Raw genomic sequence first — 82,740 nt, 5'->3', positions numbered from 1 at the left:
GTCGACCACGGGATCGCGCGGCTGGCCATGTTCGGCGCGATGGCCGTGATGTTCCTGGTGTCGCTGACCATCCCGGAAGCCTTCGTCGACCACCCCGGCGGCCTGTACGCGCCCGCTCTCTTCGTCGTCTGCTACGCGCTCGTTCGGCTTCTTCACCTCGTCGCCTACCTGGGCGCGGCGAAGAACGATCCGGGACTGCGGCGGGTGTTGCTCAAGATGTTCGTCGGGCTGCTGCCGAGTGTCGTGCTGCTCGGGGTGGCCGCCTTCCTCAGCGGGCCGTGGCAGCTGGGGCTGTGGGTCGTCGCGCTGCTGGTCGACTACCTCAACGTCTACCTCACCGGGCCGGACGGGTGGCGGCTGAACTCGCCCGCGCACTTCGCCGAGCGGTTCGGGCTCATCGTGATCATCGCGCTCGGTGAGTCGATCGTCGCCATCGGGATCGGGATCGGGGCGCTGCCCATGTCGTGGCTGGTCGCGGGCGCGGCCGTGTGCGGGCTGGGGCTGGCCGCCGGGATGTGGTGGACCTACTTCGACGTCGTCGCGCGGGTCTCCGAGCACCGGCTCACCCAGGCCACCGGCACCGAACGCACCAAGCTCGCCACCGACTCCTACACCTTCCTGCACCTGCCGCTGATCGCCGGGATCGTGCTGGTCGCCCTCGGGCTGAAGAAGGCCTTCCTCTACATCGCCGACACCGAGCACCACACGCCCGGCGAAGCGCTGCACGGCGTGCCGATCTGGACGTTGACCGGCGGCCTCGCCCTCTACCTGATCGCGCTCAGCGCGCTGCGCAAGCGCAACCTCGGCAGCTGGAACGTCCAGCGGCTCGTCGTCGGGCTTCTGCTCGTCGCCGCGACGCCGCTGCTGGAGCACGTGCCCGCCGCCGTGCTGCTGGTGGTCGCGGCCGCCGTGGTGCTCGGGCTCATCACCTTCGAGCGCATCCGGTTCGCCGAGTGGCGCAGGAATGTGCACACCGCGCACTCGTGACCGACCCCGCACTGGCGCGATCCCGGCTCCCGGGTTAACCTACTGGCGAGTAGGTAACGGGATGGAGGGCCACATGGCTGCGCCAAGGAAACGGGACGCGATGGGCTGGGGCCTGTCCGCGCTGACCCGGCTGGCCGGGAGCAAGGTCGTCGATCGGGCCGGGCTGCGGAAGCCGCTCGAAGGCCTGGTCACCGCGGGGACGCGCAACGGCTTCCGCGTTGCCGGCGCGGCGACCCGGTCGTTCAAGTCGGTGCAGAAGCTGGGCAAGCCCGCCCGGCTCACGCCGGCCGCCGACACCGGGCTGTTCGATCTGACGCCGAGCGAAGACCAGCAGCTCATCGTCGAAACGGTGACCGAGTTCGCCGCCGAGCAGCTGCGGCCGGCCGCCGCGGACGCCGACGCCAAGCTCGAGGCGCCCGAGGGCCTGCTGAGCCGGGCCGCCGAGCTGGGCATCAGCCTGGTCGGCATCCCCGAGGAGCTCGGCGGCGTCGGCACGGAACGCTCGGTGGTGACCAACGCGCTCGTCGCGGAAGCGCTTGCGCACGGCGACCTCGGCCTGGCCGTGGCCGTGCTCGCGCCGTCCGCCGTCAGCACCGCGCTGGTCAGCTGGGGTGACGAGCAGCAGCAGGCCGACTACCTGCCCGCGTTCACCGGCGAGCACGTCCCGGCCGCGGCGCTGGCGCTGCAGGAGCAGAAAGCGCTCTACGACCCCTTCAAGCCCGCCACGAAGGCGCGCCGCACCCCGAAGGGCTACCAGCTCGACGGCGTCAAGTCGCTGGTCCCGCGGGCGACGCAGGCGGAGCTGTTCATCGTCTCGGCCGACCTCGAAGGCCGCGGCCCGGCGCTGTTCCTCGTCGAGTCGTCGAGCGCCGGGGTGTCCATCGAAACCGAGCCGGCGATGGGCCTGCGCGGCGCCGCCACCGGCAAGCTGCACCTGGAGCACGTCAACCTGCCCGCGGGCGCGCTGCTCGGCGGCGGCAAGGCGGACGTCTTCGCCGACGTCGTCCGGCTGTCGCGGCTCGGCTGGGCGGCGCTGGCCGCCGGCACCGCGAAGGCCGTCCTCGACTACGTCGTCCCCTACGTCAACGAGCGGGTGGCGTTCGGCGAGCCGATCAGCCACCGGCAGGCGGTGGCGTTCTCGGTCGCCGACATCGCGATCGAGCTGGAGGGCCTGCGGCTGGTCACGCTGCGCGCCGCGGCGCGGGCCGAGCAGGGCAAGCCGTACGCCCGCGAGGTCGCGCTGGCGCGGAAACTCGCCGTGGACAAGGGCATGCAGATCGGCAACGCGGGCGTGCAGCTGCTCGGCGGGCACGGCTTCGTCAAGGAGCACCCGGTCGAGCGCTGGTACCGGGACCTGCGGGCCATCGGCGTCATGGAAGGCGCCGTCCTTCTCTAGGCTTTGGGAAAGGCAAGTCATGATCAACCTGGAAGTCCCCAAGAAGGCCGGCGCGCTGATCAACCAGGCGTACCAGGCCGCGGCCGAGGTGTTCCGGCCGATCTCGCGCAAGTACGACCGCGCGGAGCACACGTACCCGAGCGAACTGGACATGTTCGCGGCGCTGCTGGACGGCTTGAACTCTTCGGGCGAGGGCGGCGCGGGCGCGGCCGGGGTGCGCCGCTCGGCCTCCGAGAAGGAGGAGAAGGGCAACCGCAACGGCGCCAACCTCAACGTCGTCCTCGGCACGATCGAGATGTGCTGGGGTGACGTCGGCCTGCTGCTGTCGATGCCGCGCCAGGGCCTCGGCAACGCGGCGATCAGCTCGGTCGCGACGGATGAGCAGCTCGAGCGCTTCTCCGGCATGTGGGCGGCGATGGCGATCACCGAGCCGTCGTTCGGTTCGGACTCGGCGGCGGTCAGCACGACGGCCCGCCTCGACGGCGACCACTACGTGCTGAACGGCGAGAAGATCTTCGTGACCTCAGGCGAGCGCGCGGACGCGGTGGTCGTGTGGGCGACGCTGGACAAGTCCAAGGGCCGCGCGGCGATCAAGTCGTTCGTGGTGGAGAAGGGCACGCCGGGCTTCGAGGTGGTGCGCACCGAGCACAAGCTCGGCATCCGCGCCTCGGACACGGCGGTGCTGCGCTTCGAGAACTGCCGCGTCCCGCGCGAGAACCTGCTGGGTTCGCCGGAGATCGACACCAAAAAGGGTTTCGCGGGCGTCATGCAGACGTTCGACAACACCCGCCCCCTGGTGGCGGCAATGGCGATCGGCGTCGCCCGCGCGGCCCTGGAGGAGACGCGCTCGATCCTCACGTCCGCCGGTATCACGATCGACTACGACCGCCCGGCCAACTCCCAGCACGCAGCCGCGGCCGAGTTCCTCCGCCTGGAGGCGGACTACGAGTCGGCGTACCTGCTGACGCTGGAATCGGCGTGGATGGCGGACAACCGCAAGCCGAACTCACTGCAGGCGTCGATGGCAAAGGCCAAGGCGGGGCGGTCGGTGGTGGAGATCGCGCTGAAGTGCGTGGAGCTGACCGGGGCCTACAGCGAGGAGTCGTTGCTGGAGAAGTGGGCTCGGGACGCGAAGATTCTGGACATCTTCGAGGGGACGCAGCAGATTCAGCAGCTGATCGTCGCCCGCCGCATCCTCGGGAAGACATCGGCTGAGCTGAAGTAGTTGTGAGGTAACGGAAATCCGCCCGGTCGCTTGCCCTTCTCGGGGCTCTGCGACCGGGCGGCTTTCGCGTCGGCGGGGACGGGGTTTCATGATCAGGCCGCCTCCAGGCCGTCATCGAGGGCAGGCCGTCCGAACACCGCGTCGACGGCCTCCCGCGCCCGCTGGTGGCTCGACGGAACGAGGTGCGTGTACGTCCTGAGCGTGAAGCCCGGGTCCGCGTGGCCAAGGTAATCGGCCAGCTCCGTGATCGACACCGCACGGGCCAGGAGCGTCGACGCGTAGAAGTGACGGAGCGCGTGCATTCCGTCCGCGCGACCTCGGTACTTGATCCCGGCTGCCCGGAACGCTCCGTGCCAGACGACCTTCGTGAACAGGTCTCCGGAGTACAGCCGGCCGCCTTCCCCGGTCATCAGTAGCCGTGCCGTCACCGGGTCGCCGTCAGCGCTCTGCCAGGGCAGCGTGACGGCCACGGACGGGAACCTGTCCTCGTGGTCGTCGATCTCGGCCAGCATGGCGGCCGACAGCGGGATGGTCCGCTCCTTGCCCTCGCTTGGGGAGCGCGAACATCATCACGCCCCTGACCGTCTTGATCTGTCGACGAATCCGCACAGTCATCGCCGTTCGGTCGACGTCGTCTGGCGAGAAGCCCAGAATCTCACCCTGCCGCAGCCCGAAGCCAGCGCCGAGCGAACCGCGATCTTGAACCGCTCCGCCAGCCCTGACCGCACGGCCTGAACACGTTCCTCCGGCCACACGACGATCGGCGGGCTACTCGCGACGGGTCGCCGCACGGTCTTCGCGTGGCACGGGTTCTCGCGAATCCGGCGGTCGTCCACGGCCGAATCCATGACACCGGAGACTGTGTTGAACAAGACCGCCTGATAGTTGTCCGAGAGCTTCCGCTCTTCCATCGAGCCGACCCAGTCACGAATGGTCGACGGCTTGATCTGCCCCACCTTCTTGGTCTCGAAGACTGGGTAGATCTGGCTTTCGAGCCGACTGAGGATCGTCGACCGCGTGCCCGGGTCCGGGCGACTGGCCCTTCAACCAGCTCTCCGCCTGCTGAATGACACCCAATTCTCGCAACCAGCCCCGCGCTCACGAATGCAAGCCAGGCTACTTTTCCGCAACGTCGCGTAAATGCGCAATCAAATCGACGGTGAACTGCTGTCTCTTGAGACGATCCGACGATGGCAAGCTGCCGCCAGCCAATGAAGATATCTTTTCTGCGGCTTCACGAAATACTTCGATCTGATCAGGCCTCTTCAATGCCTCAATGAGAGTCAGGCTTTGCATCTCACACTTGTTACTATTAAGTGGCGCCGACGGTTCTCCTAAGACTTTGTACTTATAAGCCATCAGAATGTGGTATCTAGCCCGCTTATACGCGGGATCGAGTCCAGTTCGGAAGGCATTCTCAATTCGATACGCCGCAAAGGCGCTCGCCACATAGGGAATTAGCTTGTGGTCGTCTCGGAATATCGAGGTCCCCACCTCGTTGTACAACTGCTTGGGATACCGCGCTGCTACATGGGGGGAGTCTAGGAGTACAGCAGACACTGATCGCATCTGATCGCCGATCGTGACCACGCGCGCCTTTGTGACATCTTTATCGTAAAACTGCCCAGATCTCCGCTCATAGGTGAGATTGACCTCGGACGAATCAACCTTATAGAAATCCTCCAGCTTCCTCTGGAACTTCGTAAGAGCTACAAGGTCATTCTCTTGAACTTCGGTCTGCGAGTTGGTGGCCTGAATGATCTTTGTTGCAATGTCCTCATCTCGCGTGACAACGAGCCTGATTGGCACATAGACGTCCATTACGGCGTCGCCGAGTGTGTCCTTTGAGAAGTGAAGACAGTGGCTCGTCTGGCAACCGTTGACCACTTGAAACCCAGAAATCGCGATGGCGTCTCCAGGTTTCGGTGAATACGACGAAGCGACGACCGTGACGCCGTTGTTGAGCACAGGAAGAAGATTCCGCTCAGGCGAGCATAGAGTGTCCATTATCTTCCCGTTTACGCGGTTCTCAAGACCCTTGAATCCGCGAACGTTGTCGTAGAAAACCCGCTCATCTAAGGAGCCGTCTGAACTCTCTACAAGCTTCAAGAGTTCGGCCACTGAAACGACGCCCAAAATTCCCTGATCTACGCCCTGCATCTTTGGCAGATTCACTTGCTTCTCAAGTTGAATCTCTACTTCATTTGCGTGGTTCTTTCGAACCCAACCATCATGCAGGTCGTCGGCCCCGGATACGCTTACTTGCACACGTCCGATAAATCCTAGATTGCAAATCTGATTCGTGACGGTCTCGACGCGCATCACCACGTTCGAGTCTGCCACGGATGCACGTGGGGCGGTTGTGACGAAGTGTAAATTTACAGAAGGCGGCTCTTTCAGTGAGGTGGCATAGTCGTCGAATATCTTGCGAAAAGCGGACGCGATCGCCGCAATCTTTGGATAGTCTTGAACGTGATCATTATTTAAGCAGCGCCTGGCGGTGTCACCGAAATTCAAGACCTCAACACTTGAGACAGCCGTCGACTGCTTAGCCTGAAGAAAGTGGACTGTCACTTCCAGTTTTGACGACGTCGCGCAAATTTCATGTACATCTGATTCATCCCATGCAATCTGTCCATTAATCTCAAGGACGGCTACATCAATACCAGTGGTTCCCGGATCAAGCAGGAAATCCGTCTTGGCCGCTTGCGAGAGGAGGTCGTCAGGGAGCATGATACTCGCCGCAAACAGTTCAAAGGCGTCCGAATCGCTGAGCTTGTCAAGCTCCTCCGCCTCTCTGAACTTGCTAAATAGTCCTTGAATCAGGGGATTCACTGACGCGTCCTTTGCTGAGTTCACTGCCGAATCTGGCTCTATGAGATCAAGGGCGCGCCGCCGCCGGCGGCGCGCCTGTGGCCTATGTAGCCCCTCGCCTGGGCGGCCGCATTCGCTTCCGACACGGCGGGCTGCCGCTCCGCTCCGCTCGCCGGCCGGGCGGTGCGGCCGCCAGCCGGTTACCTGGCGCAGCGCCGCGCGGCGGCGGCACACGGGTCCCCAGAGCCAACGTCGGCCTCCTCTGCGAGCGGTCGTGACATACGGGTCGTTCGTGACTCGATCTCCGTTACGCACCGTCGTGGGAGACCTCCATCCCGACGCCTGATCGTGACAACGGCCGGTAGCACCGCGTCAAGACGGTGAAGCGTGTCTTGACCCAGCACCACCGGCCGCGTGCTGGCTTCGTATCGGGATGCAGGGGTAGGTGTGGCTGGTCCGCCAGGCCGTCTCCAGGCCGTCAGAGGCCAGGGAGCAGCGACAGACGACGAGAACTAACGAGACGCATCAGCGCAGCTCAGAGGCCCTTTACAGCGAAGTGAGCGAGGTCGACGAAATCCAGCTGAGAAATCCTGGACATCTTCGAAGGCACACAGCAGATTCAGCAGTTGATCGTCGCTCGCCGGATCCTCGGCAAGACGTCCGCCGAACTCAAGTAAGGCCGCTGGAGGCCACCCCGGCCCGGGTGGCCTCCAGCTCTTTCACGAAACCTGGTCGTCCAGGAACTCGTCCAGATACCGCCACGTCGTCCCGCGCGCCTTCCGGCCCGTCAGAACCCCCAAGTGACCACCCGGCGCCGTCTTGAAGCGGACCTCTGGGGCCTTGTCCAGCAGCTCCACCACTCGCTCCACCGATGGCCGCGGGGCGATTGTGTCGTTCTCGCCCGCCACCACCAATGTCGGGACCCGGACCGATGACAGCGAGATGATCCGGCCGTTCAGGTCCACCTTGCCCTCCGCCAGGTCGTTCGTGCGGAACAGGCGGTGGTACAGCTGGCCGAACGTCCTTCCCGGGTACGCGTACATGTTGCTCATGAAGTGGTCGACCGCCTCGATCTGGGCCAGGTAGTCGCGGTCGTCGAGATGGGACAAGATGGCCAGGGGCTTGGTGATTTCCTTGCTGATGCCCGTTGCGCGGAACACGCGGCTGACCAAATAGGACGGTGCGCCGCCGAACGCCCGGTAGATCGGGGTCAGCAGGTGGCCGTTCGTGAGGTCCACCAGGGGGCGGAACGGGGCCACGATCGGGATGGCCGTGAAGTCCACCGGCGAGCCGATCGCGGTGATCGACGCGATCGGGAGGTCCGGCTGGTCGGCGTTCACCAGCAGTGAGAAGATCCCGCCGAGCGACCACGACACCAGGTGCACCGGCTGTCCGCCCGCATCGAGGCTCACTCGCCGGATCGCGCGCGGCAGCACCTCGTCGATCCAGTGCTCGATGCCCAGACGACGGTCCGAGAACGCCACCATGCCGTAGTCGACCAGGTAGGTGTTGCGGCCGCCGTCGATCAGGTGCTCGATGAGGCTGCAGCCGCGGCGGAGGTCGAAGCAGATCGCCGGGGCCGCCAGCGGGGGCACCAGCAGGATCGGGGGTCCGGACACCGTGCCGCCGCGGTGGGTCATCCGGTACAGCGAGCGGTTGGGCCCCTGGTCGATCAGCACCCGCGGCATCGGACGCAGGTCGGCGACGCCGCCGTGCAGCACCTTGCCGACCACGTTCGACGCCGCGGCGGCCAGCCGTGCGGGTGGTGAAACCATCGTCCTCGAGCCTCCCAAAGCCGATCCGGAGGCAATCTTGCCGGGCCGGGCGGGCGGAAACAACAGCACCACCCCCGCCGGCACGTCCAATTCGGACGGTCGCTAGTCCGTCCGAGCTACCCCGGGACCGCTCTCCGCGGCCCGTGCTTCGTACGCCGCACGAGCCGGGGAATGGGCCGCTGAAGCCAAAAGCCGGTCCGCCTTCAACGCTCGCGCCAACGCCTCGCCCGCCCGCCGCGGCAGCAGCCGCGTGAGCTTGCCCATAGTGCCCAGCGAGCGGGGCACGAAGACGTCCAAACGAGGCTTGCGCAGCGCGGATACGATGGCGTCGGCCACATCTTCCGGCCGCACGGACTTGAACATCTTGGCCTCGGCGAGACCGCTCGCGAGCTCCGTCCGCACGACGCCGGGCATCACGCACGAGACGTGCACACCGCTGCCGTGCAGTTCCAGGTGCACCGCCTCGGACAGCCCGACGACGGCGTGCTTGGTGGCACAGTAGGTCGCCGCGCCCGGGAAGCCGGCCTTGCCCGCGAACGAGGCCACGTTGACGATGTGCCCGGACCGCCGCGGCCGCATCCGCCGCACCGCCTCGCGCGTGCCGTGGATGACGGCGTGCAGGTTGATTTCCAGCTGCCGCCGGGTCGTCGCGTCGCTTTCGGTGTCGAGGTCGCCGAGCGGCATGATGCCGGCGTTGTTGACCAGCACGTCGATCCGGCCGTGGCGGCGCTCGACCTCGTCGAGGAACTCGGTGAACCCCCGGATGTCGGTGACGTCCAGCGGCAGCGCCTCGGCCCCCAGCTCGCCGGCGGTCTTCTCGGCCCGGACCTGGTCGAGGTCGCCGATCACCACCTGCGCGCCGAGGCGGGCGAGTGCCGCCGCGGTCGCCGCGCCGATCCCCTGCCCGCCGCCGGTGATGACGACGACCTTGCCCGCGAGGTCCATGGCGACTCCTTCGTCTGTTGGCACTGCGTCAACAGTGTGACCCCTGAGCCGTGACCGCGCTACCCGGACGGGTCGGATTCAGTGGGATTCCCGAAGCGGCGGCCCCTGCGCGGTTCCTAGCCTGGCGATATCCGCCCAAACACCGCAAAGGAGCACAACATGCGCCCGACTCACCTCTTCGCCGCCGCAGCACTGAGCCTCTCGACGTCGGTGGCGGTGCCGGTCGCGGCCGCCGCGACGACGACGTGCACGGCTCCGGCACCGGGCCCGTGGACGGCGGACCCCGGGTCCGCCGCGGCGCCGTCCGGGCCGGGCCGCCCCGCGGCCCCGGCCACCGCCGCGCGGGTGCGCGCCGCCATCCGCAACTTCGTCGCCTGCGTCAACGCCGGTGACCCCGCCAGACCGGACGACCTCGCCGCCAACCCGGCGGCGACGTTGTTCACCGTCCACTTCATCACCACGTTCATGCACCAGGACAGCTACGCGGCCGTGCCCAGGGTGCTGGGCGGCCTGCACATCGACCGGATGCGCACGACCGAGATCATCGCCTACCCGGACGGCAGCTTCAGCACCGAAGGCACCTACCTCGCCTACGGCCACAAGCTCGCCCACGAACGCTGGAACTGGTGGCCGGACCCCGACGGGCACCTGAAGGTCAACAAGCTCGAACCGCTCGCCCCGCCCGTGCCGCCGGACGCGGTCAGCCTCGGCGTCGAGGTCGGCGACTACTACTACCGGCCCGACACCCCGGTCGTCCGCGCACCCGGCGGCAAGGTGGTGCTGCGCTTACACCAGTCCGGGGCGCAGCGCCACGAGGCGATCCTGTTCCGCCTTCCCGACGGCGCCACCGCCGCGGACCTCTTCGACGGCAAGCTGACACCGGGCCAGGTCACCACCATCGGGCAGGACAACGGCTCCGACGTGATGTCACTGGTGGCGCTGCGGCCGGGCGTCTACACCCTGATCAGCTTCGAGCCGGGCCCCGACGGCAGGCCGCTCGCCCTGCACGGGCTGACCGCGCAGTTCCGGGTCTGCTAACCCAGGCGCTGCTCCAGCACCTGCCCGACCCACTCGTCGACGGAGAACCACACCGTCGGCCGGAACCCCTGGCCCTCGTAGTACCGCTGCAGTTCGCCGTCACCCCCGGCCCAGCAGTCGACGCGCACGAGGTCGATTCCGCGCCGGCGGGCCTCGTCGAGCGCGTACTCGATCAGCCGGCCGCCGACGTGCTTCCCGGTGAACCGGCGGGACGTGATGAGCAGCCGGATGTACAGCTCGCGCTCGTCGACCGCCGGCACGTGCGGGTCGTGGTCTTCCGAGACGATCAGTGCGCCGGCGGGCTCTCCGTCGACCACCGCGATGCGCAGGCCAGGGTCCGCGGCCATCCCCTTCACCCGCTCGATGCGCTTCGGCACCCGGCTCCACGGCTCGGTACCCCACTGCTGCGAACTCCCCCGGGCGACCAGCCACTCGACCGCCTCGTCGAAGAAGCGGAGCAGGAGGTCGGCGTCCCCAGAATCACCCGACCGGATGACGATGTTGTCCATCCCCCCTGTCTACCGCACGGTGAGCACGCGCGGGCCGTCTTCGGTGATGGCGATGGTGTGTTCGACGTGCGCCGCCCGGCTGCCGTCGGCGGTGTGGATCGACCAGCCGTCCTCGGCGTAGCGGTAATCGTCGCCGCCGCGGGTGAGCATCGGCTCGATCGCCAGTGCGAGGCCCGGCTTGAGCCGCATTCCGCGGCCCGCGCGGCCTTCGTTCGGCAGGTGCGGGTCTTCGTGCATCGCGCGGCCGATCCCGTGACCGCCGTGGTCGTCGAGCATGCCGAAACCCGACGCGCGGCCGGCCGCACCGATCGCGTACGAGATGTCCCCCAGCTTCGCCCCCGGCTGGGCGGCCGCGATCCCCGCGGCCAGTGCCCGCTCGGTCGCCTCGATGAGCGCGAGGTCGGCCGGGTCGGCGTCGCCGATGACGAAGCTGATCGCCGCGTCGCCGTTCCAACCGTCGAGGATCGCGCCGCAGTCGATGCTGAGCAGATCCCCGTCGCGAAGGCGGTACGCCGTCGGGATCCCGTGCACGACGACGTCGTTGACGCTGGCGCACAGGACGTTCGGGTAGGGCGTCGGTGCGGACCGCGGCTGGTAGTGCAGGAAGGACGGCTTGGCGCCGGCCTCGCTGATGACGTGCGCGGCGACGTCGTCCAGTTCGCGCAGGGAGACGCCGATCGCGGCGGCTTCCTTGACCGCGTGCAGGGTGTTCGCCACCACGCGTCCGGCTTCGCGCATCATCGCCAGCTCGGACTTCGTTTTGATCTCGACCATGGCGATAACTATACCGGTATAGTTATCGGTGTCCAGTGCGGCCCACCCTGGCGGCGTTCAGCCGTCGGCTCAGTGCGTGTCATCCGCAGTTAAAGCGGCGCTGCTTGACTTGACGCGTTCACGACCTCTCTTGGCGACGAGGACAAATTGACACAGTCAGTGCCCGGCGGCGATCCACTGGCCGCGTTCGGTGCCGAGCTCGCGGAGATTCAGGCGAAAGCCGCGGCAGCGCAGGAAAAACTCCGCTCTGCAGTCGCCACCGTGCGCTCGCCGGACGGCGCGGTCACGGTGACCGTCGGCCCGAGCGGCGTGCTGCAGGAGCTGCGGTTCGGCCCGCGCGCGTACGAGCGTTCCCCGCAATCCCTTTCCGGCCTGGTCATGCAGCTGGTCGGCCGGGCGCAGCAGAAGGTGTCGGCCGAGGTGGCCGGCGCGTTCAGCGGCATGGTCGGCGAGAGCTCGGCCGCGCGCGAACTGCTGGACGAGTTCCTGCCCGCGCCCGAACCGGAAGACGAACCGCCCGGCAAGAGCGAGGTGTTCATGCCGGAGCAGGAGGCACCGGACCGGGCGCCGCGGCCGCCCGCGCCGCCGCCGCACCGGCGGCCCCCGGCCCCACCGCCGCCGCAACGCCCCCAGCAGCAGCACCCGCAGCCGCGCCGTCCGCCCCGGCCCGCGCCGGACGAGGACGACGGCGAAAGCAACCCCTGGTAGTACGGAGGAGAACCGGTGGTTTCCGGAGCAGGATTCTCGGTCGACCCGGCCGAGCTGCAGAAGTTCAGCCAGTTCCTGTCGGGTACGACGCAGCCGGCGGTGCAGGACGCCGCGAACCGGATGCAGGCGGCCAACGGGTTCGACAACGCCGCCTTCGGCATCCTGCTCGCGCAGGTGCTCGCCGTGCCGTCGCGGATCACGATGGCGGTGATCACCGGGGAAATCGGCAATCTCGCCGGTGACATCGGCAAGTCGGCCGCCGACGTCAAGAAGGCCGCGGAAACCTACGCGACCCACGATTCGAACACGGCACAGGGTTTGAGCACCTTCGAGACGGAGCTGGGCAAGTGACCGTTCCCATCACCGCGTCGAACTCCACCACCGGCGCCGGCGTCTTCGACAGCTGGAAGCAGGTCGGCGACTCGATCGGCAAGGTCCAGACCGAACACGGCGGCGACCTCGCGGCCGTCAGCGTCGAACTCGGCATCAACGTCATCAGCGCCGTCCTGGACACCGTCGCCTTCGCCATGGACCCGCTGGCGAAGCTGATCGCGGCCGGGCTGGGCTGGCTGATCGAGCACGTGTCGTTCCTGAAGTGGCCGCTGGACCAGGTCGCGGGAAACCCTTCCGAGGTCACCAAAGTCGCCAACGAGCTGCACAAGATCGGCGAAAGCCTGCGCAACACCGGCGAGGAGCTCGACAAGACGCTCCAGGCGACGATCACCCAGTGGCAGGGCAAGGGCTACGACAGCTTCCTGAAGTCGATCAACGACCGGAAGGGCTGGATCGACGCCAACGCCAAGGCGGCCGACGTCGCCGGCTACATGGTCGAGACCACCGGGGCGCTGATCGGCGCGGTCCGCTCGCTGCTGCGCGACATCATCACGACGATCCTCGGCGACATCATCTCCACGATGCTGATCGCGCTCGCGCTGGCCATCCCCACCTTCGGCGCGTCGATCGCCGTCGGGGTGACCAAGTGCGTCGCGACGGTCTCGGTGCAGGTCGCGGCGATGATGGCGAAGCTCGCCAAGGTCGTCGCCTACGCCGGCCGGACGCTGGCCCGCCTCACCGGGCTGTCGAAGCTGGTCAAGGGCAAGCCGGGCTCGTCGTCGAGCGCGGGCCACGAGCTGACGCCGGTGCCGCCGCCGGGCACCGCGATCACCCACGACCGTCCGGGTGGCGGCGCCACTCCCACCACGCGGCCGCCGGGCGACGGCACGACCCCCAACTTCTCGCGGCCGCTGCCGCCGCCGGGCACGGCCGTCACCCACGACAATCCCGGTGGCGGCGCGACTCCCAGCACGCGGCCGCCCGGTGACGGCACCACGCCAAACTTTTCGCGGCCGCTGCCGAAGCCGCCGGAGCCGCCCAAGCCGACGCCGCCGAAGTCGCACCTGAGCGACCACGACATCTCGACCATCAAGAAGCACGAGGACTGGCTGAAGACCAAGTTCGGCGACAGCTACCAGAAGATGAAGTTCGCCGACGACTGGATCAAGAAGAACCACCCGGAGTACTACCCGATGCTCAAGGCGCTTTCGGACGCCAAGAGCTCGAAGAACTTCGTGGGCTGGGCGGGCAAGGACATCGTGCAGGTCGACCGCGGTCTCACCGACATCCAGATGCAGGCGGAAGCGGCCTGGGCGGAGGAAGACAAGAAGCAGCAACAGCCGCAGTAGGCACGAGGGGCACCGCCACGGCGTGGCGGTGCCCCTCGGCCGGTCAGGCCACGCCGAGGTGGCGCGAGATCAGCATCTTCTGGACCTCGCTCGTCCCCTCGCCGATCTCCAGGATCTTGGCGTCGCGGTAGAAGCGGCTGACCGGGAATTCGTTCATGAAGCCGTACCCGCCGAAGATCTGCGTCGCGTCGCGGGCGTTGTCCATCGCCGCGTTGGAGGCCACCAGCTTGGCGATCGACGCCTCCTTCTTAAACGGCTCGCCGCGCAGCATCTTCGACGCCGCCTGGTAGTAGGCCAGGCGCGCGGTGTGCGTGCGGACCTCCATGTCCGCGACCTTGAACTGGATCGCCTGGTACTCGCCGATCCGCTTGCCGAACGCGACCCGGTCCTTGACATACTTGAGGCATTCGTCGACGCAGCCCTGCGCGAGACCGACCGACAGCGCGGCGATCGCGACCCGGCCTTCGTCCAGGATGGACAGGAACTGCGCGTACCCGCGGCCGCGGACGCCGATCAGGTTCTCCGCGGGCACCCGGACGTCCGAAAAGGACAGCTCGTGGGTGTCCGAGCAGTTCCAGCCGACCTTGGAGTACTTGGGCGCCACGGCGAAGCCCGGCGTGCCGGACGGGATGAGGATCGCCGAGATCTCCTTGCGGCCGTTCTCCATCACGTCGGTGACCGCGGTGGCCGTGACGAACCGGGTGATGTCCGTACCCGAGTTCGTGATGAACGCCTTGCTGCCGTTGACGACCCACTCGTCACCGTCCAGCGAGGCGCGGGTGCGCGTGGCGCCGGCGTCCGAGCCGCCGCCCGGTTCGGTCAGGCCGAAGCCGCCCAGCGCCGTTCCCGCGCACAGGTCGGGGAGCCACTTCTCCTTCTGCTCCTGGTTGCCGAAGCGGTAGATCGGCATCGCGCCCAGGGAAACGCCGGCTTCCAGGGTGATCGCCACCGACGAGTCGACGCGGGCCAGTTCCTCCAGGGCCAGGCACAGCGCGAAGTAGTCGCCGCCCATGCCGCCGAACTCCTCGGGGAACGGCAGGCCGAACAGGCCCATCTCGCCCATCTTCGCGACGATCGCGTACGGGAACTCTTCCTTCTCGTACAGGTCGCCGATCACCGGCGCGACTTCGGCGTGCGCGAAGTCCTCGACGGTCTTGCGGAGGGACTCGTACTCCTCGTCCAGGCGGAAGTCGATCACGGCTGCTCCTCTTGGGGGCTTACGACGGCTAGGGTTTCGTCCAGCGCGACCTGTTGGCCGGCCCGGACGGGGAGTTCGTTGACCACGCCATCGATCGGCGCGGTGACCGTGTGCTCCATCTTCATCGCCTCGACGACCAGCAACGGCGTTCCGGCCTTGACGACGTCACCGGCCGCGACCTTGACCACGAGCACCGTGCCCGGCATCGGGCTGGTGACCGGCCCGGCCCCGGCGGCCTCGCCGCGGGACGAGAGCACGAACTCCTGCTCCCCGAAGGGAAAACCGAGGCCGTCGCGGGCCAGCCAGACCGTCCGATCCGGACCGCACGCCTGGCGGTAGCGGTGGAACCCGCCCGCGTGCCGGACCTCCAGGACGTCGCCGTCCCGCCGGGCCGACACGTGCACCGGCGCGGCGTCGTCGACGAACACCGTCGCCGCGGCGGGCGTGCCCTGCACCCGGACCACCGCGCGGGCGGTGCCGGACTTCAGCCGGAACGTCACCCCGCCGGAGCCGCCCATCCGCCAGCCGTCCGGCACGTCCCACGGGTCCACGACGGGCCCGGACGGCTGCAGCTCCAGGAACCGGTCCAGGGCGGCCGCGACGAAGAACTCCGCGGGCACGTCCGAAGAGACCAAAGTGGACAGGGAGCGGTCCACCAGCTCGGTGTCGAGCTTGCCCGCGCGGACGTCGGGGTCGGCCAGCAGCCCGCGCAGGAACGCGGTGTTCGTGCCGATGCCCAGCAGCGCCGTGTCGGCCAGGGCCAGGTCGAGCCGGTGCAGCGCGGCCGCGCGGTCCGGGCCCCAGGCGATGACCTTGGCCAGCATCGGGTCGTAGTTGGAGCCGACCACCGCGCCCGGCGTCATCCACGAGTCGACGCGGACGCCGTCGCCGTCCGGCTCGTGCACCGCCAGCACCGTCCCGCCGGTCGGAATGAACCCGCGTGCCGGGTCCTCGGCGTACACCCGGGCTTCGACGGCGTGTCCATTGAGGACGACGTCGTCCTGCCGGACGGTGAGGTGTTCCCCCGCCGCGACCCGGACCTGCCACTCGACCAGGTCGAGTCCGGTGACCAGCTCGGTGACCGGGTGCTCGACCTGCAGCCGGGTGTTCATCTCCATGAAGAAGAACTCGTCCGGGTTCTTCGCCGACATGATGAACTCGACGGTCCCGGCGCCGACGTACCCGACCGAACGCGCGGCCTCGACCGCCGCCGAGCCCATCTTCTCGCGGGTTTTCTCGTCGAGCAGCACCGACGGCGCTTCCTCGATGATCTTCTGGTGCCGCCGCTGCAGGCTGCATTCGCGCTCGCCGAGGTGGATGACGTTGCCGTGCCGGTCGGCCATGACCTGGATCTCGATGTGCCGCGGGGTCGTGACGAACCGCTCCATCAGGAGCGTGTCGTCACCGAAGGACCCCTTGGCCTCCCGCCGCGCCGACTCGATCGCCGCGTCCAGTTCCTCGGGGGCGTGCACCAGCCGCATCCCCTTGCCGCCGCCACCGGCGGAGGGCTTGAGCAGCAGCGGGTAGCCGACCTTCGCGGCCGCGTCGGCGAACCCACCGGGCGGGATGTCCACATCGGACGCACCGGGCACGACCGGCACCCCGGCCTTGGACACGGTGGCCTTGGCGCGGATCTTGTCGCCCATCGCGTCGATCGCCGCGACCGGCGGGCCGATGAAGACCAGCCCGGCCTCTTCGCAGGCGCGGGCGAACTCGGCGTTCTCGGCCAGGAAGCCGTAACCCGGGTGCACCGCCTGCGCACCGGAAGACACCGCGGCGTCCACGATGGCCGGGATGTTCAGGTAACTGCGCCCGGCTTCCGCCGGGCCGATCCGCACCGCCGTGTGCGCCTCCCGGACGTGCCGCGCGTCGGCGTCCGCGTCGCTGTAGACGGCGACCGCGCGGATGCCCAGCGCCCGCAGCGTGCGGATGACCCGGACCGCGATCTCGCCCCGGTTCGCGACCAACACTGAGTCGAACATGCCCCTCACATCCGGAAGACGCCGTAGTTGACCTCGGCCAGCGGCGCGTTGGCCGCGGCCGAGAGGGCGAGGCCGAGCACCGTGCGGGTGTCGGCCGGGTCGATCACGCCGTCGTCCCACAGCCGCGCGGTCGAGTAGTACGGGCTGCCCTGGGCCTCGTACTGCTCGCGGATCGGGTCCTTGAACGCCTCTTCGTCCTCTGTGGACCACTCGCCGCCACGGGCTTCGATCGAGTCGCGGCGGACCGTCGACAGCACCGACGCCGCCTGCTCGCCGCCCATCACCGAGATCCGCGCGTTCGGCCACATCCAGAGGAACCGCGGCGAGTACGCCCGGCCGCACATCGAGTAGTTGCCCGCCCCGAACGAGCCGCCGATCACGACGGTCAGCTTCGGCACCCGCGCGCACGCCACCGCGGTGACCATCTTCGCGCCGTGTTTGGCGATGCCGCCGGCCTCGTACGCCCGCCCGACCATGAAGCCGGTGATGTTCTGCAGGAACAGCAGCGGGATCGAGCGCTTGTCGCACAGCTCGATGAAGTGCGCGCCCTTCATCGCCGACTCCGCGAACAGCACGCCGTTGTTCGCGACGATGCCGACGGGGTGGCCGTGGATCCGCGCGAACCCGGTGACCAGCGTCGCGCCGTACTCCTTCTTGAACTCGGCGAACCGGCTGCCGTCGACGATCCGGGCGATCACCTCGCGCACGTCGTAGGGCACGCGCGGGTCGGTCGGCACGACGCCGTACAGCTCGGCCGGGTCGACCGCGGGGGCCTCGGTCGGGAGGACGTCCCAGGGACGCGGCGCGCGCGGTCCGAGCGTCGAGACGATGGACCGGACGATCCGCAGCGCGTGCGCGTCGTCGTCGGCCAGGTGGTCGGTGACGCCGGACTGCCGCGCGTGGACGTCGCCGCCGCCGAGCTCTTCGGCCGTGACGACCTCGCCGGTCGCCGCCTTCACCAGCGGCGGGCCGCCGAGGAAGATCGTGCCCTGGTTCCGGACGATGACGGCCTCGTCGCTCATCGCCGGGACGTACGCGCCGCCGGCGGTGCAGGAGCCGAGCACGGCGGCGATCTGCGGGATGCCGCGCGCGGACATCGTCGCCTGGTTGTAGAAGATCCGGCCGAAGTGTTCACGATCCGGGAAGACCTCGTCCTGCCGGGGCAGGAACGCGCCGCCGGAGTCCACCAGGTAGACGCACGGCAGGTTGTTGTGGAGGGCGACCTCCTGGGCGCGCAGGTGCTTCTTCACCGTCATCGGGTAGTACGTGCCGCCCTTGACGGTGGCGTCGTTGGCGACGACCACGCACTCCCGGCCCGAGACCCGCCCGACGCCGGTGATGATGCCGGCCGACGGCGCTTCGTCGTCGTACAGCCCGTTCGCGGCCAACGGGGACAGCTCGAGGAACGGCGACCCCGGGTCGAGCAGCGTGTCGACGCGGTCGCGCGGCAGCAGCTTGCCGCGCTCGACGTGCCGGGTGCGGGCCTTCTCGGGGCCGCCCGGCCGGGTGGCCGCCAAACGTTTGCGGAGGTCTTCCACCAGCTCCGCGTGGGAGGTGGCGTTGCGGGCGTAGGCCTCGCTGTCCGGGGCAGCCGTAGTCCCCAGTGCCGGCGTGTCCATGGGCTCCCTCGAAGTTAGCGGTCGTTAACCTCCGCCTCGATGTTAGCGACCGCTAACGTGGGTGTCCAGTCGCCGGAACGCGCGAACGGCCACCCCGGCGGACCGGGGTGGCCGTCACGGGTGCGCTCAGCCGATCGCCGCCCGCAGCGGGGCGTAGTAGCCGCCCGACTGCCCGGCGACGGTCGGGTGGTAGGACTCGATCACCGGCCAGGTCAGGCTGTGCAGGTAATCGTCGGCCGACGAGCAGATGTTGTGCCCGACGAACGACGGCCGGACGTCGACGAAGGTCGCCCCCGCCGAGCCCGCCCGCGACTGGATCACCGACGCGAGCGCGTCCGCGCCGGAGTTGATCGCGGACCGCTTGGTGTCGCTCAGCCCGACCCAGCAGGAGCCGGGCACGGTGTAGAAGCGCGGGTAGGACAGGACGACGAGCTGGGCGCCCGGCGCCTTGGCCTTGATCGCGTTGTAGGTGTTGGTCAACAGCGGCGGCAGCGTGTTGTTCACGTACGTCTTGGCCGTGTTGACGCGGTTCACGCAGTCGGAGTCACTGCCCAGGGTGCAGGTGGTGATCACGTCGCTGAACCCGGCGTCGTTCCCGCCGACGGTCACCGTGACGAGCGTGGCCGACGAGGGGATCGAGTTCGCCTGGTTGATCACGTCCCCGGTCTTCGCGCCCGAGCAGGCGAGGAACGTGAAAGAGGTTCCGCTGTGGGCGTTGGCCCACAGCTGCGGATAGGCCTTGGAGCTGCGGTAACAGCTCCCGGAACTGCCGTAGCTGCCGGCCCCGACCCCGGAGGAGTAGGAGTCGCCGAGCGCGGCGTAGACGGTCCCGGCGGCTTGGGCGAGGCCCGTGACGCCGAGAGATGCAAGGACAACGGCCCCCAGGGCCGTGCTCAACCGTAGAAGGGATCGCCTGAAGTTACGGGTGGGAACAGCCATGGGTCACTCCTTTGTGACAGGGCCGACCCGAATAGGACAGCAGGTGGAGGGCTGACAAGGAACCCCTAGTTACCGGTAGGTACCCACTCGGCCCACACCGGAAGTGTGAAATGTCAGCGGTTGGTCAGCGGGCGTTCGGGTGAATGGGCCGCTTGCGGCTCAACCGCCGGCCCGCGCGGCGCAATTCCTCAGGGAAGCCCCGGAGCCGACCGGGGCTCGACGAGAGGGGAACTCCGATGACGGTCGCACGCAAGGCCCTCGCCGGTCTGACCACCATCGCCGCGGGCCTGGGACTGGCCCTGGCGACCACGGGCACCGCCGCGGCCGCGGCCGCGGACAGCGGTTCGTGGCACGCCTACGGCAACACCAACCCGATCACCTCCAGCCCCGCCACGTGGCACTGCGCCGGCTCGAAGGCGATCGCCACCAACGTGCTCGCCCAGGTCTGCGCGATCAGGTCCGTGGGCGGGGGCGCCGTGCAGGGCGCGGTGATCGTGCGCAACAACCAGTCCGGTCTCTTCTCGGTGAGCGCGCGGATGGACCTCTACACCTCGTCGGGGACCGGCCTCGGCATCTGGACCTGTGCGTCGTCGGGGGTCGCGGCGAACTCGTGGTCGGTGTGCTTCGGGAAGACGCTCGCCCAGAGCGGTGCGGTGAATTCGATGGGCATCGCCAAGGGCGTCAACCTGGGCACGTCACCGAACGTGTGACGGACTGCCGCGCCGTCCGCGGCACCCGCGGACGGCGCGGTGGCGGCGAGCATCGCGGCGATCGCCACGGCCGGTCGCGAACGTCTCGGCGGCCGGCCGTGCCGATGACGGAACGGGTTCGCCCGGGGCCCTTGAACAGGGGGTCCGCGGTCGCTAACCTCGTCTGGGAGCGCTCCCAGAACGACGTTTCGCTCAAAGGAGAGCAGATGACGCAGCTGAGAAAGGCGTTCGGCCTGCTGGCCGCGGCCGTGGTGGCCGCGAGCGGGCTGGTCACCTTCGGCGCGACCGGCCAGGTCGCGGCGGCCGCAGGCGGTACGGGCACCGGGTACCTGCACACCAGCGGCAACAAGATCCTGGACAGCACGGGCGCGACGGTCCGGCTGACCGGCATCAACTGGTTCGGGATGGAGACCGACAACAAGACCTTCCACGGCCTGTGGTCCAGCCGCACCTGGCGCCAGCAGCTCGACCAGATGGCGCAGCTGGGCTACAACACCCTGCGCGTGCCGTTCTCCGACGACGCGCTGAAACCCGGCGCCACGGCCACCGGGATCAACGACTACACCAACCCCGACCTGATCGGGCTCTCGCCGCTGCAGATCCTGGACAAGGTGATCGGCTACGCGGGGACGAAGGGGATGCGCGTCATCCTCGACCGGCACCGGCCGACCAGCGCGGGGCAGACCGCGCTCTGGTACACCGCCGGCGTCCCGGAAAGCACCTGGATCAACGACTGGAAGACCCTCGCCCAGCACTACGCGGGCAACCCCACGGTCATCGGCGCGGACCTGCACAACGAGCCGCACGCCGAGGGCACCAACCCGGCCGCGACCGGCGCGTGCTGGGGCTGCGGCGACACCGCCCGCGACTGGCGGCTGGCCGCCGAACGCGCCGGCAACGCGATCCTGGGCGTGCAGCCGAACTGGCTGATCTTCGTCGAGGGCGTGAGCTGCCCCAGCGGCGGGCTGTCGAACGTGTGGGACGGCGACCCGTCCAACGACGAGGACTGCGGCTGGTGGGGCGGGAACCTGTCCAAGGCGGGCGATTTCCCGGTACGCCTGTCCGTGCCCGGCCGGCTGGTGTACTCCCCGCACGAGTACGCCACCTCGGTCTACAACCAGCCGTGGTTCAGCGCCCCCGACTACCCGGCGAACCTGACCGCGATCTGGGACCACTACTGGGGTTACCTCTACAAGCAGAACATCGCGCCGCTGATGATGGGCGAGTTCGGCACCACGCTGGCGAACCCGGTCGACAAGGTGTGGCTGGAAAAGCTGATGGCCTACACCGGGACCGGCGTCAACGGCATCTCGTTCACCTACTGGTCGTGGAACCCCAACTCCGGGGACACCGGCGGCATCCTCAACGACGACTGGACCACGGTCAACCAGGCGAAGCAGAGCATCCTCCAGCCCTACCTCATCCCGCCAGCCGGCGGCGGGCCCGACCCGACGACGACCACCCCGGCCACCACCCCGACGACCCCGACGACCGGTGGCGGCACCGGCGGGTGCACGACGGCGTGGAAACTGGACAATTCCTGGCAGGGCGGCTTCCAGGGCTCGCTGACCGTCACCAACACCGCGACGACCGCCGTCAACCCGTGGACCGTCGTGTTCACCCTGCCCGCCGGCGCCACCGTCGCCAGCGGCTGGAACGGCACCTTCACCCAGTCGGGGACCACGGTGACCGTGAGCGCGCCGTCCTACAGCCCGTCACTGGGCGCCGGGGCGGCGGTGTCGCTGGGCTTCACCGCCAACGGCCCGTCGGGCACACCTTCGGCCGTCAAGCTGGGCGCGGCGGCCTGCACCACGTGACCGGCCCCCGGCTGCGGTGCCACCAGGGCACCGCAGCCGGGGGACGCGGTGACGTTAGCGCTCGCTAACCTGCCGCTCTAAACTGACCGGATGCCGGCCAACCCCACCCCTCTCGTGAACGGCGAGAAGGCGAGCAGGCGCGAACAGATCCTGTCCGCGGCCGCCGAGCTGTTCGCCCACCACGGCTTCCACGGTGTCGGCATCGACGACATCGGGGCCGCGGTCGGGATCTCCGGGCCGGGGCTCTACCGGCACTTCCGCAGCAAGGACGCGATCCTCGGCGAGATGCTGAACTCGATCAGCCGCTACCTGCTCGACGGCGGCACCGAGCGGGCCGCCCGGCCGGGTGCGCCCGACGACACGCTGACCGGCCTGGTGCGGTTCCACGTCGACTTCGCGCTCGCGCACCCGGCGTTGATCACCGTTCAGGAGCGCAACCTCGCGAACCTCACCGACGCCGACCGCAAGCAGGTGCGCGCGCTGCAGCGGCAGTACGTCGAGGTGTGGGTGCGGGCGATCCGCGAAGCCGTCCCGGACCTGGGGGAACGGCAGGCCCGGTCGGCGGCACACGCCGTGTTCGGACTGATCAACTCGACCCCGTACAACCGCCATCTCGGTGACGACGAGCTCGCCGAACTGCTCTGCCGGCTTGCGCTGGGTGCTCTTCGCGCGGCCGGATGACCATCAGGGGATCAAGGTATCCCCACGGGCGCCGTCGTGGTGTTTGATGGGGCACGTGGACCCGGATTGGAGCGAGCAGGAGCGACGGCTCGTCGAGAAGGCTCAGCGCGCGTTGACCGCGCTGAGCCTCGGTGACGACGCCGAAGCACTGGGCGAGGTCGCCCCGTCGGCCGCCGAGCCGCAGGCCCGCGCGGACGAGACGAAGGCCCTTATGCTGCTGCTCTTCGGCGAGTGCAGCGCGATGGTCGCCACCCTCGGCGACGGCGGCAGCGCCCCGGTGAAGGTCCAGGTGTTCGACGAGGACGGCGAAGAGGTCTCGATCGACCAGGCCGACCCACCCGTGCGGACCGCCGTCCGGACGCTGCTCGCGGAGGTCCACGGCAACACCGAGGCCGCGCAGGAGCAGGTCGAGATCGCCCTCGCCAACGCGGCCCCGGACGAGGTCGACAGCCTCGTCCTGCAGGCGCTGCGCTGGACCATCCGGCTGTCGGTGGAGTGCCTGGACCGCGACCTGCCGGTGGCACCCTGGATCTCCGAGGCCGTCTCCGACTAGGGGCCCCTATCCCAGCAGGTGCTTCACCAGTGCCGCGATCTGACCGGTTTCGATGAGGAACGAATCGTGGCCGTAGGGCGACGACACCACCGACGGCTCCGGCGCGCCCGGGATGCCGGCCGCGATCTCCGCCGACTGGTACAGCGGGTAGAGCCGGTCGCTGTCGACGCCGGCGATCACCGCCCGCGCCGTCACCCGGCCGAGTGCCGCCGCCACGCCGCCGCGGCCGCGGCCGACGTCGTGGGTGTTCATCGACTCGGTCAGCACCAGGTAGCTGTTCGCGTCGAAGCGGCGGGCCAGCTTGGCCGCGTGGTGGTCCAAATAGGACTCGACGGCGAACCGGCCGCCGCGCAGCGGGTCTTCGCCGTCCTGCGGGGCGCGGCCGAACCGCTGGGCCAGCTCGGGTTCACTCCGGTAGGTGACGTGCGCGATCCGGCGGGCGATGCCGAGCCCGGCCACGGGTCCTTCGGGCGCCGAGTAGTAGTCACCGCCGTGGAACGCCGGGTCGCTGCGGATCGCGTGCAGCTGCGGGGCCGCCCAGGCGATCTGCTCGGCCGACGCCCGCGCGGTCGAGGCCAGCACCAGCACCGAAGCCACCCGCGAAGGCTGCGAAACCGCCCACTCCAGCGCCCGCATCCCGCCCATCGAGCCGCCGATGACGGCCGCCCAGCGGCCGATGCCCAGCGCGTCCGCCAGTGCCGCTTCGGCCGCGACCTGGTCCCACACGGTCACCACCGGGAACCGGCTGCCCCACGGCGTCCCGTCCGGGTCGGGTGACGACGGCCCGGTCGAGCCCTGGCAGCCACCCAGCACGTTCGGCACGACGACGAAGTACTCGTTCGTGTCCACCGCCTTGCCCGGCCCGATCAGCGCGTCCCACCAGCCCGCGCTCGGGTGCCCCGGCTCGGCGGGCCCGGCCGCGTGGCTGTCCCCGGTCAGCGCGTGCTCGACGAGGATCGCGTTGGACGCGTCGGAGTTCAGCGTCCCCCACGTCTCGTAGGCGAGGGTGAACGACGGCAGCACGCCACCGGCCTCCAGCGCGAGCGCGCCGGGGCCGGTGACGAACTTCCGGCGGCCCGGCGGGTCGCCGACCCGCCAGGCGCCGGTGACGGTCACAGTTCCGCCTTCGCCGCCCGGAATCCGGCTTCGAGGTCGGCCTTGAGGTCCTCGATGCCTTCGAGCCCGACGGCCAGGCGCACCAGGCCCGGGGTGACGCCGCTGGCGAGCTGCTCCTCGGGCGTCAGCTGGCTGTGCGTGGTCGACGCCGGGTGCACGATCAGGCTGCGGACGTCGCCGATGTTCACCAGCTGGCTGTGCAGCTCGGTGCCGTCGACGAACTTCCGGCCCGCCTCCACGCCGCCGCGCAGGTCGAACGACAGGACCGCGCCCGCGCCGCGCGGCAGGTACTTCTGCGCGTTGGCGTGGTGCGGGCTCGACGGCAGGCCGGCGTAGTACACCTTCTCGACCTCGTCGCGCTGCTCCAGCCACTCGGCCAGCGCCTGCGCGTTCGACACGTGCCGCTCGAGGCGCAGCGACAGCGTCTCGATGCCCTGCAGGATCAGGAAGCTGTTCAGCGGCGAGATCGCCGCACCCGTGTCGCGCAGGATCTGGACGCGCGCCTTCGCCGCGTACGACCCCGGGCCGAGTGCCTCCCAGTACTTCAGGCCGTGGTAGCTCGGGTCCGGCTCGTTGAAGCCGGGGAACTTCTCCGGGTTCTTGCCGAAGTCGAACGTGCCGCCGTCGACCAGCACGCCGGCCACCGTGGTCCCGTGGCCGCCGAGGTACTTCGTCGCGGAGTGCACGACGACGTCGGCGCCGTGCTCGATCGGGCGCAGCAGGTACGGCGTGGGCACGGTGTTGTCGACGACGAGCGGGACGCCGGCCTCGTGCGCGACGTCGGCGACGCCGCGGATGTCGAGGACGTTGCTGCCCGGGTTGGCCAGCGTCTCGGCGAAGAACAGCTTGGTGTTCGGCCGGACGGCGGCGCGCCACTGCTCCAGGTCGTCCTGGTCCTCGATGAAGGTGACCTCGACGCCGAGCTTCGGCAGCGTGTAGTGGAAGAGGTTGTAGGTGCCGCCGTAGAGCGACGGGCTGGAGACGAAGTGGTCGCCCGCGCCGGCGAGGTTCAGGATCGCCGCCGTGGTCGCGGCCGAGCCGGACGCGAACGCGAGTGCCGCGACGCCGCCTTCGAGCGCGGCGAGCCGCTGCTCCAGCACGTCCTGGGTCGGGTTCATGATCCGCGTGTAGATGTTGCCCGGCTCGGCGAGGCTGAACAGGTCGGCGCCGTGCTGGCTGTCGCGGAAGACGTAGGACGTCGTCTGGTAGATCGGCGTCGCCCGCGCCCCGGTGGCCGGGTCCGGCGCGGCGCCCGCGTGGATCTGCTTGGTCTCGAAGGACCACGCCGAGGTCTCGGTCATCGGTTTTCTCCTTGCGGCTCAAGGGGTTCGCGGAGGGGCTGCCGGGACGAAGCTACTTGCGCCGAACGGCCTACCCAACCTTTCCCACGTCCTGGGAGTCGAATTGCCTTGTCATCTTGATTTCTTTGTGCCTAAGATACTTTTACAGGGAGATTCACGGGCAGGGAGGTAGTCGTGACCGAGCGGGTGCAGGTGCTGGTCGTCGGGGCGGGACTGGGCGGGCTGTCGGCGTCACTGTTCCTGGCGCAGGCGGGAGTGGACGTGCTGGCCGTCGAGCGGCACGCGGGAACGTCGGTCCACTCGCGCGCCGCCGGGCAGAACTGGCGCACGATGGAGTTGTTCCACTGGGCGGGAATCGACGAGGAGGTGCTGGCGGCCAGCCCGCGGGCGTCGCAGGGGCTGCGGATCACCGTCGCAACCAGCCTGGCCGGCCGGGTGCTGCACCGGCTGGTCCAGGACGGCAGCGAATTCGACGTCTCGGCGTCGACGACGCTGCCCGCCGCCATGGCCGGCCAGGACGTGGTGGAGCCGATCCTGCTGGCGCACGCCGAGAAGGCGGGTGCGCGGGTGCGGTTCCGGACCGAGCTGACGGACCTGGCGCCGGACGCCGACGGCGTCACGGCGACCCTGCGCCACCGCGAGTCCGGGGAGGAGACCGTGGTCCGCGCGGACTACGTCGTCGCCGCCGACGGCGGGCGCAGCGGGATCCGGCGGCGGCTCGGCATCGGGACCACCGGGATGGACGCGCTGAGCCACTGCCTCGGCGTGGTGTTCGACGCCGACCTCGGCGACCGGGTGCTGAGCGGCGTGTCCGACCTGTTCTACCTCCGGCACCCGGACTTCACCGCCGGGTTCGTCACCACCGACGTGCCGAACCGGTACGTCTTCGCCCCGAACTACTTCCCGGACCGCGGCGAAAGCCCGGCGGACTTCACCCACGAGCGGCTGGTGGCGATGATCCGCGCGGCCACCGACCGGCCGGACCTGGCGCCGGAGATCGTCTGGACCGGCTCGTGGGAGCTCGCCGCGCGGCTGGCCGACCGGTTCCGCGCCGGCCGGGTCTTCCTGATCGGCGACGCGGCGAAGGTGACCCCGCCGACCGGTGGCATGGGCGGCAACACCGCGGTCGGCGACGCCGCGGACATCGCGTGGAAGCTCGCGGCGGTCCTGCGCGGCGAGGCGGGTCCCGGGCTGCTCGACAGCTACGAAGCCGAGCGGCGGCCGATCGCGCGGATGGTGATCGACACGTCGCTGCACAACCTGAAGCAGCGCATGCACCCCGACCTCGACGTCTCCGGGCTGACGGAGGCGGAGGACCAGCCGGCGATCGTGCTGGGCTTCCGCTACCGCTCGACGGCCGTGATCCCGGAGCCGCCGGACGACGGCGAGCGCGTCGAGGACGTGCACGCGCCGACCGGGCGCCCCGGCTTCCGGGCGCCCGGGCTGGCGTCCACTGTGGACTTGCTGGGCCGGTCGTGGGTGCTGCTGTGCGCCGGGGAGGACGCCCGCTGGCGGCCGGCGGTGGCGGACGTCGCGGCAGAGCTCGGCGTCCGCCTGGCCTGCCACGCGATCGATGACGACGTCTTCGCGTCCCGGTACGGGCTTTCGGCGGGCGGGGCATCGCTGGTGCGGCCGGACGGCGTCGTCGCGTGGCGTTCCCCGGCGCCCGCCGGGAACCCGGCCGGCGAGCTGCGGCAAGTTCTGACTGCGGTTTTGTCGCGCTGACCGCATCCGCCGGGGTGGTCTCCGCGGCCGGAGATCACCCCGCCGCGGGACGGCGGCCGCTGCGGGCGAAGTGCTCGTGCAGCTCGCGGACGTGCTGGGCCCAGAACAGCTGACGCCCGCCCCGGGTGCGCGGTACCGCCAGGCCCTTGCGGGCGGCGAGCCGGTAGAAACCCGGCCCGGCGTCGTCCGCGCCCAGGTTCCGGACGAGCGCCCCGAGCAGCCTGCCGCCCGACTCGTCGAACGCGGCTTCGGAGATGCGGTCGAGCAGGTAGGCCATGCCCGCTCGCCCGGCCGCGGTCGTGAAGTCGAACCCGGCCACCCCGGTGCGCCGGCTCAGCGCGGCGGCGAATTCACCGAAGGACGTCGTCCTGTCGACGACCGCACGGGCGATCAGAATCACCTTGCCCTCGTCGATCATCTTTTGCCATTCCGCCACGTCACGTCCGTACAAGCCGATCACCTCGCGTTTCCCGGGGGTCGATCGCGAGAGGATGCCATACGCCGGATCCGTCCACACACGGGGCCGGTTTCGTTGGCAGCACGGGAACTTGGGGCACGACTGGCGGTTTCTTTTCGCTTCATCGGCGTCCACGGCAAGAGTTTTCCAGCATTGCGAAGAATGGGGGAACCGGCTGGGAACAACGGCGCCGTTGCCATAGAGTCGGCCACTCCCCGGAACCCGAAACCGATCATCGGGACCGGAATTTCCGAAATCACAGGAGTGCAGTGACCGACACCCGAGCCCGGTCTTCGTTCGGCTTCCTCGCCTGGGCGCTCGGCGCGTGCCGCGCCGACCGGATCACCGGTTCGCTGTACCTCGCGGGCCACCCCGGCGGCGTGGTCCACCTGCGGGAAGGAGCCGTGGTGGCGGTCGACAGCCCGGGTGCGCCCGGGACCGAAACGCTGCTGCTGCGGTCGGGCCGGATCGGCGAACCGGACTGGTCGGCCGTCCTGCGGGCCGCCGATCCGGTCGCCGCGCTCGCCGGGGTCGGCGGCACCGAACTGCGGCTGGTCACCACGATGGCCGCCCAGGACGGCGCCTTCGTCATCGTCGCCGGCACCATCGACGAGTACGCCGTGGACCCCGAACCGCTGGAGGTGCCGGTACCGGTCCGCCCGGCCCTCGAACCCGACCGGCTGCTGGCCGAGACCGCGCGGCGGCTCGACGCGCTCGCGTCCCTGCCCACGCCGGTGTCCCCGCACCGGGAACGCCTCGCCGCCGTCGTCGGCGCGGCCCCGCTCGGCACCACCCGGCGCGCCATCCTGGACAGCGCCAACGGCAGGCGCTGTGCCCGCGACATCGCGTTCCTGCTGGGCCGCAACGTCTACCCGGTGACGGTCGAGGCGTCCCGGATGGTCGGCGACGGCCTGCTGACCGTCGCCGACGACGTGCCCACCGGCACCGCCGGCTCGCTCGCGCCGCTGCGGCCGCGGACCCGCGAAGCCGGCGCGGCCGTCGTCGCCGACCCGCAACCGGCGCTCCCGCAGCGCGCTCCCGGCGCCAGCGGCGTCGCGGACGACCTGCGGCGGCCGTCCGGCTGGCAGGTGCTGCCGCGGCTGCTCAACCGCATCCGGGCCGGGCCGTCCGGCACCGGAAACCGCCGGCACACCGACGAAATCCCGCACCGGAAAGGACTTCCCCGTGGACCGTGACGCGCTGGTCGGCGAGCTCACCGCGCTCCGGCGGCAGGTGAGCGGGGTCACCGACACGCTCGTGGCCGGGGTGGACGGCCTGCTCATCGTGGCCGACACCGAGCACCGCATCGACCCCGAAGGCGTCTCCGCGCTCGCCGCCGCCCACCACGGGCTGGCCCACACGACGGCCGCCGCGACCGGGCAGGGCGCGTTCCGCCAGGCCGTCGTCCACAGCAGCGGCGGCTACCTCGCCGTCTACTCCGTCGACCGGCTGGCGCTGATGGTCGTGCTCGGCGACGAAGGCCTCGACATCGGCCGCCTGCACCACGCGTCCCGGCCCGCGATCGAGCGCATCGGCTCGATCCTCACCGCCTGCTGAAACCCCGAACCCCCGAAGAAGGAGAACCGCTGTGCTGGGCAAAGGCCAGAACCTGTCGGACCAGATGAGCCTGCTGGTGAAGCGGATGCGGCAGGAGGTGCCCGACTGCCTGGCCTCCGGCGTCGTCGACCTGGCCACCGGCATGCTGCTGGCCGTCGAGACCACCGACGCCCACCCGCCGGAGGTGCTGGACCTGCTGGCCGGGGCGACCCTCGACCTGTTCCAGGGCCGCACGGTGGTGATGATCGAGGACATCTTCAAGGAGCGCCGCGGCGTCGCCAGCGGCGAGCACTACTTCCAGGAAATCCTGGTCAACAGCGCCAACCTCACCCACCTGTTCATCCGCAACAACCAGAACGCCGACGTGGTCGCGGTCGTCGTCTGCCCGAAGTCGGTGAACATCGGCATGCTCTTCGCCGGTGCCCGCCGCGTGGTCAAGGCCCTGGAGGTCTGACCCCTCAGAACGCCTGCCGGGGTGGTGCAACCGCCCGCCACCGCCCCGGCAGGCCCCGGCGGCTCAGCGCCTGCCGAGCACCCAGTGGAACGTCGCCGGGCCCTCCGGTTCCCGCATCGTCACGGTCTCGTCCACCTCGAGGGTGAACCCGGCCGCTTCGAGCAGCCGCCGGTTCTCCGCAGGGGCGTGACTGCTGAAGAACATCGGCGCGCCCAGCCAGCCGTCCTCGACGCCGTTCGCTTCGCTGCACCCGAGCGCGGCCAGGAACCGGCCGCCGGGGCGCAGCCAGCCGGCGATCCGCGCGAAGAGCGCGCCCTGTTCCTCCCGCGGCACGTGCAGCACCGAGTAGAACGCCGTCACGGCGTCGAAGCTACCGTCCGGAAAGGACAGTCCGGTCATGTCGCCCTGCTCGAAGCGCGCGCCGGGGACGTTCCGCCGGGCCAGCTCCAGCTGCGCCGCGGAGAGGTCGACACCCAGGACGTCGTGCCGCTCGGCGAGCGCGGCGGTGCTCGGCACACCGGCCCCGCAGCCGAGGTCGAGGATCCGGGCGCCGTCGTCGAGCCTGCCGGTCAGCTCCGCGGTGAACCGCCGCCGCGGGTCGTCCGGGATCCGCGCGCTCCACTCGAGGTAGCGCTGCGCCACGGTGTCGTAACCGCTTTCCACGATCTTCCGGGCATCGCTCACCCGGCGACCCTACCGAGCCTTCCGGCGGTTTCTCGGCGAGAATGCTCCCGTGGTTTCGGTGCGCAGCGTGGTCGATCGGGTGGGGCCGACGCTGCTCCACGCGCTCCAGCTGCCCGAAGACTCGCCCGCGGTCGCCGACGTCGTCATCGCCGAACCCGGCGGGGCCCTCACCCTGGCCGCCGGCGACCTCGTGCTGGGCGTGGCCACCACCGGGCCCGCGGACGCCGCCGAGCTGGTGAAGCAGAGCGCCGCGCAGGGCGCCGCCGCCGTGCTGCTCAAGCCGCCGCTGGCGGCGAAGCCGCCGGTGAAACGGGCCGCGAAGGCCAGCGGGATCGCGCTGATCCAGGTGCACGCCGCGACGTCGTGGGCGCAGCTCGTCTGGCTGCTGCGGACCGTCCTCGACGCCCTCGCCGACGAGTCGGAGGACCTCGGCCCCGGGTCGGGTGACCTGTTCCGGCTGGCCGACGCCGTGGCGAGCGTGGTCGACGCGCCGGTGACCATCGAGGACACCAACTCGCGCGTGCTCGCCTACTCCGCGCGCCAGGACCTGACCGACCCCGCGCGCGTCGCCACGATCATGGGCAGGCGCATCCCCGACGACGTCCTCGCGCGGTTCCGCTCGCGCGGGGTGTTCCGCGAGCTGTCGCGCGGACGGCAGACGATCTTCGTCCCGGCCCAGCGCGACGGCACGCTGCCGCGGCTGATCGTGCCGATCCGGATGGGCGGCGAGCTGCTCGGGTCGATGTGGGCGGTGGTCGCCGGGCCGGTGTCCGACGAGCGCGCGGCCGCGTTCGCCGACGCCGCCCCGGTCGTCGCGCTGCACCTGCTGCGGCGCCGCGCGTACACCGACGCCCAGCGCCGCGCGTCGGCCGAGCTGCTGCGCGCGGTGCTCGAAGGCAGCGCGAACCCGCGCAAGGCGATGGCGGAGCTGGACCTGTCCGACGAGCCGCACCGCGTGGTCGTCATCGAGGTCACCGGCGGCGACGGGCGCGACGCCGAGGGCCTGCGGCTCGCCCTGCTCGAACGGATCTCCCAGGGCATCGGCAGCCGTCCGGTGGCGACCGAGCTGGCCGGGCTGCTCTACGCCGTGGTGCCGGACCGGCCGGGGCCGGGCGGCTGGACCGAGCTGCGGCAGGCCCTGGCGGCGCAACCGGCGTCCCGGCGCGGCGGCGTCCCGCGCGCGGCGGCGGGCTCCCCCGGCGGCCTCGGCGACCTTTCGGCGTCCCGCGCCCAGGCCGACGAAGCCCTCGGCCTGCTGCGCGCCGAGATCCTCACCGAGCGCGTGATCGCCTTCGACGAGGCGTGGACGGCGCTGACGCTGCACCGCGGCGCGACGGCGGCGGCCGCGGCCCGAGTCGCCGACCTCGGCCCGCTGGGCACCCTCCGCGCGCACGACGAATCGGGCAAGGCCGGATACGTCGAGACGCTCTACGAGTGGCTGCGGCACCCCGGCGACCCGCGAGCGGCCGCGCGCGAGCTGCGGATCCACCCGAACACCCTGCGGTACCGGATGCGGAAGCTGCTGGAACTGGTCCCGCTGGACCTCGACGACCCCGACGTCCGGCTGGCGCTGCTGACCCAGCTCGTCGCCGTGCGCTGGAGCTGATGGGCCGTTCGGCCCAATGCTCGACTTATGCGTTACTCCGCATGGATCGCGCCGATCGTTCGGATTGTCTTTTCCCGCCGAAAGATGGTGGATTCGCCGGATCCCGTGCCGCATTTTCTCTACACCACCCGGAGTAGCCGGGTCGTGGCAAGAGGAGTTCGTCCATGAGCAGTTCGGAGCGGTTCGGTCGGGCCGTCAAGCTGGGTGCGGTGTCCGCGCTCTCCCTCGTCGCCCTGGCCGTCCCGGCCGCAGGAGCCGGGAGCGCCGTCGCGGCGCCGAGCGGCGACTGCTTCACCCCCACGCACGCGGCGGACCGCAGCAAGGACGGCCACGCCGACACGGTGTCCCCGGCGGAAGCGGCCCGCATGGAAGCGGACCTGCAGGGCAAGCTCGCCGGCAAGCGCACGGCGTTCTCGGCCCGCGCCGCCGCGACCTCGATCCCGGTGTACTTCCACGTGATCACCAGCGGCTCGACCGGCAACCTGCCGGCGGCGACGATCAGCAAGCAGATCTCGGTCCTGAACAGCGCGTACGCACCGAGCGGCTTCAGCTTCTCGCTGGTCAGCACCGACTACACGAACAACTCCACGTGGTACAACGGCATCACCGACGGCACCACGGCCGAGCGCAACATGAAGAACGCGCTCCGCAAGGGCGGCGCGAACGCGCTGAACATCTACACGGCCAACCTCGGCGACGACCTCCTCGGCTGGGCGACGTTCCCGTCGAACTACAAGAGCCAGCCGAAGCTGGACGGCGTGGTGATCCTCGACGAGTCCCTCCCGGGCCGCTCGGCGACGAACTACAACGAGGGCGACACGGCAACCCACGAGGTCGGCCACTGGATGGGCCTGTACCACACGTTCCAGGGCGGCTGCTCCGGATCGGGCGACTACGTGTCGGACACCCCGGCCGAGGCCACGGCAACCTCGGGCTGCCCGACGAACAAGGACACCTGCTCGTCGGCGGGCAAGGACCCGGTGCACAACTTCATGGACTACAGCTACGACAGCTGCATGTACGAGTTCACGGCAGGGCAGAACTCGCGGATGCAGAGCGCTTGGTCGGCGTACCGGGCTTGAGTTGTCCGTCTTCCCGCGGCGGAAAGTTCGTGGAGGCCTTCTCGTTCGAGGAGGCCTCCACGGCTTTTCGGGCCTCTGTGGTTGGCGTGTGACGCTCCCCGCCTTCCTGTGGCGGGAAGTCGCGAGGGCCTTCCCTGGGTGGCCTCCACGGCTCTTCGGTGCCCTGTGTTCGGCCCACCGCGCCAGCTCCCGCGGCGAAGGCATCCGCAGCTCTTTGGCATCGGTGGTCGGCGCACCGCGCCGGATTCCCGCGGCGGCGGCCTGCACGGCTTTCGGGTGCCTGTGGTCGGCTCGCAGTCTCATCCGCCGGCCTTCCACGCCTCCGCGGTTTCCTTCCTGTGCATGGCTTTCCCGCCCCACTCCCGACCGCGCGACCCGGCTGTCCACAACTTGCACCGGCTGTGGACAAACCCGTCCCCAGCTAGCCAAATCGCCGAAACCGTCAGTGCGGGCCGATAGACTGAGCGGGGCTCGTCCCCCAGGGATGGGTGGGGCGCGGTGATCTTCTCGGCTGGGCGGCAAAAAAGCACCTGGGCCTGGCATTTACGTCCGCATGACCGCACCTTGGCGGCGGCATCGTCGCCGCCAAGCCCGACCTAAGTGGAATAACTCAAATCCTTCATCACCAGCCGCGAAGGTCGCAGGTACACCCAGACCGCCCCCACATCCCCATGCAGGTACTCCCGGAACCGCGGATCCCACCGACCCTCATCACTCCCCAGGTACCGCACCAGCTTCCGCCGCCCCCGCGCCACGTCGAACGGCCGCACCTCAGCATCCCCCCGAGCCAGCACCTGCACCACCACCCCCGTTTCCAGCTCACAAACATCCACCGCCACCACAACCCGCGGCCGCGAACGGACCAACGACGGCAGCCGCGACCAAGGCCCGCTGAGGATCCAGAACGCGCCGTCCTCCCACAGGTACCAAGTCGGCCGGATCGTCGGCCCTTCCGTCGCCACCCTGGCCGTCAGCGGCCGGGCCAGGAATTCGTCGATCACGGCACCAGCAACGTCTTCCCCACCGTCGTGCGCGACTCGATCGCCGCGTGGGCGTCCGCCGCCTTCTCCAGCGGGAACCTCTGGCCGATCACCGGGACCAACGTGCCCGCCGCCCCCGCGGCCAACGCCGACTCCGTGAACGCGCGCAGCTGATCCGGCGAACCGATCGAGCGCACCAAGGAAACTCCCCGCGCCTCAGCGTCCTCTGAGGACACTTCGGCCCACGAGCCGCCCGCCAGGCCGTACAGCGCCATCCGGCCGCCGCGGCGCAGGAGGCCGAACGCCGCCGTTCCGATCGCCCCGCCCACGCCGTCGAACACCACGTCCACCGGCCCCACCGCGGCCGTCCAGTCCGGCCGCAGGTAGTCCACGACCGCGTCCGCCCCCTGCACGTGCGCCACCTTCGCCGGGCCGCCCGCCGCGCCGATCACCGCCGCCCCCGCCGCCTTCGCCAGCTGGACCAGGAGGCCGCCGACGCCACCGGCCGCGGCTTCGACAAGCACTCGATCGCCCGGGCGGATGCTGGTCGCATGCACCAGCCCGGTCGCCGTCCGGCCGTCCGCGAGCAGCGCCACCGCCGCGTCGAGCGACAGGGCGGGCGGGACCTCGAACACCGCCTCCGCGGCCACCGCGACGCGCTCGGCGTACCCGCCCGAGCCGCCCATCGACGTGACCACGCGCCTGCCCGCCAGCCCCGGGTCCACCCCCGCGCCGACCGCGCTGATCACCCCGCCGACGCCGTTGCCCGGGATCATCGGCAGCGCCGCCCGGAACGGCCCCGGCGCCCCCGACCGGAACTGCGTCTCGACGAACGTGGTGTTCGCGAACGCCACCTCGACCAGCACCTGCCCCGGCCCGGGCACCGGGTCCGGCGCCTCCCCCGGTACCAGGACCTCCGGACCGCCGAACTCCCTCAACCACACCGCACGCATCCCCGAACGGTGCAACTTCAAGTGAAGTTGAGGTCATGGGTCTGTCCGGCGAGCACCACGAATACCGCCCAGAATTGTCCGGAGAGCACGATGACACCGCCGTCCGGGTGGTTCACCGTGAGTGCCAGCACCACATCGATTCCGGACGCAAGACCGACCCAGGAGGCCGACCATGCGTATCGCCGTTCCCCGTGAGATCAAGAAGCACGAATACCGGGTCGCGCTGACCCCGGCCGGGGTGCACGAGCTGGTCGGCCGCGGGCACGACGTCTTCGTCGAGACCGGCGCGGGCGTGGGCTCCTCCATCACCGACGACGAGTACGTCGCCGCCGGCGCGAAGATCCTCGCCACCGCCGACGAGACCTGGGCCGAGGGCGAGCTCGTCCTCAAGGTCAAGGAGCCGATCGCCGAGGAGTACGGGCGTCTCCGTCGCGACCAGGTCCTCTTCACCTACCTGCACATCGCCGCCGACCGGCCGCTGACCGACGCGCTGCTGGCCGCCGGCACCACCGCGATCGCCTACGAGACAGTGCAGACCGCGAACGGCGCGCTGCCGCTGCTCGCCCCGATGTCCGAGGTCGCGGGCCGGTTGGCCCCGCAGGTCGGCGCGTTCTCACTGATGAAGCCCAGCGGCGGGCGCGGTGTCCTGCCCGGCGGCATCCCCGGCGTGCACCCGGCGCGGGTCGTCGTCATCGGCGGCGGTGTCGCGGGCCTCAACGCCGCCCGCGTCGCGCTCGGCCTCGGCTCCGACGTCGAGATCCTGGACACCAACGTCGACCGCCTCCGCCAGATCGACAACGACTTCGGCGGCCGCATCCGCACGGTGACGTCGAACCGCCTCTCGGTCGAGGAGTCCGTGCTGCAGGCCGACCTGGTCATCGGCGCGGTGCTCGTCCCCGGCGCGAAGGCGCCGAAGCTGGTCTCGAACGAGCTGGTGGCCCGGATGAAGCCGGGCAGCGTGCTCGTCGACATCGCGATCGACCAGGGCGGCTGCTTCGCCGACTCGCGCCCGACCACGCACGACGACCCGACTTACACCGTGCACGAGTCCGTCTTCTACTGCGTCGCGAACATGCCGGGCGCGGTGCCGCGAACGTCGACCTACGGCCTCACGAACGTCACGCTGCCGTACGCGGTCCAGCTGGCCGAGCACGGCTGGAAGGCCGCGCTGCAGGCCGACGCCGCGCTGGCGAAGGGCCTCAACACGCACGCCGGTGCCCTGACCAACGGCCCGGTCGCGGTGGCCCACGACCTGCCGCACACGCCGCTGGACACCGTCCTCGCCTGACCTACCTCACCCGAGCGGGTTCCTGTCGCACCGCGGCAGGAGCCCGCTCCCCTTTTCGGGGTCACGCACCCGCGGTCACCACGTGGTAACCGGCGCCGCGGACGGTCCGGATGGTCTCGACCCCGAACGGAACGTCGATCTTGCGCCGCAAGGCGCTGACGTGCACCTCGACCAGGTTGGCCGTGGCGGACGCGGCGAAGTCCCAGAGGTTGTCGAGCAGCTCGGCCTTGGTGACGACCTGCCCGGGCCGCTGCATGAGGTAGGCGAGCAGGGCGAACTCCTTGCCGGTGAGCGGGATGTCCGCCGGGCCGCGCCGGCAGGTCCGGCCGGCCTGGTCGAGTTCGAGGTCCCCCAGTTTGAGGACACCCGGACGGGTGGCACCACCGCGGCGGATCAGAGCGCGCAGGCGGGAGAGCAGGACGCCGTAGGAGAACGGCTTGGGGAGGAAGTCGTCGGCCCCGGTGTCGAGGGCTTCGATCTCGTCGTCCTCGCCGTCCTTGGCGGTGAGCATCAGGATCGGCGTGCTGTTGCCCTGCTCCCGCAGCCGGCGGCAGACGCGGTAGCCGTTCAGCCCGGGCAGCATGATGTCCAGCACGATGGCGGCGTAGGGGTGTTCGCCGGCGTGCCAGAGCGCATCCCGCCCGTTGTGGGCGACGTCGACGGCGTACCCCTCGGCGGTGAGCCCGGCCCGCAGCGCCTCGGCCAGCCGCCGTTCGTCCTCGACGAGCAAGATCCGCATCGCGCCACGATGCCACAGACCTGCGCACCCACGGCCGCACCCGCGCGAAGCCACGGCAGGGCTGGGAGCCGAGCCGGAGGCACCGTGGGGGTCCGGGGGCTCGGCCCCCGGGAGACACGACGAAGGCGACATGAGCGGCGAAGCCGCGATGCAGAGACGAAGGGGCGACCCGCTCAACCAGCCTGGGGGTCACTGGGAGCGGGCCGCCGATACCTAGCTTAGAGGGCTCTGGCGGAGTTCGCTGCACCGGGTCGGCAAGTCACACGAATTCTTTACCAAGTTGATCGACCGAAGATCGGGAAACGTCTGGTCAGCGCCCTCGAAGCCGCCACCGGCCGGTAGCGGAAAGTGATGAAGGTCGCTCTCGGCCGTTCCGTGCGCGCGGGCGGCGCCGGTAGGGCAGGATGACGCCGCATCAGCGGGGAACGTTAGGGGACGGTATGCACGACGGCAGTGGCCGGATTGTGGTGCAGAACCTGAGCAAGCGGTTCGGCGCAGTGAACGCCGTGCAGAACCTCAGCTTCACGGTCGAACCCGGTTCGGTGACGGGCTTCCTGGGCCCGAACGGCGCCGGCAAGACGACGACGTTGCGCATGTTGCTCGGGTTGGTGACACCCACATCGGGGACGGCGACCATCAACGGACGGCCGCACTCGCAGCTCGGGAACCCGGCGCGGGTGGTCGGCTCGGTCCTGGAGAACGAGGGCTTCCACCCGGGCCGGACGGCCCGCAACCACCTCCGGGTGTACGCCGCGGCCATCGGGGTGCCGGACCGCCGGGCCGACGAGGTGCTCGGCCTGGTGGGCCTGGGCAGCGCCGCGGACCGCAAGGCGGGCGGCTTCTCCCTCGGCATGCGGCAGCGGCTGGCGCTGGCGACGGCGCTGCTGGGCGACCCACAGGTGCTGGTGCTCGACGAGCCGACGAACGGCCTCGACCCCGAAGGCATCCTGTGGCTGCGCAACTTCCTGCGCTCCTACGCGCGGGAGCAGCGGCGGACCGTGCTGGTGTCGAGCCACCTGCTCAACGAGGTCGAGCAGCTGATCGACCAGGTCGTCATCATCAGCCAGGGCGTCACGCGCTACTACGGCCCGCTGGAGCAGCTGCGCAAGAGCCAGCAGTCGCGGGTGCTGGTGCAGCCCGCGGACCCGTCGGCGCTGGTGAAGGCGTTGCAGGACAACGGGATCACCGGGGTGTCGCCGACGCCGGACGGCCGGGTCGCGGTCGCCGGGTCGAGCGTGCAGCAGATCGGTGACATCGCCGCCAAGGCCGGGATCGCGGTCTACGGGATGCAGGAGGAGCACGCCGACCTGGAGCGGATGTTCTTCCAGCTCACCCAGGGCCAGTACACCGGCGGCGCGCCCGGCTACCCGCCGCAGCAGCCGCAGTACCAGGGCCCGCCGCCCGGTTACCCGCCGCAGCCGCCGCAGTACCAGCAGCACTACCAGCAGGGCCCGCCGTCGGGCCCGCAGCAGCAACAGCAGTACTGGGGAGGACCGCAGCAGTGATGGGCAACCTGATCAAGGCGGAGTTCCGCAAGACGCTCTCGCTGAACACGTGGTGGGTGCTGCTGATCCCGCTGGCGCTGGTGGCGTTCTGGCTGACCTTCGCCTGGGGCAAGATCACGAACAACTTCGTCGACTACATCGGCAGCTCCGACGCCCGCGAGATCGCCAGGGCGGTCGGCCTGGAGGCGGGCCAGCTGCCGGTCGGGCTGCTGGCGTTCGCGCACGGCGTGAACATCGCGCAGCTGATCCCCGGCCTGTTCGGCGTCTTCGCGCTGGCCGGCGAGTACCGCAGCAAAACCATCACGACCACGTTCCTGACGGCCCCGAACCGGGTCACCGCGCTGACCGCGAAGATGCTCACCTACGTGGGGTGGGGCGCCATCTACGGCGTGGTGAGCGCCGGTGTCTCGGCGATCGCGGTGATGGCCTCGGTCGACTCCACCCGGTGGCCCAGCCCGGGCCAGTGGCTGGCCGCGCTCGGCGGGACGATCCTGGCCTCGGTGCTGGTGACGCTGTTCGGCATCGGGTTCGGTGCGGTGCTGCGCAACGTGCCGCTGGCGGTGGTGCTGTTCCTGGTGTGGTTCCTGATCATCGAGAACGTGCTGGTCGTCTCGCTCTGGGGCCCGGCCGACATCCTGGGCGGGATCCTGCCGAACGGCACCGCCAACGGGATCGTGGGCGGGATCGCGGCGGACGCCTTCGGGATCAACTCGCTGAACCTGCCGGGCGGGGTCGACCACTGGTCGGCGCTCGGCCTGCAGCTGGCCGCGGGCGCGCCGGGCGTCATCTCGTGGTGGGCGTCGGCACTGATCTTCTTCGCGTGGACGATGGTCTTCTTCGGACTCGGCTGGGCGGGCAACCAGAAGCGCGACATCACGTAGTTTTCGCGTCGCCGAAGGCCACCTCGAGCTGCTCGAGGTGGCCTTCGCGGCGTTCGGGGAAATATTTTGTCGGTGGTGGCGCTTACTGTCACAACGTGACCGTTGCTCCGCCTCGCTCCCGTCAAGAGCTCCCACCCGTCGAGACGGCCGGCTGGATCCGCCGGCTGTCCGCCGCGGCGTGGGAGCACCGCGTGCTCGTCGTGCTGTCGCTGCTCGCCGCCGCGGTCGGTGTCGGCGTGCAGGCCGCGAGCCCGCTGCTGGTGCGCACGGCGGTGGACGACGCAGTGGCCGGTCAGACCGGAGCCCTGCCCGGGATCGCCGTCTTCCTGGTGGCGCTGCAGCTGGTCGCCTTCGGCACCGCGTTCGCGCGCCGCTACCTCGGCGGCAAGCTCGCCCTCGACGTCCAGCACGACCTGCGCCAGCGCGTCTTCAACGCCGTTTCGCGGCTGGACGGCGGAAAGCAGGACGCGCTGCGCACCGGCCAGGTGGCCTCGCGCGCGATCTCCGACCTGCAGCTGGTCACCGGGATCCTGATGCAGGTGCCGCTGTCGTTCGGCTCGGTGGTCTTCGCGCTGCTGTCGTTCGTCGCGATGCTGTGGCTTTCCCCGGTGCTGACGCTGATCGCGCTGGTCGTGACGCCGGCGGTCGGCATCATCGTGGCGCGCAGCCGCAAGCGGCTCTTCCCGGCCACCTGGTCGGCGCAGCAGCGCGCGGCCGACGTCGCCCAGCAGGTCGAAGAGACCGTCACCGGCGTCCGGGTGGTCAAGGGCTTCGGCCAGGAGGCGCGGGAAGTCTCGAAGCTGGAGGCGACCGCGCGCAAGCTGTTCGGGGAGCGGCTTCGCGCGGCGAAGCTGTCCGCGGTCCCGACGGCGACCACGGCCGCCCTGCCCGCCGCCGGCCAGGTCGCCGTGCTCGGCATCGGCGGTGTGCTGGCCCTGAACGGGTCCATCACGCTCGGCACGTTCCTGGCCTTCGCCACCTACCTCGCCACGCTGATCGGGCCGGCCCGGATGCTGTCCGGCTTGGTCGTGCAGGCGCAGCTGACCCGCGCCGGCGCCGAGCGGGTGTACGAGCTGATCGACGCGCAGACCGACGTCGTCGATGCGCCGGACGCGCGGCCGCTGCCGGAGGGGCCGCTGGGCGTGGAGCTCGACGGCGTCCGGTTCGGCTACACCCGCAGCGAGCCGGTGCTGGACGGGCTTTCGGTCACCGCGAACCCGGGCGAGACCCTCGCGCTGGTCGGCACCGCGGGCTCGGGGAAGTCGACGATTTCCCTGCTGCTGCCCCGGTTCTACGACGTGCACGAGGGCGCGGTCCGGGTCGGCGGCCTCGACGTCCGCGACGTCCCGCTGCGGCAGCTGCGGCAGGCGATCGGCGTGGTGTTCGAGGAAGCGTTCCTGTTCTCCTCGTCGATCCGCGACAACATCGCCTACGGCAGGCCGGACGCCACCGAGGAGGAGGTCGTCGCGGCGGCCAGGGCGGCGGAGGCGGACGGCTTCATCCGCGCGCTGCCGGAGGGCTACGACACGCTGGTCGGCGAGCGCGGGCTCACGCTCTCGGGCGGGCAGCGGCAGCGGCTCGGGCTGGCCAGGGCGCTGATCACCGACCCGCGGATCCTCGTCCTCGACGACGCCACCTCGGCCATCGACACCGTCACCGAAGCGGCCATCTACGACACCCTGCGGTCGGTCACCGAGGCCCGGACCACCCTGCTGATCGCGCACCGGCGGTCGACGCTGGCACTGGCCGACCGGATCGCGGTGCTGGACGAGGGCCGCGTGGTCGACGTCGGCACCGAGGCCGAACTGATGGCGCGCTGCCCGCTGTTCCGCGAGCTGGTGGCGGGCCCGGGTGACGACGTCGAGGAGAAGCACCGCTGCGAGGGCCTGGACCGCGGCCAGGACGGGACCACGCCGTCGCTGTGGCCGCGTGACGAGAGCCGCGACGAGGTCGACGCACTCGCCGAGGCCGCGCGACTGCGCGGCGGCGACCCCAACAGCAGCGGGTTCGTAGGCGGGGGCGGCAAGCTCGACGTACCGCCGACGCCGGAGCTGATCGAGGGCGTGCGCAAGCTCCCGCCGCCGGTCGACGAGCCGCGGCTGCCGGGCGTGGACGTCACCGCACCCGACCCCAGGTTCCGGCTGGCCGGGCTGCTGCGGCCGGTCCGCTGGCCGCTGGCCGTGGTGATCGCGCTGGTGGCGGCGGACGCGCTGGCGTCGATCGCGCTGCCGGGGCTGTACCAGTTCGGCGTCGACCACGGCGTGCGCGCCGGGGTCGAGTGGACGGTGTGGCTGGCCGCCGGGATCGGCGCCGCGGTGATCGCGGCCGACTGGCTGGTGGTCTTCGCGCAGACCCGGCTGACGTCCCGGGTCGGCGAAACGGTGCTGTACGCGCTGCGCGTCCGCAGCTACGCGCACCTGCAGCGGCTCGGGCTCGACTACTACGAGCGCGAGCTGTCCGGGAAGATCATGACCCGGATGACGACGGACGTCGACGCGCTCTCGACGTTCCTGCAGACCGGGCTGGCCACCGCGGTGGTCAGCGCGTTGACGCTGGCCGGGATCACGGCCGCGCTGCTGGTCACGGACGCCGGGCTGGCGCTGTACGCGCTGGCGATGGTGCCGGTGCTGGCGGTGGCCACGGTGGTCTTCCGGCGGTCGGCGTCGAAGGCCTACAACGAGGCCCGTGAGCGGGTCAGCGTCGTGAACGCGGACATGCAGGAGAACGTCAGCGGGCTGCGCGTGGCGCAGGCGTACACGCGCGAAGACCGCTCCGCGCAGGCGTTCGCTTCGCGCAGTGACGACTACCGGCGCTCGCGGCTGCGGGCCCAGCGGTACGTGGCGACGTACTTCCCGCTGGTGGCGCTGCTGTCGGACCTGGCGACCACGACGGTGCTGGTGGTGGGCGCGAACCGGGTCTCGGCGGGCACGCTGTCGGCCGGTGTGCTGCTCGCGTTCCTGCTGTACCTGCAGCAGTTCTTCTCGCCGATCCAGCAGCTGTCGGCGGTGTTCGACGGCTACCAGCAGGCAAGCGTCGGCCTGAACCGGATCGGCGACCTGCTGCGGACGCCGACGTCGGTGCCGGCGGCGGAGAAGCCGGTCGCGGTGCCGGACCGGCTGCGCGGCGAGGTCTCGTTCAAGGAGGTCGAGTTCTCCTACGCCGGCGCCGAGGCCCCGGCGCTGGCGGAGTTCTCGCTGGACGTCGCGGCGGGCGAGACGATCGCCCTGGTCGGCGCGACCGGCGCGGGCAAGTCGACGGCGGTGAAGCTGGTGGCCCGTTACTACGACGCCACCGGCGGCGAGGTCCGCATCGACGGCACGGACGTCCGCGAGTACGACCTGGCCGGCCTGCGCCGCCGGATGGGCGTGGTGCCCCAGGAGGCCCACCTGTTCTCGGGCACGGTGGCCGACAACGTCCGCTACGGCCGCCCGTCGGCTTCCGACGCGGAGGTCGAGGCGGCGGTCCGCGCGGTGGGCGCTTTGGACGGCATCGCGGCCCTGCCGTCGGGCTTCCTGCAGCCGGTGGGCGAGCGCGGCCGCTCGCTGTCGGCGGGCCAGCGCCAGCTGGTGGCCCTGGCCCGGGCGGAGCTGGTCGACCCGGACATCCTGCTGCTGGACGAGGCCACGGCGGCCCTCGACCCCTCGACGGAGGCGGCGGTCCTCCGCGCAACGGAGACCCTCGCCCGCCGCCGCACGACGTTCGTGGTCGCCCACCGCCTGGCCACGGCGGCCCGCGCGGACCGCATCGTGGTCCTGGACCACGGCCGCGTGGTCGAGACCGGAACCCACCCCGAGCTCCTGGCCGCCAACGGCCCCTACGCCCGCCTCTGGTCCCTCGGCTGACGTACCGCACCGGTCGGCCCGCGTACCTGCAACGTCGGCCCGCGTACCTGGAGGGTCGGCTCGCCATCCGACCCTCCAGGTACGCAAACCGACCGCCCGGGTACGCGAGTCGACCCTCCGATCACGCGTGATGCCCCTCCGATCACGCGTGATGCCCGCTGGATCACGCGTGATGCCTCCTTGCGCACGAAATTCCGTGGCCCGGCGGGGCCGGCGTTGGGAGCATGACGGGCATGTTCGAAGAGAGGCGGGTCCCCGACCGGCAGATCCGGGCCGCACAGACCGAGACGACCCTCCGGGTCTACCAGGCCTACTCGCCCGAGATCGCCGACGCCGCGCTCGAAAAGCAGACCTTCGTCGCGCCGTTCAAGCGGGAGCGGATGACGTGGATCAAGCCCTCGTTCCGCTGGATGGCCTACCGCTGCGGCTACGGGCGCAAGCCGGGCCAGGAACGCGTCCTCGCCATCGACATCACGCGCGACGGTTTCGAGTGGGCCCTCGCCAACGCCGCGCTCAGCAAACCACGCCGCGGTCAGGACGCGGCCGGCTGGAAGCAGCAGCTCAAGACCAGCCCGGTCCGGATCCAGTGGGACCCCGAGCGGGACCTCGGCCACACGGCCCTGGACTTCCGCGCCATCCAGGTCGGCCTGGGCGGCGACGCGGTCGACCACTACGCCGACGAGTGGATCACCGCCATCACCGACGTCACCCCCGTCATGCGCGACATCGCCGGGCTCCTGGCCACCGGCCGGCTCGACCTGGCCGTCAAGCTCGTCCCCCACGAGCCCCCGTACCCGCTGAGCCCCGACCTCGCCGAGGCCATCGACGCGACCGGCTGAGGAAGGCAGCACGAAAGTTCGTGGCCGGACGGCCCGGGTCACTGGGAGCATGACGGGCATGTTCGAAGAGAAGCGGGTGCCCGACCGGCAGGTCCGGGCGACGCAGACCGACACGACCGTCCGGGTCTACCGGTCCTGCCCGCCCGCCGTCGCCGACGCCGCGCTCGAGGAGCAACGGGGTGGGGCGGGGCCGGTCACGCCGTCGTTCCGGCTCGCGGCGTACGACAGCGAGAACGGCCGCAAGCCCGGCCACGAGCGCATCCTCGCCATCGACCTCACCCGTGAGGGCTTCGAACAGGCCCTCCAGGGACACGTCGAATGGGTGCCGGAGCGAGATCTCGACCACACGCCGCTGGACTTCCAGGCGGTCCGGATCGTCGGCGAGCTCGCCGAGGAGTGGATCACCGGCATCACCGACGTCACATCGGTGATGCGTGACATAGCCGGGCTCCTGGCCACCGACCAGCTGCACCTGGCGGTCAAGCTCGTCCCGCACGAACCGCCGTACGAACTCGGCTAAGGCAGCGCCCGCCAGCTCAACCCGCCCATCCCGGCCGCCTCGACGTCCGGGCGGGAGGCCCACCGGACCGTTCCCGGCCGGACGTGGATCCCGGCCCCGACCAGCCAATCCGGCTCGTCGGGCTCGACCCACTCCATCTCCTCGACGTCGGACGGCGACAGCCAGACCGCCGAGCAGGAATCACACCGGAGCACGACCGTGCCGGACTCCGTCACCAGCGGCCGCACCAGGCCCTGGTCCCAGAACGAAGGACATTCGACCAGCCACATCGGCCCAGCAGAACCCACGCCGGTGAACGGGCACCGGCCGGCGCGCGAACCCGGGCGGAAGAGCGCGGGAACCCTGTACCGGGTCCAGTGCTTAAGGTTCCCTTAGCACATCTTGATCGAGTCAGTGACCGATACCCTAGTGCGCCACGCCTCACACAGGCCGGTTCCATCACATCGCGGTCACCGAGGGGGTTAGCCTGGTAGGCGCATCAGCGGATTCAAGATCGAGATCGAGACGGATAGAGGCGAGCCCCAGCCGTGTCCAGCAGCAGCCCTGCGTCACAGTTCGGCCCCAACGAGTGGCTGGTCGAAGAGATGTACGACCAGTTCCTCGCCGACCCTTCTTCAGTCGATGCCGCATGGCACGACTTCTTCGCGGACTTCAAGCCGACGCAGAACGCGCAGGCCAAGGCGGACACCGCCCGGCAGCAGGCCGACGCCAAGCCCGCCACCAACGGCCAGGCGGCCCAGCCGTCGGCCAAGGCGGTGCAGAACGCCGAGTCGGCGGCCAAGCAGGCCGCCCCGGCGGCGAAGGCTCCCGCGAAGCCGGCACCGAAGGCGGCCCCGGCCAAGCCCGCCGCGAAGGCCGAGCCCAAGGCCGAGGTGAAGAAGGACGAGCCGGAGTCGAAGCAGCTGCGCGGCGCCGCGGCGGCCATCGCCAAGAACATGGACGCCTCGCTGAGCGTCCCCACCGCGACCAGCGTGCGCGCGGTCCCGGCCAAGCTGATGGCGGACAACCGCATCGTCATCAACAACCACCTCAAGCGCACCCGCGGCGGCAAGATCTCCTTCACGCACCTCATCGGCTACGCCATGGTGCGGGCGCTGAAGAACTTCCCGAACATGAACCGGCACTACCAGCTGATCGACGGGAAGCCGTTCGCGGTCACGCCGGAGCACGTCAACTTCGGGCTCGCGATCGACATGAAGGGCAAGGACGGCTCGCGCAACCTCGTCGTCGCCTCGATCAAGGGCGTCGAGGACATGTCGTTCCTGCAGTTCTGGCAGGCCTACGAGGACATCGTCAAGAAGGCCCGCAACAACAAGCTGACCGCGGACGACTTCTCCGGCACCACGATCTCGCTGACCAACCCGGGCGGCATCGGCACCAACCACTCGGTGCCGCGCCTGCAGGCCGGCCAGGGCGCCATCATCGGCGTCGGCGCCATGCAGTACCCGGCCGCCTTCGAGGGCACCAGCGAGAAGACCCTGGTCGACCTCGGCATCAGCAAGATCATGACGCTGACCTCGACCTACGACCACCGCATCATCCAGGGCGCGGAGTCGGGCGAGTTCCTCAAGCGCATCCACGAGCTGCTGCTCGGCGAAGACGGCTTCTACGACGACGTCTTCACCAGCCTGCGCCTGCCGTACGAGCCGATCCGCTGGGTCGCCGACATCCCGGACGGCCCGGTCGACAAGACCGCCCGCGTGATCGAGCTGATCGACGCGTTCCGGATGCGCGGCCACCTGATGGCCGACACCGACCCGCTGAACTACCGCCAGCGCAGCCACGCCGACCTGGACGTGCTGTCCCACGGCCTGACGCTCTGGGACCTCGACCGCGAGTTCCCGGTCGGCGGCTTCGCCGGCCAGGAGCGGATGAAGCTGCGCGACATCCTGGGCGTGCTGCGCAACTCGTACTGCCGCACGGTCGGCATCGAGTACACGCACATCCTCGACCCCGAGGAGCGCCGCTGGATCCAGGAGCGGGTCGAGATCCCGCACGAGAAGCCGGACCCCGCGGTCCAGAAGTACGTGCTCTCGAAGCTGAACGCCGCCGAGGCGTTCGAGACGTTCCTGCAGACCAAGTACGTCGGCCAGAAGCGCTTCTCCCTCGAAGGCGGCGAGACGGCGATCCCGCTGCTCGACACCATCCTCGACAAGGCCGCCGAGCACGAGCTGGACGAGGTCGTCATCGGCATGCCGCACCGCGGCCGCCTGAACGTGCTGGCCAACATCGTCGGCAAGCCGATCAGCCAGATCTTCCAGGAGTTCGAGGGCAACCTCGACCCGGGCCAGGCGCACGGCTCCGGCGACGTGAAGTACCACCTCGGCGCCGAGGGCAAGTACTTCCGGATGTTCGGCGACGGCGAGACGAAGGTGTCGCTGACCGCGAACCCGTCCCACCTGGAGACGGTCGACCCGGTCCTCGAGGGCATCGTGCGCGCCAAGCAGGACATCCTCGACAAGGGCGGCGAGGGCTACACCGTCCTCCCGGTCCTGATGCACGGCGACGCGGCCTTCGCGGGCCAGGGCGTCGTGGCCGAGACGCTGAACCTCGCGCTGCTGCGCGGCTACCGCACCGGCGGCACCGTGCACGTCATCGTCAACAACCAGGTCGGCTTCACGACCGCGCCGGAGCACTCGCGCTCGTCGCAGTACGCCACCGACGTCGCGAAGATGATCGGCTCGCCGATCTTCCACGTGAACGGCGACGACCCGGAGGCGGCGCACTGGGTGGCCAAGCTGGCCGTCGAGTACCGCCAGGCGTTCCACAAGGACGTCGTCATCGACCTGATCTGCTACCGCCGCCGCGGGCACAACGAGGGCGACGACCCGTCGATGACGCAGCCGGCGATGTACGACATCATCGACACGAAGCGCTCGGTCCGGAAGACCTACACCGAGTCGCTGATCGGCCGCGGCGACATCTCCGTCGAGGAGGCCGAGGCCGCGCTGCGCGACTTCTCGAGCCAGCTGGAGCACGTCTTCAACGAGGTCCGCGAGCTGGAGAAGCACCCGGCGAAGGCCAGCCCCTCCGTCGAGGAGGAGCAGCAGGTGCCGGCCAAGGTGAAGACGTCGGTGGCCAACGAGGTCATCGAGCGCATCGGCGACGCGTTCGTCCAGGTGCCCGAGGGCTTCACGCCGCACCCGCGCGTCAAGCCGGTGATGGAGCGCCGCCACAAGATGTCGCGCGAAGGCGACATCGACTGGGCGTTCGGCGAGCTGCTGGCGTTCGGGTCGCTGGCGATGGAGGGCCGGCTGGTCCGGCTGTCCGGCCAGGACTCCCGGCGCGGCACGTTCACCCAGCGGCACTCGGTGTTCATCGACCGCAAGACCGGCCAGGAGTACGCGCCGCTGCAGAACCTGGCCGACGGCCAGGGCCGCGTGATGATCTACGACTCGGCGCTGTCGGAGTACGCGGCCGTCGGCTTCGAGTACGGCTACTCGGTGGCGAACTCCGAGGCTCTGGTGATGTGGGAAGCGCAGTTCGGCGACTTCGTCAACGGCGCGCAGACGGTCATCGACGAGTACATCTCCTCGGGCGAGGCCAAGTGGGGCCAGCGCTCGGACGTCGTGCTGCTGCTGCCGCACGGCCACGAGGGCCAGGGCCCGGACCACACGTCCGGCCGCATCGAGCGGTTCCTCTCGCTGTGCGCGGAGGGCTCGATGACGGTAGCGGTCCCGTCGACCCCGGCGAACTACTTCCACCTGCTGCGCCGCCACGCCCTCGACGGCATCCAGCGCCCGCTGGTGGTCTTCACCCCGAAGTCGATGCTGCGCAACAAGGCGGCGACCTCGGCGGTCGAGGACTTCACCGGTGAGAGCCGGTTCATGTCGGTCATCGACGACGTCACGCCGGACCCGTCGAAGATCCGCAAGGTGCTGCTGACCTCCGGGAAGCTGTACTGGGAGCTGGTGGCGGAGCGCACGAAGCGCGAGGCCGACGACGTCGCGATCGTCCGGATCGAGCAGTACTACCCGCTGCCGAAGAAGAAGCTGCTGGCGGCCCTGGAGCGCTACACGAACGCGACGCAGGTCGCGTGGGTCCAGGAGGAGCCGGAGAACCAGGGTGCGTGGCCGTTCTTCGGCCTGAACCTGCCCCGGAAGTTCCCGGAGGTCCTCTCGGGCCTGCAGGTCGTGTCCCGCCGCCCGATGGCGGCGCCGTCGGCGGGTTCGTCGAAGGTCCACGAGGTCGAGCAGAAGGCGCTGATCGCGAAGGCGTTCGACTGATCGCTTGACGGAACGGCCTCCCCACGGGTGTTTTGTGGGGAGGCCGTTTTCTATTCGAGGGACTCGGAAGCGGCTTTGGCCAGGCTGTGCGCGTTGCGCCGGCACCGTTCGACGTTCCGGTCCGACGGATCGGCGGCGGTGACGACCACGGTCACGTCGACGTTGCCCTGGTAGAACCGCACACCGCACTGCATGGTGCCGCTCTGGCCGTAGTCGACGTCGGCGGCCTCGGTCGCCTTCCCGATCTTCTCGGTGATCGGCTTGGCCCCGTCGTCCACCGCGTTCTCGTAGCCGGCCTTCGCGTACCCGGGCCCGTCGCCGGAGCCCGGCAGGGTCGACTTGGCCAGGAACATCGACAGCGTGCCGGACGACGAGCCGGGCTTCATCCACGAGCAGCTCAGCCGGGACAGCTGGATCTTGTCGTCCGAGGTACTGGCCGGCTCGGCCGGACCATCACTCGAAAGCGGCGGCAGGTTGTTCATCCGGTTCCCGACCTCACTGCACCGCGGCAGCGAGGAGTACTTGTCGGGTTCACCCGCCGGAGCGCTCGATGCCGGCGACGCACTGGAGCGCTTGTGGTCGCCGGTCAGCAGGAAGAACGCCCCGACACCCACCCCACCCAGCAGAAGAACCCCGGCGACGACGAGCACGACGATCAGCGCGGTCTTCCCACCCGGCTTCGGAGGCGGGTACCCGGGATACTGCGGCGGCGGCTGGTACTGCGGATACGGATACTGGGGTCCTTGCTGCACGAACCGGACACTAGGCCATTCGGGCGCGCCGAGCGGGCCGTTCACCCGAAATCGTCAGACCCCACGGGTAGCTTGGGCCGTCGGGGGGTGCTCAGCGCGGGTCGCCGAAACTGTCGGCCCTCTCCGCTAGCGTTGAATCGGGGGCTGCTCGAAACCGCCCGCCGAAACCCGATTGCCGTCCGCCGCCGGTTCGGGGCAAGGTAGCGGCCATGCTGATCCGCCGCGAGACTCCTGCCGACCGAGCGGCGATCCACACCGTCCACGCCGAAGCGTTCCGGCGCGAGGAAGGCGTCACGCCGGTCGAGGCCCCGCTCGTGGACGAGCTCCGCGCCGAAGGTGACCTGATCAACGCCCTTTCCCTGGTCGCCGTCCGCGAAGGCACCGTCATCGGGCACGTCTGCTGCAGCCGGGCCCGCATCGGCGAAGACACCACCGCCGCTGTCGGGCTCGGGCCACTCGGTGTGCTGCCCGCGCACCAGAAGAGCGGCGTCGGCTCCGCGCTGGTGCACGCGGTGGTCGCCGCGGCCGACGCGCTGGGCCACGGCGTGGTCGTCCTGCTCGGCAACCCGGCCTACTACTCGCGGTTCGGCTTCGTCACGGCGTCGGACCTGTCGATCACCGCCCCCGATCCGCGGTGGGGCGCGCACTTCCAGGCGCGGACGCTGGCCGCGTACGAACCCACCCAGGCGGGCGCCTTCGAGTACGCCCCCGCGTTTTCCCGGATCTGAGGAGCCGCATGTACGCACCCACGAGGTCGGTCGGTGTCCGGATCAACCGCGAGCAGCCGCCGTCGAAGCTGCGCGACCTCGCGCGCCAGGCCGAAGACGCGGGTCTCGACGAGCTCTGGCTGGTCGAAGACTGCTTCTGGGCGGCCGGCGTCACCACGGTCGCGACGGCGCTGGCGGTGACGTCGACGATCAAGGTGGGCATCGGCGTGCTGCCGGCGGTGGCGCGCAACCCGGCGATCGCGGCGATGGAGATCGCGGCGCTGGCCGAGCTGCACCCGGACCGGCTGATCGCCGGCTTCGGCCACGGCGTCGCGTCGTGGATGCGCCAGATCGGCGCGTACCCGGAGTCCCCGCTGGCGGCGCTGGAGGAGACGCTCGTCGCGGTCCGGCGGCTGCTCGCGGGCGAGCGCGTTTCGATGGACGGCAGGCACGTCCGCCTGGACGAGGTCGAGCTGGTGTTCCCGCCGGCATCGCCGCCCCCGCTGGTGGCGGGCGTCCGCCGCCCGAAGTCCCTGGCGGTGGCGGGCGCGGCGGCGGACGGCACGATCCTGGCCGAGCCCGCCCCGCCGGAGTTCGTCCGGACGGCGCTGGAGGGCATCGCGGCCACGGGCCCGCACGCGGTGGTGTCGTACAACTGGCTGGCTCTTGGCGACCGCGAGCGGGCGCGGAAGACGGTCGCGGAGTCCCTGACGCCGGGCTCGCGGGTGCAGGTGGAGGGGCTGCCGTTCGCCGGCGAGCTGCTCGCCCTGCTGGATTCTTCGTCCACAGTGGACGAGCTGGCGGCGGGCCTGCGCCCGGAGTGGATCGACCGCCTGGCGATCTGCGGCGAGCTCGACGAATGCGCGGCGGCGGTCCGGGCACTGCACGAGGCGGGCAGTGGTTCGGTGGTGCTGCTGCCGTTGCCGGAGGATGCACCGGAGAAGGCCATCGAGGACGCGGCCCGCGTGGCAGCAACCGTGCGCGGCTGACCGCCGGAAAAGGAGTTCGCACACCGACCCCGGCGTGTCAGGATCGGCCCATGCCGGTCGACCCGCACCTCCTGCTGGCCTTCCTCCTCACCACCGCCATCGCGATGGTGACCCCGGGCCCGGACATGCTCTTCATCCTCGGCTGCGGCATGCGCGGCGGCCCGAAGGCCGGCCTGCTCGCCACGGCCGGGGTCGCCACCAGCGAAGCCATTCACGTCGCCGTCGCCGCGGCCGGGCTGGCCGCTCTCTTCGCCGCCGTTCCCGTGGCCTTCACCGTCGTGCGGGTCGCCGGTGCCGCCTACCTCATCCACCTCGGCGTCCAGGCCATCCGGAACCGCAAGCCGCTCGTCGAGCGGAAGGCGGACCGGGCCTACCTTTCCGGTCTGCTCACCAACCTGCTCAACCCGAAGATGGTCACCTTCACCATCGCCTTCCTGCCGCAGTTCGTCGACCCGGCAAAAGGCCACGTCTGGCTGCAGTTCGCCGTCCTCGGGGCGATCATGATCGTGTTCGAGTTCCTCGTCGACGGCACCGTCGGCGTTCTCGCCGGCCGGGTCGGCGGGTGGGTTCGCCGGAAGCAGAACCAGCGGCGGATCGAAGTCGCGACCGGCGGGATCTTCATCGGTCTCGGCCTCAAACTGGCCACCGACCGCTAGGCACGCAGGCCGTCGACGATCACCGCCACGATCCGGGGCGCGCGCGAATCCCACTCCTCCTGCGGGATCCGGGACAGCGCCCCGAGGAGCAGGATGACGTCGGCAGCGTCGACCCCGAGCCGGATCTCCCCGGCCGCCTGTCCCTGCTGCAGCAGCGTTTCGAGCGCTTCGTCGAGCCGGTGGTGCTGGCCGGAGTAGAGGTCCTGCCACGCCGGCACCTCGATCGCCGCCATGACGCCGCGCTTGACGCGGGCGTACTCGACCAGCCGGTCCAGCCAGCGGGCCAGCGCGTCCAGCGGCGTGTGTTCCGCCAGCAGCGGCGCCACCGTGCCGACGAGCTGGGTCAGCTCGGCCCGGTACACCTCCGCCAGCAGGTGCTCGCGCGTCGGGAAGTGCCGGTAGAGCGTGCCTTGCCCGACGCCCGCCGCCTTGGCGACCCGGTGCAGCTTCAGCTCCTCGGCCGCGCCGTTGGACTCGCTGAGCTCGGCCCGCGCGGCCTCGACGATCCGGTCGCGGTTGGCCACGGCGTCCGAACGGGGCACGGCCACCTCCTCGCATAAGTGGACAACTGTCCGGTAGGCTTAACCGGACAGTTGTCAGTTTAGCGGGAGATGCCATGAACAACGGACTGGACAAGGTCGTCGCCATCACGGGTGCGAGCAGCGGGATCGGCGAGGCGACGGCCGTGGAGCTGGCGGGCCGCGGCGCGGCCGTCGTGCTCGGCGCCCGGCGCACCGACCGGCTGGAGGTGCTCGCGCAGAAGATCCGCGACAACGGCGGCCGCGCGGAGCTGCTGGACGTCGACGTGACCCGCCGGGCCGATCTCGAGCAGCTCGTCGCCCTCGCCGTCGACCGCTTCGGCCGCCTCGACGTCCTGGTGGCCAACGCCGGCGTCGCCCGGATCGCGCCGGTGAGCGCGCTCGACGTCGACGACTGGGACGCGATGATCGACGTCAACCTCCGCGGGGTGCTGCACGGCATCGCCGCCGCGCTGCCGGTGTTCCGCGCGCAGGGCCGCGGGCACTTCGTCACGACCGTCTCGACGTCGGGGCTGAAGATCGTCCCGACCCAGGCCGTCTACGCGGGGACCAAGAACGCCGTGCGCACGCTGCTGGAGGCGCTGCGGCAAGAGTCGACCGACGGCGCCCTCCGCACGACGTCGATCTCACCGGGGTACGTGCGCACCGAGCTGGTCGACCACGTCGCGGACCCCGCGCAGCGCGAGCAGGCGCAGCAGGCGATGGCCGCGCTCGGCATCGCTCCCGAGGCCGTGGCGCGGGCGATCGCGTTCGCCATCGAGCAGCCGGAGGACGTCGAGATCGGCGACCTCACCATCCGGCCCACCCGGCAGGGCTGAGCGCCGCGGACGCCTGGCAAGGTACGGCCGGTGAACGAGCGTGACTGGCGGGTGCTGCTGCTCGGCGGCGCGTCCGGCACCGGCAAGAGCCGGGTCAGCTACCCGCTGGCCCGGCGGTACCGGGTGCCGATCGTCGAGGTGGACGACCTGGTGCTCGCCGTGCAGCGGATGACCACCCCGGACCAGCAGCCGCTGGTGCACTATTGGGACACCCACCCGGACGCCGCCGGCCTGCCGGTCTCGCGCGTCGTGGAGTTGCAGGTAGCCGTGGCCGAGGCGCTGCGGCCGGCGCTGGAGGCGGTGATCGGCAACCACCTGGAGACCGGCACCCCGGTCGTCATCGAGGGCGACTACCTGCTGCCCGCGCTGGCCGCGCAGGACTCGTTCGCCGGACGGCCGGCCGACGGCCGGGTCCGCGCGGTCTTCCTGCACGAGCCCGACGCCGGTCAGCTGGTGGCCAACTACCGGCACCGGGAACCGCACGAGGGCGAACAGCACAGCCGGGCCCAGGTCAGCGCCCGCTACGGCGACTGGCTGGCCGCGCGGGCCGCCGAACTCGGGATCCCGGTCGTCACCGCGCGACCGTGGGCCACCACGCTGCGCCGGGTGTGCGCCCTGCTGGACGCGCCCGACGGACGCACAGGCACCCGGGGCTAGCTGTGATGTCCAGGGACCACGCCAATCCCCTGGTCAGCGGAGATCCAGCCGCATCAGCCAGCGGACCCGGCGGTCGGCTCGCGCCCCGGTCGGCCGGATCCGTTCGAACCCCGCCGCCTCGAACAGGGACGTCGTACCGACGTGGGCCGCGCTCGAGCTGATGCGCGCGCCCTCCGGATCGACCGGGTAGCCCTCCACCGCCGGGGCGCCGCACGAACGCGCGTAGTCGACCGCCCCGGCCAGCAGCGCCGCCGACACCCCCTTGCCCCGGTGCGACGAGCGCACCACGAAACAGACCACGCTCCACACCGCCAGGTCGTCGAGCGGCGGCATCGTCCGGGAGCGCTTCAACCGCTCCATGCTCGACCGCGGCGACACCCCGCACCAGCCGACCGGCGTGGCCCCGTCGTAGGCGAGCACGCCCGGCGCGGACTGGCCCGTGCACAGACCGCGGAGCCGTTCGGCCCGCGCTTCACCGCGCAGCGCGCTGTACTCGGCCGACGTGACGCGGTAAGCGAGGCACCAGCAGGCACGCTCGTTCCCGCTCGGGTTGAGGATCGAGGCGACGTCTTCGAAGTGCGAAGCAGGACGAACTATGACCATGGGAGCACCGTAGGATCCGATTCCCGACAAGGCGATGTCGGTTGAGGAGACCACGGATGGATCGGCTCGTCGGCTCCGGCCGCTACCCGGGGATGACCCAGCTGCACCAAGCCGTGCCCCTGGTCGAACGGCAACACGCCCTGATCGAGGAGATGCGCGCGCGGACACCCCGGTTCGTCAGCGGCCGGCTGCTGGCCGAGCGCACCGGGACGACCGTGCGGACCGTCGAACGCGACATCACACGGCTGCGCACGGCCGGCGTCCCGGTCGAGGTCAAGCGCGGCGCGGGCGGCGGCTACCGGCTCACGATGCCGTCCGTCGTGCCGCCGGTGAGCTTCAGCCCGGGCGAGGTCGCCGCCCTCGTTGCGTCCCTCGTGGCCCTTGGCCCCTACACCTCCGCCACGGCCGCCAGCGCGCTGGGCAAACTCCTCACCGCCTTCCGCCAGCGCGGCGAGCACGTCCGCTAGGCCCGCGCGAGGAACTCCTCCGCGATGTCCAGCGGGTTCCGCTTCTCCTCGGTGAACTGGACGTTCAACCGCGTGAGCTCTTCGGTCGTCAGCGCCGCCGAAACCCGGTTCAGCGCCGCCACTTCCGCCGGCGAAAGCGTTCCCCGGGCCACCAGCGGCACGATGTTCTGCGCCGGGAACATGTTCTTGTCGTCGACCAGCGGCACGAACCCGTTCGCCGCGATCGTGGACGACGTGCTGAACAGGTCCGCCACCTGGACGTCACCGGACTTGAGGGCCGCCACCGTCACCGGGCCGCCGGTGTCGGTCGTGCGGATCTCCTTGAACTCGCAGCCGTACAGCGACTTGATCTTGTCCTTCCAGCGGCTGCTCCACTGGCCCGGCCCGCCGAACACCAGCTCACCGCAGCGCTTCCCGAGGTCGGAGAACGTCTTGATACCCGATGAAGCCAGCTGCGGGCCGACGACGAGCAGGTCCTTGTCTTCGGCGGGCGCCTGGTCCAGGACCTCGAAGCCCGCCGGGACCTTCTGCTTCAGCTGGGCGTAGACGTCCTGGGACGTCGTCGCGGTGGTGTCCTTGTCGAAGTAGCGCAACAGGTTCCCACTGTAGTCCGGCACGACCGACAGCGACTTGTCCTGCAGGGCCTTGACGACGACCTCGCGGCTGCCCACCGGCGGCCGCACGGTCACGTTCGAAGCACCGGCCTGCCGCAGCGCTCCGGCGTAGATCTGGGCCAGCAGCAGGCTTTCCCCGACGTCGGACGCGCCGATGATGATGTCCCCCGACGTGCCACCCTCTCCGCCACCGGCCAGCGGGTTTCCGCAGCCGGCCACCAGCACGACGACCAGGAGCGAGATCAGCCGCTTCACGCCGACACCTTCTTCACGGCCGCCGCGAGCCGGACACCCCGGGGTACCAGCGCCCGGTTCAGCAGCGCGAAGAGCAGGTCGAGGGCGATCGCCAGCACCGTCGTCAGCAGCGCGCCCGCGATCACCTCCGAATAGTCCAAAATGGCCAGTCCGTCGAGCAGGAACCGGCCGAGGCCACCGAGTCCGACGTACGCGGCCACCGCGGCGGTCGCCACCAGCTGCAGCACGGCGTTGCGGATCCCGCCGAGCACGAGCGGCAGCGAGATCGGCACCTCGACCTGCCACAGCCGCTGCCACCCGGTCATCCCGACCCCTTCGGCGGCGTCGACCACCCCGTGGTCGGTCGCCTGCAGCCCGGCGTAGGTGCCGGCCAGGATCGGCGGCACGGCCAGCACGACGAGCCCGATGATCGTCGAGGTGACGCTCTCGGTGAAGAGCAGGAACAGGAACGTGACCAGACCCAGCGTCGGCAGCGCGCGGATGGCGTTGCCGACGCTGACCAGCGCGACGCCGCCGCGACCGGTGTGGCCCACGAACAGCCCCAGCGGCACCGCGATGACCAGCGCGATCACCAGCGACAACGCCGTGTAGCCGAGGTGCTCCAGCAGCCGCTGCGGGATGCCGTCGGGCCCGGACCAGTGCGCCGGGTCGCCGAACCAGTGGACGAGATCGGTGATCACGGCGCCCCCACCCGGGTCCACGGCGTCAGGAGGTTGCGCGAGCCCACCAGCAGCAGGTCGACGACCAGCGCCAGCACCAGCGTCAGCACGATGCCGACCACGATCGGCGAGAAGTATTCGCGCTGGAAGCCGTCGGTGAACAGCACGCCGAGGCCGCCGGTGCCGATCAGCGCGCCCACGCTCACCAGGCTGATGTTGCTGACCGACGCGACCCGCACGCCGGCCGCCAGCACCGGCACCGACAGCGGTAGTTCGACGGCGAAGAACCGCCGCACCGGCTTGTACCCGACCGCGGTCGCGGCCGCGATCACCGGCGGCGGCACCGCGTCGAGCGCGTCGAGCACCGGCCGGACCAGCAGCGCCGTGGTGTAGATCGTCAGCGCGACGACGACGTTGGCGCTGTCCAGGATCTTCGTCCCGATCAGGCCGGGGATGACGACGAACAGCGCCAGCGACGGGATCGTGTAGAGCAGGTTCGCCAGCACCATGAGCACCTGCCGCACGGGCTGCCACCGGCTGCCGAGCCAGCCCGCCGCGATCGCGAGCACGATGCCGAGCACCAGCGGGAGCAGCGCCAGGTACACGTGATCGCCCAGGTCACCGAGGATCTGCCCGCGGTTGTTCGCGCTGCCCAGGTAGCGCCCGAGCTCGTCGAAGAAGCTCATGACGCTTGGGGCGCGCCCTCGATGACGTCCAGGACCTGCCGCGCGACGACGGCGCCGAGCACGCGGTGTTCTTCGTCGACGACCACGCCGAGGCTGGCCGGCGACGACAGCGCCGCGTCCAGCGCGCCGCGGATCGGGGTCCCGCGCACCCAGAGGGAGCCGCCCGCCACCAGATCGGCTTCGGCCAGTGCTCCGTCCACAGTGGAGTTCGGTGGCAGCCAGCCGCGGGGCTGCTTCTCGGTGTTGACCGCCAGCCGCCAGCCGTCGCTCGCCGGCACGGGCGAGCCGATCTCGACCAGCTCCAGCTCCTTGACCTCGACACCTTCGGCGGAGAGGAACGACAGGCCCCGGTAGCCGCGGTCCCGGCCGACGAACGACGCGACGAAGTCGTCCACCGGGTGCCGCAGCACGTCGGCGGGGGTGCCGTACTGGGCGAGCTTGCCGCCGACGCGCATCACGGCCACCTTGTCGCCGAGCCGGACGGCCTCGTCGATGTCGTGGGTGACGAACACGATCGTCTTGCCCAGCTGCGACTGCAGCCGCAGCAGCTCGTTCTGCAGGTCTTCGCGCACGATCGGGTCGACCGCGGAGAACGGCTCGTCCATCAGCAGCACCGGCGAGTCCGCGGCGAGTGCGCGGGCGACACCGACGCGCTGCTGCTGGCCGCCCGAGAGCTGGGCCGGGTACCGCTTGCCGAGCTCGACCGGCAGGCCGATGATCTCCAGCAGCTCGGCAGCCCGCTTGCGGGCCTTGGCCTTGTCCCAGCCGGAAAGCAGCGGCACGGTGGCGATGTTGTCCAGCACCGTCCGATGTGGAAAGAGGCCGGCGTGCTGGATGACGTAGCCGATGCCGCGGCGCAGCAGCGCCGGGTCGCCCTCGGCCACGTCCTTGCCGTCGAGCAGCACCTGCCCGCCGGTCGGCTCGACCATCCGGTTGATCATCCGCAGCGACGTCGTCTTGCCGCAGCCGGACGGGCCGACGAACACGGTGATCGTGCCGTCTTCGACCGTCAGGTTCAGCTTGTCGACGGCGACCGTCCCATCCGGATACTGCTTGGTCACGTCGCGGAATTCGATGGTCACTGCCACTCCCCATGTCCGGTGCGTTCGACCGTAGCCGAGTCCGCGGTGGTTGGCACGCCGTTCCGGCAGGTGGCCAGTAGGCTCGGAGTCCGTGAAGGCCCTCGACGACGTCCTCGCCGCGCACGGCGTCGGCGTCCGCCCGCTGTACCGCGTCCTCGACCTGCTGCGCACCGGTGACCACGACCTCGGCGAGCTCGTGCGCCTCTCGACCGCCCCCCGGCGCAGCGTGGAGGCCGTCCTCGCCGCCCTCGGCGACGACCTCGACCGCAGCGGCGACCGCCTGCGCATCGCCCCCGGCGTCGCGGCGTCGTACCTGCAGTACCGCGCGCCGCGCGTCGCCGATCCGCTCGACGAAGCCGTCGCGACGCACGAGCTGCTGCCGAAGGTCGCCGAGTGGGTGGCCGAGGTGCCCTCGCCGCTGGCCGCGCTCGACCACGTGCAGGCCACGCCGGAGACCGTGCTGCGCCGCGCGCTCTGGCTGGACACGCAGTACGACCTCACCTCGGCGCGGCTGCTGTTCCTCGGCGACCACGACCTGACGTCCCTGGCCGTGCGGGCGGTCTGCCCGTCGGCCTCGCTGACCGTCGTCGACCTCGACGAGCGGGTGCTGGCCTACCTCGACGACCGTGGCGAGCGCGGGATCGCCACGGCGCACGCGGACCTGCGCGTCGGCCTGCCCCCGGCGTTCGCGGGCCGGTTCGACCTGGTGTTCAGCGATCCGCCGTACACGCCTGAAGGCATGGGGCTGTTCGCGGCGCGCGGGGTGCAGGCGCTGCGCGAGCCGAGCGAAGGACGGCTGCTGCTGGCCTACGGCTACAGCCCGCGGCACCCGGCCCTGGGCGCGCAGGTGCAGCGGTCGCTGGCCACGCTCGGGCTGACGTTCGAGGCGATCCTGCCGGGCTTCAACCGCTACTTCGGGGCACAGGCGATCGGCAGCGCGGCGGACCTGTACGTCTGCCAGCCGACGGCGAAGGCCAAGAAGATGCGCAGCGGCAAGGCGATCTACACGCACGGGCCGCAGTCGGTGGAGGCGGCGGGCACGAAACCGGCGCTGCTGGAGAAGCTGAAGGAGATCGCAGGCGCGGGCGGCCTCGCGCTGGAGTCGCGGCCGGTGGACTGGTCGATCTCCGGCCCCGAAGGTGACGCCGTCGCGATGGACCTCTCGGCCGACCCTGGCCCGTGGCTGCTGCGGACACTGCTGGGCACGAACGCCCGGCGCCTGGCCCTGCTGCTGCCGAACGCCCACCCGGACCTGGCCGACCAGGCTTCCCAGGAGGCGCTGGCGTCACTCGTCCGGGGGAAGTACGCGCTGCGGTACCTGCGGAGCACGCCGGACAACCGGCACGCGGTGGTGGTCGCGGAGGCGGTGGAGCACCAGGACGAGGTCCTCACCCGCGCCCACGCGCGCCTGGCGAACGTCTCCCTCGACGTCCCGGCCGACCTGGTGGACCTGCGCCTGGTCGACGTCCCCCGCCACCGCCTGGCGGAACTGCTCTGAACCCGTCGAAGGCGGCCCTCCCAGCAGGAAGGGCCGCCTTCGCGAACCGGGCTCAGTCCGTGACGCCGTCGGCTTCCGCGGCCTTCGCCACCGCCGCCGCGACCTCCGGGGCCACCCGCGGGTCGAGCGGCGACGGGACGATCCGGTCCGGACCGAGGTCGTCCATCGCCACCGAGACGATCGCCTCGGCCGCCGCCAGCTTCATGTTCTCCGTGATCGCCCGCGCGCCCGAGTCGAGCGCACCGCGGAAGACGCCGGGGAAGGCCAGCACGTTGTTGATCTGGTTCGGGAAGTCGCTGCGCCCGGTGGCCACGATCGAGGCGTACCGCGCGGCCGCTTCCGGGTGCACCTCCGGGTCCGGGTTGGACAGCGCGAACACGATCCCGCCGCCCGCCATCCGGCCCAGCAGCGACTCGTCGATCGTCGCGCCCGACAAGCCGAGGAACACGTCCGCGCCTTCCAGCGCCTCGGCCAGCCCACCGCGCAGGCCCGCCTCGTTCGTCGTCGCGGCCAGCCGCTCCTTGACCGGGTTCAGGCCCTCGCGGCCGGCGTGGATGATGCCGCGGGAGTCGAGCACCGTGACGTCGCCGATGCCGGCTTCCTGCAGGATCTTCGCGCAGGCCACGCCCGCCGCGCCGGCGCCGGAGACGACCACGCGCTGGTCGGCGATCGCCCGGTCGAGGACCAGGTTGGCGCCGCGCAGGGCGGCCAGCGTCACGATCGCCGTGCCGTGCTGGTCGTCGTGCATGACCGGGCAGTCCAGCGCTTCCTTGAGCTTGTCCTCCAGCTCGAAGCACCGCGGCGCGGAGACGTCCTCCAGGTTGACCGCGCCGAACGACGGCCGCAGCCGGACCAGCGTCTCGACGATCTCGTCGACGTCGGTCGTGTCGAGCACCAGCGGGATCGAGTCGAGCCCGCCGAAGGTCTTGAAGAGCACCGACTTGCCCTCCATGACCGGCAGCGACGCGCTGGCGCCGATGTCACCGAGGCCGAGCACCGCCGTCCCGTCGCTGACCACGACGACCAGCCGGTCCGCCCACGTGTAGCGCTTGGCCTTGGCCGCGTCCTCGGCGATCGCGCGGCTCACCTTCGCCACCCCCGGGGTGTACGCGATCGAAAGGTCACGCGGGCTGGAAATCGGGCGGGTGGCCGCCACCGAGAGCTTGCCGCCCTCGTGCCCGGTGAAGATCTCTTCGTCGGTGACCGGCGCAACGCCGCCGGTGGGGTCGGTCATGGGATTTCCTGTCGTTGTTTCCGTCATCCCCCCAGTGGGAATGACGGAACTCGCGGTTCGGACTTGGCTCACTGGAATTTCTCCTGGGCATGCGGCTGGGACCACGGCTTGCAGGGGAAACCGTGGGGGATCCCGGCACGGCAGCCCAGCGCGGTAGCGCCGGCCTGTCGGCGAGGCGTCACGTCGGCCATCGGTGCCGTGGGTCTGGCGATGGCCGCGGACGCGGCGGTTCGTTCATTGTGACAGGTCCCCCGCCACCGATGACCCCTCGGTGCGGCTGATGTCACACCGGCGTCGATTTCCGGCAATTCCCAAGACGTCCGTCCGGTTTTGTTGCCGCCCGATAAGGTGATGACATGCAATTCCGCCGGCTGAGCGTCCCGGACGCCTACGAGTTCTCGCCCCGGGCCTTCCCCGACGACCGGGGCCTGTTCGTCGCCCCCTTCCAGGAGGACGTCTTCCTCGCGGCGGTCGGCCACCCGCTGCGGCTCGGCCAGTCGAACCACAGCGTGTCCCGGCGCGGCACCATCCGCGGCATCCACTTCGCCGACACCCCGCCCGGCCAGGCCAAGTACGTCTACTGCCCGCGCGGGTCGCTGCTCGACGTGGTCGTCGACATCCGCGTCGGGTCGCCGACCTTCGGCCAGTGGGATTCGGTCGTGCTCGACTCGCGGGAGTTCCGCGCGATGTACCTCGCCGAAGGGCTCGGCCACGGCTTCATCGCCCTCGAAGACGACACGATGATGACGTACTTCTGCTCGGAGCCGTACAACCCGCGCGGCGAGCACGGCATCACCCCGCTCGACCCCGCCCTTGACCTGCCGTGGCCCGCCGGCATCGAGCAGGTCCTGTCGGACAAGGACCGCGCCGCGCCGACCCTGGCCGAAGCCGAGGAGCAGGGCCTGCTCCCGATGTACGCCGACTGTGTCGCCTACTACGACAAGCTGCGCTCGGCGAACTGACCACCACCGTCCCGGGCCGCATGGCCGCTTGCGAATTTAGTAAGCGCGCATATAGTCTGCCCGCATGGCACTTTACGAGTACGAGCACAGCGAGATGTCCGCCGCACCCGCCGCCGCGATCTGGCCGCTCTGGGCCGAGACCGCCCGCTGGCCGGAGTGGGACGCCGGCGTCCGGTCGGTGGTCATCGACGGCCCCTTCGCGGTCGGCAGCACCGGCACGATGACGATGGACGGCATGCCGCCGATCCCGTTCACCCTCACCGAGGTCACCGAGGGCCGGAGCTTCACCGACGAAACCCGCCTGCCGGACACGTTCCTGCGGTTCGAGCACGTCCTGACCGACGTCGACGGCGGCACGCGGATCACCTACCGCGTCACCATCGACGGTCCCGAGGGCTTCGGCCCGCAGGTCACGTCGGACACCCCGGACGCGATGCGCGCACTGGCTCGCCTCGCCGAGGCTGAGGCAAGCTCCCGGGTATGACCGCCCCCGAGTCCCGCCTGCCCGGCCCCGACCGCAGCCCCGGCTTCCTGCTGTGGCGCGTGACACTGGCCTGGCAGCGGGCGATGCGGGCCGCGCTGGCCCCGCACGACCTCACGCACGTCCAGTTCGTGCTGCTGACGACGACGTGGTGGCTCACCCGCGCGGGCGAGCCACCCACCCAGCGGCAGCTCGCCGACCAGGCGGGCACCGACACGATGATGACCAGCCAGGTCGTCCGCAAGCTCGCCGAGCGGGGTCTGCTCGCCCGCGCCGACGACCCGGCGGACGCCCGCGCGAAGCGCCTGGAAGTCACCCCGGCCGGCCTCGACCTGGTCGCGAAGGCACTGAAGGACGTCGAGGCCGCGGACGCCGAGTTCTTCGCGGCCACCGACGACGGTTTCGTCGACGCGCTCGCCCGGCTCGGCCCCTGACCGAATCCCGGGTCTTCCCTGGGGACGATCCCGGATGTCCCGGCGCCCCGGCCCGAGCAGGCTCACCGCCATGAAACTTCTCGCACTGGGGGCGGCCGCGGCCGCGTTGGCACTATTGCCGGGTACCGCGTCCGCGGACGAACTGCCGGCCTTCGACTTCACCGGCTGCCCGGCGCCGCCGGCGAACGCCGACCCGGGCACCTGGCGCTGCGAAGCCTTTGTCTCACAGGGAAAGCTGACGATCGGCGCCCGGGAGCTCCCGCTCGGAGAGATCCGGCTGACGTTCAGCGAGGGCCGGGTGAACGGCCAGTACGCGCAGGCGTTCGGCTCGCTGCGACACGAACCGGTGCGCGTGCCCGGCCTCGCCGGCACGACGATCCAGCTGCGCTACGGCGGCTACTCGGACTTCCAGAGCAACGCCGACCGCCGCGGCGAGCTCGACCTCTACGCCGTGCTGCGGCACCCGTTGCTGCGCAACGAATGCAGCATCGGAACGGCGGCCGTGCCGTTGCACTCGGTCGTCCACGACGACCCGGCAATGCCGCCGACAGTGCTGTCCAAGAACCCGCCGACCTTCCACTTCGGTGTCGTGGACCCGGACCTCTCGCTCCCGGCGACGCAGGGCTGCGGCCCGCTCGGCAAGCTCGTGGACCGGAAGCTGGGCCTGCCTGCGCCCGCCGAGTTCCACCAGTCGACGTACGTGCAGTACAAGCAGCTCTAACGCTTCTTCGGTGTCACCCAGATGGTGATGGTCCCGGTGACCACCGGTTTGCCGTTCGCGTCCGAAATGGTCACCGGGACCTCGAGGTCGAAGCCCTCGGCGCCGAACTCCGGCAGCTCGGGCAGGGCCGCCACCGCACGCAGGCCCGTCTCGGCCTTCGCGACGTACTGGACGTTCATGCCCTTCGGCAGCCAGCGGTGCGTGGTGGGGACGGTGGCCTCGGCGAGCATGCCCATCGCGATCTCGGCGAGGTTGCAGGCGGCGATCGCGTGGAACGTGCGGATGTGGTTGTGAACACCCCACCACTTCGGCGCGGTCACCTCGCAGTGGCCCGGCCGCAGCTCGCGCACCGACGGCAGCACCGTGCGGAAGTACGGCACCCGGAGGCACATCGCGGCGCTGAACAGCTGCTTCCCGCCCGGCTTCCCGGCCAGCTTGTGCCACATCGCGAAGGTCGGCGTCACGGACATGGGGATCTCCTCGAACTAAGCTACCGTTCAGTAGCTAAGCAGACGGCCAGCCGCCGCGCAAACGGCCGGGTATGTTCGGCCGGGTGGCGAACCGTCTCTTCCTCCTCCGGCACGGGCAGACCGAATGGTCGCTGAACGGGCGGCACACCGGCCGCACGGACATCCCGCTGACCTCGGCGGGCGAAGGCCAGGCCCGCGCCGCGGGCGGCACCCTCCGCAGCCTGGTCGGCGGCCCCTCGCTGGTGCTGTCGAGCCCCCGGGCCCGCGCGCTGCGCACGGCCGCGCTGGCCGGGCTGCGCGTCGACGAAGTCACCGAAGACCTGGCCGAGTGGGACTACGGCGAGTACGAAGGCGTCACCACGCCGCAGATCCGGGAGACTGTGCCGGACTGGACGGTATGGACCCACCCGAGCCCCGGCGGCGAAAGCGCTTCGGACGTCTCCGACCGCGCGGACCGCGTGCTGGAGCGCGCGCGGCAGGCCTGCGAAGCCGGCGACGTGATCCTGGTGGGTCACGGGCACTTCAGCCGCGTGCTGGTGGCCCGCTGGATCGGCCTGCCCGCCACCGCCGGCGTCCACTTCGGACTCGACGCGGCCGGCATCGCCGTGCTCGGCGACGAGCGCGGCGAACCCCAGATCGAACACCTCAACCTGCTGCCCGCGGAGGACTGACGTGCCCGACGACCGCATCCGCCGGATCCGCCCTTCGGACGTCGAAGCGGCGGTCGGCCTGGCCCACGAGCTCGCGGCGTACGAGCGCGCGCCGGACGAGTGCCACCTGACCCCGGCGCAGCTGCACGAAGCGCTGTTCGGCGCGGAGCCGAAGCTGTTCGGGCACGTGGCCGAAGTGGACGGCGAGGTCGTCGGCTTCGCGGTCTGGTTCCTGAACTATTCGACCTGGCGCGGGGTGCACGGCATCTACCTGGAGGACCTCTACGTCCGGGAGTCCCAGCGCGGGTCGGGCCTGGGCAAGGCCCTGCTGGCGGCGTTGGCGGCGGAGTGCGTCGCCAACGGCTACGCGCGGCTCGAGTGGTCGGTACTGGACTGGAACCCGGCGACGGAGTTCTACAAGGCCCTGGGCGCGGTCCCGATGGACGAGTGGACGGTCAACCGCCTCACCGACGCGCCGCTGAAGGCGCTGGCCGCCCAGGCCTAGTCCTCTTCGCCGCCTTCACGCTCGGCACGGCGGCCGGCGAGACCGCCGCGTTCGGCCGCCTCCGTCTCCGTCTCGCCTTCGCGCAGCCCCAGCGCCCAGGCCCGCGACGGCCGCCGGAACAGCAGGACCAGTGCCACAATGCCCAGCAGCGCGATCGGGACGCCCCACAGCGGCTCGCCGGACGGGCCGAGCAGGTACCAGCCGAGCCCGATCACGATCAGCGCGATCACCACGCCCGGCGAGCGCGCCCACGTCCGGCCCAGCACCAGCCCGGCCGACGCGGCCAGGAACGCCAGCGCGACCACGATGAACGTGCCCGACTCGACGAAGACGTTGTTGCCGGGCTGCGCGGGCGCGCCCAGGCCGTTCACCAGCACGACCACCCCGAACACCAGCAGGGCGAGGGACGGCACGGCGGTGACCACGCCGGCCAGCCGGACCTCACGGGGAGCGGGCGAGAGCTTCACTGCGGCGGCCTTCCGGTCTGCGGCGAACAGGTTTTCGCGAGAGGCACAGTGGACTCGACCAGGGCGAGTAACCGTGCGTGAGCTCTTTCGATCGTATGCCACCCGGTCGGCCGTTTTCCCCGGGCCGCCCGCGCGTCGAAAATCAAGATGTCGTCGATGAGCGGGCGGTCGGCCCGGGTGCACTTGTCACGACGAGCGGACACTCGCGTACGAAGGAGGGCCGCCCGGCACAGGGTCTCGAACGTGCTGTTCCCCGGGGTTGCGCCCGTCACCATGCGGCGCCGGAAGGTTCTCGGGCCGCCGGAAGTCACTTACTCTGCGGTAATGCGCGCAATCCTCGTCGTGAACCCCCAGGCCACCTCGACCACCGCGGGTGGCCGGGACGTGCTGGCGCACGCGCTCGCCAGCCAGGTCAAGCTCGACGTGGTCGAGACGGACTACCGCGGCCACGCGATGGCCGTCGCGCGCTCGGCCGCGCGGGACGGCATCGACCTGGTCGTGGCGCACGGCGGCGACGGCACGGTGAACGAGGTCGTCAACGGCCTGCTGGCCGACGCGGACGGCGACCCCGCCGAGATCGGCCACGTCCCCGCCCTGGGCGTCGTCCCGGGCGGCTCGGCCAACGTGTTCGCGCGCGCCCTCGGCATCTCCGCCGACTCCTTCGAGGCCACCCACCAGCTGCTCAACGCGCTGGAGCACGACCGCTCGCGCCGGGTCGGGCTCGGCTTGGCCGACGGGCACTGGTTCACCTTCAACGCCGGCCTCGGCTGGGACGCCGACGTCGTCGGCCGGGTCGCCAAGCGCCGCGGCAAGCAGACGACGGCCGGCCTCTACATGCGGGCCGCCGTCCGGTCGTACTTCCGGCCGCCGCTGGGCCGCCCGACGCTGACCATCCGCGTCCCGGGCGAGGAACCCGCCGAGGCGTTGACCGCTTTCGTGTCGAACACCGATCCGTGGAGCTACCTGGGCGAGCGTGCCGTCCACCTCAACCCGGGTTGCTCGTTCGAGACGGGATTGGGCTTGTTCGCGCTGAACGGTCTGGGGTTGCCCACCGTGTTCAAGCATGTACGCCAAGCTTTGGCTACGAAGAGCAACCAACGCGGCCGGCGTCTCGTGCGTCACGATGACCTGCCGATGATCCGCATCGACGCAGCTGAACCGGTAAACTTCCAGGTGGACGGCGACCTCGTCGGCCAGCGGACTCGAGTCGAATTCTTCAGCGTCCCGAATGCACTCACCGTAATCGTGTGACGACGGGACCGCTGATCGCCTGCGGATAAGTGCCAGGTGCCGTTCGTCGACGGAGAAGCTCCACTCAGCGCATCAGCCTTCCCTTCGGACGGCTGTTTCGGAGAGAAACCGCAGGTCAGAGGGGTCGCTCGGCCGGGTGACCTGACTCACCGATCTCCCGGAAACCCTTGTCGAAAGCGATGCTTCGTGAAAGCATTCACAAGCACCCAAGAAGACGACCGCCATTGACGACTGTGGCGCGGCCCTCCCGCGCCATATGAAGGAGCTCACGAACATGGACTGGCGCCACGACGCGGCCTGCCGAGACGAGGACCCCGAGCTGTTCTTCCCGGTGGGAACCAGCGGTCCTGCTCTGTCGCAGGTTGCTCAGGCGAAGGCCGTGTGCCACCGCTGCCCCTCCGCTTCCGACTGCCTGGCCTGGGCTCTGGCCAGCGGCCAGGACGCGGGCGTGTGGGGCGGTATGAGCGAGGACGAGCGACGCGCTCTCAAGCGCCGCCGTACGCACATCGGCACGCGTACCAACGCCTGATTCTCGAGATCCACCCAGGCCGAGCAGGAATTTCACCCGGCGGGCATTCGTCGTGCCCACGCCGTCTGGGGTGATACCTACCCGGCTTGAGCTTAACAACCGAGGCGAAACCACCCGGCAACGGGTGCGCTGAAACCTCACCGGGACTTCAAGTCCTCCCGCGAAGCGCTGAACGGCCCGGCACCACGCACCTGGTGCCGGGCCTTCAACGTGTCGCCCCTCCAATCACGCGTAATGCCTCCCCAATCACGCGAGATACCCCTCCAATCACACGGGATCCGCGCCCAATCACGCGAGTCCCGGCCTCAATCACGCGAGTCCCGCATTCGCGCACACGAGCCGACCCGCCAAATACGCAAACCGACCCTCTGGGTACGCGAGTCGTCCGGCTGAGTACGCCGAATCCTCAGAGGCGGCGGGACAGCGGGATGCGCAGCGCGGCTTCCGTCCCCGTCACGCGGGTCGACGACGTCTCCGACCGCACCTTCCGCAGCGACAGCGAGCCCCGCAGCTCGGACTCCACCAGCGTCCGCACGATCTGCAGCCCCAGCCCGTCCGACCGCTCCAGCGAGAACCCCGCCGGCAGCCCCCGGCCGTTGTCGCGGATCACGACGTCCAGCCAGCGGGCCGAGCGCTCCACGATCAGCTCGACCTTGCCCGGCCGGCCCGCCGGGAACGCGTGCTCGATCGCGTTCTGCACCAGCTCGGCCAGCACCATCACCAGCGGCGTCGCGATCTCCGCGACCACCACCCCGAACGAGCCCTTCCGCGACAGCCCGACCTGTGACTCCGCCGTGGCGACCTCGCCGACCATCGGCAGCACGTTGTCGAGCAGCTTGTCGAGGTCGACGCGCTCGTCCACCGAGATCGACAGCGCCTCGTGCACCAGCGCGATCGACGTCACCCGCCGCACGGACTCCGCCAGGGCGAGCCGCGCCTCCTCCGACGTCGTCCGCCGGGACTGCAGCCGCAGCAGGGCCGCCACCGTCTGCAGGTTGTTCTTCACCCGGTGGTGGATCTCCCGGATCGTCGCGTCCTTGGACAGCAACGCACGGTCACGCCGCTTGACTTCGGTGACGTCGCGGACCAGCACCAGCGCGCCCGCCGCCTGCCCGGCCGGCCGCAGCGGCAGCGCGCGGAACAGCACGACGGCGCCGCGACGCGAATCGGCCTCCGTGCGGCTCGACGGCTTCCCGTCGAGGGCCTCGATGATCCGGTGGGACACCTCGGTCGCGTCGAACGGGTCGCGGATCAGCGATCGCGTGAGCGGCGCCAGCCGGGTCCCGACCAGGTCGGACTCGTGCCCCATCCGGTGGTACGCGGACAACCCGTTCGGGCTGGCGAACACGACCGTGCCGCTCGAATCGAGCCGGATCAGGCCGTCACCCACCCGGGGTGACGTGTGTGTGTCGGTCGCGTTCGTCCCGTTCGGCGGGAACGTGCCGTCGACGATCATCTGGCACAGGTCGCCGGCGCTGCCCAGGTACGCGATCTCCAGCGGCGACGGCACCCGCGGCGCCGCCAGGTTTGTCTCGCGGCTCATCACGGCGATGACCTCGTCGTGGAACCGCACCGGGATCGCCTCCCGCCGCATCGGCAGGTCGCGGTACCAGTGCGGGTCCTCCTCGCGGCAGATCCGCACCTCCCGCATGGCCTTCGCCAGCTGCGGGTGCTCCTCGACGGTGAACCGCGTGCCGACGACGTCTTCGGGGTGCGCGGTCGGCGCCGTCGTCGGCCGCGCGTGCGCGACGCAGACGAAGTCGCCGCCGTCCGGCTGCAGCTCCTCGCTCACCGGGACCCACAGCAGGAAGTCGGCGAACGAGAGGTCGGCCAGCAGCTGCCACTCCGCGACGACGGTCTGCAGGTGGTCCGCCGCCTCCCCGGGGAGGCCGGTGTTGTCGGCGAGCAGTTCGGCGAGCGTGGACACGCACCCCATCCAACCAGAGCGGGACGTCATGACACACTTGAGAGGTTGACCAGCTTTGACGACGAGGAGTGAACATGTCGAAGCGCGCCCGCAAGCGTCGCAGCCGGAAGAAGAACGCCGCCAACCACGGCGGCAAGCCCAACTCCTGAGCCGGCGCCGGCACGCAAAAAGGCCCCCACACGATCGTGCGGGGGCCTTTGTCGTGCTCGGGCGCGTTATTCGGAGCGCTGTTCGAGGGTGATCTCGGTGCGTTCCACGGTGACACCGCCACGCGAGGCGACCGTCTGGCGGATCGACGCGCGCAGCCGGCTCTTCAGCTCGGCCGGGGCGTGGTCACCGCCGCACTTGCGGGCGAGCAGCTGCTTGATGTGCTCGTCGATGCCGTACTCCTCGAGGCACGGCGGGCAGTCCTCGATGTGGGAGCGCAACGCGGCGTCCCGCTCGGGGCTGCACTCGCGGTCGAGCAGCAGGTAGATGTCGGCGAGCGCCTCTTCGCAGCGCACCTTGTCGGACGCGCCCTCGCACATGTCGTTCATCGCCCGGCCACCTCCTCCTTGGCACCCCGGATGAAGCCGCGCTCACGCGCGACGTCGGCGAGCAGGTCGCGCAGCTGCGCGCGCCCGCGGTGCAGACGGGACATCACGGTGCCGATGGGCGTGTCCATGATCTCGGCGATCTCCTTATACGCGAAGCCCTCGACATCGGCCAGGTAGACGGCCAGCCGGAACTCCTCGGGCAGCTTCTGCAGGGCGGCCTTGACGTCGGTGTCGGGCAGGTTGTCCATCGCCTCGACCTCGGCCGACCGGAGCCCGCTGGAGGTGTGACTCTCCGCCTTGGCGATCTGCCAGTCGGTGATCTCCTCGGTGGGTGCCTGCACCGGCTGCCGCTGGCGTTTGCGGTAGCCGTTGATGTAGGTGTTGGTCAGGATGCGGTACATCCAGGCCTTGAGGTTGGTGCCGGCCTTGAAGGACGCGAAGGCGGCGTACGCCTTCAGGTAGGTCTCCTGGACCAGGTCCTCGGCATCGGCGGGGTTGCGGGTCATCCGCATCGCGGCCGAGTACAGCTGGTCGAGCAGCGGCATCGCGTCCCGCTCGAAGCGCTCGGCGCGCTCGGCCTCGGTCGCTTCTTCCGGAGCTGAGTTCTGCGTGCTCGGCAAACCGTTCCCTTCCCGCTCGGCGTCGATGCGCGTGCGCGCATACGGCGGACCCGAGTTTACGCGGGGACCGGGCACGCCGCGGGTCGCCGGTGCCTCAGGACGGCGGCGGCTGCGTGAGCGTGTGGTGGCGAGCGTTGTTGTCACGTCCGGTACAACCGATCGGGGTGATCGCGCATTCCCTAGACTTCCGCCATGGCTGGCAAGGGCACCCCGGCGACGGCGTTGCTGTCGAAGCAGAAAGTCGCGCACACGCTGCACGCTTACGACCACGACCCGCGCGCGGAGTCCTACGGGCTGGAAGCCGTCGAAGCCCTGGGCCTGGACCGGGCGCGGGTGTTCAAGACACTGGTCGCCGAGGTCGACGGCAAGCTGACGGTGGGTGTGGTGCCGGTCACCGGCCAGCTGGACCTGAAGGCCCTGGCGGCCGCGGCGGGCGGCAAGAAGGCGAAAATGGCCGACCCGGCGGCCGCCCAGCGGGCGACGGGCTACGTGCTGGGCGGGATTTCGCCACTGGGCCACCGCAGCCGGCTACCGGTGGTGATCGACGAGACGGCGTCGAAGTTCGAAACGGTGTTCTGCTCGGCCGGGCGGCGGGGCTTGGAGGTCGAGCTGGTACCGGCCGAGCTGATCCGGCTCACCGGTGCCGTGGTGGCGCCGATCGCGGCCTGAGCTGCGGATAGGTGTCCACCGAACGCACCGGTCACGACTGACTACCCGCGCGCGGCGGCCCGACAGCCGAGGCCCGCGAGGAGCGCCACCGCGGTGATCCGGTGCCCCATCGGTGTGAGCAGGACGCTGGAGCATGACCGGAACACCAACCCAGACCTCCCCGCCCACCCCGATACGAAGCCAAAACACGGACGGTGGTGCCGGGTCAAGGCACGCTTTCCCGCCTTGACCCGGCACCACCGTCCGTAGTCACAATCAGGCTTCGGGGTGGAAGGTGGAACCACAGACTTCACCGCAGCCCCCGCCCTGTCCCGGGGGCGTCCCTATGTGGTTGTCAAGCCGCAGCGGGGGCCGGAGCTGGTTCGGGGGGGCACTAGGTGCCGTTGCGCAGCATCGCGTAGAGCACGTGGCAGCGGCGCCGGGCCAGGCAGATCAGTGCAGCCTTGTGCTTCTTGCCCTCAGCTCGTTTGCGGTCGTAGTAGGCCCGGCTGGTCGGATCCGACAGAACGGCGAACGCGGCGAGGAAGAATGCGCGTTTGAGCTGGGGCGCAAAACCGGCCCGGCGGCAAATCTGTGGACAACCGACCCTGTTGTGGACAACTCAGGCCAGCGGCCGCAGCACCCGCGAAAGCCACTCCGTCGCCGCCCGCGAGACCGTCTCCAAGTCCTTCCCCAGGCTGTGGTCCCCGTCCACCAACACCAGCTCCTGGTGCGGCCCCGGCTTCGGCCGCCCGAACGGGTCCCGCTCCCCCTGGATCACCAGCGTCGGCACCTCGACCGCGTCGAACTCCGGCTGACGCGTCTTCTCCGGCCGCCCCGGTGGGTGCTCCGGGAACGCCAGGCAGAGCACCGCCACCGCCTGCCCGGCCGATGCCGTCCGGCAGGCCACGCGCGCGCCCGACGAACGGCCGCCGAACACGAACGGCAGGCCGTCGAAGCGCTCCGACAGCTCGTCCGCCACCGTCAGCCACGCCGTGTCCAGCTGGTTCGCCGGGGCCGGTGCGCGGCGGCCCGCCACCTTGTACGGCTGCTCGACCAGCGCCACGTGCACGCCCGCGTCCCGGGCCGCGCGCGTCACCGCGACCAGGTCCTTCGCGCCCAGGCCGCCGCCCGCGCCGTGGCCGAGCATCAGCACCGCGTCGCCCTCTTCGGCGCAGTGCAGGTACACCCGCGCCGGGCCGTAGGCGGTCTCGATCGGGACGGCCGTCATGACTTCGGCGCGTCGAACAGGGCGCTCTCCTGCGCCGGGTCGACCCGCTCCAGCAGCTCGGGCCCGTTGTTGCGGACGTTGTTCACCCGCGTCGAGACCGGCCGCAGCTCCAGCGACGCCACGATGTCCTCCGGCGTCGGCACCAGCAGGTCGGTGACGTCTTCGCGGTCCGGGTCCAGCCAGCCGTCCCAGTGGTCGCGCGGCACGATCAGCGGCATCCGGTGGTGGACGTCGGTGAGCTGGCCCGCCGCGTCGGTCGTGATGATCGAGAACGTGATCAGCGGCGACGCCTTGTCGTCGTCCTTCGGCCGCCAGCTCTCCCAGATGCCGCCGAACGCGAGCGACGAGCCGTCCGGCTCCGTCATGTAGAACGGCTCCTTCTCCTTGCCCGTGCGGCGCCACTCGAACCAGCCGTCGGCGGGCACCAGGCAGCGGCGCGACACCAGCGCGCGGCGGAAAGCGGGCTTCTCGGCGGCCGTCTCGGCGCGCGTGTTGATCATCCGCGAGCCGACCGACGGGTCCTTGGCCCAGAACGGCACCAGGCCCCACTTCATCATCCGCAGCGAGCGCTCGGCGGGCTCGTCCTCGAGGACCTGGCCGTCTTCGTCACGCGGGTGGCGCTGGACGACCGTGACGACGTTCTTCGTCGGCGCCACGTTGTGGTCCGCCCGCGCGTGGCCCTCGGTGAGGTCGATCGCGTCGAACTCCTCGATCAGCTTCGCCGGGTCCTTGGTAGCGGCGTAGCGGCCGCACATGAGCGCCTCCTCGTACCGGATGAGCCATCGTTACACGCTGGCCAGGGCCGTGGCGAGCGACGTGGGATCATTCGGGTGGGCACCGGCACACGAGAGGACGACGGGTTTGGCGCGCAACGACTGGAGCAAGCTGGACGAGTCCGACGTCCGCGTGCGTCCGGGCAAGGGCAGCCGGCCCCGCAGCAAGCGCCGTCCCGAGCACGCCGACGCCGTCACGGCCATGGTCATCGGCAAGGACCGCGGCCGCTGGACCTGCGCGATCGACGCCGATCCGGCCCGGGTGGTCACCGCGATGCGGGCCCGCGAGATGGGCCGCACCCCGGTGGTCGTCGGCGACCGCGTCGGCATCGTCGGGGACGTCTCCGGCAAGCCGGACACGCTCGCCCGGATCGTCCGGGTCGACGAGCGCACCAGCTCGCTGTTGCGCACGGCCGACGACACGGACCCCTACGAGCGGCTGGTCGTCGCGAACGCCGAGCGCCTGCTGATCGTCACCGCGCTGGCCGACCCGCCGCCGCGCACCGGGTTCATCGACCGCTGCCTGGTCGCCTGCTACGCCGGTGGCGTCGAGCCGGTCCTCTGCCTGACGAAGGCCGACCTGGCCAGCCCGGACGAGCTCCTGGCCGGCTACGCGGGCCTGGACGTCCCGGCCATCGTCACCCGCTTCGACGAGGAGCCCGAAGGTCTCGCGGAGATGCTGAAGGACCGGGTGACGGCGCTGGTCGGCCACTCCGGTGTCGGCAAGTCGACATTGGTCAACCGCCTGGTGCCGGACGCCGAGCTGGCCACCGGCGTGGTGAGCGCGGTCGGCAAGGGGCGGCACACCTCCGTCGCGGCCGTGGCGCTGCCCCTGCCGGACGGCGGCTGGGTGATCGACACGCCGGGCGTGCGGTCGTTCGGGCTGGCCCACGTCACCGCGGACGACATCGTCGACGCCTTCGAGGAGTTCGCGGAGGCGGCCGAGGAGTGCCCGTCGGGCTGCGGCCACCTCGGCCCGCCCGAGGACCCGGACTGCGCGCTCGACGACGTCGTGACCGAGGGGAAGGCGAGCCCCGAACGGCTCGCTTCGCTGCGGCGCCTGCTGGCCTCGCGCGGCGGCCACGAAGTGACGCGCACCACCGAGCCGTGAGGCACGCGGGAACCGATCGCCGACCGTCACCGTCCCATCGGTAGCCTTCGCCCGTTCGGGCGATATCCCGAGCTCCGATCCTGAGGGGACCACAATGCGCAAGACCACCCTGGTCGCGGCGGGCGCCGCGCTGGTGCTCACGCTGACCGCGTGCAGCGGCGGCTCCACGACCGGCACCGCCGAGCCGGCCGCCGCAGGCGGGCAGAGCCAGACCGACGGCCTCGCCTCGCCCTTCACCGACGCGATCAAGCTGGCGTCGGAGGCGAAGCAGGGCACCGAGAAGTCGAAGTCGGCGAAGTTCACCATGGAGGGCTCCGCCGGCGGCCAGACCCTGACCGCCTCCGGCGCGATGGCGTTCGACGGCGCGAACACGAAGTTCTCGATGACCAGCACCGCGGCCGGCCAGACCACCGAGATGCGCATGGTCGACAAGGTCATGTACATCAAGCTGCCCGCCGAACAGCAGCAGCAGATGGGCACGGACAAGTCGTGGGCCAAGATCTCGGCCGACGGCAACGACCCGCTGTCGCAGGCACTGGGCGGCGCGCTGTCGAAGTCGGCGGAGCAGAGCGACCCGAGCAAGATGCTCGAGCAGATCTCGAAGACGGGCCGGATCGTCTCCTCCGACCAGACCGAGCTGAACGGCCAGAAGGTCAACCACTACGTGGTCGAGCTCGACGTCGCCAAGGCGATCGACCAGTTCACCGACCAGGTCCCGGCCGCCGCGCGCGACCAGCTCACCGAGAAGCTCAAGGGCAAGGACCTCAAGCTCCCGGCCGAGCTGTGGCTCGACAAGAACAACCTGCCGGTGCAGGTCACCATGGACCAGGGCCCGATGATGCAGGCGCTGGGCGCGCCGGCCGGCGAGTCGAAGTTCACGATGAAGTACAGCGACTGGGGCACCCAGGTCGACGTGGCGGCCCCGCCGGCCGACCAGGTCGTCGACCTCGGCGAGCTGATGAAGCAGGCCGGTCGCTGACCGCACGACGCTGAGTAGCAGCGGCTCCCCCGAACGAGGTCGGGGGAGCCGCTGTGTTTTTGTTGGCGCCATGCGCAAAGCCGCTGTGCTGCTGCTGTTCGCCCTGTTGGCCGGTTGTTCCGACCCCCCGCGCCGTCCGTCGTTCGACGACGCCCGGGCACTGGCGGACGCGGCGACGACGGCCACGACGAACGGCGGCTCGGCGAAGTTCGGCACGGACGTCGCGGTGGGCGCGGTCCGCTCGAAGGGCCAGGGCCAGGCCCGCTTCGGCGCCGGCGGAACGGCCCAGGTGATGACGACGGACCTGCTCGGCGAGCCGCTGGAGCTGCGGCAGGTGACGGGCAAGCTGTACGCGAAGGTGCCGGAGGGGTCCCGCGACGAGGCGGGCAAGCCGTGGGTGGTGGTCGCGGCGGACGGAACGGACCCGTTTTCCCAGATAGCCGGAGGCAGCTTGACCCAGCTGGCGGCCCAGAACGACCCGGCACACACACTGCGCGAGATCCGGACGGCCGGAACGATAGTGGCGGCCGAGCGGGGCCAACTGGACGGCGCGGCGGCGGAGCACTACCGCATCGAGCTCGATTTGGCGCGGTTGGGGACGGACCTGCCGGCGGGCTTGCCCGCGGACGCGGCGGGTCAGGTGGGCGGGAAGTTCCCGGTGGAGCTGTGGCTGGATGAGACGCACCGGCCGGTGCAGATCGTGCTGGACTTGTCTCCGATCCTGCCGGGATCGGAGGCGAGGATCACGACGCGGTATTCGGAGTGGGGGAAGCCGGTGGAGGTCCAGCCACCACCGGCGGGTGAGGTTGGCTAGTCGCGGGTTCTCGCGCGTCTCGTCCGGGTTCCGGTCTGGCCTGGGTGCCGGTGATCGGAACGACGGGGTACGGGCGCTGGCTCAGCTGGCAGGGCCGCGGGCTGCAAGTTCGAGCTGGGCGGCAATGCGCGGCTCGCCGCGGAGCTACTGCGGCTCCCCCAGCCGAACGCTTTGCAGCCTGCCCCTCAGCCCCAAGAACATCCCCCGCCACACGGCGGTTTCCAGCGGTCGTTGCAACACCTGAGTGTTCAGGAGTTGCGGATGTCCGGACGAGATCGGGATCGGGCCCCGTGGGATGCGGTTCGGGGTCCAGGTCGGCGTGGCAGGCCGTTGATCGAGGAGCGGATCGCCTACTTGCGCTGTTGGGTGCGGGGGTTGGCAGTCGGGAAGCGGCCCGGCGGGTCGGGGTCAACTACCGGAGCGCGAAACATTGGTGCGCCGCCGCCGCAGCCGCGGCCGCTTCTGCGGCAGTGGCTGCGGCACCGCCGGTGGTGTCGCCGCGGTTTCTGAGCCTGGCCGAGCGGGTCGTGATCGCTGACCGGGTCCGCGAGCCCGGGGTGTCGCTGCGGGCGATCGCGGCCGAGCTGGGCCGGCCGGTGTCGACGATCACCCGGGAGCTGGCCCGCAACCAGCACCCCGACTGCACCTACCAGCCGCACACGGCGCATGAGCGGACCACGGCCCGGCGGGCCCGGCCGAAGGTCGGCAAGCTGGCCGCGGATCCGGTGTTGCGGCGGTCGTGCAGGATGGGCTGGATGTCCGGTGGAGCCCCGCAGCCGCATACCCGTCCGGATCAACTCAGGCCGCGGATGGCCACCCCGATGGTGGTCGGACTCAACGACCGGTCCCGGATGACCCTCGGCTGGGACAGCCCTGCCGAACGCATGACACAGCTACTCAACACCATCCACAACCAGCAGCAGTGTTGCAACCAACCCCCAGAAACCACCCTGTCCCGGGGGAGGGCGTCCCCAAGTCCAGTCTACCGCCCACCCCCGACAAAACCGCAGCTCAAGCCCACCTGTCCACAAGCGACCCCACCTGGGGACAACTCACAGCAACTCCAGCAGAAACGGCAGCTCCTGCGGCGCATACCAAGCCAGCTCATGGTCCTCGGCATCGCCCAAAGTGAACTCCGCGTCCGGGTCCCCCAGGTCCGCCGCGTCGATCACCGCCGCCGCTGCCGCCACCGCTTCCGCAGCCTCCGGGGCGTCCACGTGGATCGCCGCCACCGCGGACATCGGGATCGGGCCGCCGATGCGGACCACCGGGGCGTCCAGGTCCGGGCGCAGCGTCACGTTCGACACGTCCGCCGACACCACCACCCGGCGTGGCTCGCCCTTCTCCTCCGCCGCGATCAAGCGCAGCGAGGCCCGGGCCGCGTCCAGCAGGGCCGCGTACTCCAGCTCCTCGTCCGACCCGCTCACGTACGCCTCGCGCAACGCCGGCGTCAGCGCGAACGCCGTTCCGCTGCGGGCGCGGAACTCCCCCGATGACTCGAGGTCGCGAAGCATCGCGATGGTCGCAGGCAGATAGACCCTCACCAGTGCGCACCCTTCAGCTCTTCCAAGGACTCTTCGATCATCCCGGCCACCAGGTCGACGTCGAACGCGGCCTTGCGGTCGCCGTTCAGTCCGAAGTAGACGCCGCCGTGGTAGGACGTCACCCCGATCGCCAGCGCCTGGGTGCGCATCAGCGGCATCACCGGGAACATCTCGACCAGTCTGGCCTCTCCCGCGTACATCGGCACCTGGGGGCCCGGTGAATTGGTCACCATGACGTTGAAGATGCGCCCGGACAGCGAGCCCGCCGCTCGCGCGCCGAGGGAGTGGAGCGTAGCCGGAGCGAAACCGCCCACCTTGAGCAGCCCGCGCGCCGCCACCGAACGGCCCGAGTCGAGGTGCTCGGCCATCGCGTGGCCGATGTGCTGGAGCCGCAGGACCGGGTTCGGCTCGCCGACCGGCAGGTCCACCAGGTACGCCGCCACCTGGTTGCCGACCAGGGCCGGTGTCGAAAACTCGGCCGTTTCGGCGTCGCGGACCGCCAGGGGCACCAGCGCGCGGATCGTCGTGTTCGGCGTCAGCTGGACCTCGCGTGAAAGCAGCCATTCGCGCAGCGCACCCGTGATCGCCGCGAGGACGACATCGTTGACCGTGCCGCCGTGCGCCGCGCGGATCTTGCGGAAGTCCTCCAGCCGCGTGCGCACGACCGAGAACACGCGGCCGCCCGACACCCGGACGTTCAGCGGTCCCGGGGGCGCCGGGCTCACCAGCGTGCGCAACGTCGACGCCACGCCGCCGACGGTTTCGGCGAACTTGCCCGCCGCCGCGACCGCGTCGTTCGCCGCCGAGCGGACGTTCTCCACCACCTCGCCCGGCCGCTGGACGCCCTCGCTGATCGCGTCCAGCACCAGCTGGGTGCGGCTCGGCTCGCGGCGCGGCGTCCAGATGTCCTCGAACGGCTCCGGCGCGGCCGGCACCGGGTCGAGGACGATCTGGCCGAGGTCGATCGTCCCGACACCGTCCACAACGGACTGGTGGGTCTTCGTGACGAGCGCCACCCGGTCGCCCGCCAGCCCCTCGATGAAGTACGCCTCCCAGAGCGGCCGCTCCGGCGCCAGCCGCCGCGACATCAGGCGCGCGACCAGGTCGAACAGCTGCTCGTCGCTGCCCGGCTGGGGCAGCGCCGAGCGCCGGACGTGGTAGTTGAGGTCGAAGTCGACGTCGTCCACCCACACCGGGCGCGCCAGGTGCCCCGGCACCTCGAGCACGCGCTGGCGGTACCGCGGCAGGTACGCCAGCCGCCCGCCGATGAGGTCGACCAGCTGCGAGTAGCCGAAGCCGGACCGCGGCCGCTCGAAGATCGCCACGCCGCCGACGTGCATCGGGGTCGCGTGGTCCTCGACGTAGAGGAACGAGGCGTCCAGTGCGGAGAGACGGTCGGGCATGAGCCGATCCTTACACAGTGAAAGACTGCCCGGTGTGGGTGATGACTCGACGATTTCGCCGAAGGACCGCTTCCTGACCGTGTACGGCCGGAAGCCGGTGCTCGAGGCGCTGGCGGACGACGGCCTGCGCGTGGACAAGGTGATCCTCGCCGACACCGCTCGCGGCCCCGGCGCCGCCGAGATCCAGCGCGCGGCGAAGGCCGCCGGCGTGCCGGTGCAGCGCGCCAGCGCCCACCGGGTCAAGGTCCTCGCCGGCAACGGCAAGCAGGACCAGGGCGTGCTCGCCGACGTCGTCGCCCCGCGGATGCGAGCGCTTTCCGCGGCGCTGGCCGACCGGCGGCCGCCGGCGCGGGTGCTGCTGCTGGACGGCATCACCACACCCGCCAACGTCGGCATGATCCTGCGGACGGCGACCGCGGCCGGGCTGGAGGGCGTGATCGTGCCGCGGCGCGGCGTCGCGGCGCTGGACCCGCTGGTGGTCAAGGCTTCGGCCGGGGTGGCGTTCCGCGCTCCGGTGCTGCGGTGCGGCTCGGCGCGCGAGGCGGCGGAGCAGCTCACCGAAGCCGGCTACGGGCTCTACGCGCTGGGCGCGTCGGCGCGCACGACGGTGTTCGACGTCGACCTGCCGCAGCGCGCGGCGTTCGTCCTCGGCGGCGAGACGGCCGGGGTCGGGCCGGAGGTCGGCGAGCTCGTCACCGAGTGGCTGTCGATCCCGATGCCGGGCGAGGTCGAGTCGCTGAACGTCTCGGCGGCCGCCGCGGTGGTGTCGTTCGAGCTGGTCCGCCGCGCGCGCTGACCGCTACCCCGCGGGGAACAGCACGGCGAGCTCGTCGAGCGTTTCGCTGACCGACCGGTGGTGGACGCCGACCATGCCCGCCTGGACGGCGCCGCGGATGTTCGTCGCGGAGTCGTCGACGAACGCGCAGCGCGCGACGGGCAGCCCGAGCCGGTCGGCGGCGATCAGGTAGACGGCCGGGTCCGGTTTGGCCACGCCGACCTCACCGGAAAACACCAGGGCGTCGAAATAGTCGAACATGGTGTTCTTGACCTCGTCCGACGCACCGGGGGCGTTGGACAGCAGCGCGGTGCGGACGCCGCGCTCGCGTGCGGCCGCCAGGTATTCGTAGAACCGGCCGGCGTCGGGATCGGTGAGAACTCCGGCGAAATCGACCAACAGCCCTTTCAGCACCCGGCACACCATAGCCGTGGCGGTGAAGCGTGTCGCGCCGAGTGGTCGGCTTACCGTATCCGCAGTCATGAATCCATGTTTCGGCGATTTTCGCCCGGATCGTGCGATTCCTGGTTCTTTTTCGGCCCGTTCCGGCCTCTAAGCGAAAGCCGAGTCAGGGAGGGCAGGAAATGATCGAGGAACACCGGTTGCGGACACTGGCCGACTGCGAGGTGCCCCGCCGCGCGGACCGTCCACAAGGGGTGACACCGAGGGAGCACGACCGCGCCCGCGGCCCGGAGCCGAGGCAGCCGGAGGCGGGCGAGGTGGGTCACCTGCTGAACATGCTGCTGGAGGCCTACGACGGCCGCCGCCCGGTGGCGCAGGTCCGCGCGCTGGTGGCGCCGGAGGTGTACGCGGGATTGAGCGGGCCACGCGGACCTCGGCCACGGCACCGGACGCAGACGATCCACACGTGCACGCCGGCCCCGGAGGTGGTCGAGGCGTGTGCCCGCGTGGAGGCGGACGGCCGGTCGTTCGCGTTGGCGGCGCGGTTCACGCGGACGCCGACGGGGTGGCGGTGCGAGCGGTTCGCGCTGCTGAAGCCGCACCAGCCGGCGAAACCGATCCGGCGGGTGGCGTGACGCGGGAAGCTGGGGGCCGCTCGCCGCCGAGAAAGCGCTGGTGGGCCGGCCCGGGCGCTCGCCACGCTGATGCGAGGCCGGCGGAATCATGCCCCTCTCCGCTATTCGAGGGACCGCGGCTGGCGCGGTCCCTCGAACCGGCGTCGGCGTGGTGGCCGGGCGCTCGAAGCCGCCTACGGCACCGCGGGCGGCAGCACGCTCGTCCTAACTGCCGTTGGTCACCGGCAAGGTCGACAAGCCACGCAAGGTCGTCGTCGGGTTCCAGGCCGGGTCGGCCGCCAGGCTCAGGTCCGGGCGGCGGCGGGCCAGCTCGCGGAACGCGATCCGGGCCTCCAACCGGGCCAGCGGTGCCCCCAGGCAGAAGTGGATGCCCTGGCCGAACGCCAGGTGCCGCCCCGGCTCGCGTGCCGGGTCGAACGTGTCCGGCGACGGTCCCGTTGCCGGGTCGTGGTTGGCCGCTCCGATCAGGACGATCAGCTGGCTGTTCTCCGGTACCTCCAGTCCGGCCAGCGTGGTGTCGCGCAGGGCCGTGCGGGCCGTCAGCTGGACCGGGGAGTCGTAGCGCAGCACCTCCTCCAGCACCCGCGCCGCGTTCTCGCCCTCCGTGCCCAGCGGCTTCAAACCCTCCGGGCCGCTCAGCAACGCCAGGACGCCGTTGCCGATCAGGTTCGTCGTCGTCTCGTGGCCGGCGATCAGCAGGAGCGTCAGCGTCACCAGCAGCTCGCCCTCGCTGAGGACGTCCCCCGCGTCCGAGACCGCCACCAGTGCCGACAACAGGTCCTCGCCCGGCTCGCGGCGCCGCTCGGCCGCCAGCGCACGGAAGTACGCCACGAACGATTGGCGGGCCTTGATCGCCGGCTCGGCCGTGCCCGGGTGCTGCAGGAGCGGGGGGTCCAGCGCCCGCGCCATCGCGTGCGACCACTCCGCGAACCGCTCGCGGTCGTCCAGCGGCACGCCGAGCAGTTCCGCGATCACCTCGACCGGCAACGGCTTCGCGAGCGACGTCATGAGGTCGCATTCGACCGGCGCGCGGTCGAGCAACTCCGCCGCGATCTCCTCGATGCGCGGGGTGAGCTGCTCCACCATCCGCGGCGTGAACGCCTTCGCCACCAGCCGGCGCAGGCGGGTGTGGTCCGGCGGGTTCAGCGACAGGAACCCCCGGACCACGCGTCCCGCTTCGTCGACCGGCTGGTCCGGGAGGCGGTCCGCCGGATCCAGGTACTCGGGTTCCGGGTGGCCGAACGCCGGGTCGCGCAGCACCTGCGTGGCCTCCGCGAAGCCGCTGACCACGAACATCCGCTCGGCGACGGCCGCCACCGGATGGCGCTCGCGCCAGCTCCGGTAGTGCGGGTACGGGTCCGGCCGCCGCTCGGCGCCGAACAGCGCGAAGAACTCCTGTGAATCCGCCGATGTCACCCGAAAACCCCCCGTAACCGACACCGGGGCGGGGGGCCGAGCCCCCCGCCCCCGGGGGTAAACACCGGTGCGCGAAGGGGGGCCGGAGTTAGCATCTTTTGGGCGGGGCGCGGGGCGGCGCGCCGGGGGCGGC

Annotated in this window: 83 protein-coding genes and 2 pseudogenes; 46 read left to right on the top strand and 39 right to left on the bottom strand. The window is 70.7% G+C overall.

Annotated features, from left to right (window positions below; all coding sequences use genetic code 11):
• The 3 genes from ABZX11_RS40330 to ABZX11_RS40320 all read left to right on the top strand — a co-directional run.
• The coding region (locus tag ABZX11_RS40330; RefSeq protein ID WP_354923617.1) for a low temperature requirement protein A at positions 1–987 on the top strand (987 nt) is incomplete at its 5' end.
• Positions 988–1,087: 100 nt separating this feature from the next.
• Positions 1,088–2,383: an acyl-CoA dehydrogenase family protein gene (locus ABZX11_RS40325; RefSeq protein WP_176178175.1), complete on the top strand. Its 1,296-nt coding sequence runs from the start codon at positions 1,088–1,090 to the stop codon at positions 2,381–2,383.
• 19 nt (positions 2,384–2,402) lie between these two features.
• Positions 2,403–3,608, top strand: a complete 1,206-nt coding sequence (locus ABZX11_RS40320; RefSeq protein WP_354923614.1) for an acyl-CoA dehydrogenase family protein — start codon at positions 2,403–2,405, stop codon at positions 3,606–3,608.
• Between the two features lie 92 nt (positions 3,609–3,700).
• Here ABZX11_RS40320 and ABZX11_RS40315 read toward each other — a convergent pair whose 3' ends face one another.
• The 5 genes from ABZX11_RS40315 to ABZX11_RS40295 form a co-directional block, all read right to left on the bottom strand.
• Positions 3,701–4,120, bottom strand: a complete 420-nt coding sequence (locus ABZX11_RS40315; protein ID WP_354923611.1) for a tyrosine-type recombinase/integrase — start codon at positions 4,118–4,120, stop codon at positions 3,701–3,703.
• A gap of 99 nt (positions 4,121–4,219) precedes the next feature.
• Positions 4,220–4,564, bottom strand: a complete 345-nt coding sequence (locus ABZX11_RS40310; RefSeq protein ID WP_354923608.1) for a hypothetical protein — start codon at positions 4,562–4,564, stop codon at positions 4,220–4,222.
• Positions 4,565–4,724: 160 nt separating this feature from the next.
• Positions 4,725–6,443, bottom strand: a complete 1,719-nt coding sequence (locus ABZX11_RS40305) for an AIPR family protein (RefSeq protein WP_354923605.1) — start codon at positions 6,441–6,443, stop codon at positions 4,725–4,727.
• A 698-nt stretch (positions 6,444–7,141) separates the two neighbouring features.
• On the bottom strand, positions 7,142–8,197 hold the full coding sequence (locus tag ABZX11_RS40300; protein WP_176175086.1) for an alpha/beta hydrolase: 1,056 nt from the start codon (positions 8,195–8,197) through the stop codon (positions 7,142–7,144).
• Positions 8,198–8,299: 102 nt separating this feature from the next.
• Positions 8,300–9,142, bottom strand: coding sequence for an SDR family oxidoreductase (locus ABZX11_RS40295; RefSeq protein ID WP_176175085.1), 843 nt, complete (start codon positions 9,140–9,142; stop codon positions 8,300–8,302).
• A gap of 159 nt (positions 9,143–9,301) precedes the next feature.
• On the opposite strand from ABZX11_RS40295, the gene ABZX11_RS40290 reads away from it, so the two are divergent.
• Positions 9,302–10,180, top strand: coding sequence for a hypothetical protein (locus tag ABZX11_RS40290; RefSeq protein ID WP_354923600.1), 879 nt, complete (start codon positions 9,302–9,304; stop codon positions 10,178–10,180).
• Here the strand turns inward: ABZX11_RS40290 and ABZX11_RS40285 are convergent.
• Both ABZX11_RS40285 and map read right to left on the bottom strand, forming a co-directional pair.
• Positions 10,177–10,689: a GNAT family N-acetyltransferase gene (locus ABZX11_RS40285; protein ID WP_354923597.1), complete on the bottom strand. Its 513-nt coding sequence runs from the start codon at positions 10,687–10,689 to the stop codon at positions 10,177–10,179. The two genes, ABZX11_RS40290 and ABZX11_RS40285, sit on opposite strands and share 4 nt — an antisense overlap.
• A gap of 9 nt (positions 10,690–10,698) precedes the next feature.
• Positions 10,699–11,463: a type I methionyl aminopeptidase gene (gene map, locus ABZX11_RS40280; RefSeq protein ID WP_354923594.1), complete on the bottom strand. Its 765-nt coding sequence runs from the start codon at positions 11,461–11,463 to the stop codon at positions 10,699–10,701.
• Between the two features lie 147 nt (positions 11,464–11,610).
• Between map and ABZX11_RS40275 the strand changes: the two genes are divergently transcribed.
• The 3 genes from ABZX11_RS40275 to ABZX11_RS40265 are packed head-to-tail and all read left to right on the top strand — an operon-like array spanning position 11,611 to position 13,853.
• Positions 11,611–12,171, top strand: coding sequence for a YbaB/EbfC family nucleoid-associated protein (locus ABZX11_RS40275; RefSeq protein WP_354923591.1), 561 nt, complete (start codon positions 11,611–11,613; stop codon positions 12,169–12,171).
• 15 nt (positions 12,172–12,186) lie between these two features.
• Positions 12,187–12,522 (top strand): hypothetical protein, encoded by a 336-nt coding sequence (locus ABZX11_RS40270; RefSeq protein WP_176175081.1) that lies wholly within the window; start codon positions 12,187–12,189, stop codon positions 12,520–12,522.
• Complete coding sequence (locus tag ABZX11_RS40265; protein WP_176175080.1) at positions 12,519–13,853, top strand: hypothetical protein; 1,335 nt, start codon at positions 12,519–12,521, stop codon at positions 13,851–13,853. The genes ABZX11_RS40270 and ABZX11_RS40265 overlap by 4 nt, the downstream gene beginning before the upstream one ends.
• A 43-nt stretch (positions 13,854–13,896) precedes the next feature.
• On the opposite strand, the gene ABZX11_RS40260 is transcribed toward ABZX11_RS40265, so the two are convergent.
• The 4 genes from ABZX11_RS40260 to ABZX11_RS40245 all read right to left on the bottom strand — a co-directional run bounded on the left by ABZX11_RS40260 (position 13,897) and on the right by ABZX11_RS40245 (position 19,549).
• Entirely contained in the window at positions 13,897–15,051 is a 1,155-nt protein-coding gene (locus tag ABZX11_RS40260) for an acyl-CoA dehydrogenase family protein (RefSeq protein WP_354923588.1), read from the bottom strand.
• Positions 15,048–17,033 carry an acetyl-CoA carboxylase biotin carboxylase subunit gene (locus ABZX11_RS40255; RefSeq protein ID WP_354923585.1) on the bottom strand — a complete coding sequence of 662 codons (1,986 nt, stop codon included), beginning with the start codon at positions 17,031–17,033 and terminating at the stop codon, positions 15,048–15,050. The genes ABZX11_RS40260 and ABZX11_RS40255 overlap by 4 nt, the downstream gene beginning before the upstream one ends.
• A gap of 5 nt (positions 17,034–17,038) precedes the next feature.
• Positions 17,039–18,652: a carboxyl transferase domain-containing protein gene (locus tag ABZX11_RS40250; protein ID WP_354923582.1), complete on the bottom strand. Its 1,614-nt coding sequence runs from the start codon at positions 18,650–18,652 to the stop codon at positions 17,039–17,041.
• Positions 18,653–18,778: 126 nt separating this feature from the next.
• Complete coding sequence (locus tag ABZX11_RS40245) at positions 18,779–19,549, bottom strand: SGNH/GDSL hydrolase family protein (RefSeq protein WP_176175076.1); 771 nt, start codon at positions 19,547–19,549, stop codon at positions 18,779–18,781.
• Positions 19,550–19,827: 278 nt separating this feature from the next.
• Between ABZX11_RS40245 and ABZX11_RS40240 the strand changes: the two genes are divergently transcribed.
• From ABZX11_RS40240 to ABZX11_RS40225, 4 genes are all read left to right on the top strand, one after another.
• On the top strand, positions 19,828–20,301 hold the full coding sequence (locus tag ABZX11_RS40240; RefSeq protein ID WP_354923578.1) for a hypothetical protein: 474 nt from the start codon (positions 19,828–19,830) through the stop codon (positions 20,299–20,301).
• Between the two features lie 206 nt (positions 20,302–20,507).
• Positions 20,508–22,118 carry a cellulase family glycosylhydrolase gene (locus ABZX11_RS40235; protein ID WP_354923575.1) on the top strand — a complete coding sequence of 537 codons (1,611 nt, stop codon included), beginning with the start codon at positions 20,508–20,510 and terminating at the stop codon, positions 22,116–22,118.
• A gap of 90 nt (positions 22,119–22,208) precedes the next feature.
• Positions 22,209–22,799 carry a TetR/AcrR family transcriptional regulator gene (locus tag ABZX11_RS40230; protein WP_354923572.1) on the top strand — a complete coding sequence of 197 codons (591 nt, stop codon included), beginning with the start codon at positions 22,209–22,211 and terminating at the stop codon, positions 22,797–22,799.
• A gap of 46 nt (positions 22,800–22,845) precedes the next feature.
• The gene (locus tag ABZX11_RS40225; protein WP_176175072.1) at positions 22,846–23,352 is read left to right on the top strand and encodes a hypothetical protein; all 507 of its coding nucleotides are present in this window, start codon (positions 22,846–22,848) and stop codon (positions 23,350–23,352) included.
• Between the two features lie 6 nt (positions 23,353–23,358).
• Here the strand turns inward: ABZX11_RS40225 and ABZX11_RS40220 are convergent, their stop codons facing one another.
• Complete coding sequence (locus ABZX11_RS40220) at positions 23,359–24,468, bottom strand: homoserine O-acetyltransferase (protein ID WP_354923569.1); 1,110 nt, start codon at positions 24,466–24,468, stop codon at positions 23,359–23,361.
• The gene (locus ABZX11_RS40215; RefSeq protein WP_176175070.1) at positions 24,465–25,769 is read right to left on the bottom strand and encodes a bifunctional o-acetylhomoserine/o-acetylserine sulfhydrylase; all 1,305 of its coding nucleotides are present in this window, start codon (positions 25,767–25,769) and stop codon (positions 24,465–24,467) included. Before ABZX11_RS40215 ends, ABZX11_RS40220 begins: the two co-directional genes overlap by 4 nt.
• 174 nt (positions 25,770–25,943) lie before the next feature.
• Here ABZX11_RS40215 and rdmE point away from each other — a divergent pair, with 174 nt between their 5' ends.
• Positions 25,944–27,494 (top strand): aklavinone 12-hydroxylase RdmE, encoded by a 1,551-nt coding sequence (rdmE, locus tag ABZX11_RS40210; protein ID WP_354923565.1) that lies wholly within the window; start codon positions 25,944–25,946, stop codon positions 27,492–27,494.
• A gap of 34 nt (positions 27,495–27,528) precedes the next feature.
• On the opposite strand, the gene ABZX11_RS40205 is transcribed toward rdmE, so the two are convergent.
• Complete coding sequence (locus ABZX11_RS40205) at positions 27,529–27,930, bottom strand: hypothetical protein (protein ID WP_354923562.1); 402 nt, start codon at positions 27,928–27,930, stop codon at positions 27,529–27,531.
• Between the two features lie 290 nt (positions 27,931–28,220).
• On the opposite strand from ABZX11_RS40205, the gene ABZX11_RS40200 reads away from it, so the two are divergent.
• Genes ABZX11_RS40200 through ABZX11_RS40190 form a run of 3 tightly spaced genes read left to right on the top strand, consistent with a single transcriptional unit; the run spans position 28,221 to position 29,962 of the window.
• Positions 28,221–29,147 carry a hypothetical protein gene (locus ABZX11_RS40200; RefSeq protein WP_354923559.1) on the top strand — a complete coding sequence of 309 codons (927 nt, stop codon included), beginning with the start codon at positions 28,221–28,223 and terminating at the stop codon, positions 29,145–29,147.
• On the top strand, positions 29,137–29,508 hold the full coding sequence (locus ABZX11_RS40195) for a roadblock/LC7 domain-containing protein (protein ID WP_176175067.1): 372 nt from the start codon (positions 29,137–29,139) through the stop codon (positions 29,506–29,508). Before ABZX11_RS40200 ends, ABZX11_RS40195 begins: the two co-directional genes overlap by 11 nt.
• Before the next feature lie 31 nt (positions 29,509–29,539).
• On the top strand, positions 29,540–29,962 hold the full coding sequence (locus ABZX11_RS40190) for a hypothetical protein (protein ID WP_217709664.1): 423 nt from the start codon (positions 29,540–29,542) through the stop codon (positions 29,960–29,962).
• A gap of 63 nt (positions 29,963–30,025) precedes the next feature.
• Here the strand turns inward: ABZX11_RS40190 and ABZX11_RS40185 are convergent, their stop codons facing one another.
• Positions 30,026–30,646 (bottom strand): class I SAM-dependent methyltransferase, encoded by a 621-nt coding sequence (locus ABZX11_RS40185; RefSeq protein ID WP_176175066.1) that lies wholly within the window; start codon positions 30,644–30,646, stop codon positions 30,026–30,028.
• 49 nt (positions 30,647–30,695) lie between these two features.
• On the opposite strand from ABZX11_RS40185, the gene ABZX11_RS40180 reads away from it, so the two are divergent.
• Together ABZX11_RS40180 and ABZX11_RS40175 are read left to right on the top strand one after the other, a co-directional pair.
• Positions 30,696–32,252, top strand: a complete 1,557-nt coding sequence (locus ABZX11_RS40180) for a helix-turn-helix domain-containing protein (RefSeq protein ID WP_176175065.1) — start codon at positions 30,696–30,698, stop codon at positions 32,250–32,252.
• Positions 32,253–32,416: 164 nt separating this feature from the next.
• A complete protein-coding gene (locus tag ABZX11_RS40175; RefSeq protein ID WP_176175064.1) occupies positions 32,417–33,334 on the top strand; it encodes a zinc metalloprotease in 918 nt (305 codons plus the stop codon).
• A 596-nt stretch (positions 33,335–33,930) separates the two neighbouring features.
• Here ABZX11_RS40175 and ABZX11_RS40170 read toward each other — a convergent pair.
• Positions 33,931–34,335, bottom strand: a complete 405-nt coding sequence (locus tag ABZX11_RS40170; protein ID WP_354923553.1) for a pyridoxamine 5'-phosphate oxidase family protein — start codon at positions 34,333–34,335, stop codon at positions 33,931–33,933.
• Positions 34,332–35,267 carry a zinc-binding dehydrogenase gene (locus ABZX11_RS40165; RefSeq protein WP_354923550.1) on the bottom strand — a complete coding sequence of 312 codons (936 nt, stop codon included), beginning with the start codon at positions 35,265–35,267 and terminating at the stop codon, positions 34,332–34,334. Before ABZX11_RS40165 ends, ABZX11_RS40170 begins: the two co-directional genes overlap by 4 nt.
• Positions 35,268–35,439: 172 nt before the next feature.
• On the opposite strand from ABZX11_RS40165, the gene ald reads away from it, so the two are divergent.
• Positions 35,440–36,555: an alanine dehydrogenase gene (ald, locus tag ABZX11_RS40160; protein WP_176175062.1), complete on the top strand. Its 1,116-nt coding sequence runs from the start codon at positions 35,440–35,442 to the stop codon at positions 36,553–36,555.
• A 61-nt stretch (positions 36,556–36,616) separates the two neighbouring features.
• On the opposite strand, the gene ABZX11_RS40155 is transcribed toward ald, so the two are convergent.
• Positions 36,617–37,294, bottom strand: a complete 678-nt coding sequence (locus ABZX11_RS40155; RefSeq protein ID WP_354923546.1) for a response regulator transcription factor — start codon at positions 37,292–37,294, stop codon at positions 36,617–36,619.
• Positions 37,295–37,734: 440 nt separating this feature from the next.
• Here ABZX11_RS40155 and ABZX11_RS40150 point away from each other — a divergent pair, with 440 nt between their 5' ends.
• From ABZX11_RS40150 to ABZX11_RS40130, 5 genes are all read left to right on the top strand, one after another.
• A complete protein-coding gene (locus ABZX11_RS40150) occupies positions 37,735–38,799 on the top strand; it encodes an ABC transporter ATP-binding protein (protein WP_176175060.1) in 1,065 nt (354 codons plus the stop codon).
• The gene (locus ABZX11_RS40145; RefSeq protein WP_354923543.1) at positions 38,799–39,680 is read left to right on the top strand and encodes an ABC transporter permease; all 882 of its coding nucleotides are present in this window, start codon (positions 38,799–38,801) and stop codon (positions 39,678–39,680) included. The genes ABZX11_RS40150 and ABZX11_RS40145 overlap by 1 nt, the downstream gene beginning before the upstream one ends.
• A gap of 95 nt (positions 39,681–39,775) precedes the next feature.
• Positions 39,776–43,522: an ABC transporter ATP-binding protein gene (locus ABZX11_RS40140; protein ID WP_354923540.1), complete on the top strand. Its 3,747-nt coding sequence runs from the start codon at positions 39,776–39,778 to the stop codon at positions 43,520–43,522.
• Positions 43,523–43,755: 233 nt separating this feature from the next.
• On the top strand, positions 43,756–44,361 hold the full coding sequence (locus ABZX11_RS40135; protein ID WP_354923537.1) for a DUF4291 domain-containing protein: 606 nt from the start codon (positions 43,756–43,758) through the stop codon (positions 44,359–44,361).
• A 58-nt stretch (positions 44,362–44,419) separates the two neighbouring features.
• Complete coding sequence (locus ABZX11_RS40130; protein WP_354923534.1) at positions 44,420–44,881, top strand: DUF4291 family protein; 462 nt, start codon at positions 44,420–44,422, stop codon at positions 44,879–44,881.
• Here the strand turns inward: ABZX11_RS40130 and ABZX11_RS40125 are convergent.
• Positions 44,878–45,150: a hypothetical protein gene (locus ABZX11_RS40125; RefSeq protein WP_176175055.1), complete on the bottom strand. Its 273-nt coding sequence runs from the start codon at positions 45,148–45,150 to the stop codon at positions 44,878–44,880. The genes ABZX11_RS40130 and ABZX11_RS40125 overlap by 4 nt on opposite strands.
• 258 nt (positions 45,151–45,408) lie before the next feature.
• Between ABZX11_RS40125 and ABZX11_RS40120 the strand changes: the two genes are divergently transcribed.
• On the top strand, positions 45,409–49,107 hold the full coding sequence (locus tag ABZX11_RS40120; RefSeq protein WP_176175054.1) for a multifunctional oxoglutarate decarboxylase/oxoglutarate dehydrogenase thiamine pyrophosphate-binding subunit/dihydrolipoyllysine-residue succinyltransferase subunit: 3,699 nt from the start codon (positions 45,409–45,411) through the stop codon (positions 49,105–49,107).
• 50 nt (positions 49,108–49,157) lie between these two features.
• On the opposite strand, the gene ABZX11_RS40115 is transcribed toward ABZX11_RS40120, so the two are convergent.
• Positions 49,158–49,859, bottom strand: coding sequence for a hypothetical protein (locus ABZX11_RS40115; RefSeq protein ID WP_354923529.1), 702 nt, complete (start codon positions 49,857–49,859; stop codon positions 49,158–49,160).
• Between the two features lie 209 nt (positions 49,860–50,068).
• Here ABZX11_RS40115 and ABZX11_RS40110 point away from each other — a divergent pair, with 209 nt between their 5' ends.
• Genes ABZX11_RS40110 through ABZX11_RS40100 form a run of 3 tightly spaced genes read left to right on the top strand, consistent with a single transcriptional unit; the run spans position 50,069 to position 52,211 of the window.
• Positions 50,069–50,587, top strand: coding sequence for an N-acetyltransferase (locus tag ABZX11_RS40110; RefSeq protein ID WP_354923527.1), 519 nt, complete (start codon positions 50,069–50,071; stop codon positions 50,585–50,587).
• Between the two features lie 8 nt (positions 50,588–50,595).
• Positions 50,596–51,555: an LLM class flavin-dependent oxidoreductase gene (locus ABZX11_RS40105; protein WP_354923524.1), complete on the top strand. Its 960-nt coding sequence runs from the start codon at positions 50,596–50,598 to the stop codon at positions 51,553–51,555.
• Between the two features lie 50 nt (positions 51,556–51,605).
• Positions 51,606–52,211 carry a LysE family translocator gene (locus ABZX11_RS40100; protein ID WP_354923521.1) on the top strand — a complete coding sequence of 202 codons (606 nt, stop codon included), beginning with the start codon at positions 51,606–51,608 and terminating at the stop codon, positions 52,209–52,211.
• Here ABZX11_RS40100 and ABZX11_RS40095 read toward each other — a convergent pair.
• Positions 52,208–52,753, bottom strand: a complete 546-nt coding sequence (locus ABZX11_RS40095; RefSeq protein ID WP_254897149.1) for a TetR/AcrR family transcriptional regulator — start codon at positions 52,751–52,753, stop codon at positions 52,208–52,210. The two genes, ABZX11_RS40100 and ABZX11_RS40095, sit on opposite strands and share 4 nt — an antisense overlap.
• 74 nt (positions 52,754–52,827) lie before the next feature.
• Here ABZX11_RS40095 and ABZX11_RS40090 point away from each other — a divergent pair, with 74 nt between their 5' ends.
• The gene (locus tag ABZX11_RS40090; protein ID WP_354923517.1) at positions 52,828–53,568 is read left to right on the top strand and encodes an SDR family oxidoreductase; all 741 of its coding nucleotides are present in this window, start codon (positions 52,828–52,830) and stop codon (positions 53,566–53,568) included.
• A gap of 30 nt (positions 53,569–53,598) precedes the next feature.
• Positions 53,599–54,225 carry a hypothetical protein gene (locus ABZX11_RS40085; protein ID WP_354923513.1) on the top strand — a complete coding sequence of 209 codons (627 nt, stop codon included), beginning with the start codon at positions 53,599–53,601 and terminating at the stop codon, positions 54,223–54,225.
• A gap of 33 nt (positions 54,226–54,258) precedes the next feature.
• Here the strand turns inward: ABZX11_RS40085 and ABZX11_RS40080 are convergent, their stop codons facing one another.
• A complete protein-coding gene (locus ABZX11_RS40080) occupies positions 54,259–54,828 on the bottom strand; it encodes a GNAT family N-acetyltransferase (protein ID WP_354923510.1) in 570 nt (189 codons plus the stop codon).
• A 56-nt stretch (positions 54,829–54,884) separates the two neighbouring features.
• Here ABZX11_RS40080 and ABZX11_RS40075 point away from each other — a divergent pair, with 56 nt between their 5' ends.
• A complete protein-coding gene (locus ABZX11_RS40075; RefSeq protein WP_354923507.1) occupies positions 54,885–55,295 on the top strand; it encodes an HTH domain-containing protein in 411 nt (136 codons plus the stop codon).
• Here the strand turns inward: ABZX11_RS40075 and ABZX11_RS40070 are convergent.
• Genes ABZX11_RS40070 through ABZX11_RS40055 form a run of 4 tightly spaced genes read right to left on the bottom strand, consistent with a single transcriptional unit; the run spans position 55,292 to position 58,591 of the window.
• Positions 55,292–56,164 carry an ABC transporter substrate-binding protein gene (locus tag ABZX11_RS40070; RefSeq protein WP_354923504.1) on the bottom strand — a complete coding sequence of 291 codons (873 nt, stop codon included), beginning with the start codon at positions 56,162–56,164 and terminating at the stop codon, positions 55,292–55,294. The two genes, ABZX11_RS40075 and ABZX11_RS40070, sit on opposite strands and share 4 nt — an antisense overlap.
• Positions 56,161–56,844, bottom strand: coding sequence for an ABC transporter permease subunit (locus ABZX11_RS40065; RefSeq protein WP_176175044.1), 684 nt, complete (start codon positions 56,842–56,844; stop codon positions 56,161–56,163). The genes ABZX11_RS40070 and ABZX11_RS40065 overlap by 4 nt, the downstream gene beginning before the upstream one ends.
• Entirely contained in the window at positions 56,841–57,509 is a 669-nt protein-coding gene (locus ABZX11_RS40060) for an ABC transporter permease subunit (RefSeq protein ID WP_354923502.1), read from the bottom strand. Before ABZX11_RS40060 ends, ABZX11_RS40065 begins: the two co-directional genes overlap by 4 nt.
• Entirely contained in the window at positions 57,506–58,591 is a 1,086-nt protein-coding gene (locus ABZX11_RS40055) for an ATP-binding cassette domain-containing protein (protein WP_176175042.1), read from the bottom strand. Before ABZX11_RS40055 ends, ABZX11_RS40060 begins: the two co-directional genes overlap by 4 nt.
• A 91-nt stretch (positions 58,592–58,682) precedes the next feature.
• Here ABZX11_RS40055 and ABZX11_RS40050 point away from each other — a divergent pair, with 91 nt between their 5' ends.
• Entirely contained in the window at positions 58,683–60,089 is a 1,407-nt protein-coding gene (locus ABZX11_RS40050; protein ID WP_354923499.1) for a bis-aminopropyl spermidine synthase family protein, read from the top strand.
• 52 nt (positions 60,090–60,141) lie between these two features.
• On the opposite strand, the gene ABZX11_RS40045 is transcribed toward ABZX11_RS40050, so the two are convergent.
• On the bottom strand, positions 60,142–61,323 hold the full coding sequence (locus tag ABZX11_RS40045) for an NADP-dependent malic enzyme (RefSeq protein ID WP_354923496.1): 1,182 nt from the start codon (positions 61,321–61,323) through the stop codon (positions 60,142–60,144).
• A 356-nt stretch (positions 61,324–61,679) separates the two neighbouring features.
• Here ABZX11_RS40045 and rfbC point away from each other — a divergent pair, with 356 nt between their 5' ends.
• The 4 genes from rfbC to ABZX11_RS40025 all read left to right on the top strand — a co-directional run bounded on the left by rfbC (position 61,680) and on the right by ABZX11_RS40025 (position 63,921).
• The gene (gene rfbC, locus ABZX11_RS40040; protein WP_176175039.1) at positions 61,680–62,285 is read left to right on the top strand and encodes a dTDP-4-dehydrorhamnose 3,5-epimerase; all 606 of its coding nucleotides are present in this window, start codon (positions 61,680–61,682) and stop codon (positions 62,283–62,285) included.
• Positions 62,286–62,349: 64 nt separating this feature from the next.
• Positions 62,350–62,769 carry an SRPBCC family protein gene (locus tag ABZX11_RS40035; RefSeq protein ID WP_354923493.1) on the top strand — a complete coding sequence of 140 codons (420 nt, stop codon included), beginning with the start codon at positions 62,350–62,352 and terminating at the stop codon, positions 62,767–62,769.
• Positions 62,766–63,200, top strand: coding sequence for a MarR family winged helix-turn-helix transcriptional regulator (locus ABZX11_RS40030; RefSeq protein WP_354923490.1), 435 nt, complete (start codon positions 62,766–62,768; stop codon positions 63,198–63,200). Before ABZX11_RS40035 ends, ABZX11_RS40030 begins: the two co-directional genes overlap by 4 nt.
• Positions 63,201–63,270: 70 nt before the next feature.
• A complete protein-coding gene (locus ABZX11_RS40025; protein WP_354923488.1) occupies positions 63,271–63,921 on the top strand; it encodes a hypothetical protein in 651 nt (216 codons plus the stop codon).
• Here ABZX11_RS40025 and ABZX11_RS40020 read toward each other — a convergent pair.
• Positions 63,918–64,391 carry a hotdog fold domain-containing protein gene (locus ABZX11_RS40020; protein WP_354923485.1) on the bottom strand — a complete coding sequence of 158 codons (474 nt, stop codon included), beginning with the start codon at positions 64,389–64,391 and terminating at the stop codon, positions 63,918–63,920. The two genes, ABZX11_RS40025 and ABZX11_RS40020, sit on opposite strands and share 4 nt — an antisense overlap.
• A gap of 83 nt (positions 64,392–64,474) precedes the next feature.
• Between ABZX11_RS40020 and ABZX11_RS40015 the strand changes: the two genes are divergently transcribed.
• On the top strand, positions 64,475–65,062 hold the full coding sequence (locus tag ABZX11_RS40015; RefSeq protein ID WP_354923483.1) for an acid phosphatase: 588 nt from the start codon (positions 64,475–64,477) through the stop codon (positions 65,060–65,062).
• 1 nt (position 65,063) lies between these two features.
• Complete coding sequence (locus ABZX11_RS40010; protein ID WP_176175033.1) at positions 65,064–65,546, top strand: GNAT family N-acetyltransferase; 483 nt, start codon at positions 65,064–65,066, stop codon at positions 65,544–65,546.
• On the opposite strand, the gene ABZX11_RS40005 is transcribed toward ABZX11_RS40010, so the two are convergent.
• Positions 65,543–66,013: a hypothetical protein gene (locus ABZX11_RS40005; RefSeq protein WP_354923480.1), complete on the bottom strand. Its 471-nt coding sequence runs from the start codon at positions 66,011–66,013 to the stop codon at positions 65,543–65,545. The two genes, ABZX11_RS40010 and ABZX11_RS40005, sit on opposite strands and share 4 nt — an antisense overlap.
• 324 nt (positions 66,014–66,337) lie before the next feature.
• Between ABZX11_RS40005 and ABZX11_RS40000 the strand changes: the two genes are divergently transcribed.
• Both ABZX11_RS40000 and ABZX11_RS39995 read left to right on the top strand, forming a co-directional pair.
• Positions 66,338–67,264, top strand: coding sequence for a diacylglycerol kinase family protein (locus ABZX11_RS40000; RefSeq protein WP_176175031.1), 927 nt, complete (start codon positions 66,338–66,340; stop codon positions 67,262–67,264).
• A 274-nt stretch (positions 67,265–67,538) separates the two neighbouring features.
• Entirely contained in the window at positions 67,539–67,793 is a 255-nt protein-coding gene (locus ABZX11_RS39995; RefSeq protein ID WP_043777259.1) for a WhiB family transcriptional regulator, read from the top strand.
• A gap of 406 nt (positions 67,794–68,199) precedes the next feature.
• On the opposite strand, the gene ABZX11_RS39990 is transcribed toward ABZX11_RS39995, so the two are convergent.
• From ABZX11_RS39990 to ABZX11_RS39980, 3 genes are all read right to left on the bottom strand, one after another.
• Positions 68,200–69,720 carry a PAS domain-containing sensor histidine kinase gene (locus ABZX11_RS39990; protein WP_176175030.1) on the bottom strand — a complete coding sequence of 507 codons (1,521 nt, stop codon included), beginning with the start codon at positions 69,718–69,720 and terminating at the stop codon, positions 68,200–68,202.
• Positions 69,721–69,935: 215 nt separating this feature from the next.
• The gene (rsrA, locus tag ABZX11_RS39985; protein ID WP_176175029.1) at positions 69,936–70,256 is read right to left on the bottom strand and encodes a mycothiol system anti-sigma-R factor; all 321 of its coding nucleotides are present in this window, start codon (positions 70,254–70,256) and stop codon (positions 69,936–69,938) included.
• Positions 70,253–70,876, bottom strand: coding sequence for a sigma-70 family RNA polymerase sigma factor (locus ABZX11_RS39980; RefSeq protein ID WP_003059778.1), 624 nt, complete (start codon positions 70,874–70,876; stop codon positions 70,253–70,255). Before ABZX11_RS39980 ends, rsrA begins: the two co-directional genes overlap by 4 nt.
• Before the next feature lie 192 nt (positions 70,877–71,068).
• On the opposite strand from ABZX11_RS39980, the gene ybaK reads away from it, so the two are divergent.
• A complete protein-coding gene (gene ybaK / locus ABZX11_RS39975; protein WP_354923475.1) occupies positions 71,069–71,545 on the top strand; it encodes a Cys-tRNA(Pro) deacylase in 477 nt (158 codons plus the stop codon).
• A 373-nt stretch (positions 71,546–71,918) separates the two neighbouring features.
• Here ybaK and ABZX11_RS39970 read toward each other — a convergent pair.
• From ABZX11_RS39970 to ABZX11_RS39960, 3 genes and pseudogenes are all read right to left on the bottom strand, one after another.
• Positions 71,919–72,089: pseudogene (locus ABZX11_RS39970) on the bottom strand (IS110 family transposase); the annotation flags it as partial.
• Between the two features lie 57 nt (positions 72,090–72,146).
• Positions 72,147–72,755: an alpha/beta family hydrolase gene (locus tag ABZX11_RS39965; protein WP_176175027.1), complete on the bottom strand. Its 609-nt coding sequence runs from the start codon at positions 72,753–72,755 to the stop codon at positions 72,147–72,149.
• The gene (locus ABZX11_RS39960) at positions 72,752–73,510 is read right to left on the bottom strand and encodes an SOS response-associated peptidase (protein ID WP_176175026.1); all 759 of its coding nucleotides are present in this window, start codon (positions 73,508–73,510) and stop codon (positions 72,752–72,754) included. Before ABZX11_RS39960 ends, ABZX11_RS39965 begins: the two co-directional genes overlap by 4 nt.
• Before the next feature lie 106 nt (positions 73,511–73,616).
• Here ABZX11_RS39960 and rsgA point away from each other — a divergent pair, with 106 nt between their 5' ends.
• The 4 genes and pseudogenes from rsgA to ABZX11_RS39940 form a co-directional block, all read left to right on the top strand.
• Positions 73,617–74,639, top strand: coding sequence for a ribosome small subunit-dependent GTPase A (rsgA, locus tag ABZX11_RS39955; protein WP_176175025.1), 1,023 nt, complete (start codon positions 73,617–73,619; stop codon positions 74,637–74,639).
• Between the two features lie 94 nt (positions 74,640–74,733).
• Positions 74,734–75,618 carry a hypothetical protein gene (locus ABZX11_RS39950; protein WP_354923470.1) on the top strand — a complete coding sequence of 295 codons (885 nt, stop codon included), beginning with the start codon at positions 74,734–74,736 and terminating at the stop codon, positions 75,616–75,618.
• A gap of 70 nt (positions 75,619–75,688) precedes the next feature.
• Positions 75,689–76,432, top strand: a complete 744-nt coding sequence (locus ABZX11_RS39945) for a hypothetical protein (protein ID WP_354923467.1) — start codon at positions 75,689–75,691, stop codon at positions 76,430–76,432.
• 44 nt (positions 76,433–76,476) lie between these two features.
• A pseudogene (locus ABZX11_RS39940) lies at positions 76,477–77,049 on the top strand (helix-turn-helix domain-containing protein); the annotation flags it as partial.
• A gap of 435 nt (positions 77,050–77,484) precedes the next feature.
• Here the strand turns inward: ABZX11_RS39940 and ABZX11_RS39935 are convergent.
• A complete protein-coding gene (locus tag ABZX11_RS39935) occupies positions 77,485–77,976 on the bottom strand; it encodes a hypothetical protein (RefSeq protein WP_354923464.1) in 492 nt (163 codons plus the stop codon).
• On the bottom strand, positions 77,973–79,379 hold the full coding sequence (locus tag ABZX11_RS39930) for a wax ester/triacylglycerol synthase family O-acyltransferase (RefSeq protein ID WP_354923461.1): 1,407 nt from the start codon (positions 79,377–79,379) through the stop codon (positions 77,973–77,975). The genes ABZX11_RS39935 and ABZX11_RS39930 overlap by 4 nt, the downstream gene beginning before the upstream one ends.
• A gap of 34 nt (positions 79,380–79,413) precedes the next feature.
• Here ABZX11_RS39930 and ABZX11_RS39925 point away from each other — a divergent pair, with 34 nt between their 5' ends.
• Positions 79,414–80,175, top strand: coding sequence for an RNA methyltransferase (locus ABZX11_RS39925; RefSeq protein WP_176175019.1), 762 nt, complete (start codon positions 79,414–79,416; stop codon positions 80,173–80,175).
• A 3-nt stretch (positions 80,176–80,178) separates the two neighbouring features.
• Here the strand turns inward: ABZX11_RS39925 and ABZX11_RS39920 are convergent, their stop codons facing one another.
• Positions 80,179–80,553, bottom strand: coding sequence for an HAD-IA family hydrolase (locus ABZX11_RS39920; RefSeq protein ID WP_176178168.1), 375 nt, complete (start codon positions 80,551–80,553; stop codon positions 80,179–80,181).
• 185 nt (positions 80,554–80,738) lie between these two features.
• Between ABZX11_RS39920 and ABZX11_RS39915 the strand changes: the two genes are divergently transcribed.
• Positions 80,739–81,191 (top strand): Rv3235 family protein, encoded by a 453-nt coding sequence (locus tag ABZX11_RS39915; RefSeq protein WP_303246993.1) that lies wholly within the window; start codon positions 80,739–80,741, stop codon positions 81,189–81,191.
• Positions 81,192–81,395: 204 nt separating this feature from the next.
• Here ABZX11_RS39915 and ABZX11_RS39910 read toward each other — a convergent pair whose 3' ends face one another.
• Entirely contained in the window at positions 81,396–82,607 is a 1,212-nt protein-coding gene (locus tag ABZX11_RS39910; protein WP_354923456.1) for a cytochrome P450, read from the bottom strand.
• Positions 82,608–82,740: the final 133 nt, after the last annotated feature.

Source organism: Amycolatopsis sp. NPDC004169 (assembly GCF_040610315.1).
In the GTDB taxonomy this organism is placed as follows: Bacteria; Actinomycetota; Actinomycetes; order Mycobacteriales; family Pseudonocardiaceae; genus Amycolatopsis.
This window is presented reverse-complemented; position numbering and strand designations above follow the sequence as displayed.

What these genes read in the sequence shown, in the direction of transcription:
- ABZX11_RS40325 (WP_176178175.1), top strand. Translation starts at nt 1,088, where the DNA reads ATGGGCTGGGGCCTGTCCGCGCTGACCCGGCTGGCCGGGAGCAAGGTC.
- ABZX11_RS40320 (WP_354923614.1), top strand. Translation starts at nt 2,403, where the DNA reads ATGATCAACCTGGAAGTCCCCAAGAAGGCCGGCGCGCTGATCAACCAG.
- ABZX11_RS40315 (WP_354923611.1), bottom strand. Translation starts at nt 4,120, where the DNA reads ATGCTGGCCGAGATCGACGACCACGAGGACAGGTTCCCGTCCGTGGCC.
- ABZX11_RS40300 (WP_176175086.1), bottom strand. Translation starts at nt 8,197, where the DNA reads ATGGTTTCACCACCCGCACGGCTGGCCGCCGCGGCGTCGAACGTGGTC.
- ABZX11_RS40295 (WP_176175085.1), bottom strand. Translation starts at nt 9,142, where the DNA reads ATGGACCTCGCGGGCAAGGTCGTCGTCATCACCGGCGGCGGGCAGGGG.
- ABZX11_RS40290 (WP_354923600.1), top strand. Translation starts at nt 9,302, where the DNA reads ATGCGCCCGACTCACCTCTTCGCCGCCGCAGCACTGAGCCTCTCGACG.
- ABZX11_RS40285 (WP_354923597.1), bottom strand. Translation starts at nt 10,689, where the DNA reads ATGGACAACATCGTCATCCGGTCGGGTGATTCTGGGGACGCCGACCTC.
- map (WP_354923594.1), bottom strand. Translation starts at nt 11,463, where the DNA reads ATGGTCGAGATCAAAACGAAGTCCGAGCTGGCGATGATGCGCGAAGCC.
- ABZX11_RS40255 (WP_354923585.1), bottom strand. Translation starts at nt 17,033, where the DNA reads ATGTTCGACTCAGTGTTGGTCGCGAACCGGGGCGAGATCGCGGTCCGG.
- ABZX11_RS40250 (WP_354923582.1), bottom strand. Translation starts at nt 18,652, where the DNA reads ATGGACACGCCGGCACTGGGGACTACGGCTGCCCCGGACAGCGAGGCC.
- ABZX11_RS40240 (WP_354923578.1), top strand. Translation starts at nt 19,828, where the DNA reads ATGACGGTCGCACGCAAGGCCCTCGCCGGTCTGACCACCATCGCCGCG.
- ABZX11_RS40235 (WP_354923575.1), top strand. Translation starts at nt 20,508, where the DNA reads ATGACGCAGCTGAGAAAGGCGTTCGGCCTGCTGGCCGCGGCCGTGGTG.
- ABZX11_RS40230 (WP_354923572.1), top strand. Translation starts at nt 22,209, where the DNA reads ATGCCGGCCAACCCCACCCCTCTCGTGAACGGCGAGAAGGCGAGCAGG.
- ABZX11_RS40225 (WP_176175072.1), top strand. Translation starts at nt 22,846, where the DNA reads ATGGGGCACGTGGACCCGGATTGGAGCGAGCAGGAGCGACGGCTCGTC.
- ABZX11_RS40215 (WP_176175070.1), bottom strand. Translation starts at nt 25,769, where the DNA reads ATGACCGAGACCTCGGCGTGGTCCTTCGAGACCAAGCAGATCCACGCG.
- ABZX11_RS40175 (WP_176175064.1), top strand. Translation starts at nt 32,417, where the DNA reads ATGAGCAGTTCGGAGCGGTTCGGTCGGGCCGTCAAGCTGGGTGCGGTG.
- ABZX11_RS40165 (WP_354923550.1), bottom strand. Translation starts at nt 35,267, where the DNA reads ATGCGTGCGGTGTGGTTGAGGGAGTTCGGCGGTCCGGAGGTCCTGGTA.
- ald (WP_176175062.1), top strand. Translation starts at nt 35,440, where the DNA reads ATGCGTATCGCCGTTCCCCGTGAGATCAAGAAGCACGAATACCGGGTC.
- ABZX11_RS40155 (WP_354923546.1), bottom strand. Translation starts at nt 37,294, where the DNA reads ATGCGGATCTTGCTCGTCGAGGACGAACGGCGGCTGGCCGAGGCGCTG.
- ABZX11_RS40150 (WP_176175060.1), top strand. Translation starts at nt 37,735, where the DNA reads ATGCACGACGGCAGTGGCCGGATTGTGGTGCAGAACCTGAGCAAGCGG.
- ABZX11_RS40145 (WP_354923543.1), top strand. Translation starts at nt 38,799, where the DNA reads ATGGGCAACCTGATCAAGGCGGAGTTCCGCAAGACGCTCTCGCTGAAC.
- ABZX11_RS40135 (WP_354923537.1), top strand. Translation starts at nt 43,756, where the DNA reads ATGTTCGAAGAGAGGCGGGTCCCCGACCGGCAGATCCGGGCCGCACAG.
- ABZX11_RS40130 (WP_354923534.1), top strand. Translation starts at nt 44,420, where the DNA reads ATGTTCGAAGAGAAGCGGGTGCCCGACCGGCAGGTCCGGGCGACGCAG.
- ABZX11_RS40125 (WP_176175055.1), bottom strand. Translation starts at nt 45,150, where the DNA reads ATGTGGCTGGTCGAATGTCCTTCGTTCTGGGACCAGGGCCTGGTGCGG.
- ABZX11_RS40110 (WP_354923527.1), top strand. Translation starts at nt 50,069, where the DNA reads ATGCTGATCCGCCGCGAGACTCCTGCCGACCGAGCGGCGATCCACACC.
- ABZX11_RS40105 (WP_354923524.1), top strand. Translation starts at nt 50,596, where the DNA reads ATGTACGCACCCACGAGGTCGGTCGGTGTCCGGATCAACCGCGAGCAG.
- ABZX11_RS40100 (WP_354923521.1), top strand. Translation starts at nt 51,606, where the DNA reads ATGCCGGTCGACCCGCACCTCCTGCTGGCCTTCCTCCTCACCACCGCC.
- ABZX11_RS40090 (WP_354923517.1), top strand. Translation starts at nt 52,828, where the DNA reads ATGAACAACGGACTGGACAAGGTCGTCGCCATCACGGGTGCGAGCAGC.
- ABZX11_RS40080 (WP_354923510.1), bottom strand. Translation starts at nt 54,828, where the DNA reads ATGGTCATAGTTCGTCCTGCTTCGCACTTCGAAGACGTCGCCTCGATC.
- ABZX11_RS40075 (WP_354923507.1), top strand. Translation starts at nt 54,885, where the DNA reads ATGGATCGGCTCGTCGGCTCCGGCCGCTACCCGGGGATGACCCAGCTG.
- ABZX11_RS40060 (WP_354923502.1), bottom strand. Translation starts at nt 57,509, where the DNA reads ATGAGCTTCTTCGACGAGCTCGGGCGCTACCTGGGCAGCGCGAACAAC.
- ABZX11_RS40045 (WP_354923496.1), bottom strand. Translation starts at nt 61,323, where the DNA reads ATGACCGACCCCACCGGCGGCGTTGCGCCGGTCACCGACGAAGAGATC.
- rfbC (WP_176175039.1), top strand. Translation starts at nt 61,680, where the DNA reads ATGCAATTCCGCCGGCTGAGCGTCCCGGACGCCTACGAGTTCTCGCCC.
- ABZX11_RS40035 (WP_354923493.1), top strand. Translation starts at nt 62,350, where the DNA reads ATGGCACTTTACGAGTACGAGCACAGCGAGATGTCCGCCGCACCCGCC.
- ABZX11_RS40030 (WP_354923490.1), top strand. Translation starts at nt 62,766, where the DNA reads ATGACCGCCCCCGAGTCCCGCCTGCCCGGCCCCGACCGCAGCCCCGGC.
- ABZX11_RS40025 (WP_354923488.1), top strand. Translation starts at nt 63,271, where the DNA reads ATGAAACTTCTCGCACTGGGGGCGGCCGCGGCCGCGTTGGCACTATTG.
- ABZX11_RS40020 (WP_354923485.1), bottom strand. Translation starts at nt 64,391, where the DNA reads ATGTCCGTGACGCCGACCTTCGCGATGTGGCACAAGCTGGCCGGGAAG.
- ABZX11_RS40000 (WP_176175031.1), top strand. Translation starts at nt 66,338, where the DNA reads ATGCGCGCAATCCTCGTCGTGAACCCCCAGGCCACCTCGACCACCGCG.
- ABZX11_RS39995 (WP_043777259.1), top strand. Translation starts at nt 67,539, where the DNA reads ATGGACTGGCGCCACGACGCGGCCTGCCGAGACGAGGACCCCGAGCTG.
- rsrA (WP_176175029.1), bottom strand. Translation starts at nt 70,256, where the DNA reads ATGAACGACATGTGCGAGGGCGCGTCCGACAAGGTGCGCTGCGAAGAG.
- ybaK (WP_354923475.1), top strand. Translation starts at nt 71,069, where the DNA reads ATGGCTGGCAAGGGCACCCCGGCGACGGCGTTGCTGTCGAAGCAGAAA.
- ABZX11_RS39965 (WP_176175027.1), bottom strand. Translation starts at nt 72,755, where the DNA reads ATGACGGCCGTCCCGATCGAGACCGCCTACGGCCCGGCGCGGGTGTAC.
- ABZX11_RS39960 (WP_176175026.1), bottom strand. Translation starts at nt 73,510, where the DNA reads ATGTGCGGCCGCTACGCCGCTACCAAGGACCCGGCGAAGCTGATCGAG.
- ABZX11_RS39950 (WP_354923470.1), top strand. Translation starts at nt 74,734, where the DNA reads ATGCGCAAGACCACCCTGGTCGCGGCGGGCGCCGCGCTGGTGCTCACG.
- ABZX11_RS39945 (WP_354923467.1), top strand. Translation starts at nt 75,689, where the DNA reads ATGCGCAAAGCCGCTGTGCTGCTGCTGTTCGCCCTGTTGGCCGGTTGT.
- ABZX11_RS39930 (WP_354923461.1), bottom strand. Translation starts at nt 79,379, where the DNA reads ATGCCCGACCGTCTCTCCGCACTGGACGCCTCGTTCCTCTACGTCGAG.
- ABZX11_RS39915 (WP_303246993.1), top strand. Translation starts at nt 80,739, where the DNA reads ATGATCGAGGAACACCGGTTGCGGACACTGGCCGACTGCGAGGTGCCC.